This is a genomic window from Mesorhizobium sp. WSM4814 (genome assembly GCF_055811595.1).
On sequence record NZ_JBVVQT010000009.1, the window covers coordinates 128,496 to 223,708 of the forward strand.

Below are 95,213 nucleotides of genomic sequence, written 5' to 3' on the forward strand. Positions count from 1 at the left end.
GCGCGGTGTCCTTTTCGTACAGCGCGCCGGTGATCACGTCGAAGCCGGGCGGAATGCCGCTGGCGGCCATGTTGGCGATCGAAAGCGCCACATAGCTGGTCGCCTGCGGATCCTGCCACTGCGCGGCATTGACGTAGCCGGTCAGAACCTCCTGGGTGGTGTCGAGCGAGTTGCCCCAGCCGACGACCGGGATTTCGCCCGGCTTGATGCCGGCCTGGTCGAACACCCGCTTGATCGAGCCGGTCACCAGGTCGCCAAGACCGATGATCGCCTTGACCTTGGCCCTGTTGGCGGTGAGATAGTCGACCATGCGGTTGATTGCTTCGGCCTGGTCGAGCGTGGCTTCGGTGATTTCATAGGTGATGCCGAGCGGCTCGAAGACGCTCTTGATGCCCTCTTCTTCCTGGACGCCATAGGTGGCGCCGGGGATTTCAACCGGCATCCAGACAAAATCGCCCTTCTTCACCAGGCCCTTGTCGACCAGATACTGAGCCCAGTTCTTGCCGAAGGTGACGTTGTCGCCGCCGACATAGGCGTTGAAGTCCGCCTTCGGATCGGGCGTGTTGAAGTTGATGATCGGGATGTTTGCCGCTCGTGCCTCCTTGACGAGCTCGATAAGGCTGCCCGGGTCAGGGCTGGTGGTGGTGATGCCGTCGGCCTTTGCCGCGATGGCGGCGCGAACAGCCTCCTGCTGGGACGACACGTCGCCATTGTGGAACGAGGTGTTGACGGTGTTGCCGGTGTCCGTCGCCCATTGCTTGGCGCCGGCGAGGAAGTAGGTCCAGACCGGGTCGGCCGGGCCGCCATGCGAAATCCAGTAGAAGGTCTTGGCCTGTGCCGCCGCCGGAATCGCCAGCGCCACGATCAAGCCGAATACAAATAGTCGTAGCCTCGTCAGCATTTGATTTCCTCCCATTTTGAAAACGTCCTCCAGCTCCGGCGACGATCACGGCAAGCCTGACCGTATTCTTGCCAGCGGCGATCTGGATGCATCAGAGCATCCGCTTTTTCGATCAATGGCAAGCCTCCATTTGCCAGTGGTAGTTGGCGCACGACCACGCGCCATCAGCCATCCCATCAGATCGCATCAGTTTGGCTGATATCTTTTGCGGCAAGCGGTACGCGGCGCCGAAGACGAGGCGCAGGCGGGACGGAAGCTAGATCAGGTCGGCCCTGGCAAGGTCGCGCATGAGATGGCTGGCGCCGTAGGTCCAGTGGGGACAGTCGGGCGACAGCCGCACCCGGTTGATCAGGGCGCCGAATTTCTCCGATGAGATGGTGACGATGTCGCCGACCTTGTGCGTGAAGCCCTTGCCCTTTTCGCCGCGGTCCTTCGACGGCACAAACATGGTGCCGAGATAGAGCGCCAGCCCGTCCGGATATTGGTGATGCGGACCCATGGCGGCGGCGACCAGCTCTTCCGGCGAGCGGCTGATCTCGGCCATCGAGCTGGCGCCCTCCAGCGAGAAACCGTCCTCGCCCTCGACCTTCAGCCGCACGGTGGCCTGCTTCACCTCCTCGATGGTAAAGTTATCGTCGAACAGCCGGATGAACGGGCCGAGCGCGGCCGAGGCGTTGTTGTCCTTGGCCTTGCCGAGCAACAGCGCCGAGCGCCCCTCGACGTCGCGCAGATTGACGTCGTTGCCGAGCGTAGCACCGACGATTTTGCCGCTGCCGGCGGCGATCATGGCGATCTCCGGCTCCGGATTGTTCCAGGTGGAGACCGGATGCAGGCCGACATCGGCGCCGAAGCCGACCGACGCCATCGGCTGGCATTTGGTGAAGATTTCGGCGTCGGGGCCGATGCCCACTTCCAGATATTGCGACCAGGCGCCGCGCTGGATCAGCTTGGCCTTGATCTCCATCGCCTCCGGCGAGCCTGGCTTGAGCTTCGACAGATCGTGGCCGATCAGCCCGGCAATGTCGGCGCGAATGGCGTCTGCCTTCTCGGCCGAGCCGCGCGCCTGCTCCTCGATGACCCGTTCGAGCAGGCTGACGACGAAGGTGACGCCCGATGCCTTGATCGCCTGCAGGTCGACCGGAGAGAGCAGGTATGGTTTTTGCGGATCGCGCGCGGCCTGGAAACTGTTGGCGGCGATTGCATCGAGCGATCCGATCGGTTCGCCCGCGGCGGCGTGGACGTAGCCTGCTGGATCCGGCATCTCGCAGACATCGCGCACGGTTGGTGCCATGCTGGAGGTGATGTCGAAGACCGTGCCGCCGCGTACCGTGACCACCAGCGGATGCGATGCTTCGCTCGTCCGGGCGCGGCCGATGAAGAGGCCCTCGTCGGGCAGGAGGGTGGCGTTCGTCATGGCTTGCGGTCCTCTGCTATCTTGTTCTGCGTCGTCCCTGCGGACCGATGGTTCATCAAAAGCCTGGCCGCGGCGGCGGCACTTTCAACAAATTCCCGACAAAGGTCTATCCCGTTCCTCGCGGTCGAGCCCCTGCGCTGCATTTCGCAGTGGCGGACGCCTTCCTCTTCAATCCCCCCTGATGCCGAGATCAAAGGCTCTTTCAAAATCATGAAATCGTCACTAGGATTTTCATTTGACGAAGTACATTCAGGTGACTCTTGCCCCTACCGTTTTCCGATCCGATCTGGCGGAAGCCGCCGGCGGCCCCTGCGTTCCGGTCGCTTTTTCCCGGCCGCCAGCGTGCCGGTGTCGTCATTGTCGGTGGCGGGATTCTCGGTCTGTCGACAGCCTTGCATGCAGCCCGGTTCGGCCTTGCCGTGCAGGTGCTGGAAGCCGGCGAAATCGGCCAAGGCGCATCGGGTCTGAATGGCGGTCAGGTCATCCCCGGCCTGAAGTATGATCCGGAATGGCTGCTGGAGCATTTTGGCCTCGAACGCGGTGAGATCCTCGTCAATTTTGCCGCCTCAACGGCGGACGCCGTCTTCGAATTGATCCGCGACGAGAAACTGGCGGTGCCGTTCGTCCGCAACGGCTGGATCCAGGCAGCGCACACCGAGACGGCGCTGGAGGCGGCGGCGAACAGGGACCGGCAGTGGCGGAACCGTGGCGCCGATGTCCGGCTTCTGAGCCAGACCGAGATCGCCGCGTTGACTGGCGCGCAGGGCTATCTCGGTGGCTGGCTCGACCGCCGGGCCGGCGTGATTGATCCGCTTGCCTATACGTCGGAACTCGCACGGATCGCCTCGGCCGCGGGCGTGAAGATCGCCGAACACCAGAAGGTGATGCGCCTCGATTACAACGCCGGCATTTGGCGCATCTCGACGGAGGGCGGCGCCGAATTGCAGGCGAAGGCGGTCATTCTGGCGACGAACGCCTATACCGGCGACCTGCTTCCCGGTCTCGCCGAGACGATCGTTCCGCTGCACTCCTTCCAGATCGCGACAGCACCGCTGCCGCCCGATCTGGCGGCCGGGATTCTACCGGAACGGCAAGCAGTATCGGACTCACGTCGCATCCTCGTTTATTACCGCAAGAGTGCCGACGGGCGGCTGGTGCTCGGCGGGCGCGGCCGAATGGCGCTGCCGACCAGCGAAAGTGATTGGGCGCATCTCGAGCGCGCGCTGCTCCGGCTGTATCCGGCGCTATCCGGAGTCGCCATCGAAAAGCGCTGGTTTGGCGGGGTGGCGATGACGCCGGATCACCTCCCGCATATCCACGAGCCTCAGCAGGGCCTGATGGCCGTGGTCGGCTGCCAGGGCCGTGGCGTCGGCCTCATGACCGCGCTTGGCGAGCGCATTGCTGGCTATCTGGCGAGCGGCGACGCCAGGCAATTGCCGTTCCCGGTCTCGCCGATCCGGCCGATCCCATTCCACGTCTTTCGGCAGGTCGGCGTCGCCGCGACGATCGCCTGGTATCGTATGCTGGATGCATTCGAGCGCTGATTTTATGCCGATGCAGGAATCAGCTTGACAGTTTCACGATTCTGAAAAATTCTTAAGTGATTTCAAATTTCGATGGGCAACCCCGATGTCGACCATCGTTGCAAGGCAGCCGCTGCCGGAGTCCCGGTCCTCGACGGGTTTCCGGTTGGCCATGCTGCTGCCGGGCGGGCTGGTCACCTTCTTCCTGATCCTGTTTGCCCTCGGCCTCGTGGTTTTCCTTGCCCTTCGCGGCAATGACGGTTCGCTGCTGGGCTACGGCTTCACTTTTGCGAATTTCATCACCGTGGCATCCGACCCGCTGTACTGGACGGTAACGCTGCGCTCGCTGGCCATTGCCGGCCTGGTGACGCTGGCGACGGTCGTCACCGCCTATCCCGTCGCCTACTACCTGGCCTTCCATGCCGGACGGCGGCGCGGGCTGCTGCTGTTTCTGGTGACGCTGCCGTTCTGGACCAGCTATCTCTTGCGCGTTTTCGCCTGGAAGATCGTGCTTGCCTACAATGGCGTGCTGAATTCGGCGCTCATCGAAAGCGGCATCTGGTCCGAACCGACACTGGCGTTTCTCAACACGCCGGCCGCCGTCGTCGTCACGCTGGCTCACGCCTATGCGCCGTTCGCCATCCTGCCTATCTATGTGGCGCTGGACACGATCCCGAAATCGCTGCTCGAAGCTGCTTCCGATCTCGGCGCCAGACCGTTCACCAGCTTTCGCCGCGTCGTGCTGCCGAATTCGATGCCGGGGGTGCTGGCGGCGGCTCTCGTCGTCTTCGTGCCGACGGTCGGCGATTATGTCACCCCCGCGCTGGTCGGCGGCCCTGCCAGCACCATGATCGGCTCGCTGATCCAGGCCCAGTTCGGCAAGGCAAATGACTGGCCGTTCGGCGCAGCACTCGCCGTTGCCGTCATGCTGGTCATCCTTGCCGTGGTGCTGGTCGTGCGTTCCGCCGACCGCAGATTTGGCAGCCGGACATGAGCGCCGCGCGGAAAGACGCTAAGAAAGGTGGGAGTTGGCTCGGCGCCTACGTCCTTGTCTACCTGGTATTCCTCTATTTGCCGATCTCGCTGATCCCGCTGTTCTCCTTCAACGATTCGATCCAGGCGGCGTTTCCGCTGCAAGGCTTCACGTTTGAATGGTACACGACGCTGTCCGGCAATTCGGCGCTGTCCGGCGCGCTTGCCAACAGCTTGGTCATCGGTGCAATTGCCGCCACCGGTGCCACGCTCTGCGGCATCACCGTGTCCTACATGGATCTCTTCGGCCGTTCGCCGCTTGCCTTTACGATCAGCGCCATCGCGCGGCTGCCGATCCTGATCCCCGGCGTCATCGTCGGCATCTCGCTGCTGATCCTGGTCAACCTCATTGGCTTCGGGCCGTCACGCACCGCCATCGTGCTCGGCCACATATTGGTGGCGCTGCCGACGACGGTGGTGATCATGAAAAGCCGCTTCGCCGCTATCCCCAAGACCATCCACGAGGCGGCACTCGATCTCGGCGCCTCCGACTTGACGACATTCAGGCGGGTCATGCTGCCGCTCAGCCTGCCCGCCATTGTATCAGCGTTCATGCTGGCCTTCCTGACCTCATTCGACGAGTTCATCGTCGCCTTCTTCCTCGCCGGCACCGAACCGACCTTACCGCTTTATATCTGGAGCCAGCTGCGTTTCCCGAAATCGCTGCCGACCGTCATGGCACTGGGCACGGCCATCCTGGCCGTGTCCTTCGTCATCGCGGCAATTGCCGAAATCCTGCGCCATCGCGGGCTCGCCGCCGCTCAGCGGCCAGTGCCCGCCAACCTGTCCAAACCAGAAGAAACCGAAAGAGGAGAACTGCAATGGCATTCGACCTGAAATCGATAAATCGCAAGACAGTCCAAGCCGGATTGGCAGCCTTCGCGCTGGCGCTTTCGTCTACCGTCGCGCTTGCGGCCGACAAGCTGCAATATTTCACCTGGTCGGGCTACGAACTTCCCGACTTCAACAAGAGCTTCCTCGCCGCACACCCCGATGGCGTCGAGGCCTCGATGTTCGGCGACGACGATGACGCCTTCACCAAGGTCAAGGCCGGTTTCCGTCCTGACGTCGCGCATCCCTGCTACGACAAGGTGGCGCGCTGGAACAAGGAAGGCCTGCTGCAGCCGATCGACACCAAGCGCATCAAGAACTGGGATTCGATCTTTCCGGTTTTCAAGAACCTGCCCGACCTGCAGGCCGGCGACGGCAAAGTCTGGATGGTGCCGTGGGACTGGGGCAACACCTCGATCCTTTACCGCACCGATCTGGTGAAGAACCCGGAGCCAAGCTGGAACCTTTTGTGGGACAAGCAATATGCCGGGCGCATGGCGACGATCGATGCCGTCCACGACACGCCGGTGGTGGCGGCGCTTCTCGCCGGTGTCAATCCGTTCGACATGACGCCGGAACAGATGGAAAAGGTGGCTGAAAAACTGCGCGAGCAGCGCCCGCTGCTCTCCAACTACACCACCGACATGACCTCGGTGGAACAGGCGCTGGCGAGCGGCCAGTTGGTCGCCGCCATGACCTGGAACGCGTCGGCCACCTCGCTGAAGAAGCAGGGCGTGCCGGTCGAGTTCATGAAGCCTAGGGAAGGCATGCTGACCTGGTCGTGCGGCTTCGTCATGCTCAAGGACGCCAAGAATGTCGACCTCGCCTATGATTTCATCAACAGCCGGCTGGAGACGGATTCGGGAAAATACCTGATTCAGACCTATGGTTACGGCAGCTCAAACAGCTCGGCCTTCGCCGGGGTGCCGAAGGAGGAACTGGAAAAGCTGCAACTGCCGTCCGATCCGGAAGTGATACTGAAGACTACCGTCTTCACCGGGCCGATGAAACAGAATGACGAACTCGCCAAGATGTTCGAGAAGGTCAAGGCAGGCGGCTGAGTTCGCTCTTCCTTCTCCCCTTGTGGGAGAAGGTGGCCGAGCCCACGGGTCTTGCCTTCGGCAAGCCCGAGGACAGGCTCAGCTCCGTCGGATGAGGGGTGGTCCAGCTCGGCACAACCGCGCTCCGGCCAGCACCCCTCAACCGTCTCGGCGCGCGCCGATCCACCTTCTCCCACAAGGGGAGAAGGGAGAACCGCGAAGCGCCGCTCCAGGATACCGAAAACGAGGTCGGGAAACAGATGGATGTACTGGACCAAGCGGCTGAAAAGCTGAAAGACGACGCCGATGTGCGGGTCGGCCGGCGCGTGCGGGCGCTCAGGCTGGAACGCAGTCTTTCGCTGGCCGAGCTTGCCGCCAAGGCCGGCGTTTCGATCGGTGCGCTCAGCCAGATCGAGCGCGGCTTGTCCTCGCTTCGCGTCAAGGTGATCTGGCCGCTCGCCGCCGCTCTCGACATCGAGCCGTCGGCGCTGATTGCTGACGGCAACAATGCCGTCAGCGATCTCTATTGCGTGCGCGCCAACAGTCGGCGCCAGATCCCGGTGAAGTCGGAAGGCATTGCCAAGGCGCTGCTGTCGCCGCCGGCCGCTACGCTCACCGGCATGCTGGTGACGGTAGAAGCCGGTGGCGGCACCGTCGAAGCCTACGCCCATCCCGGCCACGAATTCGGTTTCATCTTGTCGGGCGAGGTCGAACTCGTGATCGATTCAACCACCTACGGGCTGAAGACCGGCGACAGCTTCGCCTTCAAAAGCACCTTGCTGCATGCCTTCCGCAATCCGGGCACCGAGCGCTGCCAGATCCTCTGGGTCAACACGACCAAAGCGTCCGAGGTCCGCGATGGCGCCTGATCCTCTCGTCCGGCTGGATGCGGTATCGAAGATTTTCCCCGGCGGCATCGTCGGTCTCGACGCCGTCGATCTCGACATCGCCCGCGGCGAGTTCCTGACCTTGCTCGGCCCATCTGGCTGCGGCAAGACCACTAGCCTGCGGGTGATCGCAGGATTTGAAAGCCCATCCAACGGACGGGTGCTGCTCGACGGCCGTGACGTTACTTCGCTGCGGCCGTTCGACCGTCCCGTCAACACCGTGTTCCAGGACTATGCGCTGTTTCCGCACATGGACGTCGCCGAAAATGTCGGCTTCGGCCTGTCGCTGCGCAAGCTTTCCGGGGCAGAACAGGCAAAGCGCGTCGGCGAAGCGCTCGACATGGTTGGCCTTGCCGAGAAGCTCGGCGCCCGCGTGTCCGAATTGTCGGGCGGCCAGCGTCAGCGCGTCGCGCTTGCCCGTGCGATTGTCTGCGAACCACGTGTGCTGCTGCTCGACGAGCCGCTGTCGGCGCTCGATGCGCATCTGCGCGAACAGATGCAGGTCGAATTGAAGCGGCTGCAGTCGCGGCTCGGCACCACCTTCGTCATGGTCACCCACGACCAGACCGAGGCGCTGTCGATCTCCGACCGTATCGTCGTCATGAACAAGGGCCGCATCGAGCAGATCGCACCGCCGGCCACGCTCTACGACCGGCCCGCCACAAAATTCGTCGCCAGTTTCATCGGCACGATGAACCTGCTGCAGTCGCGCTTTGTCGGCCGTGACGGCGATCGGTTGCGTTTCAGCGCCGGCGCCCTGCCGCTCGAAGCCACATCGGAAACCGGCGAAGTGCCGGGAGAAGGCGCGGTGCGAACCATCGGAGTGCGTCCAGAGGATCTTTTGGCGGCGACCGAAGCAGCGATCGGCACCGCGCCGGTGCGGGTGAGCAGCATCGTCTTTCACGGCCGCACCTTGCGCCTGCACGCCGAATTGGGGCAGGGGATACCGGTGGTGATCGATGCGCCACGCCGGGCGGAAGGTTTTCAATTCCGCGTCGGCGACGTGGCGCATATCAGCCTGCGCCGCGGCGCTAACTGCCCTATGCTGCCCAGCTAATCCGACCCTCATCCTTTCCAGAAAACCGGAGCACTACCCATGAGCAATCACCTGAACTTCTTTATCGACGGAAAGTGGGTCGCGCCCGTGGTGCCGGCGACGCTGGATGTGATCGATCCGTCCACCGAAGAGGCCTACACCAAAATCTCCGTCGGCTCGAAGGCCGATGTGGATCGCGCCGTGGCGGCGGCGAAGGCGGCCTTTCCGGCCTTTTCGCAAACCAGCAAGGCCGAGCGCCTGAAGCTGCTGAAGCGCATCCTCGAAGTCTACAACGAGCGCTACGAGGACATCGCCCAGGCTGTCAGCCAGGAGATGGGCGCGCCGATCACCTGGGCGCGCGAGGCGCAGGCATGGGCGGGCAGGGCTCATATGGAGTCCACCATCAAGGCGCTGGAGGATTACGAATTCAGCGAGAAGCGCGGCGCCACCATGGTGGTCAAGGAGCCGATCGGCGTCTGCGCGCTGATCACGCCGTGGAACTGGCCGCTTAACCAGATCGTCTGCAAGGTGGCGCCGGCGATCGCCGCCGGCTGCACGGTCATGCTGAAGCCTTCCGAGATCGCGCCGATCAGCGGCATCGTCTTTTCGGAAGTGATGGAAGCGGCCGGCACGCCGAAGGGGGTCTACAACATGGTCAACGGCACCGGTCCGGATGTCGGACAGGTCATGGCCGGACATCCCGATGTCGACATGGTTTCCTTCACCGGCTCGACCCGGGCCGGCATCATCGTCGCCAAGACGGCGGCCGAGACGGTCAAGCGCGTGGCGCAGGAACTCGGCGGCAAATCGCCCAACATCGTGCTTGCCGATGCCGACTTCGAGAGAGCCGTGCGCAAGGGCGTCAACGCCTGTTTCGGCAACAGCGGCCAGTCCTGCGACGCGCCGACGCGCATGCTGGTGCCGGCCGCCCGCCACGATGAGGCGCTGGCGATCGCCAAGAAGGCGGCCGAGGCGCACAAGGTCGGCGATCCGCGCTCGGAAGAGACCAGGCTCGGGCCGGTGGTCAGCAACATCCAGTTCGACAAGATCCAGCGGCTGATCGAGGCCGGCATCGCCGAGGGTGCAACGCTGGTCGCCGGCGGTCCCGGCCGGCCGGAGCATCTTAATCGCGGTTATTACGTGCGGCCGACGGTCTTCGGCCACGTCACGCCGGGCATGACCATCGAGAAGGAGGAGATTTTTGGGCCGGTGCTTTCGGTCATCTCCTATGATGACGACGATGACGCGGTGAAAATCGCCAACGACACCGTCTATGGCCTAGCCGCCTATGTGCAATCAGGGGATGTCGACCACGCGCGAAAAGTCGCCGGCCGGCTGCGCGCCGGGCAGGTCTCGATCAACTATCCGGAGTGGGACACCTTCGCGCCGTTCGGCGGCTACAAGCAATCCGGCAACGGCCGCGAATATGCCGATTGGGCGATCCACGATTTCCTCGAGATCAAGGGCATCATCGGCTACGGCGCGTAGGGCTTAACCCGAACAGCGCCGCGCATCCAAGAAGGTCGCTGTAGCGGGTCATCTGAGCTATTCGGCGGCTTCGCGGACAGGGATCAGGCGCCGCTCGACTTGTTGGAGATGCAGGCGCATCGCTGCCGCCGCACCGCCGAGGTCACGCTCGGCGATCGCCTCGACGATCCGTTCATGGTCGGCGAAGCTGTGATGGTCTGCCGGAGGACGGACGCCTTCTGAACGGAGACGTCCCCAGACCACGGTGCGGCGCACGGCGTTCAGCACGTCGAACAGGCCGAGCAGAACATTGTTGCGGCTCGCCTGCGCAATCTGCCGGTGGAGCAGATTGTCGACATTCTCATATTGCCGCCATGTGACGGCTTCCCGCGTCTGCACCAGCGATTGCCGCATCGCGGCGATATCCGAAAGCGTGGCGTGCAGCGCCGCTTCGCGCGCAATCTCCGGCTCGAGGATGAGCCGTGCGCGCATCACATCGGCCGGATTGGTGCGCCCGGCGATTTCCGAAATGCCGATCGTCTCCTCGACCGGCCCGCTGCCGACGAAGGTGCCCCTGCCGACGTGACGCCAGATGCGGCCGTCCTTCTCGAGAACCGCCAGCGCCTTGCGGAGATCGCCGCGCGATACGCCGAGGCTCTCCGACAGTTCCCGCTCGGCAGGCAGCCGCGTCTCACCGGCATGATCCATCTGGGCAAGATAGGCCTGCAGCTGAACCAAGGCGGCGTGGCCGCCATTACCGGGATCGTCCATCAATTTAACCAATCCGCATATGATTTCCCTTTGTCGGTGTTAAAACGATTAGCTCAAACCGTCAACTGCCGAGTTTCTGGGCACGCCCGTTCGATACGGTGCAGTTTCTCCTTGACCAATTCGTCCCGTAGTCTTAACCAATCAAGGAAATGGTTACAAAAAACGGGAGGAATGACAATGGCCGGCGTGTCCAGACGTACCATCCTTGCCACCGCTTTCGCCGCGGTCCTGGCATGTGCAGCGCCCTTGTCGGCCGCAAATGCGGGCGACATGCGCATCGCATTCGGCGACCTTCCGGGCATTGAATCCATTCAGACGCTCGCCGCGATAGAGCGGGCCAAGGAGCGCGGCGTGAATGTCGAGCTCATTGTTCTCAATGACGAGGATCTGGCTGCCCAGGCCATTGTCGGCGGCCAGGCCGATGTCGGCATTGGCGCGCCCTATACCTTGATCCAGAAGGTCGGCGTGCCGATCCGCATTTTCGCGCAGATATCGACGCTGCGCTTCTTTCCCGTCGTCAACAGCGAATTCTACAAGGAATGGAAGGATCTCGACGGGCAGGAGGTCGCCGTGCAGGCGCGCGGCTCCGGCACCGAGGCGGTCATGCTGCTGATGGCGAAAAACCACGGCATCAAGCTCGGCAACATCAGCTATGTCCCGGGTTCCGAGGTTCGCCGCAATGCGCTGCTCCAAGGGACCATCAAGGCGTCGATCGTCGATGCCGCCAACAGGCGCGCGCTCGAGGCCGAAGCCCCCGGCAAGTTCATCGTCTTGCCGGTCGAGGATCTCGGCGCCTCGGACGAAGCGCTTTTCGCGACCGCGGACTATCTGAAGAACAACGCCGCCGACGTCGACATCCTGGTCGAGGAACTGATGAAGACCGCGCGCGAGATCACCGCGAACCCCGCGGTCGCGGTCGAGCTTCGCAACAAATACAAACTGCTGCCGGATCTCGGCGCTGAAGCCGACAGCGAAATCACCGAATACTACAAGGAAACCGCGGAAGCTGGCAGTCTTGCGCTGAACGGCGGCGGAGCCGATGCGGCCAAGGACGACTTTGCCTTCTTCAGCCTTGCCGGCCAGATCGAAGGCGATCCCGCCAGCCTCAAGGTCGAGGACTTCTGGGACGTCTCCGCAATCGACCGCGCCGTCGCCAAGCTCGGCAAGAAATAGGCGGCCTGCCGGATGGCCGTAAGCATCAGAACCGACGGCGAGGCTGCCGGCCTCGCTCCTCTTTCCAATCGCAGCGCAACGGGCGCATCGTGGGACCAGCCGGTCCTGCTTAGGCTGGTGTCGATCGCCCTGTTCGCGGGAATCTGGGAGGTGGCTGGGCGCATTCCGGTCAGCTTCGCCTTCCCGACCTTTTCCGACACGGTCGTCGCGTTCTTCGGACTGCTCGCCGACGGCAGCCTGGCGACCGCCTACCTTTCGACGCTGCAGCCGCTGGTGCTTGGCGTTGTCCTGTCGGCGTTCCTGGGTGTCGGCCTCGGCACGATCTGTGGTCTGTGGCGCACCGGCGAATGGCTGGTGATCCCCGTGTTCATCGTGCTTCAGGCAGCACCGGTCGCCGCCTTCATTCCGATGGTCACCTTTGTCTACGGAATAGGCATGACCGCCAAGACGCTCGCCGTCATGATCCTGGCGCTGCCGGTCATCGTGCTCAACACCTACAAGGCCGTGCGCAACGTCAACGAGTCGCTGCTGGTCATGTGCCGATCCTTCCTCGGCACCCGCTGGCAGACCGTCGCCAAGATCATCCTTCCGGACGCCAGCCCGGTGATTTTTGCCGGCTTGCGCCTCGGCGTCGCTGCCGGCTTCGTCGGCGTGGTGCTCGCCGAACTGCTGATCACCCCGACCGGCATCGGCGACCTCATCACCTTCCACCGCTCGCGCGCCGACTACGCCGAGATGTACGCAACAATCGCCTCGATCATTGCGCTTTCCACCCTGACGCTCGTCTTTCTGCAGTGGGTGGAAGTCCGCGTTTTCAGGCCCGAGAGCAGAGGTGCTTAAGATGGGCGCGACCGCATTGCGAAATGGACCGTCGCCGGTTCCCGCACCGATCGATTCAATCGTGGAAGTGAGGGGAATCTCCAAGACCTACGGCAATGTCGAGGCGCTGCGCGGCATCGACCTCGACTTTCCCAGGGGCAAGCTGACCAGCCTTCTCGGACCCAGCGGCTGCGGAAAGACGACGCTGCTGAAGATCATAGCGGGGCTGATACGGGCCGATGGCGGCACCGTCGCGATCAACGGCAAGCACGTCACCGCACCCGGCCCCGAACGCGCTTTCGTGTTCCAGGATTTTGCGCTGATGCCGTGGGCGACGGTGATGCGCAACGTGGCCTTCGGACTGGAGTTGCGCGGCACCAACAAGGCCGAGCGCGAGGAGATCGCCCGACGCTACATCGCCGAGGTGGGTCTCGCCGGCTTCGAGGACAAATACCCGCACGAACTGTCGGGCGGCATGCGCCAGCGCGTCGGCCTGGCGCGAGCCTTGTCGGTCGATGCCGACGTCCTGCTGCTCGATGAACCGTTTTCGGCGGTCGACGAGCAGAACCGGCGGAAATTCCAGGAAGACCTGATCCGGCTGCGCACCAACCAGAACAAGACCTTCATCTTCGTGACGCACTCGATCGAGGAAGCGGTCTACATCTCCGACCGCATCGTCTTGCTGTCGCCGAGACCCGGCCGGGTTTCGCAGATCATCGAACCGGAAATCGATCGCTCCGGCGACCCCGAGCGCATCCATCGCGACAGGCACTATCTCGATACTGTCGAGGAGATCTGGCAGGGGCTGAAGCAGTATGTGGAGTGAGCGGCCGTGACCTTGTTTGGCCACCGTGTGCCCATGATGGCGTCCCTGCTGGTCTGGTGCGTCGTATGGGAAATCGTCGGCCGGCTCGACCTTGTCTTTCTGCTGCCGCCGTTTAGCGACGTGCTGGTTGCAGCGGTCAGCCTGGTGCAGACGCCGTCCTGGCAGAGCGCGACAGTCACGACCCTTCGCGCCTTCGCGACGGGCATGGCCCTGTCGATCGTTGTCGGCGTGCCATTGGGTATCCTGATGGGACGCGTCAAGATCGCCGACGACCTGCTCGGCATGTGGGTCAACATCTTTTCAAGCGCACCGCTCTCGGCGATCGTCCCGGTGCTGATGATCCTGTTCGGCTTCGGCGAGAAGACGATCGTTGCGGCGGTGTTCCTGTTTGCGATCTGGATCGTCGTTCTCGACACCCGCGCCGGGGTCCGTCATATCTCGCCGTCGCTGATCGAGATGGCGCGTTCCTACGGCGCCTCGCGCCCGGCGCTCTATAGCAAGATCATCCTGTGGGCGGCCCTTCCGGAAATCCTTGCCGGCATTCGCCTCGGCCTCATACGCGGCGTCAAGGGCGTCGTCATCGGCCAGTTGCTCGTCGCCATCGTCGGCTACGGTGCACTGTTCGAAACCTTCTCGCGAAATTTCCGCATGGCCGAATTCTGGGCCTTGACCATCATCCTTTTTGCCTTCGCCCTGCTGATCGCCGAACTGATCGAACGGGCCGAAGCCAAGGTCGAATACTACGCAGGAGCAAGACAGTGAACATGCACGGCACGACTTCAAGCTACGTCATCGAACCAACCGCAATCCCGAGCATCCCGGTGGCGGGAACCGACAAGATGTTTCCGGTGCACCGGGTCTATTGCGTCGGGCGGAACTATGCCGCGCATGCCGTCGAGATGGGACACGACCCCAACAAGGAGCCGCCATTCTTCTTCCAGAAGAACCCCGACAACCTCGATACGACAGGAGAATTTCCGTACCCTCCGGCCTCCAACGATGTTCATCACGAGATCGAAATGGTCGTGGCGCTGAAGAGCGGCGGTACCGACATCCCGGTCGAAAAGGCTCTGGACTGCGTGTTCGGTTATGGCGTAGGTCTCGATATGACGCGGCGCGACCTGCAAGGGAAGGCGAAGGACATGGGCCGTCCATGGGAGGTCGGCAAGGCTTTCGAGGCATCGGCGCCATGCACGCCATTGGTTCCGGCAAGCTCGACCGGCCATCCCAGCCAGGGCGCGATCTGGCTGGACGTCAATGGTCAGCGAAAGCAGACCGGCGACCTCAACCAGATGATTTGGAAGGTTCCGGAAATGATCAGCTATCTGTCAGGTCTGTTCACGCTGATGCCGGGGGACATCATTCTTTCCGGCACGCCGGCGGGCGTCGGCGCGATCGTGCGCGGTGACGTTCTTCGCGGTCATATCGATGGCGTCGGCGACCTAGAGGTTCGCGTTGTCTGAAGCAGCCTCGATCATTGAGCGGCTTGCCGCCGGAGCCGACGATGCGCCGGCGATTTCGGCACCCGACAGGATCACGCTCACGCATGGCGGGCTGCGCCAGCTGATCTCCGAGACGGCAGCGCAATTGCATGCACTGGGCCTCGGCTGTGGCGACCGGGTGGCCATCGTGCTGCCGAACGGGCCGGAGATGGCGACGGCCTTTGTCGCGGTGGCGGCGGCGGCGTCGACGGCGCCGCTCAATCCGGCCTACCGGGCCGACGAGCTCGATTTCTATCTCTCCGACATCGGCGCCAAGGCGATCCTCGTCGCCGAAGACGAAAGCGGCCCGGCGGTGACCGTGGCCGAGCGCCTCGGCATAGCGGTGCTCAGGCTCACGGCACTGCGTGACGCGCCAGCCGGCAGTTTTGAGATCAAGGGCAAACCGGTTGGTCCGTCTGTTTCGCCGGGCCTGGCTGAAGACGGCGACATCGCGCTGTTGCTGCACACGTCCGGCACCACGTCACGACCCAAGCTGGTGCCGCTCAGCCACGCCAATCTCGCCGCCTCGGCCGCTCATATCGGCGCGACGCTCGGTCTGACGGCCGGCGATCGTTGCCTCAACATCATGCCGCTGTTCCACATCCATGGGTTGATCGCGGCGGTGCTGTCCTCGCTCGCCGCCGGCGGCAGCGTCTTCTGCACGCCGGGTTTCAACGCGCTGCGCTTCTTCCATTGGCTGGGCGAGGCGCGGCCGAGCTGGTACACGGCCGTGCCGACTATGCATCAGGCGATACTGCCGCGCGCAACGCGCAATGCCGAGGCATTGGCCGACGCGCCTCTTCGCTTCATCCGCTCGTCCTCGGCATCGCTGCCGCCGCAAGTGATGGCCGAGCTTGAGGCGACCTTCGGCTGCCCGGTGATCGAATCCTACGGCATGACCGAGGCCGCGCACCAGATGGCTTCGAACCGGCTGCCGCCGGGCCTGCGCAAGCCGGGCAGCGTCGGCGCCGCGGCCGGACCGGAGGTGGCGGTGATGGCGCCGGACGGGCAATTGCTGCAGCCCGGTGACACCGGCGAGATCGTCATTCGCGGGCCTAATGTCACCGCGGGCTACGAGAACAATCCGGACGCCAATGCCACGGCTTTTGCGCATGGCTGGTTTCATACCGGCGACCAGGGCGTGCTCGATGAAGACTTCTATCTGCGCGTCACCGGCCGGCTCAAGGAGATCATCAACCGCGGCGGCGAGAAGATCTCGCCGCTCGAGGTCGACGACGTGCTGATGGACCATCCGGCGGTGGCGCAGGTCGTCACCTTCGCCACGCCGCACGACAAGCTCGGCGAGGAGGTCGCGGCTGCGATCGTGCTGCGCGAGGGCATGGCCGCCACAGAAGGCGAAATCCGCAGCTTTGCCGCGACACGGCTTGCCGACTTCAAGGTGCCGCGCATTGTCCTGATCCTGGACGAAATCCCGAAGGGCGCGACCGGCAAGCTGCAGCGCATCGGCCTCGCGGCCAAACTCGGTCTTGCAAAACCTGGGCTGGGATAATGCGGATCAGCATTTTTGGCGCCGGCGCGATCGGCGGCTATCTCGCGGCCAAGCTTGCCATGGCCGGCCGCGTCGATCTGTCGATCGTGGCGCGCGGCGCGCATCTCGACGCGATCATGGCAAACGGGCTCCGCCTGATCGAAGACGGTCATGAATCCGTCGCCTCGGTCAGGGCCGCCGCGCAGGCGCAGGAGCTAGGCGCCCAGGATTATGTCGTGCTGGCGCTCAAGGCCCATTCGGTTGCGCCAGCGCTCGACCAGATCGCGCCGCTGCTGGGCGAGGGGACGGCCGTCGTCACCATGCAGAACGGCGTGCCTTGGTGGTATTTCCACAGCATCGGCGGGCCGCTCGAAGGCACGCGGTTGCAAGCGGTGGATCCCGGCGGGCTGATCTGGGACCGCCTTGGGCCGGATCGCGTCATCGGCTCGGTCGTCTATCCCGCGGCCGAGGTGGATGCGCCCGGCCTGGTCCGCCATATCGAGGGAAAGCGGTTCTCGCTTGGCGAGCCCTCGGGCGAGAAGAGCGAGCGTGTCACGCGGCTTGCCGAGGAGATGATTGCGGCGGGGCTGCAGGCGCCGGTTCGCGATGACATCCGCAGCGAGATCTGGGTGAAGCTGTGGGGCAATCTCTCCTTCAACCCGATTTCCGCGCTGACCGGCAGCACGCTTGCGGCAATTGTTGCCGACGAGGCCACCCGCACGCTCTCCCGCACCATGATGCTGGAGGCGCAGGCGATCGGCGAAAGCCTCGGCGTTCGTTTCCCGATCTCGGTCGACCGCCGCATCAAGGGCGCCGGCGACGTCGGCGAGCACAAGACCTCCATGCTGCAGGATCTTGAGCGTGGCCGGCCGATGGAGATCGATGCGCTGGTGACGGCGGTCCAGGAGCTTGGCCGGCTGACCGCCCAGCCGACGCCGACCATCGACAGCCTGCTGGCGCTGGTGCGCCGCCTCGCCATCGAGCGCGGCTGCTATCCGGTGTGAGACAATTTTATCAGGCGCTCGCCTTTAGGAGGCGGGTGGAATGCCCTTTACATTCGTATCAGCCGTGATCTTCATTCCTTGCCGGCCCCGGCGGCCGCACCAGCCTCGGCAATTGCCTCATTGATTTCCTCAATAGTGAGAACCTGGCCATTCGTCTTGCCTTTCAGGAAGCCATGAAGGTCCCGAAACGATCCCTTCGGCTGCGATGCCCTTAGCTCTGCCCGGCCATCCGGCAGCAAATCCAGTTCGATTTTTTCTCCCGGCTTGATGCCGAGGTGTTGAAGCACTTCTTTCCGAAAAGTGACTTGCCCCCGTGCTGTTACGGTCAGTGTCGTCATGGCAGAATCTCCTGAGTAAAACAGACATAATGCAAAACTGCATTACATTCGAGCGCCGGCCTTCCCCGGCCGGCTCGATCTCCACTTGACTCTCCAGTTTGTTCCTGTTTTGTTCACGCGTTCGTCGCATCATAATTGGTTGAGGGCAGGGGCTGGCACGCGCTATTCATCGTGGCAGGCCAGCAAGTGCCCTACTTGGAATTAGTCTGAACAGGAGGAACATATGACCACCGCGGAAATTGCCAAGGATTTCACAGATCTGCTCAAGCAGGGTCAAAACGATGTTGCGGCTGAGAAGTACAATGCCGACGACATCGTCAGCTACGAAGCGATGGAAGGGCCGATGGCCGTCTGCCGTGGCAAGGAAGCCGTGAGGCAGAAGGGCCAGTGGTGGGAAGAGAACCACGAAGTTCATGGCGGCGCGGTCGAGGGCCCATATGTCAACGGCGACCAGTTCGCAGTGCGCTTCAAGTTTGACATAACGCCCAAGGCTACAGGCGAGCGTGTCAGCATGGATGAGGTTGGTCTGTACACGGTCAAGAACGGCAAAATTGCCGAAGAGCGCTTCTATTATTGAGGCTGAAACCGGATTTCGGAAGCTCTGTCACTCGCTGCATCGTTGGTGATCAGGCATGGCGGCCAGGACGATGCCCTGGCCGCCATGTGAGCAAGCTCAAATCCTCTTCACATATGGCAGCTGGCAATGCTTGAACGGTGGTTTAGGGTGCGGCAGATTCGATGAGCGACCAGCCCGAGGGCCAAAATATTGACGATCACCATGTACGGCATCACCAATTGCGACACGATCAAAAAGGCGCGCATCTGGCTGGAAAGCCACGATGTCGCCTATCGTTTTCACGACTACAGGGTCGAGGGGCTGGAGGCGGATAGGCTCGACGGCTGGTCCGGCAAGGTCGGCTGGGAAACCCTGCTCAACAAGTCGAGCACGACGTTTCGCGAACTGTCGGACACGGACAGGCTGAGCCTCGACGAGAGGAAGGCCAAGGCGCTGATGCTGGCCAAACCGACGATGATCAAGCGGCCGGTCCTCGATCTCGGCGATCGTATCCTCGTCGGCTTCAAGCCTGATGTCTATCAGCAGGCGGTAGGTGGGTTGAAGTAGCCGGACGGGATGCTTTTCACGCTCCGGTTCGCCAGGCGAATCGGGTCGCGGAAAAGACCTTGGCCTGCCTGGCCGAGAGCGCGTCCCACGCTGCGCGGCAGCCGGGGTCGGGCTCGATTGTCTCGGCGATGCTCGTCATCGCATCGGCAGCCTCGGCAAAACCCTCGAACCATCCGATGCCGACCGCCGCGCTGATCGCTGCACCGAGCGACGAGGCTTCGGCATTGTGACCCTTATGGATCGCGATCCCGGTTGCGTCCGCGATCATCTTTGTCCAAAGCTTGCTGTTGGCGCCGCCGCCGATCGCCACCATTTGCGCCGGCGAAAGACCATGGCTGCGCATCTCTTCAAGAGCCCGGGCGGTTTGCAGCGTCATTGCCTCGAGCCCTGCACGATAAAAATGACCGAGCGTGTGCGAGGGGTGCATGCCGATGAAGCTGGCGCGTGCGCTCGGATCCCAGTGCGGGTCCATGCAGCCGACCAGGGTGGTGCCGGCGAGAAGTCCGTCCGAGCCGATCGGCACGGCCGCCGCTTCCCTTTCGAGGCGGTCGAAGATCGCCGGATCGGAGCGCCCGCCGGCAAACATGTCGACGAACCAGTTGACGAAATAGACGCCCGCCCGCTGCACGGCCTCGAGGAAATAGCCATCGCCGGTTGGCGAGGTCATGGTGCGCCAGAAGGCGCCGACCACCGGTTCTGGCGACCAGATTCCCGCGATGATCGCGGTTCCGAGATTGAGATAGACGACGCCGTCGCGCATGGCATTGACGCCGAGCCCGGCGCATTGCCCATCGCCGCCGGCGGCAATCACCGGCGTTCCTTCCGAAAGGCCGGTTGCGGCGGCGGCTGCGGCATGAACGGTCCCGACTCGCGTGCCGGACCGCACCGCATTGGGAAGTTGCGACGGTTTGATGCCGAGATGATCGAGGATCGGCTGCGACCATGCCTTGCGCGAGATGTCGAAGAGACCGAACGGATCGGCGCTGGTCCAGCTCGCGCTTGGCGTTCCCGTCAGTCTCAGCGTCAGATAGCCATGCACGTCGAGGATTTTGTTCGCCTGGTCCAACCGTTCCGGCTCGTTCTCGCGCAGCCATTTCAGGCGATAGACGACCGGCGTCACGTCGATCGGCTTGCCGGTGATCTGGTGCAGTCGCTCACGGCCGATCTCCGCCGCGAAACGGTCGACCAGCCCGGCGGCGCGTTCATCGAGCCACAGGCTGGCGGGTCCGATCGGCGCGCCGGCGCCGTCGATGAGGGCAACGGTCTCGCGCTGGTTGGAGATCGCGATCCCGGCGATGCGTGTCGCGTCGACCGCGTCGACAAGCTGTCGCAGCGCCGCTGTTGCGGCCCGCCACCAGTCGGTGACCTCCTGCTCGACATAGTCCGGCCTCGGCTTCATCAGTTCGAGCGGCGCCCGGCCTTCCGCCACGGCTCGTCCGTCCCGGCTCCAGGCAATCGCCTTGCAGGATTGGGTGGAACTGTCGAGGCCGACGACAAGAGGTCCGTCGCTGCTGCCCATGATTGTCCTCCCGAGACGATGAGTTCCACCGGTGCTGGTTACCGGCTATTCCAAGAGACTGTTCGCGGTGGCCATGTCGGTGACAAAATGTGTCGCATATCCGCCGCCGAGCCCGGCCCTGATCGCCGCCATCTTGCGGGCGCCACCGGCGGCGCAGATGCGGACCGGCACCGCTTTCAGTTCGTCCAGCGTGATGCCGATGGTTCGTCCGTCGAGCGGCGTTGCGAAAGCGGCTCCCTGAGCGTCGATGAACCGCCCGATGATGACCCCGAGCGCGCCCTGCTCGATCATGCCGGCAAGTGCGGCGGCATCCGATATCCCGGCTCGGGCATAGGTGCTCTCCGGCCCGATATCGCCGATCCCGAAGATGACTTTGCCGGCGGCATGGATCATGCGGAACTGGTTGACGAGCATCGGCTCCTGCATGAGTTGGTCGTGCAGTTCGTCGGTGGAGACGATCGCCGGGGCAAGCAGGTTGATGCAGCGGGCGCCGAGCCGATTGGCCATCAGCGAGGTGCAGAATTCCGGCGAGAAATCGCTGGTCCCGATCGAGCTTCCCGAGAGCTGGACGACGGTGAGGTTCCGGTCATGCCGTAGTCGTGGGATCGAGCGGGCGGCAGCGAGCACCGTTTTTCCCCAGGCAACGCCGATCGTGTCGCCCGGATCGACCATCGACGCCAGCAACCGTCCTGCCGCTTCGCCGATGCGGCGGTCGGCGTCGTTGGGATCGAGGTCGGGGATGACCGCTGCGCCGCGAAGCCCGTATTTTTCCATGAGACGCCGCGAGGTCAAGGTGCGGGCAAAAGCGTCGTGATCGACCTGCACGGCGACAAGTCCGCTTTCGCGCGCCTCCTGCAGATAGTGCACCACGCTCGCCCTGGAGACGTTCATGACCTTGGCCACGTCGCTCTGGTTGAGCTGGTCGACATAGTAGAGCCAGGCGGCCCACGCCACCGCGCTGTCGAATTCGGGCGGCAGTGCCGAGAGCCCAGATGGTCGGACTACGTCAATGTCGGCGTTGGCATTCATGTCCCTTTTTCCGCAGGTTTGCAGAACGAAGTCAAGCGTCGCGGGCAAATGCTTGACAAAAGACAGTGACAGGTGACTATTGTTTGTAACGCCAACGCTCCTGCGCCTCGATTACAGGGTCGCCAGCATGAGGACGTCATGACCAATCCGGCAGCCGGATCCTGGACGGCATTGATCGACGACATTCTGGACGGGCGCTGGACCAACCCGGAGACCGGGAAAAAGGCCGTGGTGCCGTATGACCGGATTGTCATCGAAGAAAGCCTCGACGGGCGGGCGGCCGATCTGGTTTCGGAGCTCGATCTGGGCGAGCGGTTCACGGTTGTTGCGGATGCCGCCACCTATGGGGCGCTTGGCGAGCGCGTTGCGCGCGAACTGAAGACGCTCGGCCCTGTCGATGTGGTGATCCTGGATCACCCGCATGCCGACATGGCCAATGTCGAAAGCCTGGCCGTCAAACTCGCCGATGCGGATGCCGTGGTCGCGGTCGGTTCCGGCACCATCAACGATCTCTGCAAGTTCGTCACGGGAAGGAATGGACGGCGCTATTGCGTGTTCGGGACGGCCGGTTCGATGAACGGCTACACGTCGACGACTGCGTCGATCACACTTGAAAGCGGCCTGAAGGTATCGCTGCCTTCCCACGCCCCATCAGGCTTTTTCGTCGATCTTGGCGTCTCCGCTGCCGCCCCGACGTACCTGTCGGCGGCGGGGTTCGGTGACTGCCTTTGCCGCTCGGTCGCCCAGATCGACTGGTGGATGTCGCACCGCCTGCTTGGCACTGCCTACCATCAGGTCCCTTTTCTCATCCAGGAAAAGGATGAGACGGCGCTCAACAAGCGTGCCGGAAATCTTGCCGAACACGACATCGAGGCCAATGGCTACCTCTATCGCGTGCTGACGCTCTGCGGTCTCGGAATTTCCTTCACCGGCGTCTCCAATCACGGTTCCATGGGCGAGCATCAGATATCGCACTACATCGACTGTTTCGCCGGCGAGCGTCACCCCGGCACGCTGCACGGCACCCAGGTCGGCGTCGCTTCGCTCACCATGGCGCGATTGCAGCAAGCCATGTTTGCAAGCGACAAGCCGCCGGTGGTGAAGGCGACGAAGATCGATCCTGACGACATGGTCCGCCGCATGGGCCCGGCTGTCGCCGCACAATGTCTCGACGAACTGAAGAAGAAGGCCTTCGACGAGACTGCCGCCGCGGCATTCAACGAGCGGCTGCAGGAGCTCTGGCCGACACTCAGGCAGGAGCTCAAGCAATTCATGGTGCCTGTCGACGAGATGCAGCGCCTGCTGAAATCGACCGGCGGGCCGATTTCAGCGGCCGAATTGGGCACGCCGGCCGATTTCTATCGCGAAGCCGTCGTTCATTGCCGGGAGATGCGCAATCGCTTCTCGTTCCTCGACATTGCTGCGGATGCAGGAATGCTGGAGGATTTTGCGCGTGGGGAAGCCTGACCGGATGCGCGACCTCGCCGAATTCGGACCCGAAACTGCATCGCGCATTCGCGGCGTCTTCTGCGATATCGACGACACGCTGACCACCGAGGGTCGTCTTCCGGCGGATGCCTACCGTGCGCTCGAACGCCTGCACGAGGCGGGCCTTGTCGTTGCTCCCATTACCGGGAGACCGGCAGGCTGGTGCGACATGATTGCCCGGTTCTGGCCGGTCACCGGCGTGGTCGGCGAAAATGGCGCTTTTTACTTCGCTTATGATCAAGCAACGCGGAAGATGATCCGGGTTTTCGCGGCAAGCGCTGACGAACGCCGGGAAAACAGGCGCAGGCTCACCGAACTGGAAAAGCGCATTGTCCAGGAGGTGCCGGGTTCGGCAGTATCCGCCGACCAGCAATATCGCGAAGCCGACCTGGCCATCGACTTTTGCGAGGATGTTCCGGCGCTGCCGCTGTCCGATGCCAGGCGCATCAAGCAGATTTTCGAGGAGGCCGGCGCTGTCGCCAAGATTTCGTCGATCCATGTGAACGGCTGGTTTGGCCGATACGACAAGCTGGCGATGACGCGCCGCTTTGCAAGCGAGAGGCTGGGAACCGATCTCGATGCTGAAAGGCAGGCCTATGCTTTCGTTGGAGACAGCCCGAACGACGCCCCGATGTTCGGGTTCTTTCCGAACGCGTTCGGGGTCGCGAATGTGGTGGATTTCCAGGGACAGATCGACGCCGAACCCGCTTTCGTCGCCAGGTCGCGGGGTGGCCGCGGCTTCGTCGAGATTGCCGATATGATCCTGGCGAACCGGAGGTCGGGATTGGGCTGATCGGCGGGCGCGAAAAATGCGGCAAAAAAGGATGTTCTGCAGGCGATGGAACCGAACCAGGGACGGCTTAGGCAAGCGGGCGCGATGCGCCAGGCAACATCGCACGGCAGCTTCGGCTGCCGCCGCAACCCCGGCCGGTCACAGCGAACTGCCCGTCCCCTGGTCGGTGATAAGGCCGGTGAAGAATCCCTTTTCCAGGAGCTTGGTCATGATGCCGACCTTGTTCTTTCCGCCGGAAACGAGGATGCGCTTGGGAATGTTCAGCGTGTCGCGAGGATAGACCCCGACAATGCGCTCGTTGACGGGATGGTCGATGAGTTCGGCGTCCCGGTCGAAGAAATAGCCGAGAAAGTTCCCGATCGGCTTCAGTCTCAGGATATCGTCGAATTCCTCGTCGGTCATGTAACCGACGCTCCGCAGCGTCGAACTGGTTGTGCCGCCGACGCTCATCAGCGCAAGGTCGGCGTTCAGCGCCTTCTGGATAACCTCGCGCGCGCTCGGTTGCTGCAGGATCGTCTCACGGCTTTCACGGCTGTCGCAGATGATGGGTCCGGGGAGATAATAGGATTCGGCCTGGGTGCGCTGGGCAAAGACGGCGGCGGCGTCGTATTTGTCGATCGACGACCGGCGCGACAGCGAGCCGAGAAGCGGCACGACGGTAACGTTTCTGAGCGCCACCGGCTCGATGTTGGAAGCGAGCCATCGCATGGTTCGGCCCCACGCCATGGCAACCGTCATGTCGTCCCTGAGCAGCGTCTCGACCGTCTGCGCGGCATAGATGCCGATCACTTCGGAGAGCCCGAGTTCCGACCCGGTGTCATCAGGTGTGACGCTGCATATGTCGAGCCGGTACTTCCGCCTGAGCTGTTCTTCCATTTCGAGCGCCTGGGACGTCCCGGCATTGATGCGGATCGAGACGATGCCGCGCTCCTTCGCCTCCGCCAGCAGCCTGTGGATCTTGGTGCGGTTGATCTGCAGCCGCTCGGCGATGGCCTGCTGCGTTTCGCCCAGCACGAAATACTGATGGGCAACCCGTGCCAGCAGACCGATCGACGTCATGAGGGTCCTCCGATGCTTGTGGCGCACCCATCCGAATGCCGCTGTAGCCGGCCAACAAGTGCTTGCCACAGACAGGGCGACGATATAGCATTTGAACAAATGCACAAGATATGAACATTTGTGCATCGCAAAACGAAGCGGTTCGGGAGGAACGCGTGCGGGTTGCCCAAGCCAGACGTTTCGTCATTTCGGATCACCCGCTGCCCTGGCTGCTGCCGCTGGTGGCGATCCTGCTTGTCTTCACCGTGTATCCTCTCATCTACAACATCTGGCTGAGCTTCCATGAGTTCGTCCCGCGCCGGCGGGCGCTCGAATTCGTCGGAACGGAAAACTGGGTGCAGCTGTGGAACGACACGCGGTTCTGGCAGTCGCTCGTCATCACCTTCACCTATTTCGCCATCGCGCTGATCTTCGAGCTGGTGCTCGGCATGGCGATCGCGCTGCTCCTCGACAGCGACGGCTTCGGTTTCGGATTCCTGCGCGGCGTGCTGACGATGACGCTCGTCATCCCGCCGGCCATTGTCGGCATGATGTATCTGCTGATGGAGGATCCGCAGTTCGGCGTGATCAGCTATCTCCTGCAGTCGATCGGACTGCTCAATTCGAACAACCCCATCCTCGCCACCGCGTCGACCGCGCTTGCCGGCGTTCTCGTCGCGGAAATCTGGCAGTGGACGCCGTTCATGGTGCTCATCTTCCTTGCCGGTCTCAGGGCGCTGCCGCCGGAGCCTTACGAGGCCGCGATGATCGACGGCGCGTCGTCGTTCCAGATTTTCCGGCGCATCACCCTGCCGATGATGTCGAAGGTGATCGCCATCGCCGTGCTGGTCCGCGGCATCGATCTGTTCCGCGTCTTCGACTACGTCTTCGTCATGACCTCCGGCGGGCCGGGAGCGTCGACCTACTCGCTGTCCCTCTATGCATGGCAGCAGACGTTCAGCTTCGTAAAATGGGGCTATGGAGCCACGCTCAGCCTCGTCACCCTGGTGATCATCCTCGTCATTGCCAACCTCTTCATCCGTATCGCCAAGGTGAGGTGGTAGAATGAACGGCTCCTTCTCGACCCGCATGCTTCGCACCATCGCCGCCTGGGTTGTGGTCGCGATCTTCTTCTTTCCGATCTACTACTGGACGTCGGTGGCGTTCAAACACGGCAACGACATCTTCAACCGGCCGCCGAAACTGTTCGCCTTCACGCCGACCTTCGACAATTTCCAGAAGGTGTTCGGGATTTCGCTGGGCAGCGGCGGCATCACCGTGACGCCGGGCGGCGGCAATTTCTACATGGCGCCGCGCGTCTGGGATTCGATTGTCATCGCGACGCTGTCGACCGTGCTCGCTGTCGCCATCGCCACGCTTGCCGCCTATGCCCTGTCGCGCATGAACTTCCGCGGCCGGCACAGTTTCGTCGGCTGGGTGTTGTCGACGCGCATGATGCCGCCCGTCGCGGTCGCGGTGCCGATGTTCTTCATCTACAAGAATTTCGGTCTCATCGACACCTATACCGGCATGGTGCTGATCCACGCGCTGATGAACCTGCCGCTCGCCGTCCTCCTGATGAAGAGCTTCTTCGACGACATTCCCTCCGAGATCGACGAAAGCGCGATCGTCGACGGCGCCAGTCGCTTCATGATTTTTCGCAGGATCGTGCTGCCGATGGCCAAGGGCGGCATTGCCGCCACGGCGGTGCTCTGCTTCATCTTCAGCTGGACCGAATTCCTGTTTGCGCTGACCCTGACCACCACGTCGGTCAAGACCGTGCCAGTCGTCTCGTCGACCTTCGTCACCTCGATCGGCACCGCCTGGGGCAACATGGCCGCGCTTGGCGCCGCCTCCATCATTCCCGCTTTCATCTTCATTCTGTTGGTTCAGAAGCACCTCGTGCGCGGTCTCACGATGGGATCGTTGAAACAATAGATGGGAGGCTCGAATTCGCAGCCTTGAGAAAATCGCGAATTAAACCGGAGGAGTAGACAATGAAAGACAGCATCAGAAAGACGCATCTTGCCTCTGTCACCGACCGCTTCGTTCGCGGACAGATGGACCGCCGCTCGTTTCTTCGCGCAGCAGGCATTCTCGGCCTCGGCGCCGGCGCGCTCGGCATGGGCCTGGGACGGCGTCCGTTCTACGGCATCAGCCAGGCATCGGCTCAGGAACAGGAACTGAAGCCCAGCGCCGAAATCACCAAATGGCTCTCGGATGTCGGCAAGCCCTTTGCCGGAACGACGCTCCGTCTCGCCACCGAATCGACACCGCCGTCCAATGCCATCGCCACGCAGCTCAAGCAGTATTTCGAGGAGGCTACCGGCATCAAGGTCGAGATCGAAGTGCTGCCGCTCGAGCAGGTGCTGCAGAAGCTGACCCTTGACGTGGCTTCGAGCCTCGGCACTTACGACCTCTACTATATCGACCAGAGCTGGGCGGCGAGCTTCAGCCAGGACGTCTTCGATCCGCGCGAGCAGCTCAAGAACGCCGACCTGGCAATGCCGAACTACAACATCGACGACTTCCTGAAGCCGCTCGTCGACGGTATCGCCATGTACGAGGACCGCATGGTCGGCGTACCCTACGACATCCCGATCTTCATCATGCAGTACCGCAAGGACGTCTGGGACGAGCTCAAGCTGCCGCCTCCGGCGACGCTGGACGATTTGCTGAAGGCGTCTGCGGCGATCACCGACGCCAAGGGCCCGAACATGTACGGCACCAGCGGCCAGATGAAATCGGGCCATTACAGCCTCGAATGCGATTGGACGGCGTGGCTTTGGGGCCATGGCGGTTCGATTTTCGGCCCCGACGGCAAGTTCACCGGCAATGACGACGCCGGCTTGGCCGCCATGGCCTACTGGGACAAGCTCAAGGCGACGATGCCGCCCGGCGTCGACGGCTGGACATGGGATGGCGAGGGCCAGTCGGTCGGCCAGGGCGTCGCCGCCTCGATGCTGTCCTGGGGCGAATTCTTCCCGTTCTTCGACGATCCCAAGGCCTCCAAGGTCTCGGGCCTGATGGAAGCGATGGTTCCGCCGAAACCTGCCGCGACGCTGCGCACCGTCGAGCAGACCGGGTTCGGCGAGATTCCGGGCGTTGGTCACCAGGGCGGCTCTTCGCTCGCGGTATCGAAATACTCGAAGAGCCCGGACGCCGCCTGGATCTTCATGCAGTGGGCGACCTCAGCCGATACCCAAGCCCTGATAACGGTTCTGGGTGGCGGTACCGGGCCAACGCGCACCAGCGTCTATGACGATCCGCGCGTGCTGGCCAATGCGCGTGTCGGCGCCGGCACGACCCGCCACTTGCCGGTCGTGCGCGACACCATCGCCAACTACATGGGATCCGAGCCCGACCTGCCGGCATGGGCAGAACTCTCGAGCGACATGATCCCGGTTGCGCTGGGCAAATACTTCGCCGGCCAGTCGGGCTCGGCCAAGGAATCGCTCGACGCCCTGAAAACCCAGGTCGACGATCTCGTCGCCAAGGGCTGAGTCTTCCCCCGGGCTGGCTGCCCGAAGGCCGCCAGCCCGGGGTATCGACAATTTCGATTGAGGAAAGCCATGGCTGGAAAACAGCTCGTAGCAGTGACAGGAGCCAGTTCTGGTATCGGCGAGGCGGTCGCCAAGGCGTTTTCGCGCGCCGGCCACCCTGTTCTGATGATGGCCCGCCGTCTGGAGCGCATGGAGGCACTGAACCTGCCCGACAGCCTGGCCCGGCAGGTCGATGTCCGCGACCGCGCCGCGATCGCAGCCGCCGTGAAGGAGGCGGAAGCCGAGTACGGACCGGTCGACATGCTGTTTGCCAATGCCGGCATAGCGCGTCTCGCCGACATAGGCCGCCAGCCGCCCGAGGAATGGGACGAGATGATCGACATCAATACCAAAGGCGTGCTGAATTCGGTCCACGCCGTGATGTCGGGCATGATGGAGCGCCGTCATGGAACGCTGTTCATGATGAGTTCGATCGCCGGCCGAAAAATCTATCCGGATCATACGGTCTACTGCGGGACGAAATTCTTCGTTCACGCCGTGTCGGAATCGCTGCGCGATTATCTTTCCGACTATGACGTCCGCGTCGTCGTGCTTTCGCCCGGGGTGATCGAAACCGAGGTTCTGAGCGGCGTCCTCGATCCGCAGACGCTCGCCAACTACAAGGCCAACAAGCTCAAGATCGGCGGCGGCATCGGCCCGGAGCACGTCGCAGACCTCATGCTGCACACCTACCAGCTGCCACAAAACGCTCTCGTGCAGGAAATCGTCATCACGCCGACCAGGCAGAAATACTGACGACCCTGATCCGGGCGTCTGGAGACAGAGAATGGCCACCGTAGAATATAAGAACATCGCCAAGAATTTCGGACATGTCGAGGTGATGAAGGACATCTCCTTCGGCATTGCCGACCGCGAATTCGTCGTCCTTCTCGGGCCGTCGGGCTGCGGCAAGACCACGCTCCTTCGCATGACAGCCGGGCTCGAGCGGGTGACCAACGGTGACCTTTTGATCGGCGACAGGCGGGTCAATGACGTTCACCCGCGCGATCGCGACATCGCGATGGTGTTCCAGAACTACGCGCTCTATCCGACAATGAAGGTGTTCGACAATATCGGCTTCAGCCTCGAAGTGGCGAAAGTGCCAAAGGCGGAGATCAGGAAGAAGGTCGAATGGGCGGCGGAAATCCTGAACCTTACGCCCTACCTCGGGCGCTATCCCAAGGAACTGTCGGGTGGCCAGCGCCAGCGCGTCGCCATGGGCCGCGCCATGGTGCGCAATGCCGCCGTCTTCCTTTTCGACGAGCCGCTCTCCAATCTCGACGCCAAGCTGCGCACGCATATGCGCGTGGAAATCCGTCAACTCCACAATCGTCTCGGCACAACCACGATCTACGTCACCCATGACCAGATCGAGGCGATGACGATGGCCGACAAGATCGTGCTGATGCATGCCGGCAGGATCATGCAGATCGGCACGCCCGACGAGGTCTACGAGCGCCCGAACTCGAAATATGTCGCTGATTTCATCGGCTCGCCGTCGATGAACTTCATCGCCGGCGCTGTCGAAACCGCAGGCGGCAGTCCTCGCTTCGTCGCCGAAGGCGTATCGATCGGCCTGTCACCGCAGATCAAGGCAAAACCAGGCCAAAAGGTCATCATGGGCGTCCGGCCACACGATCTCGGCATTTCGGATACGGGTGAGATCAAGGGCGAAGTCGTGCTCTCCGAAACGACCGGCGCCGATGTCCAGATTCATTTGCGCGTGGCCGGATACGACGCCGTCGCCGTGGTGCCGCGTGACGAGCGCCGCAACGCCGGCGCCGCGATCAACCTTTCGGTTCTGCCGGGCAAGGTGCACCTCTTCGATGCGGCCACGGAACTGCGCGTCGCCTGAGATTAGCGACGACGGCGTCGGCAGAGCGCTGCCTCAGCCCTTTAGGCTGAGATAGTCAGCCAAAGCCACTGCGTTGTTGTGCATGTCGTCCTGGGCGCCGTAGAGCAGCGTCACCCGGCCGTTGTCGAGCAGGGCGCGCAACTGGCCGACCGTCTCGCTGTTCCTGTCGAGCTCGCCGCGATAGCGCCGCTGGAATTCCATCCAGCGCGTCGGCTCGTGGCCGAACCATTTGCGCAGTTCATCGCTTGGCGCGACGGTCTTCAGCCACAGTGTCAGCGCGGCGTCTTCCTTGCGGACGCCGCGCGGCCATACGCGGTCTATGAGCACCCGCTGCCCATCGCCAGACGAGGGCGGCTCGTAGATGCGTTTGACCCTGATATCGAGTTTCATTGCCAACTCCGGGGTTGGCCGCCATGTCGTCTTGCTGGCCATGTCGTCTTGCTGGCCATGACGGCTTGCTGGCGGCTGCTTACGCCCATTCGCCCTTGCGCATCACCGGCACGCGACCGCCGTCCTTGCCGACGCCGTCGATGTCGACCTTGTCCGAACCGATCATCCAGTCGATATGGATGAAGCTCTTGTTGCCGCCGCGCGCCGCGATCTCGTCCTGAGTGAGCGAGGCGCCGTCGACAAAGCACTTCGAATAGCACTGCCCGAGCGCGATATGGCAGGCGGCATTCTCGTCGAACAGCGTGTTGAAGAACAGCAGGCCGCTCGCCGCGATCGGCGAGGAATGCGGCACCAGGGCGACCTCGCCGAGCCGGCGTGCGCCTTCATCGGTGTCGAGCACTTTTTTCAGCACATCCTCGCCGCGGCTGGCCTTGGCCTCGACGATGCGACCCTGCTCGAAACGCACCGCAATGCCGTCGATCAGCGTGCCTTGGTACGACAGCGGCTTGGTGCTCGTAACATGGCCTTCGACGCGCCTTGCATGCGGCGTGGTGAAAACCTCCTCGGTCGGGATGTTCGGGTTGCAGGTGATGCCGTTCCTGGCGGTCGAGGCGCCGCCCATCCATTCATGGCCGTCGGCCAGGCCGACGGTCAGGTCGGTGCCAGGTCCGGTGAAATGCAGCGCATGGAAATTATGGCCGTTCAGCCATTCGGTGCGGCTGCGAAGCGCCGCATTGTGCGCCTTCCAGTTGCCGATCGGGTCGTCGACATCGACCCGTGAGGCGGCAAAGATCGCGTCGGCGAGCTTCGCCACCGCGACGTCGTCGCTATCGCCCGGAAACACCTGCCTGGCCCAGGCCAGGTCGGGATAGGCGACGATGTTCCAGTTGATGTCGAAGCCGGTGATCTTTTCCAGTGCCGGCTGGTAGGCGATCGAGTTCGCCTTGTTGGCGCGCGCCACTTTCGCCGGATCCTGCGCCGACAGCAGCGACGGGTCCTCGCCGCGCACGGCCAGCCGCGCCGCATTGTTGGCGAAGGCCTTCGCCATGCCCTCATAGAGCCAGCCGGCGGCGTGGTCGAAGCCGGCATCGGCGCCGTAGCGGAAGCGTGCCAGCGTCATCTCGTCGTCGTTGAAGATCGGCGTCACCAGGCCGGCGCCGGCTTTGTAGGCATGCTCGACGATCCGTCGCGTCAAAGGCAGCGCTGCGATCGACGATGTCAGCACCAGGTCCTGCCCCGGCTGCAATTGCAGCCCGACCTTGATGGCGACTTCTGCCAGCCTGTCGAGCTTCACCGGGTCGATCGTTGCGGCAACGTCGCGCGAATGTGTGGTCATGATCCTGCCTGTCGCGATGTGGGAGTCTGGTTCTTACATAGACCGGCGCCATCGGTCTTTCCACCGTGATCGACCGGGCCTGCTCAGGCCGCGCCGGCGAGCGCGCCGAACTGCGCCATCGTCGCCTCGATCTCCTCGCGGATCCAGATCTTGAAATCGCGCAGCTTGCGGCTCTCGCTCTTGCTGGCCGAGGTCACCAGCCAGTAGCCCAGCCCGCTCTCGGCGCGGACGCCGAACGGTGCGACCAGCCGGCCGTCGGCGAGAGCGTCAGCCGTCAGCAATTGCCAGCCGAGCATGACGCCGTGGCCGGCGATCGCCGATTCCAGGCAAAGCATCGGGTCGGTGAAGCGCGCGCCCTTGAGGAAGCTGACCGGCTTCACCCCGGCCGCCTCGAACCAGCTTTCCCAGCTGATCATCGCTCTTTCGTCGGTGATCGCGCAGGTCAGGGCGAGATCTTCGATCGATTTCAATTTGTCGGCGATCGCCGGGGCGCAGACCGGGAAGACTTCCTGCGCCAGCAGCAGTTGCGCGCGCACGCCCGGCCATTTGCCGTCGCCGAGCCGGATGGCGAGGTCGATGTCCGAGCGATCGAGATCGGCAATCCGCACCGAGGCGTCGATGCGCAAAAGCACATTCGGATGCCGGGCGAAATGACGTGACAGTCGAGGCAGCAGCCACTTCGAGGCAAAGGCCGGCGCCACCGAGACCACCAGCGTGCATTCGGAGGCCTCGTCGGCGAGCGCCACGGCTTGGGCGAGCTCGCGGAAACCTGCCCCGAGCCGGGCGGTGAAGACGGTGCCGAATTCGGTCGGCACCAGACCGCTTGCCGTTCGTTCGAACAGCGCCTGGCCAAGTTGCGCTTCCGCCCGCTTGACCTGCTGGCTGACGGCGCTGGCGGACACGTTGAGTTCGCTCGCCGCAGCCGAAAGCGATCCCAGGCGGGCGACGGTTTCCACGGCGCGCAGGCCGTTGAGGTGGACGCGGTTCAGCATGGCCATACAGTTTTTCTAAACCGGCACGGTTGAAATCTCAATTGAAATGCGGGGAGGAACGGCAAATTTTAAGGAACAAGCAGACCTGCGGAGGAAAAATACGATGAAGATTTTGTCACTGCTCGGGGTCTTTTCCGCTGCCGGCGCGCGGCAAAGCCGGTCGCATGAAAGCGAGGCCACCCGATGGGCCACCGATCCGCTGTCGCATCCTGTGCTCGACACCATGTCGGAGCGCGAACTCGGCGACCTGCCGTTCCGGATGACAGCCCGGCGCACGGCCTACGAGACCGGCGGCACAAACAGGCTGCCGTTAAGATCGCTGACAGCGTAGCGCCAAGGCGTTGCCGAGGTCGGCGCCGCCCCTCATCGCCCTGCCGGGCACTTCTCCCCGTAAAGGGACGGGGAGAAGGACGCCTTCGCGAAAGATTTCGCCTATCTCCAGTGTTGCAGAAAAAAGTGCCGAAGTTGGGGCCAGCCCCTTCTCCCCGTTCCTATACGGGGAGAAGGTGCCGGCAGGCGTATGAGGGGCAGCACGACGCCGAAAATCGCCCGCGACGCAGCAGATGCCGGCACAACCCGTTCTGGCCCAACAAGAAGCGGATTGTTTCACCCGCTCGTGCACCTATTGTGCACCGCAATGAAAGCCGCTTCGCCGTCCCCTTTGCGCCTCGCCTTCGCCGGCATGATTGCCCTGGCCGTTGCCATGGGCATCGGCCGCTTCGTCTATACGCCGATCCTGCCCGGCATGATGGAGGAACTTGGCCTGACGCCGGCCGATGCCGGCTGGATCGCGTCCGCCAACTATCTCGGCTATCTCGTTGGCGCGCTCGCAGCCGTCGGCGGCTGGGCGCACGGTCGCGAGCGCCTGCTGATGCTTGCCGGTCTTGCCGCCACCGCAGTCCTCACCGGGCTGATGGGCCTGGCCGACACGATGGCGGCCTTTCTCGTCATCCGCTTTCTTGCCGGTGTGGCCAGCGCCTTCGTCCTGGTGTTCATGTCCAGCATCGTTTTCGGCCATTTGGCCGCGGTCGGCCGAAACGACCTGCAGGCGCTGCATTTCGGCGGCGTCGGCCTTGGCATAGCGGCGTCCTCGGCGCGGATGGCAATACTCGTCACCCAACAGGCCGGCTGGCCGGCGGGCTGGTTCTGGTCCGCCGCGATCTCGGCCTGCGCCATTGCCGTCGTGGCCTTGCTGCTCGGCAGCACTGCGACCGCCAACGGCGCCGATGGCCGCGAACCGGCGCTGCCAAAGGACCGGTCACTGGTGAAGGTCATAGTCGCCTACGGGCTGTTCGGCTTCGGCTATATCGTGACGGCGACGTTCCTGGTCGCCATCGTCCGGCAGGGCGGCGGCGGCCGCGTCTTCGAGGCCGTGGTGTGGATGGTCACCGGCCTTGCCGGGATTCCCTCGGTCTGGCTTTGGCAGAAGATCGCGGCAAGGATCGGGCTCTACCGGGCTTATGCCTGGGGGTGCCTCGTCGAGGTGGTCGGCGTCAGCGCGAGCGTCACCATGGGCGGACACATTGGGCCGCTGCTCGGCGGGTTTCTGCTTGGCGGCACCTTCATCGCCATCACCGCGCTCGGCCTTCAGACCGGAAGGCAGCTTGCCCCGCAGGCGCCACGCCGGATCCTGGCATCGATGACGGCGTCCTTCGGCCTCGGCCAGATCATCGGGCCGATCGTCGCCGGCTTGCTTGCGCAAGCCTCCGGCGACTTCTTCCTCGCATCGATCGTGGCCGCCGCGGTGCTGCTGGTCTCTGGCGCGGTCATCTGGGAGGCTGCGCCAAAATCGCCATGATTGTGGTCTTGCTCGGTGCCGGGCATCACGCACCGGCCATTTTCATTCCGATCGATGTGTGACCTTATGCCCGCTGAACAGCAACGCCGCTGATTTGCGCATCGACCGAGGATTTCCCAACAGTGTTCGTATCCTTCTTCCCGCAGCCGAAGTTGTTTTTCACTTCGGCCGTCGCCTGGAGCCTTCTGCTCGTCCTCCTGTGGTTTTTCGGCGGCGAGCACCTTGGCACGATGCTCGGCATGCCGCCGGTCGACCCGCAGGCAGCACCAGTCATCAGCCCGATAAGATTCCTGACGCCGGCATTCCTCTGGTTTTACGGATATTTCTTCGCCGGCATGGGCGTATTCTACCTTTTCTGGGCGCTGTATTCCCCGCATCGCTGGCAGAACTGGTCGATCCTTGGCTCTGGTTTGATTATTTTCGTCACCAATTTCATCGTGCAGATCAGCGTGGCGCTCAATGACTGGCGCGGCATGTTTTACGATATGGTGCAGAAGGCGCTGACCACGCCGGGCTCCGTTTCCCCTGCCGAGCTTTACTACGGAGTATGGCAGTTTCTGTCCTTGGCCCTGGTCTATATGAGCATCGCCGTTCTGAACGTCTTTTTCGTCAGGCACTATGTGTTTCGCTGGCGCACCGCGATGAACGATTATTTTACCGCTTACTGGCCGAGGCTGCGCCATATCGAAGGGGCGTCGCAGCGCGTTCAGGACGACACGATGCGCTTCTCCGGCACAATGCAGGGGCTCGGCGTGAACTTCATCGACTCCATCATGACCCTGATTGCATTCCTGCCCTTGCTGGCCTCCCTTTCTCTCCATGTCTCAACGCTCCCAATCGTCGGCGCAATCCCTTATCCGCTGGTCATTGCGGCGATCGCCTGGTCGCTGTTTGGCACCGGCTTGTTGGCAGTCGTCGGCGTCAGGCTGCCCGGGTTGGAATTTCGCAATCAGCGGGTTGAAGCCGCGCTGCGCAAGGAACTTGTCCTCGGCGAGGACGATACGGCACGAGCGCAGCCACCAACTCTGGCCGAGCTTTTCAGAAACGTTCGCAAGAACTATTTCACTCTCTATGCACACTATGTCTATTTCGACATGGTCCGCTATCTATACCTTCAAGTCGACAACGTATTCGCTACGCTTATTCTTGTTCCGACCTTGGCAATCGGCAAGATAACATTTGGCGTTTTCCAGCAGATTGTTACCGCCTTTTCACAAGTCGCCACTTCGTTCCAGTATCTCGTGAATTCCTGGCCGACCATCGTCGAGCTGATATCCATCTACAAGCGCCTGCGCGCCTTCGAGGCGACACTTGAAGGGGCGCCGCTGCCGGAAATCGACCAGGCCTATCTGGAGCGAGAGCGAGCCGGCTTGCGGCCTGAGGATCAGCCGGTAAGCTGAGAGTGACGGGGCGGCGAGCGCTTTCGGTTCAGCCGCCCACCGACGCCCACTTTTGCCGGCGTTGGCGCGAAACATAGTCGCGATAGCTGATGCACTCGACATCGGGCCTGGTGCAGACCTCGCCGGCAAAGCGCTCGAGCGCCTTCCAGTAGGCGCCGTCATTCATCAGTGTGAAATGGAAGCCGAGTTCCAGCGGAATGCGTTTGCCCTGATATTGCGCGTCGAAGGCGGCGCGAAAGGCGTCATGGGTCCGGTTGGCGAATTCGTCCGCCTGGCTCGGCCGCTCGAAGCCGCCGGAATGCCTGACATAGAGATTGTAGTCCATCGCGATCACCGGCCTTGTGTCAGGACCTTCCGGAATCTTCGGCAGTGAGAAGCGCGTGATGGCGTCGCTGGTCGGTGGCCGGGCAGGGCCGCGCGACACACCGCTCGCGTCGAACCAATAGCCCGCCTTTGGCAGCGCCTCGTAGAGCGCCTTGTTTGCCGACAGATAGGGTGCGCGAAAGCCAACCGCCTTACGTGCAATTTCGCGCCAGCCTGGGGGTTCGGAGGTAATAGCGTTGATCGAATAGGCATTTTCGAGAATGCGCTTGAACGAATCGAACTCGCTCAGCCAGTCGGCCTTGTTCCAGTCCTTGCCGTCGAAATGGCCGCAAGCGTGGCTGCCGATGTCATGGCCTTCCGAGGCGGCAAGGTTTATCTGCTCGAGCCGGTCAGCGATTTCCTGTTTCGAGGCGGCGAAGCCGATATTGGATTTGCCTGATGTCTTGCCGGGCGCCGTATATTGCTCGCGCGTCTCCGACGAGAGCAGGAAGACGCAGGACACGAAGTAGGTGAAATGGGCGCCGGTGCGCCGGGCCAGCGCCCGGCTGCGCTTCCATTGCGAAATATCGCGGGCGCTGTCGAACGAGATGAGGACGGCCTGCTTCGGCTTTGCCGGCGCTGGCGGGTCGGCGACAGCAGCGCCCGCCGCAGCAAGCGACCCGATCGAAAACGCAACAGCGCGGGACAAACGAGGCATCAGTGTCTGATCTGGATTTTGAGGAGGGTTCGCGCACCGGCTATCGGCGAAATGTGGCGTGGGTGCGGTCGCCCTTTGCAGTCATCCTTTACATCGTCGTCCGGCGATTAGCCGATTTTCCGGTCGAACCCCTTCCATGCCGGCAAAATTTCGCTAAAACGCGGGCTACCGCATCGGCCTGAAGTGCAGAATTGATTTTTTTTCAGGAAACACGATGCGCAAATTCAAAGTGTTAGAGCGTACTTTCCATGGACGCACGTCGCTCTAAACCGCCCTGAGGGCGGGCAGGATGGTTTTGAGATGTCGGACGACAGTTTTATCCGCGAAGTCAACGAAGAGATGCGTCGCGATCAGGCGCATGCGCTGTGGGACCGTTTTGGTCCTGCCTTGCTTGCGCTCGCGATACTGGTGGTGGTCGGCACCGCCGCCTTCGTCGGCTATCGCTATTGGGACGAGACCCGCGCCAATCGCTCGGGCGATGCCTTCTCGCAGGCGCTGAAGCTTGCCAATGAGGGCAAGAGCGACGAAGCGCTGGCGGCCCTCGATGCGCTGGAAAAAGATGGCTACGGCGCTTATCCGCTGCTCGCCCGCATGCGGGCGGCAACCGTCAAGGCGGATAAGGGCGATGCCGCCGCCGCCGTCAAGGACTTCGACGAGGTCGCCGCCGATACGGACATTCCATCAGGCCTTCGCGATATGGCGCGCCTCAGGGCAGCGCTGCTGCTCGTCGACCACGGTTCGTTCGCCGATGTCTCGAGCCGCGTCGAGACGCTCACCGCCGACACCAATCCGCTGCGCTATACCGCGCGCGAGGCGCTCGGCCTTGCCGCCTGGAAGGAAGGCAAGGCAACGGACGCACTGAAACTGTTCGACCAGATCGCCTCGGATGACAGCGCCCCGCGCAACGCGCGCGAGCGGGCGACCTTGATGTCGGAGCTGATCCGTGGGTCGGGCGGCGTGTCGTAATGCATTTCGCCCAAAAGTGTGTAGCGGTTTTGGGGCAACGACATGCTGGCAGATGTAGGGCCGCATGACGTTCAAAGTCGCCATCATCGGCCGGCCTAACGTCGGCAAATCGACCCTTTTCAATCGTCTGGTGGGAAGGAAGCTGGCGCTTGTCGACGACACGCCGGGCGTCACCCGCGACCGTCGCGTCCATGCCGCCAAGCTCTACGATCTGCATTTCGACGTTATCGACACCGCCGGCTTCGAGGATGCTGCTGCTTCGACGCTGCCGGGCCGCATGCGCGCCCAGACCGAGATCGCCATCCGCGAAGCCGACCTGATCTTTTTCACCATCGACGCCAAGTCCGGGCTGATGCCTGACGACAAGACTTTCGCCGAGATCGTGCGCAAGTCCGGTAAGCCGGTTGTCGTGGTCGCCAACAAGGCCGAAGCGCGCGGCGCCCAGGGCGGCATGCTGGAGGCTTGGGAACTCGGCCTTGGCGAGCCGATCCCGGTCTCGGCCGAACACGGTCAGGGCCTGCCCGATTTGCGCGATGCGGTGATATCAGCACTGGGCGAGGCGCGCGCCTTCGGCGAAGAAGAAGATGCCGACGAGGAGGCCGCCGCCAGCGAGGTGCTGATCGGCGAGGACATCACCGATCCGGACGCCGAGCCGAGCTATGACGATACCAAACCGATGCGCATCGCCGTCGTCGGCCGTCCGAACGCCGGCAAGTCGACGCTGATCAATGCCCTGATCGGCGAGGAGCGGCTCCTGACTGGGCCAGAAGCCGGCATCACCCGCGATTCCATCTCCGTCGACTGGGACTGGCATGGCCGTCGTCTCAAACTGTTCGACACCGCCGGCATGCGCCGCAAGGCCCGGATCCACGAAAAGCTGGAAGTCATGTCGGTGCAGGACGGCCTGCGCGCCATCCGCTTTGCCGAGATCGTCATCATTGTGCTCGACGCCACCATTCCCTTCGAGAAGCAGGATCTGCAGATCGCCGACCTGATCATCCGCGAGGGCCGTGCGCCGGTGATCGCCTTCAACAAATGGGATATGATCGACCATCCCCAGGAACTCCTGGCGGAACTGCGCGAGAAGACCGAGCGGCTGTTGCCGCAGGCGCGCGGCATCCAGGCGGTGCCGGTCTCGGCCGAGACCGGGCGCGGCCTCGACAAGCTGATGGATGCCGTCATCAAGACGCACAGAGTGTGGAACAGCCGCGTCTCGACCGGCAAGCTCAACCGCTGGCTGGAAGGCATCCTGGCGCATCATCCACCGCCCGCCGTCGCCGGTCGCCGGCTGAAGATCAAATATGTCACCCAGGCCAAGACGCGCCCGCCGGGCTTCGTCGTGTCCTGCTCACGGCCGGACGCGATGCCGCAATCCTATGTTCGCTATCTCTCCAACAGCCTGCGCGAAGCCTTCGACATGCCAGGCGTGCCGATCCGCATCGCCTTGCGCACCTCGGAAAATCCGTTCGCCGGCAAGGCGAAGAAACGCCGCTGAGCGCCGCGTCTTTTGGGCGCCAGCGTCAGCCACGACGCGCTAATGGGCGGTGTAAGCTCCGTCGACCAGATGGTAGCTGCCAGTGATAAAGCTGGCCTGATCGGACAACAGGAAGCATACAAGAGCTGCTACCTCTTCCGGTTTGCCGCGCCTGCCCATCGGTTGAAGGGCTGCCATGCGCCTGGTATTGGCTAATGCCTCCGCTTGCTCCGATAGAAGAGGCGTTTCGATCCAGCCGGGGCCGACGACATTGATCCGGATGCCCATCCTCGCATATTCAATCGCAGCAACCTTGGTCAGCCCAACGACCCCGTGTTTCGCTGCCGTGTATGCGGACGCAGTCGGCAAGCCGACGGAACCGAGAATTGAGGACATGTTCACGATGGCGCCTCCGCCTCGATCCAGCATGGCGGCGATTTCGTACTTCATGCTGTAGAAAACGCCATTCAGATTGACGTTCATCAGCCTGTGCCAGTTGTCGAGCGGATAGTCTGCCGTCGCTTTTCGAACGCCGTCGATGCCGGCATTGTTTACCGCCATATCCAGTCCGCCGCATTTCTGGACAGTGAACTCGATCAGCTTTTCGACGGCTGCCGCATCCGTGACATCGACCGCAAAATCGTGGGCCCTGCCTCCTTGCGCGCTTATTTCGGCAGCCATGCAGCGCGCGGCCTCGGCATCAAGGTCGGCGACAACAACCTCGGCTCCTTCTTGCGCGAGTTGCCGTGACACAGCCGCTCCTATTCCGGAGCCTGCGCCGGTCACAATCGCGACTTTACCATGGAAGTCAGGCTGCATCGTCTCTGTCCTATGCCCATTGTGGCCTAACCGAACAGAGGCGGACGGTTATCGCAAGAAGTTTCGCTCCAATTCGCTCGTCAATCCTGTGAATTCATTTTGCCACCCCACAGCGAGACTTGGCCCGCAGGCCTTGCAATGGTAGAGACGAGCGGGGCGGTAGATCGACCAGTTTCCTAGCAGGTAGAAATGGAAGAACACCACATTGCGCGCCGGGGGCTCGTGCTGGGTACTCTGGCTCTGATGCTCTCCGGATGTACGTCGACGTTACAGCAGGTGACGGAGCCGATTTCATCCGCGTTCGGACCAAGGGATGGCATCAATCCTCGTTTCCGACGGAGGCAGGTGCGGTACGACGGAAACGAGCCGCCTGGAACGATCGTCGTCGATACTTCGCAACGTTTTCTCTATGCCGTCGAGACCGACGGGTGGGCGACGCGCTACGGCGTCGGCGTCGGCGAGCAGGGACTTTCGTTCAAGGGTACAGCGACCATCGCCCGCAAGGCGGACTGGCCGTCGTGGACACCCACCACCAGCATGATGAGGCGCAAGCCGCGCCTGGTGAAGTATGCCGGGGGGGTCCCTGGCGGACCAAACAACCCGCTTGGTGCGCGTGCCCTTTATCTCTATCGCAACGGGCGCGACACCTACTTCCGGATACATGGTACAAACGAGCCGTGGACGATAGGCACAGCGGTATCGAACGGGTGCATCCGTTTGACAAATGACGACATCATCGACCTCTACGAACGGACTCCTTTGGGCACGACGGTGGTGGTGGTTTGATGGTGGGCAGGCCTGATCTCCGTTGCATGGTGAGACCTGCCGGCACGTCACCGCAAGGATTTCGGCTGCAACCGAATGCCGACTGTGTCATTTCTGCACTAGGCTTTGGTGTAGATCGCAGCTAACTTGGTTGGGCTGCATGTAATTTTTTATTTGTGGCGATTCTATAGGCTGTTCCGCCCCTGGGGAAAGGATTGCTTGATGAACAGAATGTTGATTGTAATGGTTGCTACCCTCGCCGTTACCAGCCTGAGCGGCTGCGCGAACGGGATCGGTAAAGGAAAGGGGAAGGCTCCTCCGCCGGAACCCGTTGCCGTAGAAGAGCCAGTGATTAAGTAAGCATCGGCTTTCGAAGATTTTGGGAAGGGCCGCCAGGCCCTTCCCTATCGATATGCAGGGGCCACCGGATTCGCAGCCTACCTGCGGTTAACGGGCATAGGCTGGCAGCAGGTCTGCGGTCCTCGGAGTTCTGGATGAGATGACGCTTGTAAGTGGCCGTTCAGCAATTGTGGCCCTGCTCGCGCTAGTCGCGGCGTCATGCCAGTCGCAAGACAACAAACCCCAGCCGACTTTTGTGTCCAATAATCGGGCACTGAGTACCGCGGCGATGCCGGCGCGCGCGGCCCAACGGCATTTCATCGAGTTCCGCTCCCGGTACGCCCTTACCTACGGCCATTCCTACGTGATTTTTGGACGACTGAACCAGGCGGGACGCATGGTCAACCCCGAAGTTGCGGGGCTCGCTCCGAAGTCCGATGATCCCAATGTCTATGTTCTCGGCCATTTGGCGCCTGTGCCAGCCACGACCGGGTGGACGGACGGCGACCTCGAAGATGCCTACCGGTCGGCAAGCTGGCGCGTTTTACTTTCCGAAGCCGAATACAGGAAAGTCGTCGCGAGCATACGAAAGCTGCAGGCCAGTTCTCCGCTTTGGCACGCCTCGCTCTACAACTGCAACGCATTCGTAGCGGACATCGCCAAATCGATGGGGTATAAGACCCCCGGTACCTGGCTCCGGCCGCAACAATTCATAACCAAGCTTCGGGAGATGAACGGCGGTTGAAATGCGATTGGCAAACCGCTTTCGCCTCATTCGGCCGGTCAACTCCGAAAGGAGCGCGCTCTGAATGTCTATCGGTCGACATTTCGGACGCTGGCATCGTTGCGACGGTCTATCGTGGTCCCAGATCGAGAAAAGGCTCCGGTGACCTGAAGTGACCATTTCTGTAGCTTCACTTGGCGAGATCATATGGGTGATCGGCCTCGTTGCCTGGTATGTGATCCGGTATCCGTTCGAGCGCCGGGCAAGGCGCGTGCGGATTGTAGCTGGCGGCCGCTCAAGTTCCGACACCGTCGGGCTTGCATCGGCTCTCCTTGGCCTGGCGATCGTGCCTGGCTTCTATGTCGCCACCGGCATCCCCGCAGCGGCTGACCATCCGTCCAGCGTGTGGTCGGTGGCGCTCGGAATCATCATCTTCTGCTCCGCGCTGTGGATTTTTCGCATGTCCCACAAGGAACTTGGCCGTAACTGGTCGATCACGCTCGAGATTCGCGAACGGCACGAACTGGTTAGCGCCGGGCCGTACGCTTTGGTCCGTCACCCGATGTACACCTCGTTCCTGCTTATGGGGCTCGGCCAGCTCTTTCTGCTGCCGAACTGGGTTGCGGGCATATCCGGCTTGATTGGTTTCGCCGTGCTTTTCCTGCTGAGAGTGGATAAGGAAGAGCGTATGATGCTGGAGACTTTAGGCTTGCAATACCGTGCCTATATGGAAAGGACCAAGCGAATAATCCCTTATCTTTATTAGAGGTCGTTTGATGCGAGGCCGAGCCCTCAAGCTTTCGGCGCCCCGGCGCCTTGTTGGCGATCTGATGAGGTTTTCGATCGGCGTGCCACGGGTCGCGGTGCAGCGTCAGATGAACCTCGGCCCACTCGTAAGGGCCAGAATGGCGCAGCAGACCCGGCCCTCGTGGACCGCGATCTTCCTGAAAGGATATGCGCTTCTCGCCATCGAGATGCCGGAACTGCGGCGCGCCTATGTCAAGTTGCCCTGGCCGCAGCTTTACGAGTATCCGGCAAGCGTAGCCTCGATTGCCCACGAGCGCGAATATGAAGGCGAGCCGGCCGTTCTGCTGAGCTGCATCAAGTGCCCGGAGCGCTACTCCATCACGCAACTTGAGGCGGCCATCCACGCGGCTCGGTCACGGCCGGTCCTCGAGGTCCCGGAGTTCCGGCGTGCCTTGCGCATGGCAGCTGCGCCCGCGCCGGTCAGGTGGCTGCTTATGTGGCTGGGGTTGAACATCGCCCGGCAAAGGGCAAATTACTTCGGTACCTTCCAACTGTCCGTCTATTCTGGTCTCGGCGCGGAATCACTCAACCCGCTGACACCATTGACCACGCTTCTGAACTACGGTCCGATCGGCAACGACGGATCGGTGAATGTCCGCATCCACTACGATCACCGGGTCATGGATGGAGCGAACGTCGCACGAGCACTGGAGCGATTCGAAAAGATCCTGAACGGCACTGTCGCCAATGAAGTGGTGCTGCTCGGTCAGGATGTTGTCGCTCCCGCAATACGAAGGAACGCGACGTGATTTCGCACCATGAATTGCGGCCGGCCGTCGTCGTGATTGGCGGCTCGGGTGGAATTGGCCGGGCAATTGCAGGCGTCGCTGCACGGGAGCGCGGCGCGATCGTGCTGGTTGCCCGCTCGCCCGAGGGCTTGGCCGCCGCGGCGTCTGAGGTTCGGCAGGCGGGTGGCGAGGCATTCACGCTCGAATTGGATCTCGTGGCAGGCGACGCGCCAACGCGCCTGGAGGGCTTTCTGTCCGCACATGGCCTGGTCTGCGATGTCCTGGTCAACAGCGCCGGCTATGGCTTGCGCGGCGCGACGACGGCGCTGCCTGTTGATGGTCAACTCGGCATCATCGATCTCAACATACATTCCCTCACAGAACTGACCCTCCATTTTCTGCCCGCAATGGTGGCGCGCCGACGGGGCGGGGTGCTCAATCTCAGTTCCGTGGCCGGGTTCCTCCCCGGGCCTTATATGGCTCTGTACTTCGCCAGCAAAGGTTTCGTGCGCTTCTTCTCAGAGGCGCTTCACCAGGAGGTGCGCCGAACCGGTGTGACGGTCACATGCGTGGCGCCTGGCCCGGTGTCGACGGAGTTTCTCGCAAGGTCAGGCGCCAATCAGACGGTGCTCTTCAACGTCTTGCCCAAGGTGGATGCGCAGTATGTGGCCGAACGGGCGTGGCGAGGGTTCAAATCGGGTCGTCGCTTGGTCGTGCCGGGAATCTCGGCCAAGTTGGTGGCCCTTGCGGCGACGCTCCTGCCTTCCGCAGCGATGCTGCCCCTGGTCGGCCGGCTGCAACGCAGCGGCAATGATCAATGTCCTTGCGGTTCAGGGTTGAAGTTCAAGAAATGCTGCGGTGCCCGCCAGATCCAGCTGCGCCGGGGCCCTCGGGGAATTACCCCCTGACCTGACCGGACCAGCACGCCACGGAAAAACCTCATTGAAGCAAGAGACCGCTCGCCGATGGCGGGCCGTTAAGCATGTACGTGGCATAGCCGTTAAGCATGTTGATGGCATGGAGGAGGCTCCTGCATCTCTCAACAGCGCTCCGCGGAGCAGTTGTTGCGACCGTTGCAGCCGTTCTCCAACAACGCCTTTGAAATGATTGCCGCTGTCGAGTTCCGTTAACGCCCCATCAAGGTTAATGCATCATCGTGCCTCTCCAGTGGGGTCCGTTGCGTTTCTGGAGAGTTCCGTGCATCGACGTGTTTTGAAGCGGCTTGTCGCTTTCGCCGGTGAGAAAAGACGTTCCTTTCTGTCTCCTCTGGTCATTGGACTTGGCATCTGGGTCGGCTTTCCCAATGTCATCGCCTATCAGGACATGACGAGCCTGGTCTCCGGCCTCAAGCGGCCGAGCGCCCGCTGGAACGCCTATGTCGAGAAGTCCGTCGCCGGCTCGGTCCATGCCGCCGAAATGCCTTTCCTCGATTCGGATGCCACCGGCTCGATCTCGGGTTCCGGCGTCCGCTTGCCCGGGATCGGCGCCGTATCGTTTCGCGGCAAGGGCAGCGTGGCCGGCACGACGCCCGACGAGGACCGCATCATGCGCGCCGACAAGAAGGGCCGCATCATCATCGTCTCGCCGGTCGCGCCGCCGAAGAATTTTAATGCCGGCTCGGTGTTTGAGCGCTCCTCCTCACTGCTTCGCCCGAGCATGGACAGCGGCCTGAAAATGGCTTTCGCCAGGCCCGAGATCAAAGGCAAGGAGATCCAGATTGCCGCCGCGTTTCATAGGCGCGTCGACAAGAAGCCGGATCCCGGCGTGCCGGCCATGCTGGCCGCACTGGTCAACAACGACCGACCCGACGTCCTGGCGACCGCCTACGCAGCGGCCGCGCCTGACTATGCCCAGGCTTCGCCCTTCGAGGCCTTGCTTCAGGACGAGAAGCCGAACGATGGCCGCTTCATTCCGCCGGTGGCCAAGGGCGATCATTCGTGGATGCAAACTCCGCTGCCGGCGAGCGTCTTCTCCAAAGCGGAACAGACTTGCCTCGCCAACGGCATCTATTTCGAGGCGCGCGGGGAATCGGTGCGCGGCCAGGCCGCCGTCGCCCAGGTCATCCTCAATCGCGTTCGCAATCCGGCCTATCCGAACTCGATCTGCGGCGTCGTCTATCAGAACGACAAATGGTTCAATCGTTGCCAGTTTTCCTTCGCCTGCGACGGCAGGAAGAAGCGCATCCAGAGTCCGGCCCATTACAAGACCGCGCAGGACATCGCCATGGCGGTCACTGCCGGCAAGATCTTCATCCCGGAAGTCGGATCGTCGACCCATTACTACGCCAACTACGTCAACCCGGGTTGGGCGCGGACGATGAAAAAAATGACCAGGATCGGCCTGCATATCTTTTACCGCACCTACGGCGGCGGCTGGAGCTGAGCGCCCCGGCAAGGCCCCGGGCGCGGCCGATCCAAGACCCGTCGCCGCAGGGATTCGGCTGCGGCACGCCAGCAGAGGTAGCGGGCACGATGTCGCACCCTGGCAAGCTCTTGATTTTCATGGGAAAAATACTTGACGCTGAAGTCCTGCCCGTGGCTTGACGGGCGGGGACCCTCTAACTATGTTGCCGGCGACTTAAGAGCGGACGGACGGTGACGATCTGACCGGGCAAGGGGGTTGCGATGGCCGACAAGAATGGGCCAGACGGAACCGGAGAAACCGGCCGCGGCAAACAGCGTCAAGCCGACATCCGCGACGACGATCTTGAGCGCCGCCGGCGCGACCTTGAAGCATCGCTTGCGACAAGGCGGCCGGACCGGCTCGAGGGGAAAGACGACGCGAAAGCGGGCAATGCGGCCGGATATGGCCAGGCGCTCAAGCTATCCAGCGAGTTCATCGCCGGGATAGTGGTTGGTGCGGGTCTTGGCTGGATCATCGACCGTGTGGCGGGCACATCGCCATGGGGTCTGATTGTTTTTTTGCTGCTCGGTTTTGGCGCCGGCGTGCTCAATGTCCTGCGCTCCGCGGGACTTATGGCGGAATTCGGACAGGGCGACAAAACCCGCGATCCGAAAGAATGACTTGAGGCGCCGCTTGCCGGCGCAGTGAACAGGACACTAAAGCCGCGCGCGGCTTTGATGGGGATTTAAAGTGGCTGCTGACAAGGTCGATCCGATCCACCAGTTCCATATCAACAAGCTGATTCCGATCGAGATCGGCGGCTACGACCTGTCGTTCACCAATTCGGCGCTCTTCATGGTCGCGACCGTCGCCGTTGCCTCGGCGTTCCTCTATCTCAGCACCTCGAGCCGCAGCCTCGTTCCAAGCCGTCTTCAGTCGGTCTCGGAAATGGCCTATGAATTCGTCGGCAACATGCTGAGGGACGCAGCCGGAACCCAAGGCATGAAGTTTTTCCCCTTGGTATTTTCGCTGTTCATGTTCGTGCTCGTTGCCAATCTGCTCGGTCTTTTTCCATATTTCTTCACCGTCACAAGCCATATCATCGTCACCTTCGGCCTTGCCGCGCTGGTGATCGGAACCGTCGTCGTCTACGGATTCATGAAGCATGGCCTTGGTTTCCTGAAACTGTTCGTGCCGCATGGCGTGCCGGTTTACCTGCTGCCGCTGGTGGTGCTGATCGAGGTGATTTCCTTCGTTTCGCGCCCGGTCAGCCTCTCGGTTCGTCTGTTCGCCAACATGCTGGCCGGCCACATCACGCTGAAGGTGTTCTCGGGCTTCGTGGTGAGCTTGAGCGCGCTTGGCACGCTCGGCATTGCCGGATCGGTCCTGCCGCTGGCGATGGCCGTGGCGCTGACGGCGCTGGAGCTGCTGGTCGCCTTCCTGCAGGCCTACGTCTTTGCCGTGCTGACCTGCATGTATCTGAACGACGCCCTGCATCCCGGGCACTGACCCAGGTTGACCCAAGAGTTTTCCGGCCCTGCTGCCGGGATAGAAATCGCAACGGAATTTTTAGATCCAAAGGAGTTGAACACATGGAAGCAGAAGCAGCAAAGTTCATCGGCGCCGGCATCGCATGCCTCGGCATGGGTGGCGCCGGTATTGGCCTTGGCAACATCTTCGGCAGCTATCTGGCGGGCGCGCTGCGCAACCCGTCGGCCGCGGATGGCCAGTTCGGCCGCCTGATCTTCGGCTTCGCCGTGACTGAAGCGCTGGGCATCTTCTCCCTGCTCATCGCGCTTTTGGCCCTGTTCGGCTGAGCCCCTGTTCGGCTAACATTGGGAATTGGAAGGGCCGGCCGCAAATCGGCGGCAGGCCTGACATCAGGGGATAGTCGATGTTCGTGACATCTGCCTTTGCGCAAGAGTCCGCGCCTGCCGTCGAAGGCGGCCATACCGGCACGGAAGGCGATACGCATTCCAGCACCGGTGTGCCTGCCGAGGCGCACGGCGTGTTCCCGCCATTCGATCCGGCGACATTCCCGTCGCAGCTTGTTTGGCTGGCGATCACCTTCGGGTTGTTCTACCTGTTCCTGAAGAAGGTGGTGATGCCGCGTGTTGGCGGCATCATCGATGTCCGCAACGACCGCATCACCCAGGACCTCGACCATGCCGCCAGGCTGAAGGGCGAGGCCGATGCCGCCGTTGCCGCCTATGAGCAGGAACTGGCGGAGGCCAAGACCAAGGCCAATGCGATCGGCCAGCAGGCCAACGATGCCGCCAAGGCGGAAGCCGAGGCCGCCCGCAAGAAGGTCGAGGCAGCGCTTGACCAGAAGCTTGGCGAAGCCGAGGCTCGCATTTCGACCATCAAGGCCAATGCCATGAAGGAAGTCGGCACGATCGCCGAGGACACGGCTTCGGCTATCGTCGAGGCGCTTGTCGGCGGCAAGGCCAGCAAGGCCGAGATCGCGGCAGCCGTCAAATCCGTGGCCCGGTGAGGAGCGCATCATGGACGCCACATCACTCGCGACGCTTTGGGCCACCGTTGCCCTCGTCATTTTTCTGGCCATTGCCGTATACGTCAAGGTGCCGAAGCTGATCGCCAAGGCGCTCGACGCCCGCGCCGACAAGATCAGCAACGAGCTTGAAGAAGCGCGCCGGCTGCGCGAGGAGGCCCAGCAACTGCTCGGCCAATACCAGCGCAAGCGCAAGGAAGCCGAGCAGGAGGCCGCCGACATCGTCGCCGCCGCCAAGCGCGAGGCCGACATGCTGGCTGCCGAAGCGCACAAGAAGACCGAGGACTATGTCACCCGGCGCACCGCGCTTGCCGAACAGAAGATCGGTCAGGCGGAGCGCGAGGCGATCGGCGAAGTGCGCGCCAGTGCCGTCGATATTGCCGTCGAAGCCGCCCGCACGCTGCTCGCCGCCAAGATTGACGCCAAGGCGGGCGCCGATCTGTTCCAGGCCTCGCTTCAGGACGTCAAGTCCAGGCTGAATTAAGGAGAGAATCTCCCCTTGAGGGGGAGATGCCAAGTTTTGGCAAAGAGGGCAGGCCAGAGGGGGTAGCCGCGCGTGAAGCGCCAACCTTCTCTTGTCGTCCGTGATGGCGTCGCGCCAGCCAGGCGACCCCCTCTGTCGCCTTCGGCGACATCTCCCCCTCAAGGGGGGAGAAAGCGCTCAATCCAGACCGGAAAAACTCTCTTCGTCGAGCACTTCGGTTCCGCCAAGCCGGAACGGTGCGAAGGACGCGCGGTGCAGCCGCGCCACCGGTCCATGCACCTCGATCGCCGTGCGGTGGCGGACCGTGGCGTAGCCCATATGGAGCTCGAAACCGTAATGCGCGTGATGGCTGCCGCAGCCACACATCATGCGGTCGCGCATCACCTTGGCGACGATCGAGGCGGCGGCGATCGACTGCGAGCGCTGGTCGCCCTTGATCAGCGCTCTGCCTTCGCATGGCAGTCCGGGCGGCACGTCGCGGCCGTCGGCCAGGGCCAGCTTTGGCTGCACCGAGAGCCCGACCAAGGCGCGGCGCATCGCCTCGAGGCTGGCCTTGAGAATATTGCTGCCATCGATGCCTTCCGCGCTGACCGAGGCCATCGACACGGCAAGAGCGGAGCCGAGGATTTTCAGGAACAGCGCCTCGCGCTGCAGGTGGCTGAGGCGCTTGGAATCGTCGAGACCGTCGGGAATGTTGGCGGGATCGAGCACTACCGCTGCCGCGACGACCGGCCCGGCCAGTGGGCCGCGCCCGGCCTCGTCCATTCCCGCCACCGGCCACAGGCCTTCGGCCATCGCCTTCGTCTCGAAGGAGAAATCGGGTCTCTCAACGATTTCGAAGAGAAGCGGAGAATCAGAACGCGCGCGAGCCATGTTGCGGCGAGGTTCGCATCGGCTCCGATTCTCCGCAAGCCCCTCCGGGTCGGGTGAGGCACCGGACCCGGAGGGCACCGTCTGCAGGCCCGGGGACAGGACAGGCTGGACGGGATTTTTTCGTCTGCCGCCGGCGTCGGCGGCAGACGATGTCTTCAAAGCAGCATCAGTTGCTCGGTTGCCTTGGCTGCGGCGACGAACTGGTCGGTCCTGAGCGACCGCCGCTCGGCGTTGAGGCCAAGCCGTTTGGCGGCAATCTCGAAGCGCCGGCCGATCTGCCAGGCATAGGGGCCGGAGCCTTTCATGCGCTTGCCCCATTCCGAATCGTAATCCTTGCCGTCGCGCATCGAGCGGATCAGCGACATGACGTGACGGTAGCGGTCCGGATAATGACGCAGCAGCCAATCCTTGAAGATCGGCGCGACCTCCAGCGGCAGGCGCAGCAGGACGTAACCGGCCTCGCGCGCTCCTGCCGCACGTGCCGAATCGAGGATACGTTCCATCTCCTGATCGGTCAGGCCGGGGATGATCGGAGCGACCATGACCGAGGCCGGAATGCCGGCATCCGAAAGCTGCCTGATCGCCTCCAGCCGCTTGGTCGGCGTCGACGCGCGCGGCTCCATCGTTCTGGCCAGCATACGGTCGAGCGTCGTCACCGACAGCGCCACCTTGGCCAGCCCGCGTTCGGCCATGCGCGACAGAATGTCGATGTCGCGCGTCACCAGCGCGGATTTGGTGACGATGCCGACCGGGTGGCCGCGCGCCTCCAGCACTTCGAGGATCTCGCGCATGATCCGGTACTGCTTCTCGATCGGCTGATAGGGATCGGTGTTGGTGCCGATGGCAATGGTGCGCGGCTGGTAGCCGTCCTTCGACAATTCCTTGTCGAGCAGCCGCGCCGCATCCGGCTTGGCGAACAGCTTCGATTCGAAATCCAGTCCCGGCGACAGGCCCATGAAGCTGTGCGTCGGCCGCGCGAAGCAATAGACGCAGCCATGTTCGCAGCCGCGATACGGATTGATCGAGCGGTCGAAGGAAATGTCGGGCGATTCGTTGCGGGTGACGATGGTGCGCGGCTTCTCGACCTGCACCTCGGTCTTGAACGGCGGCAGCTCCTCAAGCGAATTCCAGCCATCGTCGAACAAATGCCGGCTGACCGGCTCGAACCGGCCGGACGGGTTGATGCCGGCGGACCGGCCGCGATTGCGCTCCGGACGGATACGGACGCCGCTCTGCTCGATCATTGCATTGGCCATCTCGGCTCTTCCAGCCCCGAAGGCAGCAATGTCGGCACGCACGATCTGTTCCATTTTCGCCCTCTCCCAGGGACTGTCGGCTGGCTGTCGAATCGCTCTGTTCATGAAAATAATCCTATTTTATTCGATGGAACAAAGCAAGAACATTTTTACGGAGCGGCGCAAAAACTGGCGCTGCGCCCGGCTTTCCGCTATTCGGCTAACGATGCTGAGCGTTCTCATCCAGACCCTGAATGACGAGGAAAGACTTGCCCGCACGCTCGCCTCGCTGATCGGCGGCGCGGTCGAGGGCGTGGTGCGCGACGTTATCGTCTGCGACACCGGCTCGACCGACCAGACGCACCGCGTTGCCGAACATGCCGGCTGCCTTTATGTGGCGAGCGGCGGCATTGCTGCCGGCATCAGGCAGGCCAAGGGCGACTGGCTGCTGCTGCTGGAGCCGGGCGCGCGGTTGGGCGAGGGCTGGATCGACGAGGTCGTCGCCCACACCGCCAGGCAAACCATGCCGGCGCGATTCTCGCGGGCGCGCGGCAGCCGCGTGCCGTTCCTGTCGCGAGTGTTTTCGGGAAACCGGGCACTGGCCGAAGGGCTGGTGATCAGCAAGCGTCAGGCCGCTTCCTTATCGAAGAACGCCCGCAACGCCGAGGCCATCGCCCGCGGCCTTGCGACCAGGAGGCTCGACGCCGAGATCTGGGTCGCGCCGGCGAAGTGAGGGGCGTCACTCTTGCCGTAAGCGGGCGAGGGAAGATCGCGTCCTTGGCCAGCCCGAGAGGAAGACGACATGGGGACCGGGGATTCAGCCATTGCCGAGCGGCCCAACGATGTCGATGCCCTCGGCTAGTGCTGCTGCCACCAGCTTGCGGTCCAACGTGGCGAGCGGAAGCGTTCGCTCGAGCGCCAGTGACAGGTAGACGGCGTCGTAGGCGCTCAGCCCGTGGCTTGTAGCCAGCGCCAAAACAGATCCGTCACCACCCGCTCCTGCATCCTCGAGCGGCAGGCGCCGCAACCGGCCCATTGCCGCGATCGCCTCGCCCGGAGCAATGCGGTTGCGGCGTTCGGCCATCAGAACGATGCTGCGGGCCTCGTGCCAAAACAGGGACGGCACCAGGCATTGTGCTGTCAGTGCGCCAATCAGCGCTTCAGCTGCCTCACTGTGCTCCTCCGGAAGGAGCCATGCGGCCGCGACGGACGCATCAAGGACGAAGGCCATCAGTGGCGATGGCCTTCATGCTTCCAGGCCAGAATCTCCTCGGTCGTGACGGGCTTGGCCCTGGCCCGCGCGGCGCGGACTTCTTCGATCAGAGCGCTCAGATCGTCGTTCTTGGGGATTCGGCTCAGTTTCGCGATCGGATCGTTGCCGCGTGAAATGATGACCTCCTCGCCGGCTTCGACCTTGGCCAGCAGATTTGACAAGTGTGTCTTGGCCTCTCCGACCTTGACGGTAATGGTCATGGTTCTCTCCTGAGGTCGCGCATGGGCGCTGTCGTCGAGCGGCGTATGGACAGCTCGGCAATCGGCAATTTAGACAAGGCTAGCGCCATTTTTCCGGGTTGGTCAAGTCTTGGTCAAGGCTTGATCTTACGACAATTGTCGGAGGGATTGAAGCAAATTGAAGCAGCCGATGACTTCCTGCATGCGGTGGTGGCCAGGCATGATGGAATCCGCATTGGCGCGCTCCTCCCAGGCAGAAGCATATGCTTGTCGTCCTTCGGGAAACTCGCGATAGTGGCGACATTTCGGGGAGATCGCAGATGAATGTATCCAAATTCGTTCGTATCGCCTTGCTGGCAGCCGCTTGCTCAGTGCCAACGATCGCGGTGGCGCAGGAGCTGTCGCTTTGGTCGGTTTATGAGAACACGCTCAAATCGGCCAAGTACATCGATCTGACCCATGCCTTCGAGCCGGTGCAGCCGGTATGGCCGGGCTTCGCCAACGCCAGGTTCAAGCCGGCTGTCGCCGGGAAGGACATTAAGGGCTACGTCAAGGCCGGCGAAGAGTTCACTTACGACAAGCACGGGTTTGTCGCGACTGCCTACGAGTTGGCGACGGACCAATATGGCACGCAGCTCGATCCGCCCTCCCACTGGAACCCGCTCGGCGCAACGATCAGCGACCTGCCGGCCACCTATGCCGTGCGGCCGCTCGTCGTCATCGACATCAGCGGCAAGGTGCAGGCTGACGAAGGCTATCACCTCCAGGTCGCCGACATCGAAGAGTGGGAAAAGCGGCACGGCCGCATACCGGAAGGTTCAGTCGTCTTCGTGCGTTCGGATTGGTACAAGAAATGGTCCGATGCCGCGCGCTTCAACCAAAAACCGTTTCCAGGCGTCAGTTTGGACGCACTGAAATTCCTGCATCTGGAGCGGAAGATTCTGTTTCATGGTCATGAACCGCTCGACACCGACACCACGCCCAATCTCGAAGGCGAACACTGGCTGCTTCACAACGATTTCACTCAGGCTGAAGGCGTTGCAAATCTCGACAAGGTGCCAGAGGCCGGTGCGTTGGTCACAATCGGCTTCGCCAAGCCGCTCGGCGGGTCAGGCGGATACGCGCGTTACATCGCGATTGCACCCGCCGACTGGACCGAGGGCGTCTCGGTCACCGAAGCGCCTGGTGCGCCGCTTTCCCGGCAAACCGCGCCGCTCAAGCGCGACGAGAACGGCGTCTTCCGCCCGACACCCTGATCACTGGGCGATAGCAATCGGGGCGGCCTGGGGTGTGGCGGGTCCCATTCCATGCGATTTGTCTGCAAGTCGGGACAAGGTCCAGACGACCAGCCCCTCCGGCGCTCGCGAAAACGTGACTGTCCCGATGATAGCCATCACAATTGCTGGCGCTATCGTGGCATGTGCGCCAATCCTGCCACGGGAGACAGCCTTGCTCCGCCTGTCCGCCGCCGTTCTGCTGACTGTGGCTTTCTGGCCGTTCGCCGCTTCGGCCCAGGAAGAGCCGCCGCCGTCGAGATGCGTTGCGATCGCTGAAGCGCTGCCGTCGGCCACCTTTGCCAGCTTCACGGCGCCAAAGGCGCAGACGTCTCGGCTGGCCCAGGCTTTCGTCGATGGCGACGACGTTACGATCACCTATGCCGGCCATTCGACCTACGTGATCGAGACACCCGCCGGCGTCAGGATCGCCACTGACTTTTCCGGCGTCTATGGCGCTGACCCGCTGCCGCGCGTCGTGACTATGAACAAGGCCCACCGCACCCACTATTCGGACCATGTCGATCCCGGCATCGAATATGTGTTGCGCGGCTGGAATCCGGACGGCGGTCCGGCGCGCCACGCGCTTGTCGTCGACGATGTCTATATCCGCAACGTGCCGACGGATATCCGCAATGGCGGCGATCTCGGCAAGGACGGCAATTCCATCTTCATTTTCGAAGTGGCTGGACTCTGCATCGGCCATCTCGGCCATCTGCACCACCGGCTGGAGGATGCGCATTACGGCGCCATCGGCCGTCTCGATATCCTCATGGTGCCTATCGACGGCGGCATGACGCTGTCGCTCGACCGGATGACCGAAATCACCGCACGGCTCTATTCCTCGATGATCCTGCCGATGCATCGCCATTCGACCCCGATCAGCGAGTTCACAGGCAGGATGGGCGATGATTTCGCGGTGGAATTTCTCTCCGGCCGATCGCTGACGGTCTCACTGAAGACGCTGCCCGACCGGCCCACGATCATCATCCTCGAAGGTGTTTGATCGCTTCGGCTCGATCCAATCAGCCATGCGCGGCCTCACTACTCCACCACGTTCAAATCACGCGCTGTCGCGAACTCAACGAGCCTTAATGCTCCGTCAAGCTTGCCAGAAGGATTCCGAGAGATCCTTTTATTGTGCGTTGCACAAAGCCTGGCCGGGGAATACCATTCCTGTGATGTGGGCGGGCGGGTTTGGGTAACGCCTGAGCGGTGAGCGGCCGACGTTTCGTCGGCGCCGCACTCACAGCTGAGGATCCTGATGACCCCTGACAAATCCGGTGCTGCAAGCCTCGAGTCGATCGCTCGAAATGGCAGCCTGCTGCGCCGCATTGCCGTGCGGATTCCGACCTATCTGTCGGACCTTCGTGAGAACCCGGCATGGCTGCCGATGTTCATGCTGGCGCGCACCATGCCGGCGCGGCGGTTGCATTGGCGTGGCGCAAAACCGGTTCGACCGGCACAACAAGTCCAGGAAACGGTGTTCACCGGCATCGATCGTGATGCGGTGGTCGGCGCGCTCCGCTCGGACGGGCTCTTTTCCGGACTTGCGCTGCCGCAGTCGATCCACGAGGAGATCGCCAGCTTCGCGCAGCGCACGCCTTGCTTCGGTAATTTCGACCGTCGGCTGGAGTTCCTGCCGGCAAAGCACGCGGAGGCCGAGAAGCGCTTCGGCCGTCCGTTGCTCAGCGGCCACTTTTTCGAGCGGATCCTCGACTGTAACGCTGCGCTTACCGTGCAGCGCGATCCGCTGCTTCTCGACATCGCTGCCCATTATCTCGGCAGCCAGGCGAAGCTGATCACCACGCGCGTCTGGTGGAGCTTTCCGACGAGCTCCGCCTCCGACGCCGAGAAGAACCTGGCGTCGCTTGGCAAGTACCATTTCGATCTCGACGATTGGCGGATGCTGAAATTCTTCTTCTATCTCAATCCGGTCGATGCCGAGACTGGCCCGCATGTCTATGTCCGCGGCAGCCACAACCGCCGCACCCTCAAGCACCAGTTGACGCTCCTCGTCGGCCATCCCGCGGAAGAGGTTCTGAATGTCTACGGCGCGCAGAGTCCGATTACGCTGACCGGAGAGGCGGGATCGGGCTTCGTCGAGGATCCCTTCGGCTTCCACATGGGCACCGTGCCGACGCGCAAGCCGCGGCTGATGATGGAAGTCGGCTTCGGCGTATCGTCGCCCTCGCGCCGGCGGTTCCACGGCGAGCCGGTCATTCGGTGATTTCGGCGCTGATTCTGGTCCCGAAACAGCCTTTTGAGAACCTGGTCTAACTTGTCTTGGTGCCGCCGCGCCGCAGATGCTCGTCCAGGCGCGGCATGATCTCGACGAAGTTGCAGGGCATGTGCCGGTAGTCGAGCTGCGGCTTCAAAATGCCGTCCCAGGCGTCCTTGCAGGCGCCGGGCGAACCCGGCAGCACGAAGACCAAGGTCGCGTTGACGACGCCGCCGGTCGCCCGGCTCTGGATCGTCGACGTGCCGATCTTGTCGTAGGAAATGCGGTGGAACACTTCGGAAAAGCCGTCCATGCGCTTTTCGAAGATCGGCTCCAGCGCCTCCGGCGTTACGTCGCGGCCGGTAAAACCAGTCCCGCCGGTGGTGATGACGACATCGATCGCTTCATCCCTCGACCAGTTCTGAACCTTGTCGCGGATTTTCTCGCGGTCGTCGGTGACGATGTCGCGGCCGGCGAGAATATGGCCGGCCTCGACGATGCGGTCGGCCAGCACCTGGCCGGACTTGTCGTCGGCAGGGCTGCGCGTATCGGAAACGGTCAGCACCGCGATGCGCACGGGAATGAAGGAGCGGCTTTCGTCAATCCTGGCCATATGCGTCAGGCTCCGATGTCATGCTTCGCGTCGCGGCGACGAACCAGTCGGGATGGCGGCTGCGGATATTGACGGCGGCCCGCTTGGCGACATTGCCGGTCTCGAACAGCCCAAAACAGGTCGCACCGGAACCGGACATTCGCGCGAACCCCGCTCCGGCCTTGTTGAGCACCGAAAGCGCCTTGCCGATGATCGGTTGGATCGCCCGTGCCGCAGGCTCGAGATCGTTGCGGGTGATCTCCAGCCAGTTGCGGATGCTGTGGAAGTCGAGGTCGCGCGGCAGCGGCGGCAGTCCCTCATTGTCGCGATCGGAAAGCGCATTGAACACCTCGGCCGTGGAGATGGCAGTGCCGGGATTGACCAGAACCAGCCCGAGCGCGGGAAAGCCCGGCACGGCCGACAGTTCGTCACCGACGCCGCGCGCGATCAGCGGCCTTGCCATAAGGCACATGGGAACGTCGGCGCCCAGCGAGAGGCCGACCCGCGCCAGGTCGGCATCGTCGAGATCCAGCCGCCATGTCTCAACGAGGCCGCGCAGCACCGTTGCGGCGTCGCTCGACCCGCCGCCGACGCCGGATGCGACCGGCAGGTTCTTTTCGAGCCTGATTGCGACCGGCGGCGTATGCCGCGCACCAGCCTGCTTTCGCAGCGCATCGCGCGCTTTCACGACCAGATTGCTGCCGTCGAGCGGGACTGCGGAGGCATATCGGCCTGACACGGAAAACCCGTCGCTGTCGGCGAGTTCGATGTCAACCCGGTCGCCGAAGCGCGTGAACACCGCCAGGCTCTCGATCGTGTGATAGCCGTCGGCGCGCCTGCCGGTGACGTGCAGCGCGAGATTTATCTTGGCATGCGCATGCAATGCCCGGACCCTATTGCCGGAAGCCACTGTCTCAGTCACGAGAGGGATGATGTCAGTCCTTGGCCAGGCGGTATTCGCCGGTCTTCGGATCCCTGACCAGCGTGCCCATTGTGCCGTTGCTAGCCTGTTTTTCGGTGCGCCGAATCTTGGCCGTCACCCGCTCGGCTTCCCTGACGAAGGAGCGATAGCCGAAATAGGCGAGCAGGCCGACTGCGATAAAGAAAATGATCTGTGGCATGTCAAACTCCTCCCTCGCAAGGCCGACTGCGGCGCCCGTCGGGCCGATCAAGCTTTAAGTTAAACGCTTTCGCCGGTTTTTCAAAGCCCGAAGCGCGCCCACAGCGCGCGCTCTTCCGCCGCATCGATCACGCCGCTTGCGGCAGCAGCGGCGATCTCGGGCGCCGAAAAGCCGCCTCTGCTTGAGCCGAACCAGCCGAAGCGGCCGAACAGGCCGCGCGGCGCCGTGATCAGCTTGAGCTGGGTTTTTGGCCCGAAACGGGCCCTGAGCACGCTGCGCATATCGCCGAGCGCATCGACAAGGCCGAGCTCCAGCCCCTTCTTGCCGGTCCAGAACAGGCCGGTGAACAGGTCCGGGTCGTCCTTGAGCTTGGCCCCGCGCCGGTCCTTGACGAGGTCGATGAAGGTCTCGTGGACCTCGAGCTGCAGCGCCTTCAGCCGCTCGATATCTTCCTTCTTCTCTGGCTTGAACGGATCGAGCACCGCCTTGTTCTGGCCGGCCGTGTGGACCCGGCGCTCGACGCCGATCTTCTTCAACAGCTCGGGGAAGCCGAACGAGGCCGACACCACGCCGATCGAGCCGACGATGGACGACGGATCGGCAAAGATCTCGTCGCCGGCGACCGCGATCATGTAGCCGCCCGACGCTGCCACGTCCTCGACGAAGACCAGGACCTTTTTGTTCTTCTCGCTCGCCAGGTCGCGGATGCGTCTGAAGATCAGCCGCGACTGCACCGGCGAGCCGCCCGGAGAATTGATCGAAATGGCGACCGCGGGCGCGTCGAAGGAAAACGCCTTCTCGATAGGGCCGGCGGTGGATGCCAGCGACAGGCTCGGCCGGAACGGGCCGCCGCCGGGCATGATGGTGCCGTGCAGCCGGATGACGGGAATGGTGACGATGTCGGAGCGCCAGGATTTCGGCAGCAGGCGGTTCAGGAAGCGTTTCACGGGGTCTCCGGTCAAAATTGGCTTGCAGGCATGTAGGGATTCGCCGGCCAACGGCAATGCCGCGACGCCGGGCCGGCCAAAAAGGCTCAGTCGCCGAACAGCGAAGCCATCCCGTTGTTAATCATCTCGGTCCGCTCCGTGGGGCCGTCACCGGATTGCGCGTGCAGCATCAGCGGCGGGCGGATCGACAGTTTTCCGCGTGCGCCGAGGATTGCCCTGACGACGATGCGGATCGCCGCTGCCTCGGGGCGGGGGTGGACGGCCAGCATCTCGGCGTCGCCGAAGCGGCCTGATATCGCATCGAGGATGGCGCCGAGCTGATCGGGCCTGGCAATCACGGCAAGACCGCCGCGCGGCCTGACCACAGCAGCCGCGCTTCGGATCCAGCTGTCGAACAGCCCGTCCTCCATCACATGCGCCGCCTTCCTGAGCGGGTCGGGCGTGGCGCGATCCTCGGCGGCGTTGAAGGGCGGGTTCATGATGACGAAATCGAAGGAATTGTCGGCAAGCCCGGTGGCGGTTCGTGCCTGGCCCGACAGCGCGACGTCGGCGGCGAGCACCGAGGCGCGGTCGTTGAGATGCGCATTGCCGGGGTGGGCAAGCGTCGTTGCGGCGAAGGCCGCCATTTCCGGAGACCGTTCGATGAGCACGGCCTCGGCATCAGGACAGCGCGACAGCACGGCCAGGCCTGCGGCGCCAGCACCCGCGCCGAAATCGGCAAGGCGCCCGGCGAAGGAGGACGGCACGGAAGCCGCCAGCATCATGGCGTCCATGCCGGCGCGATGGCCTGCCTGTTTCGGCTGCACCAGCCAGAACCGCCCGCGATGGAAAGCATCGACCGTATGGGCCGGCGTGTCCTGGACAAGGGTGGCGCGCGCCGCGGACATTACTTCTGGCGCATCTCGTTGGCGATACCGGCATCCGTCAGGATGCGCCGCGCCGCATCGGCCTGGTCGGCTTCGACCATGATGCGCCTGGGCAGGATGCCGATCGAACCGTCGAGCACGCTCATGTTCTGGTCGGCGACGAAACAGCCGATGCCGGCATCGCGCATCAGCGATTCGACAAAGGAGATGATCACGGCGTCGTTGGTGCGGATAAGCTCTATCATAGGACGAAACTCGCAGGTTGCAGCGTCTATGTAAACGTGGCTGGCTTCCGTCGCCACCTCGACCGCGCCAAGACGGCGAGCCTGCCGTGGGGATCTCCTAAGAAACGCCGGGTCAATTCGTTGGCAAAACTGATGTGGAGAGTTGAGCCGGCAAGTGGCTCGATCAGCGGAAAGCCGCCCGAAATTCAGCCGGAGCCTGTCCAACGTTCGCTCGGAAGAATTTGGAAAAGTTGGTAGCCTCGTCATAGCCGAGGCCCTCAGCGATCAGGTAGACCGGCCGATCCGTATGCGCGAGGAGCCGCTTGGCCTCCAGTGCAATGCGCCGTGCAATGCAGTTCTTGGCGCTGAGCCCCGCCGCCTCTCTCGTCGCTCGATTGAGACTCTTTTGCGTGCAGCCGAGCGCGTCGGTATAAGGGCCGACCTGGTGCCAACCGGCAAAGTTCGCTTCCAGCAATTCCTGAAACCGCGCAAACCGCTTCAAGGCGGGTTTGTGGCGGGTGGCAGCGGCGCGCTGCCTGCCTCTGAGCAGGTCAAGTCGCAAGATAAGCATACATAGCTGGTGTCTGAGGAGTGTGTGAACGACCTCGACCGGCGTCGCATCGGCCCGAGCGTCGGCTGCCATGGTGACGATCGCCTCGGAAGTCGTCCGAAAATCCTGCTCGTCCAGCACAAGATGGTCCGGCATGCGGTCGAGCATGCGTCCAGGCAGGAGGTCCGCGGGGACGTCGGAGGCGGTCGGCAGGAAGTCCGAACGGAAGAGGATCAGCCAGCCTTCCCACTCTATTCGTGGCCAAAACTGTGCACCTGGCCCGGGCGCAATACCAGGATCGACCCGGGCGAACAGCTCACCGGTTCGAAGTCAACGATTTGCCTGGGCGCCCCCTCGGTCACCAGAAGGAGCATGTGGAAGTCGTAGCGATGCGTCGCCCGCACCTTTGCCGGCGATGATCGGCGACGAATGTCGGAGAATGGGAAGATTTCTACGTCGAGCATGCGCCCGGAGGGTGTGTAGCCCATCCAGGTGAGATTCGCGGAAGACTTCCGCATGGCGAACTCCGGCGCGCGCAACTCCAAGAATGTCCAATATGTATCCGAAATGCGCCAGTTTCAACCGAGAGCCAGGCGTATTGTTCGCATAATTATCCGGCATCGGCTTTTCAGGAACGTGGAGGCCGATCCCGAAACCGGAAAGTATCGGTTCGGTGGGCGCGGTTGGAGATGCCTGTCGCGTCAACGTCAAAGCAGCAGAGGTAAAAAAGATGAGCAATATCGATATCGCGAAGGCGTATTTCAAAGCTGTCCAATCGGGCGATCAGGCCGCCCTCGGCGGGATTCTTGCGCCCGAAATCGTCTGGCATCAGCCTGGAACCAACCGATTTTCCGGCGCCAAGAACGGCATGGCCGAGCTTGGGGCGATGCTGGGGGGGCATGATGGAGGCTTCGGGCGGCAGTTTCGCCATCACCAAGGTCAATCGGTACCTTACCAACGGCGATCTGGTGGCGGTTGAACTCGAGTTCGCCGGCGAGCATGGCGGCCTGAAACTGTCGCAGTCCGGCATCGACGTCCTGCGCATCAAGGACGGCAAGATCGTTGAAGTGTGGCTGTTCTCGTCCGACCCCGAGCAGGAAGACGCCTTCTGGGGGCGTTGATCCAGGGAACTTGGGCGGCAAGGGGGCGCCTGGCAACGGCTGCATCAGGCGCTCCTGTAGCCAGGCTGCCCGTCTCATCCCCAGCCTCCGTTCGCTGCAGATCAAACCGGACAACTCGTCTGCTTAGGACACCGCGCCAAATCGCCTCTTGCCGTGCCTGTGGGTAGCGCCCTAGAGTCTGCGGCGGTATCGGGGTGCCGTCGTGCGCGTGACATAAGACGGGAGTTTGTCGTGGGTGTCGTTCTCAACATCGAAAACGGAAAGCGGGAAGCCGCCTCCATTAAGGATCTCATCGACCTGACTTCGGCCGATATGGGGCGCGTCAACAAATTGATCCTGTCGAAGGCCGGTTCCGATGTCGAGATGATCCCGGAGATTGCCAACCACCTGATCTCCTCAGGTGGCAAGCGGCTGAGGCCGATGCTGACGCTCGCCTCAGCGCAGATGTTCGGCTATTCCGGCGAGGGCCATGTCAAGCTCGCCACATCAGTCGAGTTCATGCACACCGCCACGCTCCTCCACGACGATGTCGTCGACGAGAGCGGCATGCGGCGCGGCAAGAAGACCGCCCGCATGATCTGGGGAAACCAGGCGAGCGTGCTGGTCGGCGATTTCCTGCTCGGCCAGGCTTTCCGCATGATGGTCGATGTCGGTTCGCTGGAAGCGCTCGACATCCTGTCCAGCGCTGCCTCGATCATTGCCGAGGGCGAGGTGATGCAGCTCGCCGCCGCCAAGAACCTCGAAACCACGGAGGATGAGCATTTCGCGGTGATCAAGGCCAAGACCGCTGCCCTGTTCTCGGCCGCCGCCGAGGTCGGTCCGGTCATCGCCCAGGCGACGCGAAACGATCGCGCGGCGCTGCGCTCCTATGGCATGAATCTCGGCCTTGCCTTCCAGCTGATCGACGATGCGCTGGATTATGGCGGCACCAGCAAGGATCTGGGCAAGAATGTCGGCGACGACTTTCGCGAAGGCAAGGTGACGCTGCCGGTGATCCTCGCCTACCGGCGCGGCACCAAGGCCGAACGCAGCTTCTGGAAGCGCGCCATCGAGGACAATGTCACTGATGACGCCGGGCTGGAAAAGGCGATCGGATTGATGACCCGCCACGGCGCTATCGCCGACACCATCGGGCGCGCCGGCCATTTCGGCGAGATCGCCCGCGACGCGCTGGCGCCGCTTGAAGCGACGCCGCAGAAATCGGCGCTGCTCGACGTCATCGATTTCTGCATCAGCCGGGTGAACTGAAAGATATCGCCGCCATTTGGCCGGCACGGCGCCGGCCCGTGATTTTGGTCTTCCCCGATGAACCATTGCGGCGGTGAAATCATGCACGTTCCGCAGCAGCATGGTTAGCAGCAGGGCAGGGCTCCGTGACGGTCAGCGCGCCCGGCAAACTGTCGAGGTCATGAAAATGACCACGCGCTCTTCAGCAGCGCCACGAGCTCGCTCTGACGGCTGGTTTCGGTTTTTCGGAAGATTCGCTCGAGATAGGTGCGGGCCGATTTGACGGCGATGCCAATTTCCATGGCCGCCTCCTGCACCGAATGGCCGGAGGCCAGCTCGACGGCGAGCCGGGCTTCCGCCGGCGTCAGGTCGAACAGGCCTGAAAGCACATTGGGCGACGGAACAGTGGCGCCGGTACCGACCGTGGTTGCGACAACCAATACATCTGCACCCGAAAAAATATCGTGTGCGGCGCGGCGCAGCGGCAACAGCTGAATGACCAGCGCGGGCCGCCCTTTGATGGCCGCAACCGGGATGGACCGCACGACGCGGTTATCCCGGTTCTGCGCGATGGCCTGCTGGAAAAGCGCGTTTGCAGTTTGATCGGCAATCGCCATGCCGCCATGGGCTGTGGGAAGGAAGACGTCCGCCATGCCTTCGAAAAGCGGATTGGCCGTCAGCACACGGCCCGATCCACTCATGATTGCGGCCGGCAGCCCGATTTCCCGGAGAATGGATACGGCGGTCCTGGCCCGTTCCAGACCCAGGCGCCCGGCGACGAGGCCGGCCCGTGCGACGTGCGGACGCAGTCCGTTCAACAGATCGATTGCGGCCTGGTCATAACTCCCGTCCTTCAGCCAGCGCTGGAAGACAAAAAGGACAAGCTCGCCGCCAGGCATGGGGATGGCTGTGCATAGATGCGGCCCGATGCCAAACGCGGTGGCACTTTTGCGAACGGGATCGCGCTCGATCTCCTCGCAGGTGATGAAATTATCGACCCGCACAAAGCTTGCTGGCTGCGCGGCGCACATGCGCTTCACGCTCTCGGAAAACCGCCAAGTATCCCGCTTCATGAATTCGTCGAGCAAGGGCTGGAGATGCGTTTCGGTGATGGCGCGGACCGGCGAATGATCGCTGACTACAAAGATCGCGCCGTTTGCCGAGCGGGAGATCGCGCCAGCCGCCGCCAATACCTCCGGCCACAGCTCGGTCGCGAACGCCGCTTCGTAGATTCGGTCGACAATGGCGAAGGCCTGCTGGCCCTGCGGCATTTCCAGCATCGGCATCTTCCTGGGCGAAGCAACGGCATCCATCTGCACGGTTCCACGCATCATTCCGCTGCGGAAACTATCGACGCCCGCCGCTTACGGATCGCTTACGGCATCGCGGCGCCGATGCTGCAGCAGGACAGGCCGGCAGCGCGTCAGGCCGGCAAATCGCGGTCGACGGTCGCAATTTGGCGCCTTTCCGCGTTGTTTTTGATAGCATTACCCGATTGTGAATTCGGGCCGGGTTGAAGCCTCACCCCAAAAAGGCCATGCTTAACGTGGAAAAGATCGAGTCAACGGCGATCCCGCTGACGCGGGTATGGCTTCGACTGAAAGGGATATGATGCGGCAAGGATGTGCGCGCTGGCTGACAGGGCTGGCAATTGTGACGGGCATGGCGGTCTCCGGTCTGCCCGCCTATGCCAAAGAGACCACCGAGCCAGTCAATATCACGTCGTTCTCGGGGGCCTATCTTGCCGCGCGGGTCGCCGAAGGCGACAATGATCTCGACAGCGCCATCGCCTACTACAAGCAGGCGCTCGCCTTCGCTCCCGGTGACACCTCGTTGCAGCAAAGCCTGATGCTGTCGCTGATCGCGCAGGGGCGCTTCGAAGAATCCCTGGTCTATGCCGACAAGCTCAAGACGGTTCCCGACGTCGAGCGGTTCTCGCGCCTGGCGCTGGCCGTCGGCTCCTTTCACAAGAAGGACTTTTCCAAGGCCGAATATTGGCTCAAGCTTTCGCTCGAATCCGATCTCGACCGGCTGATCTCCGGCGTCATGACCGGCTGGGCCAAGCAGGGCGCCGGCGACCCCGGCGAGGCCATGGCCTCGATCGAAAAGCTGCAGGGCCCGGACTGGTTCGGCCTGTTCAAATCCTTCCATCGCGGGCTTATCGCCGATGCCTCGGGCCTGCCCGAAAAGGCGGATGCGATCTACGCCGCCACCTTGCAGGACACCGCGACCGGCGCCGCCGCGCCCGAAACCTGGATGCGCAACGCGCAGGCCTATGCCTCCTTCCTTGCCCGCAAGGGTGACAAGGACAAGGCGCTGTCCGTGCTCGATCAGGCCGAGGCATTTGCACCCGGCAAGGTCGAGATATCGGCGCTTCGCGACAGGATCACCAAGGGCGAGAAGATCGAACCCTTCGTTGCCGGCCCGTCCGACGGCGCCTCGGAAATTCTGCTCGATCTCGCCACCGCGCTCAATCGCGGCGGCGGTGAGCCGTTCGTCCGCCTCTATCTGCAATACGCCCTGGCACTGAGGCCCGACAGCGACGCGGCCCTCGTCCAACTCGCCGCCGTCTCCGAGCAGTTGAAGGACGGCGAGGGCGCCATCGCCTTCTATCGCCGCATCCCGGCCGGTTCGCCGCTGAAGACGCTGTCGGAACTGCAGCTCGGCCTCAACCTTGCAGATCTCGACCGCTATGACGAGGCCATCGCCCATCTGAAGGCCCTCGTCGAAGCGCGTCCCGACGACATGCGGGCTTATCAGGCGCTCGGTGGCGTCTATGCCTCGAAGGAGGATTTCCGCTCCGCGGCCGGTCTCTATGACAAGGCGGTGGCGATGCTGAAGGCCCCGGCCCGCGCCGATTGGAACATTTTCTACCAGCGCGGCATCGCCTATGAGCGACTGAAGGAGTGGCCGAAGGCCGAGCCGAATTTCCGCAAGGCGCTGGAATTGTTCCCCGACCAGCCGCAGGTTCTGAACTATCTTGGCTATTCCTGGGTGGACATGAACACCAACCTCGAGGAAGGCCTTCAGATGATCCAGAAGGCCGTCGAGCTCAGGCCGAGCGACGGCTACATCGTCGATTCGCTGGGCTGGGCCTATTTCCGCCTTGGCCGATTCGACGATGCGGTTCGCGAATTGGAACGTGCCGTTTCGTTGAAGCCGGAAGATCCGGTGCTCAACGATCATCTTGGCGATGCCTATTGGCGCGTCGGCCGCAAATTGGAAGCCACCTTCCAGTGGAACCAGGCTCGCGACCTCAAGCCGGATCCCGGCGTGCTCGCCGCCTTGCAGCAGAAACTGCTGAAGGGCCTGCCGCCGATCGAATCCAACACGGCGCAGGAAACCCCGAAGGTCAAGCCCGAACCGACGACTGCGCCAAAGGGCTGAATACTTCTGAATTCGATTATGCGGGGCTCGTCGCCGCTGTCGCTAAGGGTCTGGACTATAAGCCATGCTAATCGTGAGCGGTGCCGAGCACCGCTCGGAGCCCTGAGTCGTTCTGTTCCTCGATCCATCGGGTCGTACGGTCGTAGGCATCCGAAAACAACTCGGAATGCCGACTCCAATCCATGAAGCTGATCGTGTTGGAAACCTCCGGACAGATCAGGATGTCCTCTGCGCCGACGGCAATGTCCTGCGGCCGGTGTGCCAGCATGCTCGAGGCAATGACCTGAAGCATGCTGGGAACCCGAGGCAAGCGGGCACGACCGAAAGGGTTCAGCAAGGCCAATGCCAGTTCGGAAGCTCCGGGGATACGGTCATAGTCTATGTCGTATTTCTGCGGTGCACTCGACCCGAAGGTAACGATGACATTGGGTCCGGTCTTGAGCTCCTTCATCTGCTCCAGCGGCAAATTGTTCATGATAGCGCCGTCCACCAGCATATCGCCGTCATCCGTAAAGAACGGCGGCAGGACGCCCGGGATGGAGCCGGACGCCCGAACGGCGTGCCAGAGCTTTCCACGACGGTGGACATGGGGCTGACGGCTGCTCAGATTGGTCGAAAGCGCAAAGAACGGAAGCCAAAGATCCTCGATCAGAACGTCGCCGTATTCCAGCCGAAGGGCCCGATCAAACGATTTGTGATCCAGAAGCGCGAAATGCGGCAAGGTGGGACGGCGAAACGCCCGGCTCTTGATAAAAATGTTGTGGGTGCCTCGGTCGATCTGGTCGGCATCCAAGCCTCTTGCGAAGCCGGCCATCATCGCCGCTCCGGAACTTGTCCCGCCGAGATAGTCGAAGCAAGCGCCCGCCTCAACGAAAGCCTTGTAGACGCCTACATGAGCGCTGCCGAGGGACCCACCCCCTGCCGCCACGAAGCCCAGTGCCTTGCCCGAAATAAATCGGACCAGGCGCTGGAAATCAGACCCGTCGTCCAGCGCTACATGATGATGCTGATCAACATAGGGTCGCTCATCGAGCCATGCAGAGGTACCGGAGACCGCAGCCGAGCGATTATCGTGAATTAGGACAAGCCGACTGGTCGATGGCGGATGGACCGATAGCGTCAGTTCCTCAGACGGGTTCAGGCGAGGCGAGCAGGACGCGTTGGCCAGCAACAGGACGGTATCGGCCTGGCGAATGCAGACTTGGGTCCATTCATTAGGTTCCTCATCGGCAACATAGACGATGAATTGGGCTTCCGCCTCCAGTTCGTTCAACCAGTTAAGGATCGGCTGGTCGTCGATCGGAAGACCTGGGAACTTCGCTTGGATGTCAAGCCGGGAAACGAACCGAGCGCGCGTGGCCGCGCCGAACGCTTGCCGCAGGTGCTGGATGAACACCGGTGAGATGCGACTTCCGCCGGCTGCAATGATCGCAAGCGTTCGGATCTTGGCAGGTTCCTTGAGACGCGACGAACTCGGAGATTGGATGGCAAACCGGCGCGCCAGAAATACCGTGACCGCCTCCCTTAGGCTCGGCAATGTCTCGGCCGCCTTCTCGAAATGATTGCGACCGATTTCAAGGACGATCGAATCGCGCGCTGCAAGGACAGTGGCCATGCGGGGTAGTCCCGCGAAGAAACCGATTTCACCGATGAGTTCACCCTGCGCGATCTCGGCGACCGATCCAGTCGAATCTCCTTTGTGTACCGTAAAGCGTCCAGACAGCACGATGAAAAACCTGTCCGACGCATCGCCTTCGCGAACCAGGACCTCACCGCGTCTCAGGACCCGACGGTCGGATTCGGCAGCTAAAGCCTCGAGCGCCAGCAACGACGCCCGATCGAACATCAATGTTGCCGACAATAAACTCGCTGCAAGAGAATCGACGAAGGACATCTGAGCCATCCCTTGGGAATTCATGACTTTGTCTCCTCGAGGGTGCTGGACGCCCCGCCGGATGATACCACACATGAGAGCCGCCGACGGCTGAGGCGCGGGGCTGATCGCTGGGCGCTCTCATCTCTGGCTCCCAGGAAGGGCCACGATCAGGCCGCCACGTCCCTGCCGTTTCGCCGTATGTCACGCGTTAACTCACCCGATTGCCTTGGCTGCGGCCGGCCCTTGCCTTGACGCTTGCCGGTGGGCGCACTAGGGAGGGCCGCATCCCCGTCTTTCCCGTCGAGGCCGCCGTGACAGTTGATATCCCAGCCCATATGCATCCCAGCCGCTCGTTCCAGGGGCTGATCCTGACTTTGCATAATTACTGGGCGGATTATGGCTGCGTCGTTCTCCAGCCCTATGACATGGAAGTCGGCGCCGGCACGTTCCACCCGGCGACGACGCTGCGCGCGCTCGGGCCAAAGCGCTGGAACGCGGCCTATGTGCAGCCTTCGCGCCGGCCCAAGGACGGGCGCTACGGCGAGAACCCGAACCGGCTGCAGCACTATTACCAGTATCAGGTGATCCTGAAGCCGAACCCGCCCAATCTGCAGGAACTTTATCTCGGCTCGCTGGCGGCCATCGGCGTCGATCCGCTTCTGCATGACATCCGCTTCGTCGAGGACGACTGGGAAAGCCCGACGCTCGGCGCCTGGGGGCTGGGCTGGGAGTGCTGGTGCGACGGCATGGAAGTGTCGCAGTTCACCTATTTCCAGCAGGTCTGCGGCATCGAATGCGCGCCGGTGGCGGGCGAGCTCACCTACGGGCTGGAGCGGCTGGCCATGTATGTGCAGGGCGTCGACAATGTCTACGACCTCAACTTCAACGGCCGCGACGGCGCCGACAAGGTGACCTATGGCGAGGTCTTCCTGCAGGCCGAGCAGGAATATTCGCGGCACAATTTCGAATTCGCCAATACCGCGATGCTGCTTCGGCATTTCGAAGACGCCGAAGCCGAGTGCAAGGCGCTGCTCGATGCCGGCGCGCCCCTCTCCCCCCTCGAGGGGGAGACGCCCGCGGAGCGGGCAGAGGGGGTCGCCTCAGAAGGCACCGCAAGCAAGGTCCCAGCGACTCCTCCCGCGTCTGGCCACCCCCTCAAGGGGGAGGGGAACCACCGTCTGGTATTTCCCGCCTACGACCAGTGCATCAAGGCCAGCCACGTCTTCAACCTGCTCGACGCGCGCGGCGTGATTTCGGTCACCGAGCGGCAGAGCTACATTTTGCGGGTGCGCAATCTGGCGAAAGCCTGCGGCGAGGCGTTTTTGCTGACGCAGGCGGGCGGGCTGGCGGCTTAGCTCCAGAGGCTGTTTGCGATTTCGACCGAAGCGCTGATTGGCAATACGCCTTGGCCGCTGGAGCCAGCCATTGTCCGCAGCGCTTGTCTAACGCCAGGCATCGTGAACGTGCCATGAGCCTGCGCCGCAAAACAGGCGCTGAGCGCGAGGATCTGCAGGAATGTCGATGCCGTCTTCATAGTCGTTCAGCCAATAGTTCTCTGCCTGAGCGTTGGTCGCTTCAGCGCTGCGTTCGGTTCATGGAGATCTTTGACCCAAGGACGGACGACCCCGCTTCGACCCGACAGACAGCGGAATATTTTGGCAGACGTCCGTGGATGCGCCGATTGCATGGGGCCAGCCGAGTTGCTATGCCGCCTGGACCATTTCGCCGCGTGAGCACAATTTATGCCCGACCTGCTTTTAGAACTCCGTTCGGAAGAGATCCCCGCGCGCATGCAGCGCAAGGCGGCGGGCGACCTGAAGAAGATGATGACGGACGGTTTGGTCGAGGCCGGACTGACCTATGAGGCGGCGCGCGAATATTGGACGCCACGCCGGCTGGCGCTCGACATTCGCGGCGTGACCGCGCGCTCGAAGGACATAAGCGAGGAGATCAAGGGACCCTCGACCAAGGCGCCCGAACAGGCGGTCCAGGGTTTTCTGCGCAAGGCCGGTCTTTCCTCGATCGCCCAGGCGCATGTCCACGCCGATCCGAAGAAGGGCGACTTCTATGTCGCCCATATCTCGAAGCCGGGCCGGGCGGCCGAGACGATAATCGGCGAACTGGTGCCGGGCATCATCCGCGACTTTCCATGGCCGAAATCGATGCGCTGGGGGCCGGCCTCGGCGAAACCGGGATCGTTGCGCTGGGTGCGGCCGCTGCAGTCCATCCTCTGCACCTTCGGCCCGGAGACCGAGGAGCCGGTGGTCGTCGATTTCGAGATCGACGGCATCCGCTCGGGCAACATCACCTACGGCCATCGTTTTCATGCGCCGGGCGCCATCGGCGTGCGCCGTTTTGACGACTATGCCGCCAAGCTGGAGGCGGCGAAGGTTGTGCTCGACGCCGACCGGCGCAATCAGATCATCCTTGCCGACGCCAGGAATCTCGCTTTCGCCAACGGGCTCAACCTTGTCGAGGACGAGGGGCTGCTTGAGGAAGTGTCAGGCCTGGTCGAATGGCCGGTCGTGCTGATGGGCGAATTCGAGCAGGACTTTCTCGCCATTCCGGCCGAGGTGATCCGGCTGACGATCCGCGCCAACCAGAAGTGTTTTGTGACGCGGCCGCAGGGCGCCGGCGAGGAGCTTTCCAACCGCTTCGTCCTGACCGCCAACATCGAGGCCAGCGACGGCGGCAAGGAGATCGCCCACGGCAACGGCAAGGTGGTACGCGCCCGCCTTTCCGACGCGCTCTATTTCTGGAAGACCGACCAGGGCGATTTGCCCGACCTCGACCAGTTGCAGGCATCGGCGGAAAAGTTCGGGCTCGATCTCAAGAAGCCGCTCGACCAGCGCATGGCCCGCCTCGACCATCTCGGCGTCACCTTCCACGCCAAGCTCGGCACGCAGGGTGAGCGGGTGGAGCGGATCAAGAGGCTGGCCGAAGAACTGGCGCCGCTCGTAGCGAGCGCAATCTCCCCCCTTGAGGGGGAGATGGCCGGCAGGCCAGAGGGGGTCGTTGCGCGTGAAGCGCCGGCATTCTCTGTCCATAATAGGGCGTCGCGCCAGGACGCGCCGACCCCCTCTGTCGCCTTCGGCGACATCTCCCCCTCGAGGGGGGAGATTACCGCGCTGGCACGTCGTGCTGCCGTCCTGGCCAAGGCCGACCTCACCACCGAGGTAGTCGGCGAGTTCCCGGAATTGCAGGGCGCCATGGGCCGCAAATATGCGCTGCTGCAGGGCGAGCATCCCTCGGTCGCCGCCGCCGTCGAGGAGCACTATAAGCCGCAGGGCCCGTCCGACCGCGTGCCGACCGATCCCGTATCGGTGGCCGTAGCGCTCGCCGACAAGCTCGACATGCTGGTCGGCTTTTGGGCGATTGACGAAAAGCCGACCGGGTCGAAAGACCCCTATGCGTTGAGGAGGGCGGCGCTGGGAGTGATCAGGATTTTGGTCGAGAACCGTGTCCGGCTTGCGCTGACATCTCTCTTCGACCGCGCTTACCAGATGGCGAACTATCTTGCGTCCGGACGGCCCTTTAGCGCCGACCTCCTGTCCTTCTTCCACGACCGCCTAAAGGTCTATCTCCGCGACCAGGGCGCGCGGCATGATTTGATAGATGCTGTGTTGGCCGGTGGCGCTGCCCCCTCATCCGGCCCTTCGGGCCACCTTCTCCCCGCTGGGGAGAAGAGGCTGGCACCGGCGTTGGCGACCTCTTCTCCCCTCGGGGAGAAGGTGGCCGCAGAGCGGCCGGATGAGGGGGCTTCGCGGTCCAACGACGATCTCCTGCAAATCGTCCGCCGTGTCAAAGCCCTTGGCACCTTCCTCGACACCGAGGACGGCAAGAACCTGCTTGCCGGCACCAAGCGCGCGGCCAACATCCTGGCGGCCGAGGAGAAGAAGAAAACGACGATCGCCGAACATGTTGAGCCGGCTCTATTCCGGGAAGATGCCGAGAAATCGCTGTTTGCCGCGGTGAACCAGGCCGAGAAGGAAGCCGGCCAAGCGATTCACAACGAAGACTTTTCCGCCGCCATGCTGGCGCTTAGCGCGTTGCGTGAACCGGTTGATTCATTCTTCGAACGTGTTCTTGTGAATGATGAGGACCAGGCCGTGCGCGCCAACCGCCTGGCGTTGCTGGCGCGCATCCGGGCAGCGACCGACCAGGTCGCGGATTTCTCGAAGATCGCCGGCTGAGGCTTGGCAGTTCAGGCGAGCGTCCCGCGAACTTCTATCTGGCCTGGTCGATCTCGGGGATGGGCGTTGGTTGCGGCGCTGCGGGCTCAGGCGGGCTGTTCGTCGCCGTTGTTTTTTTGTCGGATTTTGTGGCTGCCCCGGGCGCTGCGGCAGCAGTTGCCGCAGCAGGTGCGGGGCTGGGCGCCGGCTTTGTGAAGGCGTCACCGACGATGCCGCCGCGAATGATCATCGGGCTTTGCGTGAAATCATGCTTGGGCGCGGGCTGGCTCGGGATCGCAGAAACTTTTTCATAGGTGACATCGGGCACTGGTTCGCCGAGCGCCACGATCGATGGCGTCGAGGAGTTGCCAGCCACCTTCGCCGGTTCAGGCGCACCGAGGCTGATGACGGACGGCGTCGAGGATGGTGCACCAGGAACAACGAAGGACGAAGCCTGTGCTGTGCCCGCCGCCAGAGTGAGGCCAAGCGCCCCCAAAATACGCACCCAGACCATGATAGTTCCCCTTGCCCAACAAGCCGGCACCATAGCGTCCGGAAATTGATGCGGGCTTGCCAGGAAGGCCAGCATTTTAGCGATTGGCAATTCGCTTCCGCCGGACTTGCCCCGTGAACGTCGCCGTATTACGCACCCACATCTGTGAGGTGATGAGAGTGGCTGAGATACTTGCCGGCGGCGAGGCGATGGAGCGGGCGCTGGCGCTGCTCGAAGGCGGCGATGTCGTCGCCATTCCGACCGAAACCGTCTACGGGCTGGCCGCCGACGCCACCAATGGCGTTGGCGTGGCGCGCATCTTCGAGGTGAAGGGCCGGCCGCGCTTCAATCCGCTGATTGCCCATGTCGCCGATCTGGCGATGGCTGAGCGCATCGCGCTGTTCGATCCCGTGTCGAAAAGGCTGGCGCAGACATTCTGGCCGGGACCGCTGACGCTGGTGCTGCCGCAGCGGCCCGGCAACGGCATTCATCCGCTGGTCACCGCCGGGCTCGATACGGTCGCGCTGCGCATGCCGAAAGGCTTTGGCGGCCAACTGATCGCCAGGCTCGGACGCCCGCTTGCAGCGCCCAGCGCCAATTCCTCAGGCAGGATCAGCGCAACGACGGTCGAGGCCGTGGCCGCCGATCTCGGTCCAAAAATCAAGCTGGTGGTCGATGGCGGCGCGACGTCGGTCGGGGTCGAATCGACAATCGTGAAGATAGAGGGCGGAAAGCTGCGGCTGCTGCGGCCGGGCGGCATTGCCGCCGAAGAGATCGAAGCGGCCGCTGGCATGAAGCTGCGGCGCGGCGCGGCGGGCATCGAGGCGCCGGGCATGCTCGCCTCGCATTACGCGCCGGGTGCTGCGGTGCGGGTCAACGCCGCAAAAGTCGCAAAGGGCGAAGCCTTGCTGGCGTTCGGCCCCCGCCGTGCCGAAGGCTGGCAAGGCGCCGCCGCCTTGCGCAACCTGTCCGCAACCGGCGACCTGCGCGAGGCCGCGGCCAACCTCTTTGCCCATATGCAGGATCTCGATCGCAGCGGCGCCAAGACAATCGCCGTCGAGCCGATCCCCTCCGACGGGCTGGGCGAGGCGATCAACGACCGGCTTTCGCGCGCCGCCGCCCCTCGTGACAAGATCGATGGAGCACCATAGTTTCCCATCCATGAACGACATCTCAAGGGATATCGACCCCGCCATCATCGACCGCTTTGCGGCAATCGTCGGCGACAAATATGCGCTTCGCGACCAGCAGGATATCGCGCCTTACCTCACGGAGAGGCGCGGCCTGTGGCATGGCCGGACGGCGCTGGTGCTGAGGCCCGGCAGCGTCGACGAGGTCAGCCGCATCATGCAGCTGGCAACCGAGACGGGAACGCCGGTCGTGCCGCAAAGCGGCAACACCGGGCTGGTCGGCGCGCAGGTGCCGGACACGTCCGGCCGCCAGATCGTGCTGTCGCTGTCGCGGCTGAACCGCATCCGCGAGATCGACGTCCTGTCCAACACGGTCACCGTCGAGGCCGGAGTCATCCTGCAGACGCTGCAGGAAGCGGCCGATGCCGCCGACCGGCTGTTTCCGCTGTCGCTTGCCGCGCAAGGCTCCTGCCAGATCGGCGGCAATCTCTCTTCCAATGCCGGCGGCACCGGCGTTCTCGCCTATGGCAATGCGCGTGAGCTGTGCCTCGGCGTCGAGGTGGTGCTGCCGACCGGCGAGGTGTTCGACGATCTGCGCAAGCTGAAGAAGGACAACACCGGTTACGATCTAAAAAACCTGTTCATCGGTGCGGAAGGCACGCTCGGCGTCATCACCGCCGCCGTGCTCAAGCTTTTCCCAAAGCCCAAGGGGCGCGAGGTGGCCTTTGCCGGCCTGTCGTCACCTGAGGCGGCACTGTCCCTGTTCAGCCTGGCGATGGATCGCGCCGGTGCCGCACTCACTGCTTTCGAGCTGATCGGCCAGAGGCCCTACGATTTTACGCTGCTGCACGCGCCAGGCGTCGTGCGGCCGCTGTCCGGCGATTGGCCATGGTATGTGCTGATGCAGATCTCTTCGGGTCGCTCGGCTGAGGATGCGAGGGCCCTCATCGAGGAGGTGCTCTCAGCCGGCCTCGAGCAGGAGATCGTCGGCGATGCGGTGATTGCGGCGAGCATCGCGCAGGGCGATGCCTTCTGGAGTTTCCGCGAGCTGCTGCCCGAGGCGCAGAAGCCCGAAGGCGCCTCGATCAAGCACGACATCTCCGTGCCGGTGGCGGCCATCCCGCAATTCATCGAAAAGGCAGCCGGCGCCGTTCAATCGGTCAGCCCCGGTGCGCGCGAGGTGTGTTTCGGCCACATGGGCGACGGCAATCTCCACTACAACATCTCCCGGCCGATCGGCGGCGATGACGAAGCGTTTCTCGGGCTCTATCATGCCATGAACAAGGCCGTGCACGATGTCGTGCGCAGCCTTCACGGCTCGATCTCGGCCGAGCACGGCATTGGCCAGCTGAAGCGGGATGAATTGATCGCGACGGCGCCGCCGATGGCGATCGAGCTGATGCGCAGGGTGAAGACGGCCTTCGACCCGGCCGGGATCATGAATCCCGGTAAGGTTATCTGATCCTTTCGCCGACTTGTGAATGGTTGCATTCCGATAACCATCGCCTCGAGATCAGCAAAATTTAACCGACTTTCTTAAGCGCTGCGATAAGAAGCCCGCGCTAATGTTTCCCCACAACGAGGCTGGAAAAACCGGCCCGGAGAACCGGAAGACCGGCTCTCAGGAGAGACAGGAAAGGCACGATATGAACACTGGACTGAAGCCAGTCTGGGCTGGGCGCAATATGCGCCTCGACCCACTCCGCCTGCCGCAGGTGGTGAGCTACGCGACGCGCGACGACTATGGCGACGTTACCTTCACCATCGACCATCGTGGCGCCGTCATTCGCCGCGTGCTGGAGATGAGCGGCCTGCCGGCGTTCATCGCTCTGCCCGCCAATGCGTTTCGTGGCGTGGCAGCCCGCGCAATGGAGGACCCGGACGGCAATGTCACGGTGACGCTGGAGCTTCTGCACAATGATCCGATGCTTTCGGTGCCGCTGCTGGTGGCCGACGATCTCGAGGATGTCGCCGCCGACTGGCGCGCCTGGGCCGATGCCTACCGTCTGCCGATGCTTCTGATCGAATCCGACGGCATCGCCCGCACCCTGGAGGAATCGCTTGGCGTCGCCATCAAGACATTACCCGCGCAGGACCGTCGCAGGGGTCGGCTTTCGACCATGCGTCGTCCGCGCTTCCTCGCCCGCCGCAGGGCCGGCGCCCTCGGCCTCAGGCTGGTGATCGGCGGCCAGGAAATTATTTCGCGCGACGAATAGAGCGAGCGCTTTCCCTTCTCCCCTTGCGGGAGAAGGTGGCCACCCACGGGTCTTGCCTCCGGCAAGCCCGAGGACAGGCTCCGCGGCCGAATGAGGGGTGTTCCAGCTTGGGACCAACTGCACTCCGTCCAACACACGCTCAACCGTCTCGGCGCTACGCGCCGATCCACCTTCTCCCACAAGGGGAGAAGGAAAAAAGCCGCTACACCAGCGGCTTCAGCGCCACCCACAACGCACCGCCGATCAGGCCGAGGAAGACCAGCCAGCCGACCTGGTTGTTCGACCTGAACAGAAGCATGCACTGGTCGGGATCGTCGATGTCGAGCACGGTGATCTGCCGCGCCATATGGGCGCCGGCCGCGACCAGCCCGGCCAGCGCCGGCACCGGCGCCTGCGCCGCCGCGAAGGCGACGGCGAAGCAGACCAGCGCTCCACCATAAAACCCGACGAGCCAGGTCTTGGTGTTGTCGCCGAACAGGCGTGCGGTCGAGCGCACGCCGACGATGGCGTCGTCTTCCTTGTCCTGATGCGCATAGATCGTGTCGTAGCCGATCACCCACAGGATCGACCCGATATAGAGCATGACGGCCGGGCCATCGAGATCGCCGAACTCGACCGCCCATCCCATCAGCGCACCCCAGGAAAAGGCAAGGCCGAGAACCAGTTGCGGCCAATTGGTAAATCGCTTCATGAACGGGTAGATGGCGACGACGGCGAGCGAGCAGATGCCGAGCAGGACGGCAAAGCTGTTGAACTGCAGAAGCACGGCGAGTCCAATCAGTGCCTGGATCACGAGAAACGCCCAAGCCTGCCGGCGCGTGATCTTTCCCGCCGGCAGCGGCCGCGAGCGCGTGCGTTCCACCTGGTTGTCGATGTCCTGGTCGACCAGATCGTTGTAGGTGCAGCCGGCGCCGCGCATGGCGACGGCGCCGATCAGGAACAGCACGAGATACCATGGCGCCGGCAGCAGCGAGAGCAGGGGATCAGTAGGGCGTGGATAGGCACTCGCGGCAAGGGCTGCCGACCACCAGCACGGCCACAGCAGCAACTGCCAGCCGATCGGCCGGTCCCACCGGGCAAGCTGCGCATGGGGCCACAGCCAGCGTGGCAGAATGCGGTAGACCCAGTGGCCGCTCGGCGCATCGGCGACGCGGCCCTGGGCTGCTTTCGACTGGATGGGTTCCATCGTGCTGAAGTGGCAGCAGCGGCGAACGCCGTCAAGCGTCAAGCGGGCCGAACCATTCCCCGTTCCCGTGTGGAATTGCGCTCAAAGTCTTCCAAATGTCTTGACCCATCGTACGGGGCGCAATAGCGCAGTCCTGATCGTGGAATGGCAAGGGACCTGGGCATGCGCGTATTGTTGATCGGCTCCGGCGGCCGCGAACATGCTTTGGCCTGGAAGATCGCGGCCTCGCCGCTGCTGACCAAGCTCTACGCGGCGCCCGGCAACCCCGGCATCGGCCGCGAAGCCGAACTGGTGACGCTCGACATTGCCGATCATGCGGCAGTGGCCCGGTTCTGCACGGAGAAAAAGATCGACCTCGTCGTGGTCGGGCCGGAAGGGCCGCTGGTCGCCGGCATTGCCGACGACCTCCGCGCTGAAAACATTCGCGTCTTCGGCCCGTCCAGGGCGGCGGCGCGGCTGGAAGGTTCTAAGGGTTTCACCAAGGATCTCTGTGCGAAATACGACATCCCGACCGCCGCCTATGGCCGCTTCGGCGATCTGGCGTCGGCCAGGGCCCATGTCGAAAAGATGGGCGCGCCGATCGTCATCAAGGCCGACGGCCTCGCCGCCGGCAAGGGCGTTACCGTCGCCATGAATTTGGCCGAGGCGCTGGCAGCGCTCGATGCCTGTTTCGACGGGTCCTTCGGACAGGCCGGCGCGGAGGTGGTGGTCGAGGAGTTTCTCACCGGCGAGGAGGCGAGCTTCTTTTGCCTGTGCGACGGCGTCACCGCGCTGCCGTTCGGCACCGCGCAGGACCACAAGCGCCTCGGTGACGGCGACGTCGGTCCGAACACCGGCGGCATGGGGGCCTATTCGCCGGCCCCGGTGATGACCCCGGAGATGACCGACCGCACCATGCGCGAGATCATCGAGCCGACCATGCGCGGCATGGCCGAGCTTGGCGCGCCGTTTTCCGGCGTGCTGTTTGCCGGGCTGATGATATCAGGCGATGGGCCGAAGCTGATCGAATACAACACCCGTTTCGGCGATCCGGAATGCCAGGTGCTGATGATGCGGCTGAAGGACGATCTCCTGGTCCTGCTCAACGCTGCCGCCGACGGCCAGCTTGCACATACCTCAGTGCGCTGGCGCAACGAGGCGGCGCTCACCGTGGTGATGGCGGCAAGGGGTTACCCCGGCACCCCGGAAAAGGGCTCGGTCATCCGCGGCGTCGAACAGGCCGCGGGCGAAGGCGTCGAGATCTTTCATGCCGGCACCGCCATCGACAGCGGCGCGCTGGTCGCCAATGGCGGCCGTGTGCTCGCTGTCACGGCGACCGGCGGCACGGTCGGCGAGGCGCAGCGACGTGCCTACGCCGTGCTCGACCGGATCGATTGGCCGCAAGGTTTTTGCCGCCGCGACATCGGCTGGCAGGCCGTGGCCCGCGAGCAGGCGCGCTGACGTACAAGATTAGCGGGGGCAAGATTAGCGGGGGCGACGATCCAACTCGGTCGACGCAGTGCTGACCGGATCGGTGGGCGCGGCTTCAACGGCCGATGCGGAGGGTTTTTCCTTTCGCAGCCACCCCAGATAGTCGGCGATCCGGCGCGGAAGACGCAGCGCTGTCCCTACGGCAGGCATTTGCAAGCTGCCGCGGAACTTGGACCAGCCCGCGCTGAACATGGCGACCATTTCGGTGAAGCTCGGCGGCGGCGCCACGGTCGCATAGGTAAGGGTGACATTGCCGGCAAGGCCGGCCGCCCGCGAGAGAGGCAGCGGTATCGAGGCGAGGTAATCCGGCTGCGCGTCGATCAGGCCGCCGAACGGCCATTGCGCGCGCAGGGCGGCGGCATCCATCGGTGCGACATTGACATCGATGTCGTTCGGCGTGCCAGCCACCCGATAGGGGCAGCGGAACCGGCCGCAATTGGCTTTTGCCGAAAACTGCCAGAGTGCGTAGCCTTGCCAGTTGCCCATCGGAAAATGCACGCCGATGTCGGGCTTGTAGCGCGCATACCAGAGCGGCAGCCGCGACAGCAGCCGGTATTTGTACTTGTTGTCGGCGATGTGCTTGGCGGTCTTGCCGTTGGTGTAGAGCACCGGAAAACGGCCAATCCGCCGATGCACATGGCGCACGAACTCCTCTGCATCCTCGAGCGACATCCATTTCGTCGGGTCGTCATCCTCGATGTCGAGGGCGAGCAGGTCGTCCGGACCAGGTTTCGCGAAATTGATGAAATTATTGGCCTGTCCCACGGGGTTGCCCGGGCGGGCGAGATGGTAAGCACCCCATTTCAGGCCGAGCGCCTTGGCCACCACCTTGCGCGTCTGGAACAGTTCCTGTGCCACCGCATGGCGCTTCCACAGCGCCTTGCAGAGCCGCGTCGCGGTCTCGTCGCCGAAACAGAAATACGCTGGTGGCATCCCGTCGGACGCCTTGTTGATGAAGCCGACGATGCGCTTGTCGGTGGCAAGCTCGGTCCAGTCGATGGGATTGTATTCGTAGGCGTCGATCACCAGCGCCCGGTCGGCATTCTTCCAGGGCGCGGAGAAGTCCGAGGCTTGTGCCGGCGCCAACGCCATTGCCGTCGCGACGGCGAGGAGTCCTGGGCGGCGAAGAGGGTGCGCCGGCGGCTTCAAACAGCAGATCCTTGCTGGCCAAAGCCTGATCCTGAACCGCCATGGTTAAGGAAATGCTTTCGGCGGCCAGCGGCGGCCGCCGCAATCGTGCCGGGGATGGCTTTGCTGGTCATCAACGCAGGGCGAGCGGGTGGAACGGGTCGGGCGCCGGCGCTTGCGGCAGCGTTCCCTCAGCCTGGCGCTTGCGGTGATGGGCCAGCGAGCATTGCGGCGAACACAGGATGCCGCGATCCGACCAATAGGCGGCGCCGTCCTCGATCTTCCCCCGATGGTGCCAAAAACCTGCCGCTCGATAGCGCAGGCCGCATTCGGTGCAGCGATAGGCGTCAGGTCTGGCGAGCACGGGCGGTCCCCTACGGTATTCTTGATCGGTCGCCGGTCGACTTGTCCGGCTTTTTGCCGATTTTAGCGTGAACAATTCCAATTGCAAAATCTGCGTGACAAAATTTGACGTTTACGTAAAAAGAACATGGAGAGGCGACCCAAAAGCGGATGGTCTTGTGTCGGCACGGATCTTAAGTTGGCTTGCCGGACAGAGGAGGAGCGAGCGGCATGTACCGGGCACCAGTCGAGGAAATCGCCTTCACGCTGAAGCATGTGGCTGGCTTGAAGCCGGCGCTTGACGCCGGCACCTTTGGCGACCTTGGCGAAGACCTCGTCGACGCCATTCTGGCGGAAGCCGGCCGCTTTGCCAGCGAAGAGGTCGCGCCGCTCTACAAGATCGGCGATGAACAAGGCGCGGTGCTGAGCGGCGCTGCCGTCACCATGCCGCCCGGCTGGAGGGAACTTTATCACCGCTGGATCGACGGCGGCTGGAACGCGCTGTCAGCGCCGGAGGAATTCGGCGGCCAGGCGCTGCCGACCATGCTGGGCGTCGCCGCGCTCGAAATGTGGAACTCCGCCGCCATGGCCTTCGGCATCGGCCCGACGCTGACCATGGGGGCGGTCGAAGCGCTCGACAAGCATGCCTCACCGGCGCTGAAGGCCAAATACCTGGAAAAGCTCGTCTCAGGCGAATGGATGGGCACGATGAACCTGACCGAGCCGCAGGCCGGCTCGGATCTGAATGCCTTGCGCACCCGCGCCGAGCCGGCCGGCAACGGCACCTACCGCATCTTCGGCCAGAAGATTTTCATCACCTATGGCGAGCACGATCTTACCGACAACATCATCCATCTGGTGCTGGCGCGGCTGCCCGACGCGCCGGCCGGCACGCGCGGCCTTTCGCTGTTCCTGGTGCCGAAATTCCTTGTCGGCGACGACGGCGCGCCTGGCGCACGCAACGACGTCTTCTGCTCCGGGCTGGAGCACAAATTGGGCATCCACGCCTCGCCGACCTGCACCATGATCTATGGTGACGGTTTCGAAGGGACCGCCCCCGGCGCGATCGGCTGGCTGATCGGCGAGGAAAACAAGGGCCTCGCCTGCATGTTCACCATGATGAACAATGCGCGGCTCGCCGTCGGCATGCAGGGTGTTGCGGTCGCCGAAACGGCCACGCAGAAGGCGCTCGCCTACGCCAATGACCGCCGGCAAGGCAAGGCCGCGAGCTATGATGGCAGCGGCATGGCGCCGATCGTCCATCACCCCGACGTGCAGCGCAATCTTCTGACCATGAAGGCGCTGACCCAGATTGCGCGCGCCATCAGCTATTGCTGCGCGCACGCCATTGACCACGCGCGCGTATCCGTCGGCGATGAAGCCATCCATTGGCAGGAGCGCGCCAATCTGCTGACGCCGCTGGCCAAGGCCTTTTCCACCGATGTAGGCGTCGAGGTCGCCTCGCTCGGGCTGCAGGTTCATGGCGGCATGGGATACATCGAGGAGACCGGTGCGGCAGCACTTTATCGCGACGCGCGCATCGCGCCGATCTACGAAGGCACCAACGGCATCCAGGCGATAGACCTGGTGGCGCGCAAGCTGCCGCTTGGCGGCGGCGAGCATGTGCATGGCTACATCGCCGAACTGAAAGCCGTCGCCAATCAAGCGCGGACCTCGAACCTTCAAGGTTTTGGCCGCACCGCCGATGGCCTCGACCAGGCGCTCGACGATCTCAGCCAGGCGACGCGCTTCCTGCAAGGGCTGCTCGCCGACGGCCGCTCGGACGCGGCGCTGGCCGGCGCGACGCCGTATCTGCGGCTGATCTCGCTGGCGGCGGGCGGCGCCTATCTGGCGCGCGGCGCGCTTGCCGACCCAAGCCGCATCGCCGTTTGCCGTTTTTACGCCGAAAACCTGCTTGGCGAGGCGGGCGCGCTGAAGGAGCGTGTCATCGGCGGCGCCGAGAGCCTTGCCGCTGCCGGCCAGACGCTGATTTCTGCCTGACAGCCACCAGGTCGACGTTTCACGACGTTCACAAAGGATCACCCGTGACAGACCACATCCTCGTCGAGCGCCAGGGCGCCATCCAGATCATCCGCATCAACCGTCCGGACAAGAAGAACGCCTTGACGCGGGCCATGTATGCAACAATGTCCAAAGCCCTTGCCGAGGGCGACGCCGATCCGGCGATCCGCGTCCATGTCTTCCTCGGTGTTCCAGGCGCCTTCTCGTCGGGCAATGACCTTGCCGATTTCATGGTCGTCGCCACCGGCGGCGAGGGCGGCACCGAAGTCTGGGATTTCCTGATGGCGCTGGCCAGGACGGAAAAGCCGATGATCTCCGGCGTCGACGGCATTGCGGTCGGCATCGGCACAACGCTCAACCTGCACTGCGACCTGACCTTCGCCACGCCGCGCACACTATTCCGCACGCCCTTCGTCGATCTCGGCCTGGTCCCCGAGGCGGGGTCGAGCCTGCTTGCGCCGCAGATTCTGGGCCGGCAAGGCGCCTTCGCGCTGCTTGGCCTCGGCGAAGGCTTTTCGGCCGAGCGGGCGAAAGCCGCCGGACTGATCTACGCAGTGGTCGAGGAGAACGAACTCGAAGCCGCCGTGCTTGCCGCTGCCGGGCAGGTTGCTGCCAAGCCGCCGCAGGCACTGAAGATCGCGCGCGACCTGATGCGCGGCTCGCGTGAAGACCTCGTTGACCGCATCAGCCAGGAAAGCGAGCATTTTCGCGCGCGGCTCAAATCCGACGAGGCCCGCGCCGCCTTGATGGCGTTCATGACCAGGAAGAAGGGATAGCTGGGCTATTAGTTCCCACCACGTCTTCGTCATCCCAGGGTCTGCGCCGCGTCGCTTCGCTCCTTGCTTTGCCCTGGGATGACGAAGGGAGGGATGTTTCAGCCAATCCTAGAGGTTTGCGATTTGCCACTGAAATTGGCTGAGAGGAATTGTCGACGGTCGCTGCCGATCGGCCCAACCTGTCAAAACCACTGTGCAGAGGAACTAGACGCGCCGACCAAGAGCCTGGCACATGTCATGCAAATGCATTACATTGTCTGCCATGGTATCGACCGCACTGGTCCAGACCCGAATCGACGCTGAGGTGAAGGAACGCGCCACGGCGGTTCTGGAAAACATGGGGCTCACGGTTTCCGATGCCGTCCGCATCTTGTTGACGCGCACCGCCAATGAGGGCGCCTTGCCGCTCGAACTCGTCAGCAACAGTGACGCCCACGATGCCTGGTTCCGGGCGAAAGTTCTGCAGGCGCTCGAGGATACCCGGCCGGACGTTGAAGACGCTGACGCCGAATCCCATTTTGCTGGACGGCGGGCGGCAGCGCTTCGCAAGGCCGAGGCAGGTGAGTCTTGAGGCTAGGCACGGCTTGCGCTCTGCGATCGTGACGACATCTTCACGTATATCGAAGCCGAAAATCGCAAGGCCGCCGTTCACGTCGATCAGCAGATCGTCTCGCGAGGATTGCCCAGGCTCCTTGATGAAGTCGCTTAAGGGACCAGCCGCTCAGGGATAAAGCCTTGTCTTGTCCCAGCCGCCCTCAGGGTTGCGCGAGAAGACAATGCGATCGTGCAGCCGGAAAGGCCGGTCGTGCCAGAACTCGATCGTCTGCGGCACGATGCGAAAACCCGACCAGTGTTTGGGTCGTGGGATCTCGCCGATCGCATGGCGCGCCGTGTATTCGGCAACGGCTTTTTCCAGTGCGAAGCGGCTCTCCAGCGGCCGCGACTGTTTCGACGCCCATGCCCCGATGCGGCTGCCGCGCGGACGTGTCGCGTAATACGCGTCCGCTTCCGCCTCGGTAACGATCTCCACCGGCCCCCGTGCACGCACCTGCCGGCGCAGCGATTTCCAGTGAAAGCACATCGCCGCCTTCATGCTGCCAAGAATCTCGCGGCCTTTGGCGCTCTCGAAATTCGTGTAGAACACAAATCCGCTTTCATCGAACCCCTTGAGCAGCACCATCCGCACATTCGGCATGCCCTCGGCATCGACGGTCGCCAGCGCCACGCTGTTGGGATCGTTGATCTCGCTCTTCGTCGCATCGTCGAGCCATGCGGCAAACAGGCGGAATGGCTCGGCAGCCTCGGCAAAGTCACCGCTTGTTAACTCAGTTTCGCTCATAGTTTTTCCAAATTCTATTGCCGGCCGGGGGAGATTGCCGATTGTCGCGCATCGCGCAACTTTTTGACAGCAGGCAATGGCGCCTTATTGCTTCGGCCAATGCGCAAGGTGCGGTCAAGGCGGCCGCGATCGTGCTGGTCGCCTTGCCGCTTGCCGCCTGCGGTGCCGGCGGCTTCAGTTTGGAGCAGGCGGAGGTCGACCGTACGATCCTGACCAGCAGCACGCCTGCCTCTGCCATGCCGATCGACCAGGATCGCGCCTCGGACCAGGCGACGATCCGCAACGCGGTGTCTTCAGCCGATATCCAGGAACTTGGCGGGCAGGCCGTTCCCTGGGCGAATTCCGATACCGGTTCGCGCGGCTCGATCACCGAACTGGCGGAGTCCAGGGACAACGGTCAGCTTTGCCGCCGCTTCACCGCCTCACGCGAAAGCTTCGACGGCGTCGCCCTGTTCAAGGGCGAGGTGTGCCTGGCCGGCGCCGGCGCCTGGCGGATGCAGGACTTCAAAGCGCTCTGATTTTCCGCCATCATATGACCGTAAGCTACTGGAATTTCTTCCTATGCGAGCGCATATAGATGGCAATCATGGACTCACTCCTTCTCCAGGGCAGGAAGCATGCGCGACCCCTATGAGGTGCTGGGCGTTGCCAAGAACGCATCGGCCAAGGATATAAAATCGGCATACCGCAAACTTGCCAAGGAGTATCATCCGGACCAGAATCCGGATCCCAGGGCGAAGGAGCGGTTTGCCGCGGCCAACCAGGCCTACGAGATCGTCGGCGACGAGAAGAACCGTGCGGCTTTCGATCGTGGCGAAATCGACGCCGAGGGCAAGCCGCGCTTTCAAGGCTTCGAGGGCGCCGCCGGCGGCGCCGATCCGTTCGCCGGTTTTCGCCGGCAGCAAGGGCCGGGCGGCTCGCGTTTCGAGTTTCGCTCAGGCCGTCCGAGCGGCGATCCGTTCGACGGCAGCAGCGACATCTTCAGCCAGATTTTCGGCGAGACCTTCTCGCGCGGCGCCGGCATGGGTGCCGGCCGGCAGGCGCCGACCGGCGCCGACCTGAACGTGACGCTCGACATCACCATCGAAGAAGCGGCGACTGCCGAGAAGGTAACGGCGATGTTCCCCGACGGGCGCAAGGTCGCAGTCAAGCTGCCAGCCTATGTCGAAGACGGCCAGACCATCCGGCTGAAAGGCCAGGGCGAGCAAGGGCCGGGGCAACCGGGCGATGCGCTGGTCAAGATCCGCTTCCGGCGGCATCCGCGCTACCGTGTCGAAGGCCGCGACCTCCACGCCGACCTGCCGATTGCGCTGGCGGATGCCGTGCTCGGTGCCAAGGTGGCGGTCGAAACGCCGACCGGCAAGGTTGCAGTCAATGTCCCCGCCTGGTCGAGCTCGGACAAGGTTCTGCGGCTGAAGGGCAGGGGCCTGCCGGAAAAAGTCGGCGGTCACGGCGATCTCTACGCGCATGTGCGGCTGATGCTGCCTGAGGGTGGCGACAGCGATCTCGAAGCGTTGATGCGCAACCGCAAACGTTAGCTTGGCGCGTCAAAGCCGCGCTGCGCCGCAAACGCTCCTGTCTCTCACCTGTCCGTCTTGTTCGACTGCAGGGCTCAGCCGCATTCCGCGACATCGCTCGATGGCGAACGCCCGCCCGCAACGTGGCCGGCTTGCGCCAGGCGGGTCAATCGCTCGTCGCCGAGAGCGTTTTCTTTTGCTCGGGCGGAATAAACCCGCGGCCGCCCCGTTTTCCAGACCATGCCGGACCGAACTCAGCCGGGCGGGCTGAACGTCGACGGGCGGTCCAGAAGCACGTCCTGCCCCAATCTTGACCTCTTGGTCGACTAACGAAATTGTCCGTCAAACGAAGAGCTACGAAGGAGCGCGTCGGATTGCTGGGTCATGCGTTATCGAGTTTGGAAAGTGCGTTCGGGGAAATCCGGGCGATGTATCGAAACGACAGGTTCAGCAGGGTTTTCGCGCTGATAGTAATATGCCTGAATATCCTCGTCATCACCGTTCCCTTCGCGATCGAGGCGCTTCGATCTGTCGGAATTTCACACTACGATCTGCCTGCGCGTCTCAACATCAGCAGGGATGGATCGCTGCCCGAGATGTTCAACTACGGGCAGGCCGCGCTTTGCGCCCTGTTTCTGTTCGGCATCTGGCTTCGAACCAGGGAGCATATGTTTCTTGCCTGGTCGCTGATTTTCAGTTTTGTGACACTCGACGACGCCACCCGTTTCCATGAGCGCGGCGGCCTGCTGCTGGCAGCGACATTCGACCTCGTTTCGCTGCCGGGCATGCGGGCTCGCGACACCGGGGAAATCATCACCTGGTCGGCGGTCGCGCTCGGCCTGCTGGCGCCGCTGTTGTGGTCATTCTGGCAAAGCAGACCGAGGCAACAAGCCCTTGGATCGGTGTTTTTGCTGCTGTTCGCGTGTCTTGTGGGTTTTGCCGTGGTGGTTGACATGCTGCACTTCCTGACGGGCTCGAAGCTCGTTGGCTACGCGGAAGACGGCGGCGAGATGCTGTCGATTGCCGTCGCCTGTTGCTGTGCGTTCATCCTCTATCGCGGGCTGGGGCGTGATGCGGATCTTCACGCAATGGATCCGGGCCTGCCATTCTCAAAGCGGACATAACCGAATTGCGGAAACGGCCGCGCGAACGGGAGGAATAAGTTTGGCTCCGGCCCGTTACCCCCGGGATCATTCCGGGAGGAGCCAATGCTGTCGCACCTGTTTCCGTCCGTTCCAACGCGCTGGTTCCGGCGTCGTTCAGAACACCAGGGTGTGAAGTCGAAGCCTGCCATGCCGGCGAAACCTTGCCGCTGGCGCGCCCTTCACCTCGCCCTGCCACTGATGGTCTTCCTGTGCGGCGCTTCGCCAGCGGCCAACGCGGTCGTGCCGGGCACCGACGCCAATGTCGTCACAGCAATCGACGTCTCGGACTCGATCGGCCGATATGAGGAATGGCTCCAGCAAACCGGGCTCGTGCGGGCGCTCGTCCACCCCGACTTCCTGCGCGCCGCCACCGCCGGCCCGCGGCGTCGGATCGGGTTCGCCGTCTTTACATGGTCAAGCGATGGCAAGTTCGACCTGTTGGTGCCCTGGACCGTCATCGACTCGGCCGAGGACGCCGCGCGCGTGTCTCAGGCGCTCGCTTCGGTGACGCTCATCGACCGAACCCATTACGGAGGCGGCGATATGGAGCAGGACGGCAACGCTGATCCCGCAGCGATGCACGATCGTCTGACAGACATGTCGGAGGCGATCGCCCTTGCTTCGCTCCTGTTGGCGTCATCGCCGCACGCGACGCAGCGCGCGGTCATGAACATCTGCGCCAACGGAACCGACAATTTCGAGGGCGGAACAGAATCCTCGCGAGACGCGGCGCTGGCGCAAGGTTTTACGATCAACGGATTGGTCCTGGGGCAGGATGCGGAACTTGCGCAATATTTCCGCTCCAGCGTGATCGGCGGTCCGGGAGCGTTCGCCATGGACATCTCGGATGCGAAAGATGCCGGTGAATTCATGACGAGGAAACTTGTTCGCGACCTATTGGCGTCGGCGCCGGCAGATGCGCCTCGTTTTAGGATCGAGTGACCGCTTCGACGCACAACCAGGCTCGCAGAACTGCTGCATGGCATCCAGGTCGGAAGGTCAGCCGGGCGGGCACTGTCCGTTTTGAGCGCTTGAAGGGGCTCTGTGCCTGTGCGATAGCCACTCACGAAGCAGCAAATCTTGCGGAGAGCGCTCACATGGCGGGTGGACAAGGCATTATGGCCGGCAAGCGCGGGCTTGTCCTGGGCGTCGCGAACAATCGGTCGATCGCCTATGGCATCGCCAAGGCCTGCGTCGACCATGGCGCCGAGATCGCGCTGACCTACCAGGGCGAGGCGTTCAAGAAGCGCGTCGAGCCGCTGGCGGCGGAACTCAACGCCCATGTCGCCGGCCATTGCGATGTGACCGATCCGACAACGCTCGATGCGGTCTTCGACGACATCGCCAAGCGTTGGGGCAAGCTCGATTTCCTCGTCCACGCCATCGCCTTTTCCGACAAGGACGAACTGACAGGCCGCTATGTCGAGACGACGCGCGACAATTTCCTGCGCACGATGGACATCTCGGTGTTTTCCTTCACCACCATCGCCAAGCGCGCCGAGGCGCTGATGACCGATGGCGGCTCGCTGCTGACGTTGACTTATTACGGTGCGGAAAAAGTGATGCCGCACTACAACGTCATGGGTGTTGCCAAGGCAGCGCTCGAAGCCAGCGTGCGCTATCTGGCCGTCGACCTCGGCGCCAAGAAAATCCGCGTCAACGCCATCTCCGCCGGTCCGATCAAGACGCTGGCAGCCTCCGGCATCGGCGATTTTCGCTACATCCTGAAGTGGAACGAATACAATTCGCCGCTAAAGCAGACGGTGACGCAAGAGGAGGTCGGCGATTCAGCGGTCTATTTCCTTTCAAACCTTTCACGCGGCGTCACCGGCGAGATCCACCATGTCGATTCCGGCTACCATGTCGTCGGCATGAAGGCGGTCGACGCGCCTGATATTTCGACCGTCAAGGAATAGACCCGCCTGGAATATACCCTCCCGCCTGCTCTCGGCCGCTCTCCGGATGACCTGATGTATCCGCTCGTCTACATCGCGCGCCATGGCCAGACGGTGTGGAACGCCGAGTCCCGGCTGCAAGGACAGGCCGACACCGATCTCAACCCGCTCGGCCGCGAGCAGGCGACCGGCAATGGCCATCGGCTGGCCGAATTGGTTCATAATCCCGAAGATTTCGATTTTGTCGCCAGCCCGATGCGGCGAACGCGTGAGACCATGGAACGCATTCGCATGGCGATGGGGCTCGATCCCAGGGCTTACCGCACCGATCCCCGCCTTGTCGAAATGAGTTTCGGCGACTGGCAGGGTTTCACCTTTCCCGAACTCGAGGCCCGGCATCTCGGCTCGGCCAGGGAGAGGCGCCTCGACAAGTGGAATTTCCTGCCGCCCGGCGAGGGCGCCGAAAGCTATCAAATGCTGCTCGAACGGGTAAAGCCGTGGTTCGACGCGCTGGATCGCCGGACGGTCTGCGTGACGCATGGCGGCGTCGTGCGCGTCCTGTTCCGCATGGTGCTGGGAATGCCCGAGAAAGAAGCCGCCAGGCTGAATGTGCCGCACGATCGCTTGCTCAGGCTGGAGGGCCGGAGCCTGGACTGGCTCTAATGCATGTCGCCCAAAAGCATGCCCACGGGCCCGCCTTCTACTGGCCCAACGATCTCAATGCCGCCGCCTCGTCTTCCCGTGACAGAGGCTCATGCGCTCCGGTTGCCGCGAGATAGGAATCGAGCGCTTCCGTAGACGAGGCCGGTGCATATCCGCCATCGCGTGCGGGCGCAACGACGGCAAAATTCACCGCCCAACCATCATCCGAGTGGCACGCCACGGATATGACGGTCGAGCGGTTGGCGGAATCGATTTCAAATTCGCGGCACAAGGAACCGGTTCCATCGCGAAACGTGGCTACGGCACGGATCCTGTCGGTGGAGCCTGTCAGCACGGTTTCTTCGCCGGACGCCACCTGCCCGAGCGCCTCTGAAAGAGGGCTGTCCTGCCCTGCCACCTCAAGTCCATGCGGCTGGTTTTGGATGGCAAGCCCAAAAAAATATCCGCCGAACCCAAAAGCGACTGCAACCAGCGAAGCAGCCAGCGGCATGATCCAGGATGCCTGGGGGCGCGGCATTGCCTGATTGTGCCTCGCCCTGAAGGCAACGACACGCGCGGCCTCGCCGGCGTGCGATGGAACGCTGCGCCGCCTGGCCTCGTCGATCATTCGCTGCACGGACTGGCTGAGTCGGTCGGGAACGGGTTCATCGAGAACCGGCGTCAGTGCCTCTTTGACCTGAATGCGGGTTTCCAGGAACAGGGCGACCCGGTTGGCGATTTCCGGTTGCATGGCTTTCTCGATGGCTGCGGCAGTCGCGTCGTCAAGTTCGCCGTCTGCAAAGGCCATGAGCGTTTCGTCAGCAAACTCGCATCTTATCATTTCTGTTCTCGCCCTTCATGACCGGTGAACGTGGCAAGCCAGGATTTATTCCGACTGCCTCGGCGAGATTCTTTCTGGCGCGCGCCAGCCGGCTCATCACCGTTCCGATCGGAATCCCGAGAACGCCGGACGCCTCCCTGTAGGAAAGGTCCTCGACGCAGACCAGGAGAATGATTTCGCGCTGTTCGTCCGGCAGGTCGGTGATCGCCTGGGCAACGCTGTTCAGTGTAAAGCGTGCTTCGACATCTCGCTCGCCACAGGCGCCGACGAGGTCCTGCCGTTGCTCAATGTCCTCCTGCGGGCCGGCCGTGCGCTGCCTTCTGATGTGGTCAATCCACAAATTTCGCAGGATCCGGAACAACCACGCATCAAGACGGGTTCCAGGTTCAAAGCGCTCGGTGTTGGCAAGCGCGCGTTCGCAAGCCGCTTGCACCAGATCGTCGGCAAGATCGCGGGAACGGCAAAGGGAAATCGCAAAGCGGCGCAGGTTCGGAAGAAATGCAACAAGCTGCTTTCCGAATTGATCAGTCTCAATCACGTCGAAGTTTCCGGTTTCATGAGGACCAGGCGAAGTCAGCCGCCTCCGCACGCATTCGGGGTGGGTCGGTATCTTCATATGGCAGCATATGACCACGGCGGCTAAACCAGCGTGGGAGTCCGGCTAGATTTCGGCAAGGCCAGGATTAGACTATGGCAAGCATCAGGTTAGAGCTTGGTGAGAGAACTGCCTATTTCCTGAAAACGAAGGTGACCGCTGGCTTCAAGCCGATATCACGTAGCCGAAGCCCCGCACGGTTTTTATGAGCGGCTTTTCGTCCACGCTTTCGATCTTGCTGCGAAGGTAGCGGATGTAGACATCGACCACCTTCGTTTCCGGGTCGAAGCTCAGATCCCAAATATTGTTGAGCAGCCGGGTTCTGCTGATCACAGCGCCGGAGTGCGACATCAGATACGCGAGAAGCCTGAATTCCTTAGCCGTAAGGCTGATCTCGCGTTCGCCGCGCCAGACCTTCTTGCCGACCGGATCAAGCGCCAGATCGCCAACTCTGAGGACTGGGTCCGTGCCGGTGCTGGAGCCGCGGCGAAGCAGCGCCTCCATGCGCGCGATCAGCTCGTCGAAGGCGAAAGGTTTGGTCAGGTAGTCGTCGGCGCCCCCCTTCAGCCCTTCGACCTTGTCCTGCAGGCTGTCTCTGGCCGTGAGCATCAGGACAAGATGCTGGTGCTGCTCGCGCCGCAGCATGCGACATACTTCGAGGCCGTCGATTCCTGGAAGCATTCGGTCGAGAACGATCAGCGCATATGGCGTCTCCCGCACCATCGCCAGCACATCCCCGCCACTGTCGGTCACGTCGACAACGTAACCCTCGGCTTCGAGCCCTCGCTTGATGAAGCCGACGATGCGATCGTCGTCCTCTACCAGCAGAATCCTTGACATTTACACCACCTTCTCCCCAGGTCGTATTGCGGGGAGTGAGAGAATTCCCCGCCTCGCGGTGGGCGCGGTCATTCCGCCAAGCTCCCGCCTCAACAATCGTAATCCATGAAACGAAGGAGGTCGTTCTTTATTCCGAGCCGGTTTTTGCACGCAGCCTCTTTTTCAAAACGACCACGGCGGCACCTGCATTCGCATCCGCAGACGCGGTTGCGTCAGCGTGTGGAAGCCGGACCACGACCTCAGTAAAAGACCCGACCTCGCTCGTGAGCGCAATCTCGCCACGATGCTTTTCGATGAGCCATTTCGCGATCGCCAGACCGAGGCCACTGCCAAGTTGGCGCGACGCCTTTGGGCTTCGGCCACGGTAAAATCGCTCGAACACCTTGGGTATTTCCTCGGCTGGAATGCCCAAACCCTTGTCGCGTATCGCAATCTCCGCATGCCCGTCCATAACGGTCATGCTCAAGTTCACCGAGCGATCGCGCGGAGAATATTTTATGGCATTGTCCAGAATTATCACGAGAGCCTGTTTGAGCCGTTGCGCGTCGGCAGTGATCCAGACCGGACGGGTGCTGTAGGCCGCCTTGATCGAGATGCCCTTGGCGCGCCCCAGGATTTCGCCCTCATGGACCGCATCGGCGACGATGGTAACGAGGTCCGTTCGGCGGGGCTCGAAGCGTATTGTATCGGTTTCCGAACGAGAAAGAAAAACCAGATCGTCGACGAGGCGTCCCATCTCCAGGCTCTGAGTGACAATCCGTTCGAGCGCATCGCGGTACACTGCCTCTGGCTTTGAACCATGGCGCAGCGGAATTTCCGCTTCACCGCGAAGCGCCGTCAGTGGAGTGCGCAGTTCATGGCTGATGTCGGCGAGGAACTGGACGCGCAACCGGTCGAGCTCCGTCAACCGCTGGTTGGCCGCGGCAAGCTCGGCGGTCCGTGTGGCAACTTGCTGCTCGAGTTCTGCTTTGGCATTGAGCAGCCGGTCGCGCTGGTCTTGCTGATGCGTGGCCATTTCGTTGAACCGCCTGGCGAGCGCACCAAGTTCGTCGCGGCCATCAAAGGCGATCCGGTGGTCGAGATCACCACGACTGATCGCCTCTGTGCCTTCGGTCAGCAGGCTGATCGGGCGCATCAATGATCGGGCGAGAAGGAAAGCAGCGACAAAGCAGAGAACCACAGCAGCCAATGCAAGCGCGGCCGTCATCCAGGTCAGGCGTCGCCACAGTGCTTCTGCCTGCAGTTCGGTTCGCACAACCTCCTCCTCTTCGTCGCGCCGCGCGGCTTCCAGGATGTTTTCGAACTCGGCGTCGAAACGATTCTCGATGTCCCGGCGAAAAATCCTGACCGCGTCCTCCTGGCGCCCCTGGTTGCGAAGATTGATTGCGTCCGACGTGGCTTTGGCGATTTCTCCGTAGAGCGTGCGCATCCGCGTGATGCGGAAGATCTCGTCACCGCTGTCCTCCTGTTCGCTGCTGCGCCCGAGAAACTCGGCTTCTCCCCTGGTCAGCTGCGCGAGCTTTTCGAATCCTGCCTCAAGCTCGGCGCGGGCGCTCTCGTAGTCGGGACGCTCCGGCTCGCCAATCAACAGGAACTCGGCGATCTGCTCGGAATATCGGTTGGCGTTGACCGTAAGCGCGGTGACGGCTTCCAGTTGGTTGTTGGCCCATTGCACGCGCTGTGTGTAGTAGGTTGTCGAGCGAATGGTGATGTAGACGATAGCCGCCATAATCACGACTGCCCCCACGACAATGAGCTGAAATACAAGAATGCGAGACCTGATGCCCATCGGTGTCCATCGGCGTTGAGAACCCGAAACCGATCGGATTCAAGAATACCCCCTTCGCGGCAGAGAAGGCCACCGTGCAGGATGGCTCGCGCAGATCGGCGCAACATTGCCGCGACGCCGTTTCAGCACGGAGCAACCATAGAGGACGCGCTATTAAGGATACGAGAGATTCAGGTTAGAAATTGGTGAGAATGCAGTCCTGCCGTCCGAATTTAGCGGCTTCAACCCGTGAGAGGCTAAGTCCAGCCGAACGCCGCAAGCCGAGGCAAGACCGGCTTGCCGGGTTTGATCGGGCGCAGAGTTGAAGCTTTCGCGGGTGACTTGCGAGTCACTTGCTGAATCGCCAGGAACCGAGACCCATCGCGAACTGGTCGCGTTGCTCGCGAGAATAGCCAGCACCGTCCAGACTGAATGAGTCTATTCGGTTGAATCGCTATCCGGCAATTGCATGTCGGTGATGATGTTCTCGCCGTTTGTCTCGTCGTAGGCGATCACGATGTCCATGCCGGGTTTCAGCGCTTCGAGATCGGTTTCGGCGTTCAGCTTGTAGGATTTGCCGTCGTCGAGTGTCAGCGTCAACGTCTCCTTGTCGATCTCTTTGATCAGGCCTTCGGTCTGGCCGGCGAAGGCGGCGGTGGAAATCAGCAACATGGCGGCAACGGCGCCGATCGGGATACGCATCATCGTCCTCTTATCATTGCGCCGGCTCGGTGGCGGCGGGTGTTCAACAGACGGTGTTCAACAGACGGGTCGAGGGAAGCAGAAACCAACCGAATGTGTCAAAACTAAATCCGCCAGATCACAGTTTGACCGCTGCGGAAAACGCCAATAGAACGCAGCTACGGCGCCGCGCGTCCTAACGCAGAAACGACGCTGTGGCACTTTTGTTTTTGCGCATGATCCTTCCCGAAAATCGCTCCGATTTTCGGGGTCATGCGCTAAGCCGGCTCGGTGCCGGCAGGGCTGGTTCTCATGTCTCACAATACGTTTGGCCATCTTTTCCGTGTCACCACCTGGGGCGAAAGCCATGGCCCAGCGCTCGGCTGCGTCGTCGACGGCTGTCCGCCCGGCATCCGCTTCACGCGCGCCGAGGTCCAGGCCGAACTCGACAAGCGCCGCCCGGGTCAATCGCGTTTTGTGACGCAGCGTCGCGAACCCGACGAGGTCAAGATCCTGTCCGGCTTCATCCTGGATGACGACGGCGAGACCATGATCACCACCGGCACGCCGGTGTCGATGCTGATCGAGAACGTCGACCAGCGCTCCAAGGACTATGGCGAGATCGCCCGCCAATACCGGCCGGGTCATGCCGATTATACCTACGACACCAAATACGGCCTGCGCGACTATCGCGGCGGCGGCCGTTCTTCGGCCCGCGAGACGGCGGCGCGG

Annotated in this window: 101 protein-coding genes and 1 pseudogene (1 of these 102 only partly in view); 66 read left to right on the forward strand and 36 right to left on the reverse strand. The window is 62.8% G+C overall.

Translation table 11 applies throughout. The features are described from left to right. A protein-coding gene (locus AC0L2V_RS16175) for a substrate-binding domain-containing protein (protein ID WP_027152256.1) crosses the window boundary here: on the reverse strand, nucleotides 1-901 show its 5' portion. 32 nt of this gene lie to the left of the window's left edge; only the first 901 of its 933 coding nucleotides appear in the window; the start codon lies at nucleotides 899-901; the stop codon falls past the left edge of the window. Between the two features lie 256 nt (nucleotides 902-1,157). Then, complete coding sequence (locus AC0L2V_RS16180; protein WP_473508809.1) at nucleotides 1,158-2,315, reverse strand: fumarylacetoacetate hydrolase family protein; 1,158 nt, start codon at nucleotides 2,313-2,315, stop codon at nucleotides 1,158-1,160. Nucleotides 2,316-2,575: 260 nt separating this feature from the next. On the opposite strand from AC0L2V_RS16180, the gene AC0L2V_RS16185 reads away from it, so the two are divergent. The 7 genes from AC0L2V_RS16185 (at nucleotide 2,576) to AC0L2V_RS16215 (ending at nucleotide 10,152) form a co-directional block, all read left to right on the forward strand. Further along, nucleotides 2,576-3,859 carry an NAD(P)/FAD-dependent oxidoreductase gene (locus tag AC0L2V_RS16185; RefSeq protein ID WP_473508808.1) on the forward strand — a complete coding sequence of 428 codons (1,284 nt, stop codon included), beginning with the start codon at nucleotides 2,576-2,578 and terminating at the stop codon, nucleotides 3,857-3,859. Between the two features lie 85 nt (nucleotides 3,860-3,944). Beyond that, complete coding sequence (locus tag AC0L2V_RS16190; protein ID WP_473508807.1) at nucleotides 3,945-4,832, forward strand: ABC transporter permease; 888 nt, start codon at nucleotides 3,945-3,947, stop codon at nucleotides 4,830-4,832. Continuing rightward, nucleotides 4,829-5,707 (forward strand): ABC transporter permease, encoded by an 879-nt coding sequence (locus AC0L2V_RS16195; protein ID WP_473508806.1) that lies wholly within the window; start codon nucleotides 4,829-4,831, stop codon nucleotides 5,705-5,707. Before AC0L2V_RS16190 ends, AC0L2V_RS16195 begins: the two co-directional genes overlap by 4 nt. Beyond that, nucleotides 5,692-6,762, forward strand: coding sequence for an ABC transporter substrate-binding protein (locus AC0L2V_RS16200; RefSeq protein ID WP_473508805.1), 1,071 nt, complete (start codon nucleotides 5,692-5,694; stop codon nucleotides 6,760-6,762). The genes AC0L2V_RS16195 and AC0L2V_RS16200 overlap by 16 nt, the downstream gene beginning before the upstream one ends. 239 nt (nucleotides 6,763-7,001) lie before the next feature. Next, nucleotides 7,002-7,610, forward strand: coding sequence for a cupin domain-containing protein (locus tag AC0L2V_RS16205; RefSeq protein WP_473508804.1), 609 nt, complete (start codon nucleotides 7,002-7,004; stop codon nucleotides 7,608-7,610). Beyond that, nucleotides 7,600-8,685: an ABC transporter ATP-binding protein gene (locus tag AC0L2V_RS16210; protein WP_473508803.1), complete on the forward strand. Its 1,086-nt coding sequence runs from the start codon at nucleotides 7,600-7,602 to the stop codon at nucleotides 8,683-8,685. Before AC0L2V_RS16205 ends, AC0L2V_RS16210 begins: the two co-directional genes overlap by 11 nt. Nucleotides 8,686-8,724: 39 nt before the next feature. Then, on the forward strand, nucleotides 8,725-10,152 hold the full coding sequence (locus AC0L2V_RS16215) for an aldehyde dehydrogenase family protein (RefSeq protein ID WP_473508802.1): 1,428 nt from the start codon (nucleotides 8,725-8,727) through the stop codon (nucleotides 10,150-10,152). 57 nt (nucleotides 10,153-10,209) lie between these two features. Here the strand turns inward: AC0L2V_RS16215 and AC0L2V_RS16220 are convergent, their stop codons facing one another. Continuing rightward, complete coding sequence (locus AC0L2V_RS16220) at nucleotides 10,210-10,902, reverse strand: FadR/GntR family transcriptional regulator (protein WP_128167736.1); 693 nt, start codon at nucleotides 10,900-10,902, stop codon at nucleotides 10,210-10,212. A gap of 177 nt (nucleotides 10,903-11,079) precedes the next feature. Here AC0L2V_RS16220 and AC0L2V_RS16225 point away from each other — a divergent pair, with 177 nt between their 5' ends. From AC0L2V_RS16225 to AC0L2V_RS16255, 7 genes are read left to right on the forward strand one after another with little or no spacing between them, the layout of a single operon-like run. Next, nucleotides 11,080-12,075, forward strand: coding sequence for an ABC transporter substrate-binding protein (locus AC0L2V_RS16225; protein WP_473474898.1), 996 nt, complete (start codon nucleotides 11,080-11,082; stop codon nucleotides 12,073-12,075). Between the two features lie 12 nt (nucleotides 12,076-12,087). Then, entirely contained in the window at nucleotides 12,088-12,915 is an 828-nt protein-coding gene (locus AC0L2V_RS16230; RefSeq protein WP_023799435.1) for an ABC transporter permease, read from the forward strand. 1 nt (nucleotide 12,916) lies between these two features. Further along, entirely contained in the window at nucleotides 12,917-13,720 is an 804-nt protein-coding gene (locus tag AC0L2V_RS16235; RefSeq protein ID WP_473508801.1) for an ABC transporter ATP-binding protein, read from the forward strand. Nucleotides 13,721-13,726: 6 nt separating this feature from the next. Continuing rightward, nucleotides 13,727-14,482 carry an ABC transporter permease gene (locus AC0L2V_RS16240; RefSeq protein ID WP_473520578.1) on the forward strand — a complete coding sequence of 252 codons (756 nt, stop codon included), beginning with the start codon at nucleotides 13,727-13,729 and terminating at the stop codon, nucleotides 14,480-14,482. A 2-nt stretch (nucleotides 14,483-14,484) separates the two neighbouring features. Continuing rightward, nucleotides 14,485-15,183: a fumarylacetoacetate hydrolase family protein gene (locus AC0L2V_RS16245; protein ID WP_473508966.1), complete on the forward strand. Its 699-nt coding sequence runs from the start codon at nucleotides 14,485-14,487 to the stop codon at nucleotides 15,181-15,183. Then, nucleotides 15,176-16,711, forward strand: a complete 1,536-nt coding sequence (locus AC0L2V_RS16250; protein WP_473508799.1) for an acyl--CoA ligase — start codon at nucleotides 15,176-15,178, stop codon at nucleotides 16,709-16,711. The genes AC0L2V_RS16245 and AC0L2V_RS16250 overlap by 8 nt, the downstream gene beginning before the upstream one ends. Next, nucleotides 16,711-17,694, forward strand: coding sequence for a 2-dehydropantoate 2-reductase (locus AC0L2V_RS16255; RefSeq protein WP_473508798.1), 984 nt, complete (start codon nucleotides 16,711-16,713; stop codon nucleotides 17,692-17,694). Before AC0L2V_RS16250 ends, AC0L2V_RS16255 begins: the two co-directional genes overlap by 1 nt. Nucleotides 17,695-17,765: 71 nt before the next feature. Here the strand turns inward: AC0L2V_RS16255 and AC0L2V_RS16260 are convergent, their stop codons facing one another. Continuing rightward, nucleotides 17,766-18,032: an AbrB/MazE/SpoVT family DNA-binding domain-containing protein gene (locus AC0L2V_RS16260; protein ID WP_473508797.1), complete on the reverse strand. Its 267-nt coding sequence runs from the start codon at nucleotides 18,030-18,032 to the stop codon at nucleotides 17,766-17,768. A 223-nt stretch (nucleotides 18,033-18,255) separates the two neighbouring features. On the opposite strand from AC0L2V_RS16260, the gene AC0L2V_RS16265 reads away from it, so the two are divergent. Next, nucleotides 18,256-18,609: a SnoaL-like domain-containing protein gene (locus AC0L2V_RS16265; RefSeq protein ID WP_473508796.1), complete on the forward strand. Its 354-nt coding sequence runs from the start codon at nucleotides 18,256-18,258 to the stop codon at nucleotides 18,607-18,609. 189 nt (nucleotides 18,610-18,798) lie between these two features. After that, nucleotides 18,799-19,155 (forward strand): ArsC family reductase, encoded by a 357-nt coding sequence (locus tag AC0L2V_RS16270; RefSeq protein WP_473508795.1) that lies wholly within the window; start codon nucleotides 18,799-18,801, stop codon nucleotides 19,153-19,155. A gap of 16 nt (nucleotides 19,156-19,171) precedes the next feature. Here AC0L2V_RS16270 and AC0L2V_RS16275 read toward each other — a convergent pair whose 3' ends face one another. Further along, nucleotides 19,172-20,674: a xylulokinase gene (locus AC0L2V_RS16275; RefSeq protein ID WP_473508794.1), complete on the reverse strand. Its 1,503-nt coding sequence runs from the start codon at nucleotides 20,672-20,674 to the stop codon at nucleotides 19,172-19,174. A 45-nt stretch (nucleotides 20,675-20,719) separates the two neighbouring features. Further along, on the reverse strand, nucleotides 20,720-21,703 hold the full coding sequence (locus tag AC0L2V_RS16280) for a sugar-binding transcriptional regulator (RefSeq protein WP_473520579.1): 984 nt from the start codon (nucleotides 21,701-21,703) through the stop codon (nucleotides 20,720-20,722). Nucleotides 21,704-21,841: 138 nt separating this feature from the next. On the opposite strand from AC0L2V_RS16280, the gene AC0L2V_RS16285 reads away from it, so the two are divergent. Both AC0L2V_RS16285 and AC0L2V_RS16290 read left to right on the forward strand, forming a co-directional pair. After that, entirely contained in the window at nucleotides 21,842-23,170 is a 1,329-nt protein-coding gene (locus tag AC0L2V_RS16285) for a sn-glycerol-1-phosphate dehydrogenase (RefSeq protein ID WP_473520580.1), read from the forward strand. 4 nt (nucleotides 23,171-23,174) lie between these two features. After that, entirely contained in the window at nucleotides 23,175-23,984 is an 810-nt protein-coding gene (locus tag AC0L2V_RS16290; RefSeq protein WP_128245667.1) for an HAD-IIB family hydrolase, read from the forward strand. Nucleotides 23,985-24,122: 138 nt separating this feature from the next. On the opposite strand, the gene AC0L2V_RS16295 is transcribed toward AC0L2V_RS16290, so the two are convergent. Further along, nucleotides 24,123-25,043: a sugar-binding transcriptional regulator gene (locus AC0L2V_RS16295; protein ID WP_023799422.1), complete on the reverse strand. Its 921-nt coding sequence runs from the start codon at nucleotides 25,041-25,043 to the stop codon at nucleotides 24,123-24,125. A 155-nt stretch (nucleotides 25,044-25,198) separates the two neighbouring features. Here AC0L2V_RS16295 and AC0L2V_RS16300 point away from each other — a divergent pair, with 155 nt between their 5' ends. From AC0L2V_RS16300 to AC0L2V_RS16320, 5 genes are all read left to right on the forward strand, one after another. Further along, entirely contained in the window at nucleotides 25,199-26,086 is an 888-nt protein-coding gene (locus AC0L2V_RS16300) for a carbohydrate ABC transporter permease (RefSeq protein ID WP_031255008.1), read from the forward strand. 1 nt (nucleotide 26,087) lies between these two features. Beyond that, nucleotides 26,088-26,960, forward strand: coding sequence for a carbohydrate ABC transporter permease (locus tag AC0L2V_RS16305; protein WP_077381408.1), 873 nt, complete (start codon nucleotides 26,088-26,090; stop codon nucleotides 26,958-26,960). Nucleotides 26,961-27,019: 59 nt separating this feature from the next. Next, on the forward strand, nucleotides 27,020-28,525 hold the full coding sequence (locus tag AC0L2V_RS16310; protein ID WP_287049622.1) for an ABC transporter substrate-binding protein: 1,506 nt from the start codon (nucleotides 27,020-27,022) through the stop codon (nucleotides 28,523-28,525). Nucleotides 28,526-28,594: 69 nt separating this feature from the next. Then, nucleotides 28,595-29,320 carry an SDR family oxidoreductase gene (locus AC0L2V_RS16315; protein ID WP_473520581.1) on the forward strand — a complete coding sequence of 242 codons (726 nt, stop codon included), beginning with the start codon at nucleotides 28,595-28,597 and terminating at the stop codon, nucleotides 29,318-29,320. 31 nt (nucleotides 29,321-29,351) lie between these two features. Continuing rightward, a complete protein-coding gene (locus tag AC0L2V_RS16320; RefSeq protein ID WP_128171998.1) occupies nucleotides 29,352-30,419 on the forward strand; it encodes an ABC transporter ATP-binding protein in 1,068 nt (355 codons plus the stop codon). A 33-nt stretch (nucleotides 30,420-30,452) separates the two neighbouring features. On the opposite strand, the gene AC0L2V_RS16325 is transcribed toward AC0L2V_RS16320, so the two are convergent. The 3 genes from AC0L2V_RS16325 to AC0L2V_RS16335 form a co-directional block, all read right to left on the reverse strand. Next, nucleotides 30,453-30,809 carry a DUF488 domain-containing protein gene (locus AC0L2V_RS16325; RefSeq protein WP_473520582.1) on the reverse strand — a complete coding sequence of 119 codons (357 nt, stop codon included), beginning with the start codon at nucleotides 30,807-30,809 and terminating at the stop codon, nucleotides 30,453-30,455. A gap of 79 nt (nucleotides 30,810-30,888) precedes the next feature. Beyond that, nucleotides 30,889-32,145: an aminopeptidase gene (locus AC0L2V_RS16330; RefSeq protein WP_473520583.1), complete on the reverse strand. Its 1,257-nt coding sequence runs from the start codon at nucleotides 32,143-32,145 to the stop codon at nucleotides 30,889-30,891. 83 nt (nucleotides 32,146-32,228) lie between these two features. Continuing rightward, nucleotides 32,229-33,143 (reverse strand): LysR substrate-binding domain-containing protein, encoded by a 915-nt coding sequence (locus AC0L2V_RS16335; RefSeq protein ID WP_473520584.1) that lies wholly within the window; start codon nucleotides 33,141-33,143, stop codon nucleotides 32,229-32,231. Between the two features lie 97 nt (nucleotides 33,144-33,240). On the opposite strand from AC0L2V_RS16335, the gene AC0L2V_RS16340 reads away from it, so the two are divergent. From AC0L2V_RS16340 to sbmA, 3 genes are all read left to right on the forward strand, one after another. Beyond that, entirely contained in the window at nucleotides 33,241-33,468 is a 228-nt protein-coding gene (locus AC0L2V_RS16340; protein ID WP_473520585.1) for a hypothetical protein, read from the forward strand. Between the two features lie 306 nt (nucleotides 33,469-33,774). Next, complete coding sequence (locus tag AC0L2V_RS16345) at nucleotides 33,775-34,935, forward strand: YbfB/YjiJ family MFS transporter (RefSeq protein ID WP_473520586.1); 1,161 nt, start codon at nucleotides 33,775-33,777, stop codon at nucleotides 34,933-34,935. A 122-nt stretch (nucleotides 34,936-35,057) separates the two neighbouring features. Beyond that, nucleotides 35,058-36,335, forward strand: a complete 1,278-nt coding sequence (sbmA, locus tag AC0L2V_RS16350; RefSeq protein WP_023799410.1) for a peptide antibiotic transporter SbmA — start codon at nucleotides 35,058-35,060, stop codon at nucleotides 36,333-36,335. A 28-nt stretch (nucleotides 36,336-36,363) separates the two neighbouring features. Here the strand turns inward: sbmA and AC0L2V_RS16355 are convergent, their stop codons facing one another. Then, nucleotides 36,364-37,356, reverse strand: a complete 993-nt coding sequence (locus AC0L2V_RS16355) for a polysaccharide deacetylase family protein (RefSeq protein ID WP_473520587.1) — start codon at nucleotides 37,354-37,356, stop codon at nucleotides 36,364-36,366. A gap of 300 nt (nucleotides 37,357-37,656) precedes the next feature. Between AC0L2V_RS16355 and AC0L2V_RS16360 the strand changes: the two genes are divergently transcribed. Continuing rightward, nucleotides 37,657-38,322 (forward strand): tetratricopeptide repeat protein, encoded by a 666-nt coding sequence (locus AC0L2V_RS16360; RefSeq protein ID WP_473520588.1) that lies wholly within the window; start codon nucleotides 37,657-37,659, stop codon nucleotides 38,320-38,322. Nucleotides 38,323-38,386: 64 nt separating this feature from the next. Further along, nucleotides 38,387-39,817 carry a ribosome biogenesis GTPase Der gene (der, locus tag AC0L2V_RS16365; RefSeq protein ID WP_202364047.1) on the forward strand — a complete coding sequence of 477 codons (1,431 nt, stop codon included), beginning with the start codon at nucleotides 38,387-38,389 and terminating at the stop codon, nucleotides 39,815-39,817. Between the two features lie 39 nt (nucleotides 39,818-39,856). Here the strand turns inward: der and AC0L2V_RS16370 are convergent, their stop codons facing one another. Beyond that, nucleotides 39,857-40,615, reverse strand: a complete 759-nt coding sequence (locus tag AC0L2V_RS16370; protein WP_473520589.1) for an SDR family NAD(P)-dependent oxidoreductase — start codon at nucleotides 40,613-40,615, stop codon at nucleotides 39,857-39,859. Nucleotides 40,616-40,804: 189 nt separating this feature from the next. Between AC0L2V_RS16370 and AC0L2V_RS16375 the strand changes: the two genes are divergently transcribed. The 12 genes from AC0L2V_RS16375 (at nucleotide 40,805) to AC0L2V_RS16430 (ending at nucleotide 49,317) form a co-directional block, all read left to right on the forward strand. After that, nucleotides 40,805-41,401 carry a L,D-transpeptidase gene (locus AC0L2V_RS16375; protein ID WP_473520590.1) on the forward strand — a complete coding sequence of 199 codons (597 nt, stop codon included), beginning with the start codon at nucleotides 40,805-40,807 and terminating at the stop codon, nucleotides 41,399-41,401. Nucleotides 41,402-41,602: 201 nt separating this feature from the next. Then, complete coding sequence (locus AC0L2V_RS16380; RefSeq protein ID WP_091596207.1) at nucleotides 41,603-41,740, forward strand: ABC transporter; 138 nt, start codon at nucleotides 41,603-41,605, stop codon at nucleotides 41,738-41,740. Between the two features lie 139 nt (nucleotides 41,741-41,879). Further along, a complete protein-coding gene (locus tag AC0L2V_RS16385; RefSeq protein ID WP_473520591.1) occupies nucleotides 41,880-42,464 on the forward strand; it encodes a hypothetical protein in 585 nt (194 codons plus the stop codon). A gap of 157 nt (nucleotides 42,465-42,621) precedes the next feature. After that, nucleotides 42,622-43,209 carry a protein-S-isoprenylcysteine O-methyltransferase gene (locus AC0L2V_RS16390; RefSeq protein WP_473520629.1) on the forward strand — a complete coding sequence of 196 codons (588 nt, stop codon included), beginning with the start codon at nucleotides 42,622-42,624 and terminating at the stop codon, nucleotides 43,207-43,209. A 10-nt stretch (nucleotides 43,210-43,219) separates the two neighbouring features. Continuing rightward, nucleotides 43,220-43,999: a hypothetical protein gene (locus tag AC0L2V_RS16395; RefSeq protein ID WP_473494403.1), complete on the forward strand. Its 780-nt coding sequence runs from the start codon at nucleotides 43,220-43,222 to the stop codon at nucleotides 43,997-43,999. After that, on the forward strand, nucleotides 43,996-44,886 hold the full coding sequence (locus AC0L2V_RS16400; protein WP_473520592.1) for an SDR family NAD(P)-dependent oxidoreductase: 891 nt from the start codon (nucleotides 43,996-43,998) through the stop codon (nucleotides 44,884-44,886). The genes AC0L2V_RS16395 and AC0L2V_RS16400 overlap by 4 nt, the downstream gene beginning before the upstream one ends. Nucleotides 44,887-45,175: 289 nt before the next feature. Beyond that, the gene (locus AC0L2V_RS16405; RefSeq protein ID WP_473520593.1) at nucleotides 45,176-46,360 is read left to right on the forward strand and encodes a cell wall hydrolase; all 1,185 of its coding nucleotides are present in this window, start codon (nucleotides 45,176-45,178) and stop codon (nucleotides 46,358-46,360) included. Between the two features lie 242 nt (nucleotides 46,361-46,602). Next, a complete protein-coding gene (locus AC0L2V_RS16410) occupies nucleotides 46,603-47,001 on the forward strand; it encodes an AtpZ/AtpI family protein (RefSeq protein WP_473520594.1) in 399 nt (132 codons plus the stop codon). Between the two features lie 70 nt (nucleotides 47,002-47,071). Then, nucleotides 47,072-47,830: a F0F1 ATP synthase subunit A gene (locus AC0L2V_RS16415; RefSeq protein ID WP_077381387.1), complete on the forward strand. Its 759-nt coding sequence runs from the start codon at nucleotides 47,072-47,074 to the stop codon at nucleotides 47,828-47,830. An 83-nt stretch (nucleotides 47,831-47,913) separates the two neighbouring features. After that, complete coding sequence (locus AC0L2V_RS16420; protein ID WP_023799397.1) at nucleotides 47,914-48,138, forward strand: F0F1 ATP synthase subunit C; 225 nt, start codon at nucleotides 47,914-47,916, stop codon at nucleotides 48,136-48,138. A gap of 77 nt (nucleotides 48,139-48,215) precedes the next feature. After that, nucleotides 48,216-48,815, forward strand: coding sequence for a F0F1 ATP synthase subunit B (locus AC0L2V_RS16425; RefSeq protein ID WP_473508769.1), 600 nt, complete (start codon nucleotides 48,216-48,218; stop codon nucleotides 48,813-48,815). 10 nt (nucleotides 48,816-48,825) lie between these two features. Further along, on the forward strand, nucleotides 48,826-49,317 hold the full coding sequence (locus AC0L2V_RS16430) for a F0F1 ATP synthase subunit B (protein WP_023799395.1): 492 nt from the start codon (nucleotides 48,826-48,828) through the stop codon (nucleotides 49,315-49,317). 177 nt (nucleotides 49,318-49,494) lie between these two features. On the opposite strand, the gene AC0L2V_RS16435 is transcribed toward AC0L2V_RS16430, so the two are convergent. Together AC0L2V_RS16435 and AC0L2V_RS16440 are read right to left on the reverse strand one after the other, a co-directional pair. Beyond that, nucleotides 49,495-50,190, reverse strand: a complete 696-nt coding sequence (locus AC0L2V_RS16435) for a ribonuclease HII (RefSeq protein ID WP_287061527.1) — start codon at nucleotides 50,188-50,190, stop codon at nucleotides 49,495-49,497. 155 nt (nucleotides 50,191-50,345) lie between these two features. Further along, nucleotides 50,346-51,500 (reverse strand): PA0069 family radical SAM protein, encoded by a 1,155-nt coding sequence (locus AC0L2V_RS16440; protein WP_473520595.1) that lies wholly within the window; start codon nucleotides 51,498-51,500, stop codon nucleotides 50,346-50,348. 151 nt (nucleotides 51,501-51,651) lie between these two features. On the opposite strand from AC0L2V_RS16440, the gene AC0L2V_RS16445 reads away from it, so the two are divergent. Next, nucleotides 51,652-52,158: a glycosyltransferase gene (locus tag AC0L2V_RS16445; protein WP_473520596.1), complete on the forward strand. Its 507-nt coding sequence runs from the start codon at nucleotides 51,652-51,654 to the stop codon at nucleotides 52,156-52,158. Nucleotides 52,159-52,242: 84 nt separating this feature from the next. On the opposite strand, the gene AC0L2V_RS16450 is transcribed toward AC0L2V_RS16445, so the two are convergent. Next, nucleotides 52,243-52,656 carry a type II toxin-antitoxin system VapC family toxin gene (locus AC0L2V_RS16450; protein ID WP_473520597.1) on the reverse strand — a complete coding sequence of 138 codons (414 nt, stop codon included), beginning with the start codon at nucleotides 52,654-52,656 and terminating at the stop codon, nucleotides 52,243-52,245. Further along, entirely contained in the window at nucleotides 52,656-52,898 is a 243-nt protein-coding gene (locus AC0L2V_RS16455; RefSeq protein WP_473520598.1) for a type II toxin-antitoxin system Phd/YefM family antitoxin, read from the reverse strand. Before AC0L2V_RS16455 ends, AC0L2V_RS16450 begins: the two co-directional genes overlap by 1 nt. Before the next feature lie 299 nt (nucleotides 52,899-53,197). Between AC0L2V_RS16455 and AC0L2V_RS16460 the strand changes: the two genes are divergently transcribed. From AC0L2V_RS16460 to AC0L2V_RS16470, 3 genes are all read left to right on the forward strand, one after another. Beyond that, a complete protein-coding gene (locus AC0L2V_RS16460) occupies nucleotides 53,198-54,133 on the forward strand; it encodes a cyclase family protein (protein WP_473520599.1) in 936 nt (311 codons plus the stop codon). 193 nt (nucleotides 54,134-54,326) lie between these two features. Then, a complete protein-coding gene (locus AC0L2V_RS16465) occupies nucleotides 54,327-55,157 on the forward strand; it encodes an MBL fold metallo-hydrolase (RefSeq protein ID WP_473520600.1) in 831 nt (276 codons plus the stop codon). A gap of 258 nt (nucleotides 55,158-55,415) precedes the next feature. Further along, on the forward strand, nucleotides 55,416-56,381 hold the full coding sequence (locus AC0L2V_RS16470; protein ID WP_473520601.1) for a phytanoyl-CoA dioxygenase family protein: 966 nt from the start codon (nucleotides 55,416-55,418) through the stop codon (nucleotides 56,379-56,381). Between the two features lie 46 nt (nucleotides 56,382-56,427). Here AC0L2V_RS16470 and moaB read toward each other — a convergent pair whose 3' ends face one another. The 8 genes from moaB to AC0L2V_RS16510 all read right to left on the reverse strand — a co-directional run bounded on the left by moaB (nucleotide 56,428) and on the right by AC0L2V_RS16510 (nucleotide 61,190). After that, nucleotides 56,428-56,985, reverse strand: a complete 558-nt coding sequence (moaB, locus tag AC0L2V_RS16475; protein WP_473520602.1) for a molybdenum cofactor biosynthesis protein B — start codon at nucleotides 56,983-56,985, stop codon at nucleotides 56,428-56,430. Continuing rightward, nucleotides 56,972-57,874 carry a 4-(cytidine 5'-diphospho)-2-C-methyl-D-erythritol kinase gene (locus AC0L2V_RS16480; protein ID WP_473520630.1) on the reverse strand — a complete coding sequence of 301 codons (903 nt, stop codon included), beginning with the start codon at nucleotides 57,872-57,874 and terminating at the stop codon, nucleotides 56,972-56,974. Before AC0L2V_RS16480 ends, moaB begins: the two co-directional genes overlap by 14 nt. A 25-nt stretch (nucleotides 57,875-57,899) precedes the next feature. Further along, complete coding sequence (locus tag AC0L2V_RS16485) at nucleotides 57,900-58,085, reverse strand: membrane protein (protein ID WP_027152312.1); 186 nt, start codon at nucleotides 58,083-58,085, stop codon at nucleotides 57,900-57,902. A gap of 80 nt (nucleotides 58,086-58,165) precedes the next feature. After that, the gene (locus AC0L2V_RS16490) at nucleotides 58,166-59,032 is read right to left on the reverse strand and encodes a S49 family peptidase (protein WP_027152313.1); all 867 of its coding nucleotides are present in this window, start codon (nucleotides 59,030-59,032) and stop codon (nucleotides 58,166-58,168) included. An 86-nt stretch (nucleotides 59,033-59,118) separates the two neighbouring features. Next, on the reverse strand, nucleotides 59,119-59,919 hold the full coding sequence (locus AC0L2V_RS16495; RefSeq protein ID WP_473520603.1) for a tRNA1(Val) (adenine(37)-N6)-methyltransferase: 801 nt from the start codon (nucleotides 59,917-59,919) through the stop codon (nucleotides 59,119-59,121). Continuing rightward, nucleotides 59,919-60,143 (reverse strand): putative signal transducing protein, encoded by a 225-nt coding sequence (locus AC0L2V_RS16500; protein WP_023799382.1) that lies wholly within the window; start codon nucleotides 60,141-60,143, stop codon nucleotides 59,919-59,921. The genes AC0L2V_RS16495 and AC0L2V_RS16500 overlap by 1 nt, the downstream gene beginning before the upstream one ends. A 163-nt stretch (nucleotides 60,144-60,306) precedes the next feature. Then, nucleotides 60,307-60,828 (reverse strand): AraC family transcriptional regulator, encoded by a 522-nt coding sequence (locus AC0L2V_RS16505; RefSeq protein WP_473520604.1) that lies wholly within the window; start codon nucleotides 60,826-60,828, stop codon nucleotides 60,307-60,309. Between the two features lie 95 nt (nucleotides 60,829-60,923). Beyond that, nucleotides 60,924-61,190 carry an AraC family ligand binding domain-containing protein gene (locus tag AC0L2V_RS16510; protein WP_473520605.1) on the reverse strand — a complete coding sequence of 89 codons (267 nt, stop codon included), beginning with the start codon at nucleotides 61,188-61,190 and terminating at the stop codon, nucleotides 60,924-60,926. A gap of 212 nt (nucleotides 61,191-61,402) precedes the next feature. Here AC0L2V_RS16510 and AC0L2V_RS16515 point away from each other — a divergent pair, with 212 nt between their 5' ends. The 3 genes from AC0L2V_RS16515 to AC0L2V_RS16525 all read left to right on the forward strand — a co-directional run bounded on the left by AC0L2V_RS16515 (nucleotide 61,403) and on the right by AC0L2V_RS16525 (nucleotide 63,041). Next, a complete protein-coding gene (locus tag AC0L2V_RS16515) occupies nucleotides 61,403-61,651 on the forward strand; it encodes a nuclear transport factor 2 family protein (protein WP_473520634.1) in 249 nt (82 codons plus the stop codon). After that, nucleotides 61,575-61,793 (forward strand): nuclear transport factor 2 family protein, encoded by a 219-nt coding sequence (locus AC0L2V_RS16520; RefSeq protein ID WP_473520631.1) that lies wholly within the window; start codon nucleotides 61,575-61,577, stop codon nucleotides 61,791-61,793. The genes AC0L2V_RS16515 and AC0L2V_RS16520 overlap by 77 nt, the downstream gene beginning before the upstream one ends. A gap of 231 nt (nucleotides 61,794-62,024) precedes the next feature. Beyond that, a complete protein-coding gene (locus AC0L2V_RS16525; RefSeq protein ID WP_077381375.1) occupies nucleotides 62,025-63,041 on the forward strand; it encodes a polyprenyl synthetase family protein in 1,017 nt (338 codons plus the stop codon). Between the two features lie 158 nt (nucleotides 63,042-63,199). Here AC0L2V_RS16525 and AC0L2V_RS16530 read toward each other — a convergent pair whose 3' ends face one another. Then, complete coding sequence (locus AC0L2V_RS16530; RefSeq protein WP_473520606.1) at nucleotides 63,200-64,051, reverse strand: helix-turn-helix transcriptional regulator; 852 nt, start codon at nucleotides 64,049-64,051, stop codon at nucleotides 63,200-63,202. Nucleotides 64,052-64,147: 96 nt separating this feature from the next. Here AC0L2V_RS16530 and AC0L2V_RS16535 point away from each other — a divergent pair, with 96 nt between their 5' ends. Both AC0L2V_RS16535 and AC0L2V_RS16540 read left to right on the forward strand, forming a co-directional pair. Further along, nucleotides 64,148-64,537 carry a hypothetical protein gene (locus AC0L2V_RS16535; RefSeq protein WP_473520607.1) on the forward strand — a complete coding sequence of 130 codons (390 nt, stop codon included), beginning with the start codon at nucleotides 64,148-64,150 and terminating at the stop codon, nucleotides 64,535-64,537. Nucleotides 64,538-64,631: 94 nt separating this feature from the next. Beyond that, nucleotides 64,632-66,407, forward strand: a complete 1,776-nt coding sequence (locus AC0L2V_RS16540; protein ID WP_473520632.1) for a tetratricopeptide repeat protein — start codon at nucleotides 64,632-64,634, stop codon at nucleotides 66,405-66,407. Nucleotides 66,408-66,474: 67 nt separating this feature from the next. On the opposite strand, the gene AC0L2V_RS16545 is transcribed toward AC0L2V_RS16540, so the two are convergent. Then, nucleotides 66,475-68,301: a patatin-like phospholipase family protein gene (locus AC0L2V_RS16545; RefSeq protein ID WP_473520608.1), complete on the reverse strand. Its 1,827-nt coding sequence runs from the start codon at nucleotides 68,299-68,301 to the stop codon at nucleotides 66,475-66,477. 293 nt (nucleotides 68,302-68,594) lie between these two features. Between AC0L2V_RS16545 and AC0L2V_RS16550 the strand changes: the two genes are divergently transcribed. After that, the gene (locus AC0L2V_RS16550) at nucleotides 68,595-69,638 is read left to right on the forward strand and encodes a glycine--tRNA ligase subunit alpha (protein ID WP_473520609.1); all 1,044 of its coding nucleotides are present in this window, start codon (nucleotides 68,595-68,597) and stop codon (nucleotides 69,636-69,638) included. Nucleotides 69,639-70,025: 387 nt separating this feature from the next. Then, the gene (glyS, locus tag AC0L2V_RS16555; RefSeq protein WP_473520610.1) at nucleotides 70,026-72,476 is read left to right on the forward strand and encodes a glycine--tRNA ligase subunit beta; all 2,451 of its coding nucleotides are present in this window, start codon (nucleotides 70,026-70,028) and stop codon (nucleotides 72,474-72,476) included. Between the two features lie 34 nt (nucleotides 72,477-72,510). Here glyS and AC0L2V_RS16560 read toward each other — a convergent pair whose 3' ends face one another. Continuing rightward, nucleotides 72,511-73,044 carry a hypothetical protein gene (locus tag AC0L2V_RS16560; RefSeq protein ID WP_473520611.1) on the reverse strand — a complete coding sequence of 178 codons (534 nt, stop codon included), beginning with the start codon at nucleotides 73,042-73,044 and terminating at the stop codon, nucleotides 72,511-72,513. Between the two features lie 83 nt (nucleotides 73,045-73,127). Between AC0L2V_RS16560 and AC0L2V_RS16565 the strand changes: the two genes are divergently transcribed. The 3 genes from AC0L2V_RS16565 to AC0L2V_RS16575 all read left to right on the forward strand — a co-directional run bounded on the left by AC0L2V_RS16565 (nucleotide 73,128) and on the right by AC0L2V_RS16575 (nucleotide 76,294). After that, nucleotides 73,128-74,099, forward strand: coding sequence for an L-threonylcarbamoyladenylate synthase (locus AC0L2V_RS16565; RefSeq protein ID WP_473520612.1), 972 nt, complete (start codon nucleotides 73,128-73,130; stop codon nucleotides 74,097-74,099). Nucleotides 74,100-74,109: 10 nt separating this feature from the next. Continuing rightward, nucleotides 74,110-75,540: an FAD-binding oxidoreductase gene (locus AC0L2V_RS16570; RefSeq protein ID WP_473520613.1), complete on the forward strand. Its 1,431-nt coding sequence runs from the start codon at nucleotides 74,110-74,112 to the stop codon at nucleotides 75,538-75,540. Between the two features lie 184 nt (nucleotides 75,541-75,724). After that, a complete protein-coding gene (locus AC0L2V_RS16575; RefSeq protein ID WP_023799370.1) occupies nucleotides 75,725-76,294 on the forward strand; it encodes a DUF6101 family protein in 570 nt (189 codons plus the stop codon). A 202-nt stretch (nucleotides 76,295-76,496) separates the two neighbouring features. On the opposite strand, the gene ubiA is transcribed toward AC0L2V_RS16575, so the two are convergent. Then, the gene (ubiA, locus tag AC0L2V_RS16580) at nucleotides 76,497-77,480 is read right to left on the reverse strand and encodes a 4-hydroxybenzoate octaprenyltransferase (RefSeq protein ID WP_473520633.1); all 984 of its coding nucleotides are present in this window, start codon (nucleotides 77,478-77,480) and stop codon (nucleotides 76,497-76,499) included. Nucleotides 77,481-77,642: 162 nt separating this feature from the next. On the opposite strand from ubiA, the gene purD reads away from it, so the two are divergent. Then, complete coding sequence (gene purD / locus AC0L2V_RS16585; RefSeq protein ID WP_473520614.1) at nucleotides 77,643-78,920, forward strand: phosphoribosylamine--glycine ligase; 1,278 nt, start codon at nucleotides 77,643-77,645, stop codon at nucleotides 78,918-78,920. A 24-nt stretch (nucleotides 78,921-78,944) separates the two neighbouring features. Here purD and AC0L2V_RS16590 read toward each other — a convergent pair whose 3' ends face one another. Together AC0L2V_RS16590 and AC0L2V_RS16595 are read right to left on the reverse strand one after the other, a co-directional pair. After that, nucleotides 78,945-80,042: a glycoside hydrolase family 25 protein gene (locus AC0L2V_RS16590; RefSeq protein WP_473520615.1), complete on the reverse strand. Its 1,098-nt coding sequence runs from the start codon at nucleotides 80,040-80,042 to the stop codon at nucleotides 78,945-78,947. A 169-nt stretch (nucleotides 80,043-80,211) separates the two neighbouring features. Continuing rightward, nucleotides 80,212-80,442: a hypothetical protein gene (locus AC0L2V_RS16595; RefSeq protein WP_473520616.1), complete on the reverse strand. Its 231-nt coding sequence runs from the start codon at nucleotides 80,440-80,442 to the stop codon at nucleotides 80,212-80,214. 209 nt (nucleotides 80,443-80,651) lie between these two features. Here AC0L2V_RS16595 and AC0L2V_RS16600 point away from each other — a divergent pair, with 209 nt between their 5' ends. The 4 genes and pseudogenes from AC0L2V_RS16600 to AC0L2V_RS16615 all read left to right on the forward strand — a co-directional run. After that, nucleotides 80,652-82,421 carry an acyl-CoA dehydrogenase gene (locus AC0L2V_RS16600; RefSeq protein WP_473520617.1) on the forward strand — a complete coding sequence of 590 codons (1,770 nt, stop codon included), beginning with the start codon at nucleotides 80,652-80,654 and terminating at the stop codon, nucleotides 82,419-82,421. A 44-nt stretch (nucleotides 82,422-82,465) separates the two neighbouring features. Beyond that, nucleotides 82,466-83,218: a crotonase/enoyl-CoA hydratase family protein gene (locus AC0L2V_RS16605; RefSeq protein ID WP_473520618.1), complete on the forward strand. Its 753-nt coding sequence runs from the start codon at nucleotides 82,466-82,468 to the stop codon at nucleotides 83,216-83,218. Nucleotides 83,219-83,480: 262 nt separating this feature from the next. Continuing rightward, nucleotides 83,481-83,789, forward strand: coding sequence for a type II toxin-antitoxin system RelB/DinJ family antitoxin (locus tag AC0L2V_RS16610; protein ID WP_473520619.1), 309 nt, complete (start codon nucleotides 83,481-83,483; stop codon nucleotides 83,787-83,789). 36 nt (nucleotides 83,790-83,825) lie between these two features. Next, nucleotides 83,826-83,915, forward strand: a pseudogene (locus AC0L2V_RS16615) (type II toxin-antitoxin system mRNA interferase toxin, RelE/StbE family); the annotation flags it as partial. Between the two features lie 24 nt (nucleotides 83,916-83,939). Here AC0L2V_RS16615 and pdxH read toward each other — a convergent pair. Then, entirely contained in the window at nucleotides 83,940-84,557 is a 618-nt protein-coding gene (pdxH, locus tag AC0L2V_RS16620) for a pyridoxamine 5'-phosphate oxidase (protein WP_473508722.1), read from the reverse strand. A 41-nt stretch (nucleotides 84,558-84,598) separates the two neighbouring features. Between pdxH and AC0L2V_RS16625 the strand changes: the two genes are divergently transcribed. The 6 genes from AC0L2V_RS16625 (at nucleotide 84,599) to AC0L2V_RS16650 (ending at nucleotide 89,777) form a co-directional block, all read left to right on the forward strand. Continuing rightward, nucleotides 84,599-85,075, forward strand: coding sequence for an RT0821/Lpp0805 family surface protein (locus tag AC0L2V_RS16625; protein WP_473508721.1), 477 nt, complete (start codon nucleotides 84,599-84,601; stop codon nucleotides 85,073-85,075). Nucleotides 85,076-85,174: 99 nt separating this feature from the next. Continuing rightward, nucleotides 85,175-86,095 carry a DnaJ C-terminal domain-containing protein gene (locus tag AC0L2V_RS16630; protein WP_091596020.1) on the forward strand — a complete coding sequence of 307 codons (921 nt, stop codon included), beginning with the start codon at nucleotides 85,175-85,177 and terminating at the stop codon, nucleotides 86,093-86,095. A gap of 647 nt (nucleotides 86,096-86,742) precedes the next feature. Then, nucleotides 86,743-87,198: a hypothetical protein gene (locus AC0L2V_RS16635; RefSeq protein ID WP_473520620.1), complete on the forward strand. Its 456-nt coding sequence runs from the start codon at nucleotides 86,743-86,745 to the stop codon at nucleotides 87,196-87,198. Nucleotides 87,199-87,282: 84 nt separating this feature from the next. Then, nucleotides 87,283-88,161, forward strand: a complete 879-nt coding sequence (locus AC0L2V_RS16640) for a DUF1194 domain-containing protein (protein ID WP_473520621.1) — start codon at nucleotides 87,283-87,285, stop codon at nucleotides 88,159-88,161. 155 nt (nucleotides 88,162-88,316) lie between these two features. Continuing rightward, nucleotides 88,317-89,135 (forward strand): enoyl-ACP reductase FabI, encoded by an 819-nt coding sequence (gene fabI, locus AC0L2V_RS16645; protein WP_128179857.1) that lies wholly within the window; start codon nucleotides 88,317-88,319, stop codon nucleotides 89,133-89,135. A gap of 54 nt (nucleotides 89,136-89,189) precedes the next feature. Continuing rightward, nucleotides 89,190-89,777 carry a histidine phosphatase family protein gene (locus AC0L2V_RS16650; RefSeq protein WP_473520622.1) on the forward strand — a complete coding sequence of 196 codons (588 nt, stop codon included), beginning with the start codon at nucleotides 89,190-89,192 and terminating at the stop codon, nucleotides 89,775-89,777. Nucleotides 89,778-89,814: 37 nt separating this feature from the next. Here AC0L2V_RS16650 and AC0L2V_RS16655 read toward each other — a convergent pair whose 3' ends face one another. The 5 genes from AC0L2V_RS16655 to AC0L2V_RS16675 all read right to left on the reverse strand — a co-directional run bounded on the left by AC0L2V_RS16655 (nucleotide 89,815) and on the right by AC0L2V_RS16675 (nucleotide 94,502). Beyond that, the gene (locus AC0L2V_RS16655) at nucleotides 89,815-90,564 is read right to left on the reverse strand and encodes an anti-sigma factor family protein (protein ID WP_473508716.1); all 750 of its coding nucleotides are present in this window, start codon (nucleotides 90,562-90,564) and stop codon (nucleotides 89,815-89,817) included. Nucleotides 90,565-90,574: 10 nt separating this feature from the next. Beyond that, nucleotides 90,575-91,135 carry an RNA polymerase sigma factor gene (locus AC0L2V_RS16660; RefSeq protein WP_473520623.1) on the reverse strand — a complete coding sequence of 187 codons (561 nt, stop codon included), beginning with the start codon at nucleotides 91,133-91,135 and terminating at the stop codon, nucleotides 90,575-90,577. Between the two features lie 222 nt (nucleotides 91,136-91,357). Further along, a complete protein-coding gene (locus AC0L2V_RS16665; protein WP_473520624.1) occupies nucleotides 91,358-92,032 on the reverse strand; it encodes a response regulator transcription factor in 675 nt (224 codons plus the stop codon). A gap of 127 nt (nucleotides 92,033-92,159) precedes the next feature. Next, nucleotides 92,160-93,761 carry a sensor histidine kinase gene (locus AC0L2V_RS16670; RefSeq protein ID WP_473520625.1) on the reverse strand — a complete coding sequence of 534 codons (1,602 nt, stop codon included), beginning with the start codon at nucleotides 93,759-93,761 and terminating at the stop codon, nucleotides 92,160-92,162. Nucleotides 93,762-94,238: 477 nt separating this feature from the next. Then, on the reverse strand, nucleotides 94,239-94,502 hold the full coding sequence (locus AC0L2V_RS16675) for a DUF1344 domain-containing protein (RefSeq protein ID WP_031254973.1): 264 nt from the start codon (nucleotides 94,500-94,502) through the stop codon (nucleotides 94,239-94,241). A 291-nt stretch (nucleotides 94,503-94,793) separates the two neighbouring features. Between AC0L2V_RS16675 and AC0L2V_RS16680 the strand changes: the two genes are divergently transcribed. Further along, a partial coding sequence (locus AC0L2V_RS16680) for a chorismate synthase (protein ID WP_473520626.1) occupies nucleotides 94,794-95,213 on the forward strand: 420 nt, incomplete at its 3' end.

Excerpts from the sequence above, each read along its gene's own strand:
- AC0L2V_RS16180 (WP_473508809.1), bottom strand. The coding sequence starts at position 2,315 with ATGACGAACGCCACCCTCCTGCCCGACGAGGGCCTCTTCATCGGCCGC.
- AC0L2V_RS16190 (WP_473508807.1), top strand. The coding sequence starts at position 3,945 with ATGTCGACCATCGTTGCAAGGCAGCCGCTGCCGGAGTCCCGGTCCTCG.
- AC0L2V_RS16195 (WP_473508806.1), top strand. The coding sequence starts at position 4,829 with ATGAGCGCCGCGCGGAAAGACGCTAAGAAAGGTGGGAGTTGGCTCGGC.
- AC0L2V_RS16200 (WP_473508805.1), top strand. The coding sequence starts at position 5,692 with ATGGCATTCGACCTGAAATCGATAAATCGCAAGACAGTCCAAGCCGGA.
- AC0L2V_RS16205 (WP_473508804.1), top strand. The coding sequence starts at position 7,002 with ATGGATGTACTGGACCAAGCGGCTGAAAAGCTGAAAGACGACGCCGAT.
- AC0L2V_RS16210 (WP_473508803.1), top strand. The coding sequence starts at position 7,600 with ATGGCGCCTGATCCTCTCGTCCGGCTGGATGCGGTATCGAAGATTTTC.
- AC0L2V_RS16215 (WP_473508802.1), top strand. The coding sequence starts at position 8,725 with ATGAGCAATCACCTGAACTTCTTTATCGACGGAAAGTGGGTCGCGCCC.
- AC0L2V_RS16220 (WP_128167736.1), bottom strand. The coding sequence starts at position 10,902 with ATGGACGATCCCGGTAATGGCGGCCACGCCGCCTTGGTTCAGCTGCAG.
- AC0L2V_RS16225 (WP_473474898.1), top strand. The coding sequence starts at position 11,080 with ATGGCCGGCGTGTCCAGACGTACCATCCTTGCCACCGCTTTCGCCGCG.
- AC0L2V_RS16230 (WP_023799435.1), top strand. The coding sequence starts at position 12,088 with ATGGCCGTAAGCATCAGAACCGACGGCGAGGCTGCCGGCCTCGCTCCT.
- AC0L2V_RS16235 (WP_473508801.1), top strand. The coding sequence starts at position 12,917 with ATGGGCGCGACCGCATTGCGAAATGGACCGTCGCCGGTTCCCGCACCG.
- AC0L2V_RS16245 (WP_473508966.1), top strand. The coding sequence starts at position 14,485 with ATGCACGGCACGACTTCAAGCTACGTCATCGAACCAACCGCAATCCCG.
- AC0L2V_RS16255 (WP_473508798.1), top strand. The coding sequence starts at position 16,711 with ATGCGGATCAGCATTTTTGGCGCCGGCGCGATCGGCGGCTATCTCGCG.
- AC0L2V_RS16260 (WP_473508797.1), bottom strand. The coding sequence starts at position 18,032 with ATGACGACACTGACCGTAACAGCACGGGGGCAAGTCACTTTTCGGAAA.
- AC0L2V_RS16265 (WP_473508796.1), top strand. The coding sequence starts at position 18,256 with ATGACCACCGCGGAAATTGCCAAGGATTTCACAGATCTGCTCAAGCAG.
- AC0L2V_RS16275 (WP_473508794.1), bottom strand. The coding sequence starts at position 20,674 with ATGGGCAGCAGCGACGGACCTCTTGTCGTCGGCCTCGACAGTTCCACC.
- AC0L2V_RS16280 (WP_473520579.1), bottom strand. The coding sequence starts at position 21,703 with ATGAATGCCAACGCCGACATTGACGTAGTCCGACCATCTGGGCTCTCG.
- AC0L2V_RS16285 (WP_473520580.1), top strand. The coding sequence starts at position 21,842 with ATGACCAATCCGGCAGCCGGATCCTGGACGGCATTGATCGACGACATT.
- AC0L2V_RS16290 (WP_128245667.1), top strand. The coding sequence starts at position 23,175 with ATGCGCGACCTCGCCGAATTCGGACCCGAAACTGCATCGCGCATTCGC.
- AC0L2V_RS16295 (WP_023799422.1), bottom strand. The coding sequence starts at position 25,043 with ATGACGTCGATCGGTCTGCTGGCACGGGTTGCCCATCAGTATTTCGTG.
- AC0L2V_RS16305 (WP_077381408.1), top strand. The coding sequence starts at position 26,088 with ATGAACGGCTCCTTCTCGACCCGCATGCTTCGCACCATCGCCGCCTGG.
- AC0L2V_RS16310 (WP_287049622.1), top strand. The coding sequence starts at position 27,020 with ATGAAAGACAGCATCAGAAAGACGCATCTTGCCTCTGTCACCGACCGC.
- AC0L2V_RS16315 (WP_473520581.1), top strand. The coding sequence starts at position 28,595 with ATGGCTGGAAAACAGCTCGTAGCAGTGACAGGAGCCAGTTCTGGTATC.
- AC0L2V_RS16320 (WP_128171998.1), top strand. The coding sequence starts at position 29,352 with ATGGCCACCGTAGAATATAAGAACATCGCCAAGAATTTCGGACATGTC.
- AC0L2V_RS16325 (WP_473520582.1), bottom strand. The coding sequence starts at position 30,809 with ATGAAACTCGATATCAGGGTCAAACGCATCTACGAGCCGCCCTCGTCT.
- AC0L2V_RS16330 (WP_473520583.1), bottom strand. The coding sequence starts at position 32,145 with ATGACCACACATTCGCGCGACGTTGCCGCAACGATCGACCCGGTGAAG.
- AC0L2V_RS16335 (WP_473520584.1), bottom strand. The coding sequence starts at position 33,143 with ATGGCCATGCTGAACCGCGTCCACCTCAACGGCCTGCGCGCCGTGGAA.
- AC0L2V_RS16340 (WP_473520585.1), top strand. The coding sequence starts at position 33,241 with ATGAAGATTTTGTCACTGCTCGGGGTCTTTTCCGCTGCCGGCGCGCGG.
- AC0L2V_RS16345 (WP_473520586.1), top strand. The coding sequence starts at position 33,775 with ATGAAAGCCGCTTCGCCGTCCCCTTTGCGCCTCGCCTTCGCCGGCATG.
- AC0L2V_RS16355 (WP_473520587.1), bottom strand. The coding sequence starts at position 37,356 with ATGCCTCGTTTGTCCCGCGCTGTTGCGTTTTCGATCGGGTCGCTTGCT.
- AC0L2V_RS16360 (WP_473520588.1), top strand. The coding sequence starts at position 37,657 with ATGTCGGACGACAGTTTTATCCGCGAAGTCAACGAAGAGATGCGTCGC.
- der (WP_202364047.1), top strand. The coding sequence starts at position 38,387 with ATGACGTTCAAAGTCGCCATCATCGGCCGGCCTAACGTCGGCAAATCG.
- AC0L2V_RS16370 (WP_473520589.1), bottom strand. The coding sequence starts at position 40,615 with ATGCAGCCTGACTTCCATGGTAAAGTCGCGATTGTGACCGGCGCAGGC.
- AC0L2V_RS16375 (WP_473520590.1), top strand. The coding sequence starts at position 40,805 with ATGGAAGAACACCACATTGCGCGCCGGGGGCTCGTGCTGGGTACTCTG.
- AC0L2V_RS16380 (WP_091596207.1), top strand. The coding sequence starts at position 41,603 with ATGAACAGAATGTTGATTGTAATGGTTGCTACCCTCGCCGTTACCAGC.
- AC0L2V_RS16385 (WP_473520591.1), top strand. The coding sequence starts at position 41,880 with ATGACGCTTGTAAGTGGCCGTTCAGCAATTGTGGCCCTGCTCGCGCTA.
- AC0L2V_RS16395 (WP_473494403.1), top strand. The coding sequence starts at position 43,220 with ATGCGAGGCCGAGCCCTCAAGCTTTCGGCGCCCCGGCGCCTTGTTGGC.
- AC0L2V_RS16410 (WP_473520594.1), top strand. The coding sequence starts at position 46,603 with ATGGCCGACAAGAATGGGCCAGACGGAACCGGAGAAACCGGCCGCGGC.
- AC0L2V_RS16420 (WP_023799397.1), top strand. The coding sequence starts at position 47,914 with ATGGAAGCAGAAGCAGCAAAGTTCATCGGCGCCGGCATCGCATGCCTC.
- AC0L2V_RS16425 (WP_473508769.1), top strand. The coding sequence starts at position 48,216 with ATGTTCGTGACATCTGCCTTTGCGCAAGAGTCCGCGCCTGCCGTCGAA.
- AC0L2V_RS16430 (WP_023799395.1), top strand. The coding sequence starts at position 48,826 with ATGGACGCCACATCACTCGCGACGCTTTGGGCCACCGTTGCCCTCGTC.
- AC0L2V_RS16435 (WP_287061527.1), bottom strand. The coding sequence starts at position 50,190 with ATGGCTCGCGCGCGTTCTGATTCTCCGCTTCTCTTCGAAATCGTTGAG.
- AC0L2V_RS16440 (WP_473520595.1), bottom strand. The coding sequence starts at position 51,500 with ATGGAACAGATCGTGCGTGCCGACATTGCTGCCTTCGGGGCTGGAAGA.
- AC0L2V_RS16445 (WP_473520596.1), top strand. The coding sequence starts at position 51,652 with ATGCTGAGCGTTCTCATCCAGACCCTGAATGACGAGGAAAGACTTGCC.
- AC0L2V_RS16450 (WP_473520597.1), bottom strand. The coding sequence starts at position 52,656 with ATGGCCTTCGTCCTTGATGCGTCCGTCGCGGCCGCATGGCTCCTTCCG.
- AC0L2V_RS16455 (WP_473520598.1), bottom strand. The coding sequence starts at position 52,898 with ATGACCATTACCGTCAAGGTCGGAGAGGCCAAGACACACTTGTCAAAT.
- AC0L2V_RS16460 (WP_473520599.1), top strand. The coding sequence starts at position 53,198 with ATGAATGTATCCAAATTCGTTCGTATCGCCTTGCTGGCAGCCGCTTGC.
- AC0L2V_RS16470 (WP_473520601.1), top strand. The coding sequence starts at position 55,416 with ATGACCCCTGACAAATCCGGTGCTGCAAGCCTCGAGTCGATCGCTCGA.
- moaB (WP_473520602.1), bottom strand. The coding sequence starts at position 56,985 with ATGGCCAGGATTGACGAAAGCCGCTCCTTCATTCCCGTGCGCATCGCG.
- AC0L2V_RS16485 (WP_027152312.1), bottom strand. The coding sequence starts at position 58,085 with ATGCCACAGATCATTTTCTTTATCGCAGTCGGCCTGCTCGCCTATTTC.
- AC0L2V_RS16495 (WP_473520603.1), bottom strand. The coding sequence starts at position 59,919 with ATGTCCGCGGCGCGCGCCACCCTTGTCCAGGACACGCCGGCCCATACG.
- AC0L2V_RS16500 (WP_023799382.1), bottom strand. The coding sequence starts at position 60,143 with ATGATAGAGCTTATCCGCACCAACGACGCCGTGATCATCTCCTTTGTC.
- AC0L2V_RS16505 (WP_473520604.1), bottom strand. The coding sequence starts at position 60,828 with ATGCCGGACCATCTTGTGCTGGACGAGCAGGATTTTCGGACGACTTCC.
- AC0L2V_RS16510 (WP_473520605.1), bottom strand. The coding sequence starts at position 61,190 with ATGCGGAAGTCTTCCGCGAATCTCACCTGGATGGGCTACACACCCTCC.
- AC0L2V_RS16515 (WP_473520634.1), top strand. The coding sequence starts at position 61,403 with ATGAGCAATATCGATATCGCGAAGGCGTATTTCAAAGCTGTCCAATCG.
- AC0L2V_RS16520 (WP_473520631.1), top strand. The coding sequence starts at position 61,575 with ATGGAGGCTTCGGGCGGCAGTTTCGCCATCACCAAGGTCAATCGGTAC.
- AC0L2V_RS16530 (WP_473520606.1), bottom strand. The coding sequence starts at position 64,051 with ATGTGCGCCGCGCAGCCAGCAAGCTTTGTGCGGGTCGATAATTTCATC.
- AC0L2V_RS16535 (WP_473520607.1), top strand. The coding sequence starts at position 64,148 with ATGATCGCTGACTACAAAGATCGCGCCGTTTGCCGAGCGGGAGATCGC.
- AC0L2V_RS16540 (WP_473520632.1), top strand. The coding sequence starts at position 64,632 with ATGCGGCAAGGATGTGCGCGCTGGCTGACAGGGCTGGCAATTGTGACG.
- AC0L2V_RS16545 (WP_473520608.1), bottom strand. The coding sequence starts at position 68,301 with ATGTCCTTCGTCGATTCTCTTGCAGCGAGTTTATTGTCGGCAACATTG.
- glyS (WP_473520610.1), top strand. The coding sequence starts at position 70,026 with ATGCCCGACCTGCTTTTAGAACTCCGTTCGGAAGAGATCCCCGCGCGC.
- AC0L2V_RS16560 (WP_473520611.1), bottom strand. The coding sequence starts at position 73,044 with ATGCTGGCCTTCCTGGCAAGCCCGCATCAATTTCCGGACGCTATGGTG.
- AC0L2V_RS16570 (WP_473520613.1), top strand. The coding sequence starts at position 74,110 with ATGAACGACATCTCAAGGGATATCGACCCCGCCATCATCGACCGCTTT.
- AC0L2V_RS16575 (WP_023799370.1), top strand. The coding sequence starts at position 75,725 with ATGAACACTGGACTGAAGCCAGTCTGGGCTGGGCGCAATATGCGCCTC.
- ubiA (WP_473520633.1), bottom strand. The coding sequence starts at position 77,480 with ATGGAACCCATCCAGTCGAAAGCAGCCCAGGGCCGCGTCGCCGATGCG.
- purD (WP_473520614.1), top strand. The coding sequence starts at position 77,643 with ATGCGCGTATTGTTGATCGGCTCCGGCGGCCGCGAACATGCTTTGGCC.
- AC0L2V_RS16590 (WP_473520615.1), bottom strand. The coding sequence starts at position 80,042 with ATGGCGTTGGCGCCGGCACAAGCCTCGGACTTCTCCGCGCCCTGGAAG.
- AC0L2V_RS16600 (WP_473520617.1), top strand. The coding sequence starts at position 80,652 with ATGTACCGGGCACCAGTCGAGGAAATCGCCTTCACGCTGAAGCATGTG.
- AC0L2V_RS16610 (WP_473520619.1), top strand. The coding sequence starts at position 83,481 with ATGGTATCGACCGCACTGGTCCAGACCCGAATCGACGCTGAGGTGAAG.
- pdxH (WP_473508722.1), bottom strand. The coding sequence starts at position 84,557 with ATGAGCGAAACTGAGTTAACAAGCGGTGACTTTGCCGAGGCTGCCGAG.
- AC0L2V_RS16630 (WP_091596020.1), top strand. The coding sequence starts at position 85,175 with ATGCGCGACCCCTATGAGGTGCTGGGCGTTGCCAAGAACGCATCGGCC.
- AC0L2V_RS16635 (WP_473520620.1), top strand. The coding sequence starts at position 86,743 with ATGTTTCTTGCCTGGTCGCTGATTTTCAGTTTTGTGACACTCGACGAC.
- AC0L2V_RS16640 (WP_473520621.1), top strand. The coding sequence starts at position 87,283 with ATGCTGTCGCACCTGTTTCCGTCCGTTCCAACGCGCTGGTTCCGGCGT.
- fabI (WP_128179857.1), top strand. The coding sequence starts at position 88,317 with ATGGCGGGTGGACAAGGCATTATGGCCGGCAAGCGCGGGCTTGTCCTG.
- AC0L2V_RS16650 (WP_473520622.1), top strand. The coding sequence starts at position 89,190 with ATGTATCCGCTCGTCTACATCGCGCGCCATGGCCAGACGGTGTGGAAC.
- AC0L2V_RS16655 (WP_473508716.1), bottom strand. The coding sequence starts at position 90,564 with ATGGCCTTTGCAGACGGCGAACTTGACGACGCGACTGCCGCAGCCATC.
- AC0L2V_RS16665 (WP_473520624.1), bottom strand. The coding sequence starts at position 92,032 with ATGTCAAGGATTCTGCTGGTAGAGGACGACGATCGCATCGTCGGCTTC.
- AC0L2V_RS16670 (WP_473520625.1), bottom strand. The coding sequence starts at position 93,761 with ATGGCGGCTATCGTCTACATCACCATTCGCTCGACAACCTACTACACA.
- AC0L2V_RS16675 (WP_031254973.1), bottom strand. The coding sequence starts at position 94,502 with ATGCGTATCCCGATCGGCGCCGTTGCCGCCATGTTGCTGATTTCCACC.